Below are 115,343 nucleotides of genomic sequence, written 5' to 3'. Positions count from 1 at the left end.
GATAATAAGCGACGTCATCGTCAGGAGACGTTTGCAAGGCCCGTTCGTGCGCGCCTCTGGCCGCATCGAAATACCACTTGCAATCAAGAAGATGGCCTGTCAGCGATTGCAAGCCTTGCAGATATGGCTCGCTATCCTGGACGATTCTTAATTGGCCAAGCGCATCGTCAATTTGCGAGCGCTGTATATTCGCATCAAAAAACCCCCGCTCGGCTACGTATTGTGCAAGCAGCAGTTTAGCCACCATATAGTCGGGCGCCTTGGCGACGACATTTTTGAGTATGGCTTCCGCTTGAGAGAAAGCATCCTGCGAGCGACGTTCAAGTAATTGCCGGGCGTGGATGCAAGCCTCGATCAATGCGGCATGGGGCTTTGCCGCATCGGATTTGTGAGAGACATCCGCCATCGCCGGCACAGCGGACAAGCGCCGCACTTTATCCGACAAGATTGTCAGTCGATAACCTTGACCATAGAAAGAGTCGATCTCCACGACGCCAAGATTGGCGAGGGCTCGACGCAGCTGCGTCATGCATCGGGCCAGACTTTCACCCGACATGCGCCCGGCCCAGACATTTTTTGAAAAATCTTCCTTTGAAACGACCTTGGGCCAGGCATTCAGCAGCAGACGGAAGGCTCCACGTTCCTTGGGGGGTAAAAAGAGCAGCGAGTCTTTGTAAGAAACGAAACCATCCCGGTCTATATCGAACCCGGCTGATACAGGATCTATATCGGCAAGCGTGTCGGATGAATTAGGCATTTCAGCGATCAAAAAAACGTGCGATTTTTGCAATCATCAACAGTCAAATTTGCATCGTTTATATTCTATCGACTATTCAACGCTGATTGTCACGTTCCCCCGCAGAATTTGCACGATAGCTGGCGAGCCGGATTGCCTCGCTGCGTTACTGCCCAGGACTATAGAGGTCGCGGATGCCGCTTGGTAATCTGAGCTCTTTCGGCCTCACAATGCGCCTGCATGACGCCGGATTCCAGGTACGAATCTTGACGGCGCCGCTATTTACAGAGCCCTTACAGCGATGCCCGCTCCAGAAACTTCCTGATTTCGAGAGAATAGGCGCCAGGATGCGAGAACCTGAACATGTGACCGGTGCGCGGCATGATGACTTCCTGCGAGGCCTTTATGCCTTGACGGAGGATTCCCGCGGCTTCTTCGCCGATCAGCTTATCTTCCTCGGGAGTCAGGATCAGCGTGGGGACGTCGATCTTCTTCAGCAGGGCCGTATAGTCCGCCTTCTCGATCGAGCGAATGCGGTTGACGTAGGCCTGATGCGGCGTCTCCCTGATGAAGAGGGCGCGACTCTTTGCGGTTGACCAAAGTATCTCGCCCTCCTTGTCAAACGACGAAGCCAACTGCGCGGCGTGGAACCGAAGGGTTCCCTGTCGGTAAAAGGCCCCGGGGAAGAAGGCAACAAGCGCTCCCATCGTCTTGAGCAAGGGCGACGTAATCGGGTTCTTGGCAAAACCGCCAGAGAGCACCAGGCCCTTCAGGCCCTTCGGCTGCCGCGTCGCAAACGCGATCGAGGCGACCGCGCCGTAGGAATCACCAACCAACACATAGCTCTCGAGGTCCTTCACCTGGCCAGCGATGAAGTCGGCCAACGTGTCCAGCTCGCACACGTCGTCCGGCAACCGAAGAGTACGCATGGGGCGACTCTGCAAGTAGGTCAACTGGTTTAGCTGCCACGGAGCCCCTGAGAAGCAAGGGATCATGACCAAGGTAGGTTCTGTTTTCATGGGGTACTCCTAGATGGTTAAATAAACGACAACCGAATTCTAGGAGGCCCGAGGCATTCGATCCAATGGCATTTACGCAGCATGTCGATGCATACGATTCATAGCCCCTTGGTCGTTCCAACCGCGGCAAGCCCTTGCCGATGTTTAGTCAGCGATCATCATATCCGTAATCCACTGAACGGCGGGTTCGTTGGCGCGCCCTCGGGCTCGAGCAACGAGCACCTCCCAGCTTGGCAGCGCCAAGGGCAGCTCAAAAAGGCTCAGCTGCGCGGTCTCCTGCATCCGCAATGCGACCCGCTCGGCGATCACTGCTATCGATAGCGAAGCGCCGACCATGAACGGAACAGCCAGAAAGCTGGGACAGGTGGCGCTCACCTTGCGGGCACGACCGAGGGCCTCCAGCGCTTCATCGACAGCGCCCCTCGCATCGCCGCGCGGCGAGACCAGAATGTGGGGCAGCCGAGCGAAGTCATCCAAATCCATGTGCAGCTTCTTGCCTCGCTTGACCAGCGCCGGGTGCCCCTTGCGCGCGATGCCGACGAAACGCTCCTTATGGACAAGCTGACAATCAAAACGCTGCGGAACCTGGGAAAAAGAGCCCGACCCCAGCACGATGTCGATTTCGCCGGCGTCTAACATGCGCAGAGCGGATTCGGTATCGGCTGGTCTGAGTCTCAGCACGACGCCCGGCGCGGCAGCCTGGATCTTGGCCAGAACAGGGGCGATGACGGTCAATATGGCGTGATCGGTGGCGGCCACTGAGAGCACCGTCTGCAAACGGCTTGGATCGAACGGGCCACGTGGGCTGGCGACGAGCCGAACCGACTCGAGCACCGCCGCCACACGCGGCATTAACTCGATGGCCAGCGGGGTCGGTTCGATCCCGCGGGGGTTGCGAATGAAAAGCTGGTCGGCAAAGGCAGTACGCAGCCGCGATAAAGCATGGCTGGTTGCTGACTGGGACAAATGCAGTCTTTCGGCGGCGCGGCCGACGTGTCTTTCGGCCCAAAGCGCCTCAAGCACAACCAGAAGATTGAGATCGAAACGCGTCAGGTCCAGTTGTTTCATGCTTTGCTAGCCTCTATTGACTTCAGAAGACCGGCAATGGTGATGCCAGCGCAGGAAGGACAATACCACGTCAACTTTATTCAGTCGCGCTATCAATTATTTGGTGGGAACACGGCCAAATACCTTGGCGTGCACCTGGGCGTAATCCGGATGCTTTTTCAACGCATCGCATTCCGGAACGCTGATTGAAAAAGGCAAGACGCCAAATCCGGTTTCGGCAGCGGCCTTCACTTTCTCCATCGCCTCGTCGAGCATTCCCATGGCGACTAGAGCCGCCAGATGTATTCCATGGGTGCTGCTATGCTTCTCAATGATTTCCAGCGCCCCCGCATGATCGCCGCAACGCGCAAGCACGTATGCCACGGCCCTGGATGCAAGAGCGTGCGCATAGCGGTTCTTTTGCACGAAATGCCGCGCCGCATGGGCGATTTCCGGCTGCGGATCCACCCAGGCCAGCGTATAGAGCAGATTCACGTAAGCCGAAGGGCTATCCGGATGGGATGAATAGGCGCTGCGCGCGTGCACCAGCACCTCAACTGGATCCATGCCGGCGCAAGCGTAGCCACGCACCAGTCCGACCGCCATATTCGGCGAGAATGGATTGAGCTGAACGGCAGAGCGCAAAGCGCTGACGGCCTCGGACGGAGCATTGCTGGTCAGCAGGTGAAAGCCGTAACGATAATAGGCGACGTCATCATCAGGCGACATTTGCAGCGCCTGTTCGTGCGCGCCCTTGGCATCATCGAAATGCCACTTGCAATCGAGGAGGTAGCCGATCTGTGATTGCAGGCCTTGCAAATAGGGCTCGGCATCTTGAACGGATCTTAATTCGCCAAGAGCATCGTCGATTTGCGAGCGCTGTATGTTCCCATCGAAAAATGCTCTGTCGGCCACGTATTGTGCAAGCAACAGCTTGGCCACCATATAGTCGGGCGCCTTGGAGATGACATTTTTGAGTATCGATTCAGCCTGGGAAAAGGCATCCAGCGAACGACGTTCAAGCAATTGCCGGGCGTGGATGCAAGCCTCGACCAATGCGGCATGGGGCTTTGCCGCATCGGATTTGCTGGAATGCGCCGTCGCCGGCAAAGCTGGCAATCGCCGCACTTTATCCGACAAAATCGCCAGACGGTAACCTTGACCATAAAGGGAATCGATCTGCACGACACCGAGACTGGAGAGAGCCCGTCGCAGCTGCGTAATACATCGGGCCAAACCCTCATCCGACATGCGCCCAGCCCAGACATTTTTTGAAAAAACCTCCTTTGAAACGATTTTCGGCCAGGCATTCAGCAACAGACGAAAGGCGCCGCGTTCCTTGGGGGGCAAAAAGAGAAGCGAGTTTTTGTAAGAAACAAAACCATCCTGGTCTATAGCAAACCCGGCTGATACAGGATCTATATCGGTAAGCGCACCTGATGAATTATGCATTTCAGCGCCCAAGACATTTCATATGTTTTTCTACAATCATCGACAGTCAAATATGCGTCTTCATATTCTATCGACTATTCAATGCTGATTGTTACATTTCCCCACGGAATTTGCGCGATAGCTGGACTTCTCTTGCAATAGCTTCCCAAGTGGGGCGCCACAATCCTCACCTTATCCTCACCTTATTTTTGCGTACCGGATAAATATTAGTGCGGCTAAAAATGCAGCATTCACCGCGACGCAGCAAGGTCGCAGCTGGTGATTTGCATAGAAAAAAAGCGGCCTGCTTCAACTGATCGGAACAGCAGAGAATCCAGAGCATCACGCCGCCAGGACGTGCAGCGTTGATGGCATTTGACGCCAGAAGATGGAATCGATATCGCTCTTCAGCAAGCTGCGGCGGTCAGGTTGCGTTCCGTGTCCGTCCCAAACGCGAGGAGTAACGCTCTCATTGACGCAGTCATCCAACGCACCGGAAGAAATCACAATCTTTAACGTTTTCGAATCCGCAATACATTATTTTCTAGATTTTTTTGCGTTACTCTTACCTGGCAGTTTCATGACAATCAATTCAATCAATTCAATCAATTTCAAAAGGAACAATATGGGTCTTATCGTTTGGCTGATAGTTGGCGCGATTGCTGGATGGCTGGCGGGAGTCGTAGTGAAAGGCGGCGGCTTCGGTGTGCTGATCGATATCATCGTTGGTATCGTCGGCGCATTTATTGGCGGCTGGTTAGCCGGCGTGCTGGGCATTCACATCGGCAGTGGCATTATCGGATCAATCATCACTGCTACCGTAGGAGCAATCATCCTATTGTTCATTCTGCGACTTATCAAGCGCGCTTGAATGAATGACGAGGCTGAAGTTCGATGCTGTGGAATACCCGCTTGACTGCGGGTTTTCCGATCCGGGCAAAGTGATTATTTGTCGTCGTGTCGAATGATCTCTTGCACTTTCACTGCTGATTCATAGTGGGTGTCGACCGATGAACTCCCCTCCTCTTCGGTCGACGTTCCGCTTCCCTCATCGAGCTGACGGCGCACCCAGCTGGCCTCGCTTTGCGACAGCTGGCGGACCTCGACCTGCGCGGTACCGCTACGTATGAAATCCAACTGCTTCGCGGCAGCGTAGGAAACATCCAGAATCCGTTTGCTACGGTACGGCCCGCGATCGGTTACCTTGAGCAACGCTACCTTGTTGTTGCGGACATTACGCACCAGTACCCAGCTGAGCAGCGGCAGACTCAGATGCGCCGCTGTCATCGAATACATATTGAAGCGCTCGCCGTCCGCCGATTTGCGCCCATGAAAACCCGGACCATACCAAGAGGCTGTGCCACGCTGGACAGCGGTGCCGAGATCGGAGCGCAAGTGCATACCCCCATCAAGATGAAGATTTCGCTTAGGCGCTACTGTCCGCTCGCGCAACAAGTACTGGCCATTGGATGTCTCAGGAGTTGATGGCGACATCGACTCGCTGGGGAAGGATGAATGAGGGATGGTGTCCGAAGCAGGAATTGATGCGTCGGCGCCCTGCAAATTTTCCGACGCTGACACTGCTGGCATGGAGGGCTGGGTCAAGACTGTATCAGCCCCGGCGGGGATGGCCACACAAGCTAGCAGCAATAAGATGAAATAGTCGGCGACCATGAATGGCCGCCAAAACCAGCAAGCCCCTGGAGTGCTATCAAGAGGCTTGCCTGACATCATTTCTTCTTTTTATTCACGGTATCTTTGAATCCCTTGCCAGCTGCGAACTTCACAGTTTTGGCAGCAGCAATCTTAATCTCTTCGCCAGTGCGTGGGTTACGACCAATCCGTGCGGCGCGCTTGCCCGCGGAAAACGAACCGAATCCGATCAATTGCACCGTATCGCCTTTGGTCACGACCTTGATCACGTGGCCAATGAGCGAATCCAACACGCGTTGCGCGCTGGCTTTCGAGATATCGGCATCCGTGGCAACAGCATCGATCAATTCCGTTTTATTCATCGCGTTATTTCCTTAAAAAATTATGGATGGTCAATACAAGCAGCTTATGTTTTTTAGATCGGCGACCTAACCGATGCACAGTCTATTGCAATGCGATCAAAGAACGCTGATCAAAATGGAGATTTTTCAATTGTTCACATTGTCGCGTCAACAAGTTCCCGATGCTCACGTTATTGGAACATGCAGGAGATGCCTGCACATAAATTTCAAAGGATGGACACACCATGAAAAAACTGATCTCGGCCATCGCTATCGCAACTTTCGCCATCGGTACCGCATATGCGCAAATGCCAGCCAAAGCTGACGCCACGGCAATGGCCAATGGGGCAGTCGACGCAGCTAAAACCTCTGCGACCACAACCGCCAAAACGGCAGCCACGAATGCCGCAAGCAATGTGACATCGGCAGCGGCCGCCAAAGTGGATGCCAAAGCGCCCTCCATCGGCGCCCTGCCAGCGAATGTTCCTGCCGCCGCTCAGAAAACCATGGTCAATGACAAACCAGTGAAAGTCAATTCGCATAAAAAACATATGAAGAAGCATCACAAACAATCAGCTGCTGTTACTGCGAAAAAGACACGTTGATTGCATGCCAGGAAACAAGATCAATTTCTATTAGTGATGAATTTGAAAAATCTTGTGAAATACCGTGCAAGCCAATAGACACTTAGTGCGTCTATCCCTAACATTCGCCCTACATACTTCTACGGAAATTCTGCATGGATGCAAGCAGCCAGTAATTTCAACCTAGCTCTCCATGAGATGGGCACCACAACGCGAGACGCTCCCCTATGTCGTATCTACCAGCAATCAAAACAGCATTACGCATATTAGAGACGACTGGAATTGCGCGCTACAACTACGCCCCTCCTCTGCATCGTTTGCTATGGTGTGCGGGCATTCCAGTTCCTCCTCCGCATCTTGCCAGCGTCAAATTCAATTGCCTGTTTTTTGCGATATGGTTTGGCATTGCGTGGGGGGTCTTCACTTGGTATTTTCTTTTGTCCCCGGCTGGGGCGCCCCTCATGTTTGCCGTGGTTATGGCATTTCTGATAGGCGGGACGTTCGGCTATGGGGCAGCGCTCTACTACCGCCATGCAGCCAGCAAGTACAATCTGGCCGTGCGGTGAGTCTCCGTCCAGCACAAAAAATTCTGGCACACTTCTTTGTTCCCCATTTCATGCCTCGGCAAAAGCGTCCTCTGCGGCCTCTCGCGCGGCATCCACGCAGGCCTTATGCGCCCACGCACGCGAATATTCAATCACGATCACTTGTGAGGTCTGCGATGGATGAAGATGGTTTGTAATTTTGAAAGCGCTGCTCAAAACATTGCCAAACAATCAATGACAGACAACAGGATTTTAGCGTGAGTCCGATCAATTCTTCCAAACCCTAAGGCATACCCATGGCACATATTGGCTACTCCTGGCCGACATTCGATGTCTTGACCCAGCACATCATCAAGACCATCAACCCGCAACGGATCCTGGATATCGGAGCAGGAGGCGGCAAGTATGGCGCGCTGCTTAAGGATCTTGTTCCAGAATGCGAGTTGACGGCGCTCGAATGCGACCACGCTGCTTTTCATCAGCTGCGCGAGGTGGGATACCATCACATCCTTCCCATCACGGCGGACAAGCTCTACGAACGCAGCTGCAACCTCTACGATGTCGTCATCCTGGGCGACGTCATCGAGCACATGCTGCATTCGCAGGGCCGCGACCTGTTGGAATTTCTCAATTACCGGACGCGCTACATCATCATCTCGACACCCGAGTGCATGCCGATGAGCCGCGAAGTATTTTTCGAGGGCCACAATTCGCTATGGCGCCCCGACTCGTTTGCCTGGCACGACTACTGGGCGCACCAGCAATGCGGTCAGATGCATTTCTATCTGCTGAGAGGACACGATCACTGGGCTGGACCTGGTCTGGCCGAGGTCGTTCATGCGGCCAATTCCGCAGGCATCTTCAACCGCTACTCCGACGAAAGACAAGAGCCTGTGCATATGGCGATCCACGACACGCGCTACAAGCAGAAGGTTGACGAACACAACGTAACGTTTTTTCGGCCGTTTTAATTTGGGGGTCCTCTCCCGGCAAGGCGGCGAGAAACGAAATGAAATGCGTAGTCATGATTGCACTTAGTGCGCTGGCCGGTGCGCATGTGTTCTGCCCGGACTCTTGACATAAGGTGAATGATTATTTTCTTTGAATGACATACAAAGAAAATAGTTAACTAAATCATTATCTCAGCAGAACGCCCTATATGTTCATGCGCCGATTGTGCACCAAAAAATACACATCATTTTCGATCATTGATGAATTTGAAAACTCTTGTGAAATGCCATGCAAGCGAATAGACAGGCGGTCTATCTATCCCTAATATTCTCTTAAATTATTTCCATGGCAGTGATGTTTTCTGGAGTAGGCAATGGGGGCTCAGTTCGAAAATTATCTGAACAATGAATATTTCAAGAAAATTGAAGCGCTGGCAGCCTTGTCGCTCTACGGTCAAAACGTCAAAATCGCGACTCATCACATCGTCAAAGATATTTGCGACTTCGCCAAGAGAAATTCCGACAATCCGAAAACGTATTTGCTGGCGTTAAAAGACCAATTGACTACGGCAGCCAATCGCACACATCCCAGCATGTCGGGTTACAAATCCACTTTGGAATACGCAGCCTGGCTGATTGCCATTCATAAAGCCTGACCAGTTGTTGATTGTCGTCGCTGCTTCTTCGCATGTGCGTTGTTAAGTGCTTTGCGATGTCGTAATAAAAATGAGATGGGAAGCAATGTTTTTTGTGAATTTTCCAGCGGTAATTTTAATGATTGGCTCGTTGTTTATTGCCCTTCCGCTGCATGCAGAGGAAACACTGACATCCACGAGTAATGATTATTGGGAACTGAAGATTTCTCCATATACCTATCATTATCAATACAGCCCCGAGCACAAAGATGTCGTTTTGATCGGCATGGAGCACCATCGAAGTGATCAATGGTTCATCGGAGGAGCGCTGTTCTCCAACTCCTTTGGACAACCGACAGGTACGGTGTATACGGGCTATACGTGGGATCAGCTATTTGGACAGCCCGCCCTTTATGCAAAATTGGGAGTGGGATTCATGTATGGGTATGTAGGGAAATACAAAGATAAAGTCCCACTCAATTACAACGGATTGTCGCCCATCGCCATACCTGCAGCGGGTTGGAAAATAACGCCAAGAGACGCAATGGATGTTTCTTTACTTGGGACCGCCGGGCTTCTATTTTCCTATAATCGAAAATTTTAAATTGACCGGCCTCCCATCTCTATGGATGTCATCATCTGTTACGTTTTTTTGCCCGAGATGTCGGGCGACACATTTTTCATTTCCTCCACTCAGCAGCCGCGGGACAGTTAAATTGAAGTATATCGTATGTCCTTACTGTCGAAGATTGATCGTGCGCGGCGCCACTGTTTGCCGAGGCTGCAACGCTGAAGTCGAGTACGGCCTGCCTCTGATCATATATGTTGTAGTTGCCATATCAAGCGTGGCTCTGGAATATAAAATATCGCGTATCGCTTCTGCCGAACTAGCATTTGTCGCTTGGTGTGTGGGGATAGGAGCATTTGTGACAGGCACCATCGTCCTAAGAAAAATATTCAGGCATCGCGTGTTTTTCAAGCGCCTTCCCAGGTACAAAAACTCTGACACACACCACTGACCCTATGCTTTGCTCACAGCACTCTCCCGGAAGACCATTCAGACACTCCCCTGCCAGTCGGACGGCAGATCTGCTGGCAGGCGCCATGGAACGCCGAAGTGCGGCATAGAAATCTATCCGATATGTCAATTGCAAAAAAATCCGGCACAGCCAAGAATCAAGACGGAACATGGAGCCATACGGCGTTAAAAGCCGAACATATGGCGTTGATCAATGCCGGCAGCATTGCACCTATACGGATGTTAGCCAACAGATATGGCGTTTCTGTGACGACGATAAAAGAAGTCTTAGCTGAAAATGCTGCGGCAAATGCAAGCAACGATCCTCCGATCCTTCACAGCCACGATCCATTCGGACGTTGCAAACGTGTGGTTTGAGCTTCCTTTTATCAACCAATGACGCAAGAAACGACAACTGGCATGAAAACATCGAAGACGGCAAGTGTGCCTGCGCTACAGGAGTCGGGTCAAACCGTAGAACGGCAATCACCTGTCGCTGCTGTCGCACCTCGATTATTTTCAATGAACTATACGAGGCCGACTTACAGCAGTGCGGTACAAGTCAGCTATTTCTGGACTTCAAAATCAATCCCGACGGGACGATCGAAGATATGACCCGTTTGAACGAACGAGTATAGAAATGACTGAAAAATTCATGAACATATTGACCAAATCATTGCTGTTGCTTCTGCTGGGATACGGTGGGAGCCCTCTCGCATACGCACAAGAAGATAACTGGGGAAGCTTGAATAACGAAGCTGTGGCGCTGAGCCAGCAAGGGCAATTTGCTGCAGCCATTGTTGCGGAAAAGACCGCTCTTCAAATTATCCAGGGAACAGCAACCTCACTACCTCTGGATGTCGCAGGGATAATGAGTAATCTTGCGTGGCTATATTCCACCCAAAAACAATACGCGCTAGCAGAGTCATTTCTCAAGCGTACGCTGGCGATAAAGGAGCGCATACTTGGTCAAGATCACCCGGACATCGCCAACACGCTCGGCCAGCTGGCCGTGGTATACCGTCAGACCGGACGGGAGGAAAATGCTGAATACGTCGAAAAACGTGCCGCCGCTATTCTTGCATTAAAACCGCATTGAAAGAACTGGCAATCTGCTAACCACGCATTGGCAAAATCATCTTCCGCAGCCAGATATGATTGCTCCACCCAGCCAATACATTTTTATATTTCATCGAGTGGGACGCTGTCTTCGACATTTGCCCGTCTCAAATTTGTTCGTCACGGCTTGCCCGGATCGATCAATGCACATACTGCTCCCTGTTCGGCACCCATTTGAGCAAGGCCAGGCTGACGAATTCCGGGCCGTTGTCGCTGCGCAGGTATCTGCGTGATGGTGAAGTCGACAACCTATTTCCTAAAGCAATTATCGGCGTCAAGGATTTTCCCTTGCTTGATTGTGTAATCACACTCGTAGCGTGGCAAATCTACTCCCTTAACTCTAATGACTCGCCTCGTGATTACGTCAGGATCATCTGCCTCCACTGCTTTATCAACAAGTTGATCATAAAAGCTCAACTCACATTTTTTCAACTTATAGCGATTAATGACTTGTTCGCTAGCGCTGGAATGCATAGGCTCTACAACAAAATTACTTTCATTGTCAAAACTCAATAGAGAATGCTCTCCAGCAAAACAGCTTTTCTTGCCCTCAATTTGAAAATATGCAACGGACGGAATTTGACCGCGATCATCGAGGGTGACCCCAAGCATTCGCGAACCGCCCCAACGCAACCCGCTAATGGAGAAGGATTTTTCCCAAGCCCCTGAAGATGGCAGTTTTATTTCCTGAACATTTCCATCGACTTTGATCGTCACATTTTTTATGTAGCCAGCTTTCATAGTGCTATGCAAGACCTCAACATCATTTTTTTCGACGGCAAAAATAAAATTCGAGAAAAAATACAGAAATAAAAAAACCGCCACATTCCGAGAATACAAATCTTTCATCGTCATTCCTCAATCTAATAGAACTTCTTTTGTCTGATGAAATTTATCGAGTCGATCCTCTCGATTAACGGGGAGATAGTCAGGTTCATCCCGTCGGCCGGGCCCTCTGTTAATCACTCGCCCAACCTCACCCACCACCTCGTCTGTAAAGCCTTTGTGCGCAGAGCGGCGTACATCATTTGATCTCCAGTACCAGCAGGAGGCGGCAAAGGCAAGATATGAATCAGAACCTAAAAGCTCCGGATTCGCTACGACATCAACATTTCTAATGTACTTCACCACGTAAGAGTTAAATGCTTTGTAATTTCCCTCAGATGTAATTTGTACAAAACCACGGCCTTTATAGTGAGAAGCACTACTTGCATATTTAGACGGGAGTTCGGTCATCAAGCTCACTCCCCCCCCCGACTCATGCTCACCCTGGGCCAAATAATGACTTTGCTCTAATCTGTCAGAAAATCCCCATTGAAGCATTATCTTATTAAGACTAGGCGCGTGGGCACCAACTACTTCTGCTTTTGTTTGTGGCATCAATCTGTAAATTTCCTGATCACTTAGGGTGGCTTTGATTTCTTGCCCATGCTCTGCTTCCCGCATGGATACTACGTGTACTGGCGGAGGGTGGGATTCGTATAGTCCATTAAAACCCACAAAAAATAAGGAAGAAACACATTGAAAAATAATTTATACCGTCACCAATACCGTCAAAAAATTGCTCTCTGTCGACAGTCTCATCAGCAACATGAATCCTTGTTTTTCAAATACGGGACGTAGCTTAATCTGTACCAATAGTACGAAAACTCCCCTGCAAATCTGAGCCGTCCATATTGATCGCAAGGCCGACTTGCTGTTTATACTCGACAGTTGCATGTTGAATCGGTTGAACAGAGGAGGCTCCGTAAGCACGGGGACAGACCAACTATAGATCTAGCTAGCGACAAACATTCGTATCGCCGCCGCTCCCATCACTGCAGTTGCTATCCAGCCGAGCGCAGTTGTCAGCCGGCCTGCGGTAAATTTCCCCATCACAGATTTCTTTGAAACCATCACGATAATCACGATCATCAACGGCACGGCGACGACGCCATTGATCACAGCGCTCCAGAACAGAGCTTTCATCGGACTGATCGGCGAATACTGAATGGCGAGCCCCGCCAGCACGCTGACGGCGATGACGCCATAGAATCCGCGTGCGTCGCCTGCCTTGCGTTCCAGTCCGGACTTCCAGCCCATAGCCTCCGACAGCGCATAACCGGCAGAACCAGCCAACACTGGTACGCCGATCAGGCCGACGCCAAGAATGCCAAGAGCAAACAGGATGTAGGCAAAATCCCCCGCGAGAGGCCTAAGCGCGCTGGCTGCCTGGGCAGCGCTATCAATATCTTTGACACCGGCAACGTTGAGCGTGACAGCCGTCGCCAGAATAATGAAAAAGGCCGTGATATCGGAATAAAACATACCGCTCCAGGTATCCCACTGAATGCGGCGAAGTTCGTTGCCAGGATCCTGGCCGTCACGGATCAACGGGACAGCGCCGGGTCTTGCCTGTAAATCCTCAACTTCTTCGGATGCCTGCCAGAAAAAAAGATAGGGACTGATGGTGGTGCCGAAGACGCCGACGATCACGGCAGCGGTAGCAGAATTGAATTCGAATTTCGGCCAGACAGTGCGCAGCGCCACTTCTCCCCACGGAACATGAACTGTGAACAGGACCGCTGCGTAGGCTAGCAGAGAGAACGTCAGCCATTTCAGGAAGGAAACGTAGCGATGGTATGGAATGAATACTTGCAACAGCAAGGTGCCAAATACAAAAAAAGCTGTCATCAGATGACGGTTGAAGCCGGTAACCAGCTCCGCTACCTCTCCCATGGCAGCCACATCGGCCGCAATATTGAGAACATTGGCTACCAGCAGCAACAGTACCACCGCCAGCAGTACGGCCGGGGAAAACGTATCCTTGATATTTGCCGCCAGCCCTTTTCCCGTGACCCTGCCGATACGCCCGCACATGGACTGGATTGCGGCCATCAAAGGGAACGCCAGCGGCATTGTCCACAGCATGTTGAGGCCGAACTGGGCGCCCGCCTGCGAATAAGTGGCAATACCGCTGGGATCGTCGTCGGCGACGCCGGTGATCAATCCGGGCCCGACCCGGGCCAAAGGATGTTCCTTCAGGCGCTCCCACAAGATCCGAAGGCCGTTCACAGGAATCGGGGCGCCGGAGTCGACGTTGGCCATTTTCATGCGTTACGCTATTGCCGTGGCGCCGGCCAAGACGGAGTCTGCATGAAGCAGGTCTTCGGCGCTGCCATGCACGATCAGGAGGTATTTGTCTACCTTCAGGGCCGTCTCGTATTCGATCACTTGGTCGTCCGCCACGCCGATACCGGTCAACGCCGCTCCCAAGGCTGACGCGCCGCCCACAAACAGCGCTCCTTCGAAGGCGCCGACCAGCGCCGATACCAAAGGCCCGGCTGTCGCCATCAAGCCTAAGCCCGGTAAAAAGAAGAATACAGTCGGGGCCAGCAGCAAACCCCACGCGCCACCGAACAAAGCCCCTACCCCACCCCAGGAACGGATTTTTTCGCTCACGGTATGAAATCCGACGGGATGCTCTTCACTATGGCATCCCCTGCCGACCAGCGACAACTTCGTAACATCGAAGCCTGCCTGGCTCAATGAGCGGATGGCCTGCTCCGCCGCCTCATGGGTGCGGAATGCATAGACCGGCGGATGCATTTTTTTCATGATCGGTTCCCAGACAATTGTAAATTAAAGAAAATCAAACTGCTTTGACAAGCAACACCGGCACCGGCGATGTGCGCACTACTAGCTCAGCATCGCTACCCATCATCAAGCGTTCTATCCCGCGCCGGCCATGCGTTCCCATTACGATGACGTTGGCGCCCCACGCTGCCGCGCGTTCGACGATGATGGTAGCCACGCGTCCGCCTGCGCTTTCCCGCAGCTCAGTATCAACCGGAACTTGGGCAGCTTTAAGGACGGCTTGTCCGCGTGCGAGCAAGTCTTCTGCTGCGGTCAGCGCCAAGGGTCGAATCTGGTTGACGTAGACTTCGGCCTGCTCGAAACCACTGGTGTAGGCGGCCATATCAAGCACATGCAGCAGACGTACATGTGCAAAACAGATTGCGGCAAGTTTTGCGGCTTCCGCTACCGCGCGATCCGAGGTTGGACTGCCGTCAACTGGAACCAATATATTGGTGTACATGATAGATATCCTGAATATCAAATGAATCAAATAAAAAACAAGTACGTCGTTTGATGTATGCCACACCATCGTTCTCGTCGTGTCCGCTGACAGGGCAGCAAGTATCTGACAGATGCAACCCGGATCCTATAGAGGTAGCCAATAAGCAATTTGACCTACATCAAACCGGGGCCGATTTGTCCGGGAACCGCAGGAATATCTGCGTCCGCCCGGATGCGGCGCCCGAGGGTTCTTCTATGGTGATATGGCATACGCCCCATGGCGTCAGATTTCTGCCGCAAATTTGATATGCATCAATCGCCTCTGGCGATTAAAGCACACAATAACGCCAGACAAGACATGCGCTGCCTCGACTGGCGCTTGAGAATTTTCATTTCTGACAAGGAGATACCATGTTTCCACTCTTGGAACCTGTTTCAGCCGCGATGAAGGCCGCATGCGAAGCCCAACTTAATGTCATGGCTGAACTGACCACCGCAACGCTCGAAGGTGCAGTAAAGGCCACCAACCTGAATCTGGATACGATGAAGGATTCACTGGCAAAGTCAGCCAATGTCTCGCAGCAAATGATGTCTGCCGCTACGCCTCAAGAATGGCTGTTGCTGAGATCTGCGCAAATGCGGCCAACCGCTGAACAAGTTTGCGTCTATAGCCATCATATGGCGGATATAGTTTCTTGCACCCAGGCTGAGATGTTCCGAGGCGCTGCAACGCACGCGGCAAAAACCGCCAACAAGATGAAAAAACTGGTGGTTGGCGCCAGGTAGCAAGAAAGCCAGCAAACCGAAAGTATGGCTGCATGTGACAGCAACGACTTCAGCTTACGCGAATCGCGGTATTTTTTGAAAGGCACTCCATGTCAACAGGCATCGTCAAGTGGTTCAACGACTCCAAGGGTTTCGGCTTTATCACTCCGGATGACGGCGGCGAAGATCTGTTCGCGCACTTCTCCGCAATTCAGATGAATGGCTTCAAGACTCTAAAAGAGGGCCAGAAAGTCAGATTTGAGATAACACAGGGACCAAAAGGCAAGCAAGCTTCCAATATCCAGGAAGCGACTTAATGCACCGGTAGTCCATCAAGGAGAATTCCATGACACGCCCTTCTACGATGCATGCCCTGGTCTATCATGGGCCTGGAAAAAAATCGTGGGACTCTGTTCCCACGCCAATAATTGCCAAACCCACAGACGCCATCGTCAAGATGCTCAAAACCACCATTTGCGGCACGGATTTGCATATCTTGAAAGGCGACGTGCCGGAAGTCAGCCGCGGCAGGATACTGGGGCATGAAGGCGTCGGCATCGTGGAAGAAACCGGCAGCACCGTCAGCAATTTCAAGAAGGGCGACCATGTGCTCATCTCTTGCATTACCTCTTGCGGCAAATGCGAGTACTGCAAAAGGCAAATGTATTCGCATTGTGCGGACGGCGGATGGATACTGGGCCATCTGATCGACGGTACGCAGGCCGAATATGTACTGATTCCGCAAGCCGACAACAGCCTCTATCCAGTTCCTGCCGGGATGGACGAAGAAGCCCTGGTCATGCTAAGCGATATTCTGCCGACCGGTTTCGAAATCGGCGTCTTGTATGGCGCTGTGAAGCCGGGTGATACGGTCGCCATCGTCGGCGCCGGCCCGGTCGGCATGGCAGCCCTGTTGACCGCGCAATTTTTCTCGCCTGGAAAAGTCATCATGATCGACATTGACGAATCTCGGCTTGACCTGGCTACGAAGTTCGGCGCAACGGAAGTCATCAACAGCACCAAAACCGAGCCGGCAGAACACATCAAGGCAAGCACAAAAGACGGCGTCGACGTTGCGATTGAAGCAGTTGGCATTCCACAGACATTCGATGTCTGTCAGCAAATAGTCCGTCCCGGCGGCCATATCGCCAATGTTGGCGTACATGGCAAGAGCGTAGATTTCCAGATCCAGACACTGTGGGCGCAGAACATTACGCTGACTACCGGCCTGGTCAATACCAATACTACAGCGATGCTGCTCAAGACCGTTGAATCGAAAAAGCTAAAGCCGGAAAACCTGATCACGCATCGCTTCACTTTCGACCAATTTTTGCGGGCCTACGAAGTCTTCTCCAACGCAGAAAAAGAGCAAGCTATGAAAGTCATCCTCAGCAGCACATGACACGCTGACAACTTGGAATTTGATGAAGAGGCCGATCTTCGATATCTTCAAGATCGGCTCTTTTTTAGAGAATCATTTCTTAACCGTGCAAATTCGGCTTGACGATTCTTTTCCACTCGCCTAGCCGAGAGTTTTCTTCTTTCCTTAAGGCCATATCAAGCAATTTGTCATTACCGTAAATATCGTCAAAGAAATATATCTTATCGTCGCCTTTCACGATAACAGTAGCGTAAGCAATGACAACCGGCAGTGGATGCCTGAGGCGCAATGTTGTTGATTTCCCGCTGTCCATCGCATCGCGGATACGCTGCTCAGTCCATTCTGGCTGGTCGTTCAAGACGAATTTCGCTAATGCCAACGGATCTTCCACGCGGATACAGCCATGACTGAAATCGCGTCGATCGCGGTCAAACAAATCGATTGCCGGAGTGTGATGCAGATAGATACTGTCGCTGTTGGGAAAGACGAATTTGATGTTTCCCAATGCATTGGCGGGCCCGGGGCGTTGGCGCATCTTCATCTGGCCATGCATCACGGCTTCAAGGTTTTTCTGCGACAGATCAGCTACGACAGTGCCGGCTCGGCTGACGAATTCGAGACCTTGATTTTTGAAATAGGCAGGGTCCCGCCGCAAGCGCGGCACCACTTCCGATTTGGCGATCGAAGCCGGGATATTCCAGTATGGACTGAATTCGATAAACCGCATATCTTCAACAAAAATCGGAGTTCGCTTGTTCATCGCCTTTCCCACAATCACATTCGTGCGGACCTTCACGCTGCGCTCCTTTGTATCGTAAGCGCGCAGTACAAACTCAGGAATATTCACCACAATCATGCGTTCGTTCATCAGCAGCGGCGTCCATCGCAGACGCTCAAGCGTCAGCTCAATTTGCCGTATGCGCGCCGAGACGGGAATACTCAACGCCGCAAATGTACTCTTGCCAATTATTCCATCGGATCTCAGGCCGTGTCGCATCTGAAACGCTTTGACTCCGTCGACTATGGCTCCGGCGTATGCCGTGCTGGTCTCAGTGCTTGTACGCATGTCGCCCAGGGCTACCAATTTTTGCGCAAGGTCGCGGGCGCCGACATAAGACTGACCGGGTTCGATTTTATTTGCCGGCAACGGCGACAGAGGACGTTGCATGAGCGGATTCCTTGCGAGCTCCCGATAAGCGGCCAGTGCCTGTTGCAACTGGCGATAAAGCGGTAACTGCGGTGCGGCCGCACGCACGGCGGCAGGCAGCGCATGGCTGGCAACGGCTTGCCTCAGGTAAGCAGCAGGAATCAGCTGCCGAGGCGGCGTCTTGAACGATGCGTGGATATCAAGTGGATTAATTCGGCCAAAATGCAAATCGGAAATGAAACGTTCCACAGCCTGCGTGAGTGCGATCGCATCACCAGCCCGACCATCGTCCGAAGAGAGTGCGCCGCGCCTTGCTTCATCGACGATGTACGCGAGGAAGTTTGCCCGGTAGTCTTCAGGATTGAGGCCATCTTGATCAGCAGCCTGCAGGATTTTTACAGCCTGGATTGCCTCTTCGCTGGGACGGCCGTTGACAAACCAGGCGGGGATATCGTCCGCAAGGACATTGCAGCCGTATCCCAAAAGAAGAACCGTTATTCCAATGTACGAACATCTGGCAAACCAAGTGCGAAGAGCCGTTGCTTCCTTAATCGACTTTTTCAAAATCAGCGCAGCGACTTGATCAGTGTCTCAAGCAAGACCAGCGGCGATTTGTCATGCGGCGTGACGGCAGGTACCTGGCGGTCGATGCAAAGTAGCTGGTAGACCGCCGTTTGCGCGGCTCGCACAGAATATTCGACGGTGAAAACGACATCATCCGCAATTTCAACGAACTGACTGATGAATGCCAGGTTCTTGGAATTCCGGGGCACGGGCAATGGCCGGTCGCCACGCGTACGCGGCATGAACATGCTCGTAATGTATGGCATGCGGCAGGGAATACAGATTGCCTGAGCGACAGAATCCAGGTCGAAGCGCAGATGCCCGCAAAGCTCGCGAAGAATTTCCTCGCCGTTGCACTCCGCCATGGGCTTGGCGACAAAATTTCCCACTCTGTCCGGGAACAGGGCATAGCCCCAAAATACCTGTACATCTTCCGGCTGATCGGAAAAATGCGGCTGATGCGGCAGCACCACCGACAGCAACCAATTGGAATCCTTGAATGTCACCAGACCGCCGGTCCCCTCTTGGTTGCCGGTAAATTCCTTTATGCCCCGGAAGAATGCCGGATTCTTCGAAGTTACCGTGAACGATTCCCAGGACGACTGGGCAATACAGCTGTTGAAGACGGCAGGATTTCCGAATTCCGGCCTCCCCAGTGCAAGTTTTTCCCAGAGCGTCCAGCCGCCGCTGTCAATCTTGGACAAGGACGCAGGAGCGGTTGTCATGGAACCCAGGCTGGAGGCATCGGTCATTGAGCCGTTTTGAAAGAAAACCAGGTCGCCCGGCCCAACTTCGATGACCTCGTTCACGCCTCGCCGCCGGCATCGGATGGCGCTGACTACGAACATGTCGTCGACTGTCCGGTGTTCAAAATCCGTCACCGTGCAATCTATGATGAAACGAACGCCTTCCGCCGCCAGCCAGCTGTGCAATGGACGAACCAGGGAATCATTTTGATTGAAAATGGTGCGCTTGACGCCTCCCAGCGTTTCGATACGTGTGAATTCCAGCATGAAGCGATGCAGATAACGCTTGAACTCTACCGCACTGTGCCAGGGCTGGAAAGCGAAGGTGGTGGACCACATGTACCAGAATTCGGTCTCAAAGAAAGGCGGCGACAGCCAGTCAGTGATATTGCTGTTGCCCAGCATATCTTCGTCTGCATTGCTGAGCTTCAGAAGTTCGGCGCGATCCTGCATCGAAAACCCCATCGACGCCACCGGGACTTTGCCGCGCCAGCGGTCGATCAGCCGAGCCTTTGAGTCGGACCTGTGCAATTCGTTGAATTCAATGGTTTCTTCAAGTACAGACTTGTTCTCGGCCGTCAGCGACGGAATCGACTTGAACAAATCCCAGGTACATTCGTAGTTGTCGAAGGTCAGCATGCGGCCACCGCGCATGGAGTAACCCTGTTCAGGATTGCCGCATCCGTCCAGGCTGCCGCCTGAAACGCTGGCAGCCTCCAGGATGGTGATATCGCTTCCCCGCATCCTGCCGTCGCGGATCATGAATGCGGCGGCGGCCATGGAACCGATGCCGCCTCCCACCAGATATGCTTTCTTGTTCATTTTTTCCATTCCCTTGAAAATTCATATTGCTTCTACAACGCAGCTCGAACCGGCTTGTTCAGTTCTTGCGGAAATCGATCACCACGCGCGACGCTACTTCGCCATGCTCAAGCCGTTCGAAAACCCGGTTGATGGCGGACAGCGGCTGCAATTCGATATGCGCCTTTACCTTGCCTTCGGCGGCAAAGGCAAGCGCTTCCGCCATGTCCTGGCGCGTACCGACGAACGAGCCGCGCACCGTGATGCAATTCGCGACCACGTCGAACAGTGGAAACGGAAATTCACCCGGCGGCAGGCCGACCAGTACGCAGGTCCCGCACTTGCGAGTCATGGCGACGCCTTGCTGGAACGCTTCAAGCGAAGGCGCGGTGATCAAGACGCCCTGGGCGCCGCCGCCCGTCGCTTCTTTCATGGCGGCGATCGCGTCGCTGGCCCGGGCATTGATGGTCAGCTCGGCGCCCAGGGATTTTGCCTGGGCCAGCTTGCCGTCGTCGATATCAATCGCACATACGTGCAAGCCCATTACTTTGGCGTACTGGATGGCCAGGTTTCCCAAGCCTCCAATGCCTGAAATCGCTATCCAGTCGCCAGGCTTTACCCCGGCTTCCTTGATACCTTTATACGAAGTGACTCCGGCGCAGATGATCGGCGCCGCATCGACTGCCGCAAGGCTTGCGGGGATATGGGCGACATAGCTGGCGTCAGCCAGGATGTACTCGGCAAAGCCGCCATTCTTCGTGTAGCCGCCAAACTGTGCTTCCGCGCATACCGTTTCGTGGGCCGAAAGACAATACTCGCAATGACCACAAGCCGAATAGAGCCACGGCACGCCAACCCGATCGCCCAGCCTCGCCGTCGTCACGCCAGCCCCTACCGCCACGACCAGACCGATGCCTTCATGTCCTGGAATGAACGGCAGTGCAGGCTTTAGCGGCCAATCGCCGTGGGCGGCGTGCAAGTCGGTGTGGCATACGCCACAGGCTTCTGTCTTGACCAGGATCTGGCCGGGGCCGGCAGCGGGAATATCCCACTCTCGGATCACCAGTGGTTTGCCGAACTGTTCGACAACGGCAGCCTGCATTTTATTTGTCATGACGCTTCCTTCTTTTGGATAGGTGATTGGCGCCAGCGTAACCGTACAGGACAACAGCGTTATTGATGTGAATCAAATTTCGCATCGATACGAAGATTTCTGTCATGCCTGCTTGTTCTACGGATAAATTTGTTGACTTGGCGGCGCAGTTTGATAGCGGTCGAACACCCGACAGATGACATGTATCAGTAGCCTGCCTCTGGCAAGTACGGTGATCCTGTCAGGCTCAATCCGTAGCAGGCCGTCCGCCGCCATGTGTCGCAACATGCCCATTTCCGCTGCAAAATATTCTTTGAAAACAATCAAATAGGCAATTTCCAGGACACCGAGCGACACCTCGAAATTGCAGGCCAACCGCTGGATGATGAAGCGACGCAGCAGATCGTCCTTCGTCAAATACATGCCGCGCCCAATAGGCAGCGTGCCAGCGTCGATCTTCGCGTAATAATCGCTCAGCTTCCTTCCATTCTGGCTATAGCAACTGCCTATGGCGGAGATGGCCGACATGCCGAAGCCGATCGCATCGGTCTCGGCATGTATCGAAAAACCTTGTAAATTGCGATACAAGCGTCCCTGCTGTTGGGCCAATGCAATGTCGTCTCCCGGCTTGGCGAAATGATTCATGCCTATATACACGTAGCCTGCCAGGTTGAGTTGCCGGACGCACCGATGAAACATATCTAGCCTGCTGTCCGTACCAGGCGGTTGTATACGGCAAGACGGGTGCCCCGCTGCCGAAGCGTGCGAAAAACGCATATAGTCATGCAGTACGACGCGGTCAGGTGCGGCAGCAGTGATAATGGCCAAATTGCGCGCGACCGACATGAGATTCTGATAGGGGTGGCCATAGATGAAATCGACGCTGACCGAGCGAAAGCCTGCTGCTTGTGCCGCCTGGATCAGTTCAGCAGCCTTGGCGGCGGACTGGGCCAGCTTGCCATTATGCGCAATCACGACGGCTGGATTCCGGGTAAGATCTTGAGCGCTCAAACTTAGCCGGTTGAAACCTTGCGCATGCAGTGCATGAAGGTGCGCAATTGATGTCGTGCATGCTCCTATCCTTACGGCATATTCACGGCCGGCGCCGGCCGCAAGATTAAAGGAGCGTCGCAGATGCTGCATCAGAGCGTCGCTCTGTTCCGTGCGCAGGCAGATCGATGCGGCGGCGCCGACATACAACTGTTCGACCGTATCCATATCGCTGAATAGCGCCGATTGCATATCGATCTCGCGCTTCAGATAGCGCAGATAGAGATCTGTACGGCTGCGGCATGGCCCGGAACGGCCGCTGCAGGCTTGACAATCGAAGCCGGCGTCGCAGCCAGGCATGCGCAGATATAGCGACAAGCCGTGCCGTGGTCTCGCATTGTGGCGATCGGCAACGGACTTCATAAAATCATCAGCATCGAAGCGCGTGGAAAAATGCTTCGTGGCGGGATACGTGACATACCCGGAGCCATATTCTTCCATGCTTGACAACACTGATTTACTCAACTGCAGTGGCGCAATGCCCGATCCGTCTGAATGTGACATCTTGATTCTCGTAGCCGGTCGCCCTGGGTGGACGAACGTCGGCATAGCCACCGTATGCTGCCTGGACTCGCGTCACCTTGATATGCATCAAGTGCGAACATGTAAGCCGGAAAACACCGTGGTTTGACAGATCGCTCCATGCTTGCGGCGCCGTCCTGTATAGTTGATTTACATCAAAAGCTTTTTGTATCCCTATTGTTATCCTTTGGATCTGCCGCGGCGTCCGGCCTGAGCTCCGCAACCGGACTGCCGTTCAATCTACTTTTGACTAACATGACCGATACCTCTCACACCACCTTCCATGATGATTTACGCGTACTCCACAATCTGACGTTCGACGAGATTGCCGTCGGCGATAGCGCCAGCATGGAACGCATGTTGAGCACCGAAGATATCCAGCTATTCGCTGTCATGTCCGGCGATGTCAATCCCCAGCATCTTGATCCGGAATTCGCTGCTGCCAGCCGTTTTCATGGTGTCATCGCCCACGGCATGTGGGGAGCGTCTCTGATTTCAGCGGTGCTTGGCACCCGCCTGCCCGGGCCGGGTACGGTGTATCTGGCGCAGACTTTGCGGTTCCTGCACCCTGTACGGGTGGGTGACACTCTCACCATCAGCGTCACGGTGACGGCGCGCGATCTTGAAAAAAAGCAGCTTAGGCTCGCTTGTTCATGCATCAACCAGAATGGCAAGATTGCGATCGAAGGCGAAACCGAGGTGATCGCGCCAAGCGAAAAGATCGCGTATCCAAGGACGACCTTGCCCGAAGTCCGGCTCAGCTCCGGTGACAAGGTGCAGCGCCTGCTGGAGCATGTGAAGTCCTTGAAACCCATCCGTGTTGCGGTAGTGCATCCCTGCGATGAACCGAGCCTGTCGGCGGCGCTAGATGCGCGCCGGGCGGGCTTGATTGAACCGCTGCTGGTGGCTCCACGGGCCAAGCTCGAAGCGGTGGCAACAGCCGCCGGCCTGGATTTGTCCGGCATCGCCATCGAAGATGTTCCGCACAGTCATGCGGCCGCCGCGCGCGCAGCAGAAATGGCCGGCAAAGGTGCAGTCGAAGCGATCATGAAAGGCAGCCTGCATACCGACGAGCTGATGGAAGCCATCGTGGCAGCGGCAGCCGGACTGCGCACCAAGCGCCGCATCAGCCATTGCTATCTCATGCAGACCGCTGCTTATCCGCGCCCTTTTATCATTACCGACGCCGCCATCAACATTGCCCCGACATTGGAGGAAAAAGCGGATATCGTGCGCAATGCCATCGACCTGGCGCATGTGATCGGCGTCGCCTGTCCGCGGGTGGCGATCCTGGCGGCGGTGGAAACGGTCAATCCGCACATGCCGGCGACGCTGGATGCTGCAATACTCTGCAAAATGGCAGAGCGCGGCCAGATTACGGGCGCGCTACTGGATGGCCCTTTGGCGTTCGATAATGCGGTCTCTGTCGCTGCCGCCAGCATCAAGGGCATTGTCTCGGAAGTCGCCGGCCGTGCCGACATTCTGGTAGTACCTGATCTGGAGAGCGGCAATATGCTGGCCAAACAGCTCGAATACCTGGGCGATGCCGCCAGTGCGGGCATTGTGCTTGGCGCCAAGGTGCCAGTCATCCTGACCAGCCGCGCCGATTCGCGCGAAACCCGCATCGCGTCCTGCGCCATCGCCTTGATGCTGGCCCATCATTACCGCAGCCATCCACAATGAACACGCCCCCAATCCCGCCGGCCGGCAGCGCCGGATTTGTCCTGGTGCTCAATTGCGGCTCGTCCAGCATCAAATTCGCCCTGTTCGACGCGGCTCATCCTGTGCTGCCGCGCCAGGCCGATTGGAAAGGCAAAGTCGAGGGCATAGGCGACGCCAATCCGAGCTATGTCGAGTCCGGCATCGAATCCGGACCGTTGGCGCTGGATACAGTACAGCCCTATCACAGCGCGTTGATACATATACGCGAGCGAGTAGTCGTCCACCTCGGCGCTCGCCGCTTATGCGCGGTGGCGCATCGCGTAGTGCACGGCGGTAGCAAGTATTCAGCGCCGACACAAATTGATGCGACTGTATTGGCGGACTTGAAAACCTACATTCCATTGGCGCCCTTGCACCAGCCATTTGCATTGGAAGCCATCGAAGTATTGCTGGCCGACCAGCCTGGACTGCTGCAGATAGCCTGTTTCGACACCGCATTCCATCACACGCTGCCCTACGTCGAGCAAATGCTGCCGTTGCCTCATGCGCTATGGGAACGCGGCTTGCGACGCTACGGGTTTCACGGCCTGTCATACGAATATATGTCGGTGGCGCTGGAAGAACGGTTTGGCGCCGCTTCCCACGGCCGCGTGATTGCTGCCCACCTGGGCAGCGGCGCCAGCCTGTGCGCAATGAGAGAATTGCGCAGTATCGGCACGACCATGGGATTTTCAGCACTGGACGGGCTGATGATGGGTACCCGTTGTGGCGCGCTCGATCCAGGGGCGGTGCTCTACCTGATGGAAATCGAGAAGTTGAGCCTGGAACAGGTAGCCCATCTGCTGTATCACGAATCTGGCTTGCTAGGTGTTTCCGGCGTCTCCCCGGATCCACCGGCACTGTTTGCTCAAGAGCAGCGGCAGGATGCCGTCGGCGATCAGGTACGCGCCGCACTGAACTTGTACGTGCGGCGCATCGTGCGCGAGATCGGCGCACTGACCGCTGTGCTGGGCGGTCTCGATTTTCTGGTGTTCACCGCCGGCGTCGGCGAGCACAGTGCGGAGATCCGCAGCCGCGTTTGCCGAGACCTGGCGTTCCTGGGAGTGCGCCTGGACCAGGATGCTAATCAAAGCAACTTGCCATTGATCTCTTCTGCCGACAGCCAGGTTGCGGCCGTTGTTGAGCCCACCAATGAAGAATGGATCGCGGCCCGGCATGCACTAGCTATCGTCCGTTCCTAGTTGACAATGGATGCTACAGCATCTGCCATTACCTGGACGGGCGTGCGCGGCGCGTAGAGATTGTCAATGTCGGTGTGAAAATGCGCCAGCAATGCATTACGCTTGAGTTTCAATGTCGGCGTCATCAAGCCGTTTTGCAGCGACCATGGCTCCGTCGCAATGCGGACAATGCGCGGCACCACGTAGGCTGGAAAGCGCATGCTAGCCTGCTGGACTTTATTCAGGACGGCATCCCGCAACTGCGGCGAGGCCATGGCAATGCCCACGCTCGCATCAAGCTGCAATTGCTGCGACAGCTCAGCCAATCCGGCTTGGCTCAGAACGACAAAGGCCGCGATGAACGGCCGGTTGTCGCCAATCACAAACGCTTGTTCAAACCATGGATCGGCCGTGATCGCCAGTTCCAGGTCTGCCGGCGCAACCTTCTCGCCAGTGGAGGTAACGATGATCTCCTTGATCCTGCCGACAATACGAATGCGCCCCCCTTCCATTACTGCCTGATCTCCGGTACGCAGCCAGCCATCCCCTGTCATTGCCTTGGCGCTTTCTTCGGGGCGCTTCCAATAACCGGCCATGACGCCGTCGCCACGTACTTGCAGCTCCTGGTTATCGCCGATGCGCACTGCAACTCCAGCCAGCGGCCTGCCAACCGTGAGTGGCCAATTGTCGGCGGGCGTATTACAGGCAATCACCGGCGATGTCTCGGTCATGCCGTAACCCTGCACCAAGGGCAAGTCGAATCCAAGGAAACATTCTGCCACCGCCTGCGACAACGGCGCGCCGCCGCACACCGCAATACGCAGTCGTCCACCGAACTGGGCCAGCACTTTGTGCGCCACTAACGGCCGCAGGAGGGCAAACAGCAAGGCATCCAGCCAGTACGGAGCAGCGCCGGCGCTAGGCAAATGCTGGTGTCGACAAAAACGTCGCCAGCCGATTGTTCGCGTCAACGCGAATAATCCTTGCGCCATGCGGCTGGAGCCGGCCAGCGTCTCCAGCAATTTCATGTACGATCGCTCATAAATACGCGGCACCGAGACCAACACGGTAGGCCGGACGATTTTCAGATCTTCCGGGATCTGCGCAATCGACCGGACGTAAGCAACGCAGCTGCCGGCGGCAATCGGCAGGTAATAGCCTACCGTGCGTTCGAAAGTATGCGACAGCGGCAGGAACGACAGGAACACATCCGACGAACTTACACTCACTCTTGTCATCATCGCGCGGATATTCGACAAGACATTATTGTGAGTCAGCATGACCCCCTTAGGCTTGCCTGTGGTTCCCGAGGTATAAACAATGGCCGCCAGGGCGTCGCCCGGCACTGCCAGTCCGCATGCCTTGCTGGACAGAGCGCCGCCGGCCAGCCAGGCAGGCAAGGCAACCACCAGTCCCTGGGAATGCAGCGGCGAATGGTGATTGGCGAAATTTCCATCGTCCGTCACCAGCACCAGTTTTAACAGCGGCATTGCTTCACCGACGGCGGCGATCGCCTCCCATTGTGCGCGGGTCGACACCACCAGCATCGCGGCGTCGCAGTCCTTGACGATGTATGCGATGCTGGCCGGATTGTCGAGCGCATGCATGGGTACAGGAACCAATCCTAGTGCCAGACACGCCTGATCGATGCAGACCGCATCTATCCCGTTAGGCAGCAATATCGCTATCCTTGCGCCCAGCGGGAAATGCAAAACAGCCAGCGCACTGCGCCAACTCCTGACGCGCTCGCTGATTTGCTCCCAGCTGTGGGAGCGCCAATGCCCTGTCGTTGGATTGAAATGGCGATACGCTTCGTTTTCGGGTGTCAGCCTGACCCGCCAAGTGAACAAATCCCCCAGCGTTGCAATTTCCCCCAGACCTGTGATCATCGCGCTCTCCATGAAACTTCCCCTTTTACCCACTGTTCACAATCACTCTAGTGGCAACTCTTTCCGGCTGAGTTGATATGGATCAAATTTCCCCACCTGGTCACGGTTATGCTGGGCGCAATCCTTCTCGGGAAAGCAAAATCATGGAAAGAAACAAACAATCCGCCAGCCCGGAACGCCTGGCAAGCGCATGGCTAGGCGCGGCGCCTGAGCGATCCGCAGCGCCATGCAGCCAGGTTCCTCCGCTTGACATGATCGCCAACGCAAGCTTGGCCCAGGTCACCGCCAATCTTTCGCCCGCCGCCCTGGGCAATGCCTATTTCGACTGGCTGGCGCACTTGCAGCTGGCGCCGTCTGAACAAGCCGGGTTGTTGCAAAAGGCGTGGAAAAACCTGTGGCGCTGGTCGCTGTATGCTGCCGCAACCTCCATTCCGGGCGCCGCAGGCATTACGCGTTGCGTAGAACCGCTACCGCAAGACCGGCGTTTTGCCGATCCGGCCTGGGACCGCTGGCCCTTCAATCTTATCGCGCAGGGTTTTCTGCTCAACCAGCAATGGTGGCATGGCGCAACGACGGGGATTCCGGGCGTTTCCCGGCACCACGAGGATGTCGTGACATTCTCGGCGCGGCAAGTTCTGGACATGCTGGCGCCGTCGAATTTCATTTCCACCAATCCGGTGATCCAGCAAGATGCGCTGCACAGCAACGGCCTTAGCCTGGTGCGCGGAGCCCAGCTGGCCATGGCTGACGTGTTGCAAGCCGTGACAGGACATGCGGCGGACGAAGCATTCAAAGTCGGTGAAAACATGGCCGTGACGCCGGGCAGCAACGGGACGTCACGCGGCAGGAAGGCTCGTGGTGGCCGGCCTGGGAAGCCTGGCTGGCCACCCGTTCCGGCAAACAAATCAGGCCGCCGGCCATGCACCCGCATCATAGGAAAGCGCCGGGCCTGTATGTATTGCAACCCTGAAGTCAGAAACGATACGATTTTTGATTTACATCAATATCTCTGCCTCTCGCCGAATTAAGCTGATAACCGACTCTTCATTTTCCGATGGGGCAAAAATGATCTCTTCTCGTCTGACAGGGCAAGTCGAAAGCCAGCTGCAACGGCGCCGGAAATACATTCTGGCAGCCGTCCGTTCGCACCCTGCCTCGACAAGCCATGTCAACCAGGCGCATTTCAATCACAGCAATGGGGACGAGGTCATCACGGCGGCGTTGCTTACCGATGCCGAAATCGCCTTGCTGCTCAACCAGCCGGCGGAACCGCAAAAGATACAGGCCGCGCTGCGGCGCATCAAATCGCATGTCTACGGCGCCTGCATTACGTGCGGTGCAGCGATTGCACCACAACGGCTGCGCATACATCCGACGGCAGAGCGTTGCCAGCACTGCCAGGCCAAGATGGAAGACGATCAGCACCACGAACCCGAGCCTGGCGCTTGATTCATTTTTCGCAAGGACGTTTCATGTCATTCAATCACATCGTCGTATGGCTCGATCATGCGAAAGCCCACATCATCGAATTCAGCCCGAATGCGGCTGAGCACGAAATTATCAGAGTACATTCCAGGCATGCGAATCCATATGCGGCCGAAAGGCATTCCAGGATACCGGATGCGGTGGAGCAGACGCCCTACTTTGACGCCATTGCAAAAGTCTTGCCGCAAGCTCTTCAGATCCTGATCGTGGGACCCGGCCTGGAAAAGATGGCCTTTGTTAAGCATCTACTGAGACACAAACATCAACTGGCAGAAAAAATCGTCGGCGTGGAAACCGTGGACCATCCCGACGACCCGCAATTGCTGGCGTTTGCGCATAAATATTTTCTCAAGGCAGATTTCCTGCTCTGATCGACCAAAGAGGCCTCACATGGACTACAAGACTATCCTCGTACACGTAGATGAATCCCGGCGTGCCCAGGAGCAGATCAGGATTGCCGCATTGCTTGCCCAAAAACACAATGCGCATCTGATCGGCGCCGCGGTGACCGGCATCGCCCCCCAGTTTTTCATGCCGGGAGTCATCGGCGAAAGCAACCTGGCCCTGCTCGGGCCGGCATTGAGCGAACTGCGCGAACAAGCGGCCAGCCGGCTGGCGGATTTTGAATCCACTGCCTGGAAAATGGACGTCAAATCGTTTGAAAAACGTCTGATCGAGGAGGATGCGGGCGTCGGCCTATGCTTGCAGGCACGCTACAGCGACCTGGTGGTGCTCGGCCAAGTCAACCCAGTCGACTATTCCACAATGCTGCGTGCCGATTTCCCCGAATATGTATTATTGAATTGCGGCCGGCCGGTGCTGATCGTCCCCTATGCGGGTCATTTCCCGGCTTGCGGCAAAAGAGTACTGGTAGCCTGGGATGCGAGCGTGGAAGCGACACGGGCCGTCAGCGCATCGATCCCACTGCTGCAACAGGCCGACGTGGTACAGGTCGTGGTATTTGACAAGGGTATGCCGTCCGGCGCTCATGGCGAGCAACCAGGAACCGACATCGCTCTTTACCTGACGCGCCACGGCATCAAGGTAGACGTCTCGGAACAGACCATGCCGAAGGATATCGACACTGGCAACGCACTGCTGTCACACGCCGCGGATTTCGGCGCCGACCTGATCGTGATGGGAGGATATGGCCATAAGCGCTTCCGCGAAATCATGCTGGGAGGTGTGACACAAACGATTCTGGAATCGATGACGGTGCCGGTTCTGATGGTGCATTAAGAGAAAACGCCCTGCCACCGGTGTGGCAGGGCGTGCTGCTTCAGTCGCCGGATGCTATCATCCGCCCCACGCGCCAACCTCGGCAATCACCATCTTATCGATTACGCGCGTCACACCCGGCGCTGCTGCGGCTGCCTGTAAGGCGGCGTAGCGCTCCGACCAAGAACGCACCGGTCCGGTAAGCGTCACCTGGTCGCCGTTGACGACTACTGTAATTCGCTGCGTTTCGATGTGGGCGCGCCGCTGCAAAGCGGCTTCGATCTTGACCGTGATATCCCTAGGCAATACGGCAGGCTTGACCGTGATCTGATTACTGACGCCGGTCACTCCCATCAGGTTACGGATGGACTTTCCCGCAGCCACACGCTGGTAGTCCCGTTCCAGTTCGCCGCTCAGCGTTACCCAGCCGTCTTCCACCATCACTTTTACCTTGTCTTTTGGAACCAGAACATTCCATTCCAATGCAAACTCGGAGGCGCGCACGATTTCGGCATCCGCACGTTCGCTTGCCCCGGACAGCCTGACGTCGAGTTCGACTGCAACTCCTTTGACGCCTGACACCCGCAGCGCGGCCTGTTCGGCGGCATATTTCTCGGCATAACTGCTCAGGTGCCCACCCAACGTCACCACTCCATCCCTGACTTCAACTCCGATCTCCGTGTCATTGATGGAAGGATCCCATTCAAGCTCATCCATGACATCCTGCTTTAACTGACGATCGCTCTTCATCACATCTCCATTGACGATTGATAGAAAACATCTCCCGTAGCGGCATCTGCGCGGCGTCTTAGCTGCCATTTTAGACGGTCTCCGTCTATGCTTCCTAGAACTGGTTCTGCTTGCCGCGCTCAATTTCGCATCCTGACGATCATTTTAGATACGGTAGAAAATCAAGCTTTGATGCACATCAAAAAAAGCCGGAGGCTGTCACTGTTAACAGGTCGGGGCGGCGCAATATCTTAGAATGGCCGCGTCTTCAGCTTCGGATGGCCCTTTGTCGATATATGCCATAGACAGTGCACATTCGGTGGTAGGATGCCAAAATAGTATGCAGTGGGGTCGTCAACCAACAAGTAACAAGCGGAATCCAGCTATGAACACACCTTTTTCCAGAGCCCCTTCACCTCTTCTGAACATTCCCGTCCTGAAAGCCAGTTGCGCGGGCTGCAGCTTGCACCAGCTGTGCCTGCCAATGGGCCTGGACAATGCCGACATGGGGCGTCTCGATCAGATCATCGGGCGCGGGCAGCGTATCGCCCGTGACCAGCGCTTATACAGGATGGGGGACCCGTTCAAAAGCCTTTACGCGATCCGTTTTGGACACTTCAAAACTTGCCATATAAGCAATAACGGTGAGGAGCAGATTACCGGCTTCCAGATGGCTGGGGAATTGCTCGGCATGGATGCCATCAGTTCAGATCTTCACCACTGCGACGCCGTGGCGCTGGAAGATAGCGAAGTCTGCGAGATTCCATTTGCGCGGCTGGAAGAACTGTTCGGCCATATTCCGACCCTGCTGCATCATTTCCACCGCATCATGAGCCAGGAAATCACGCGCGATCAGAATGTCATGCTCTTGCTTGGGAACATGCGTGCTGAACAGCGCTTTGCTGCTTTCTTGGTCAATCTGTCCTCACGTTACTTGGCGCGCGGCTATTCTTCCACCGATTTCCAGTTCCGCATGTCGCGGGAGGACATCGGCAATTACCTAGGCCTGACTATCGAAAGCATCAGCCGGCTCTTGTCCAGTTTCAGGTCGAAAGGCTGGATCGCTGTCGACAAGCGGGAAATCCAGATCCTTGATCTCACAAAATTGAAAGAGCTCACGCTTGGCGGCGAAACGACGCCGATGGTAAAAAAAGATTGCAAGCCGCCCAATCCAACGCCTGCTAAAAATTGAAGTCGCACTTTTAATGCCGCGACTCGGATCGAAGATCCAGGTGCAGCCATATGGTGCCGTTGCGCTCCAGCGGTTTCACGTCGAAACCCAGCTTTTTTACCAGATGCAGGATGCGCACATTGTGTGGCAACGCTTCACCAATCATCTCGCGAGTGCCATGGCGACGGCAATACATGATCAATTTTGTCATCAGCACCAGGCCAAGCCCAAGTCCTTTCAGGTCGGAACGCACGATCACTGAAAATTCCGCCTGGATATTATCTGGATCCGCCACCACCCTGGCTACGCCTAGCGTCTCAGTGACGCCATCGCTGTTCGGCCTGGTCGCAATGAACGCCATTTCACGGTCGTAATCAATCTGCGTAAAACGCGCCAACTGCGACGGTTGCAGGGCGCGCATGCCGACAAACATGCGGTAGCGCACGTCCTCAGGATCAAGCGCGTTGAAAAACGCCACATGCGCGCTACCGTCTTCCGGCTTGATCGGCCGCAGTAGCAACGGCGCGCCCTGCCAGGATACGGTTTCCTCCAGTTCGTCCGGATACGGGCAGATCGCCAGCCGTCGCAGGCCGTCTCCGACCTCGCTCGGCTGCAAGCTGACATGTGCATACAAGCCTGTCATCTCCCTGCCGCCCGGTGAAGCAAAACCAATTTCAAGTTCGGCCAGTTCGGAAATGTCGGTCAGCAGACGGGACACCTTGAGCAGGACCCGGCAAATCCGGTCCTCATCGGGACCTGATTGCTGCAGCCTGTCGTCATTCGATCCTGTCACGCCACCATGCGTGACCATGTCATGCGCCAGCACCATGTTCAGGGGCGGCAAGCCTGCGCTTGTTTCAATCCCGTCATTCTTCCCGCTTCGCCTGAGGACCACGGCCGGGCCAAACACCGGATCAATGGCCAGACCTATTGTCAGCGCGGCCGCCTCTGACGACGAATCGCTTGCCTGAAGCGGAGCCTTTACAGTGATGCCGTAAGCAGCTAACAGCGCACCAGTGTCGGCTGCCGCCAAACGTTGCCGGTTGTCGCGCAAGGCAGCCTCGACAATCGCGCTCGCAGCCACCCTGTCGACAATGAAATCAGCCGATGCCGCCGGCGGTACCTGCATCAACAAATTCTGATTGCGCCGGAAATCGACCATCTGCATGAAGCCGCATACTGCTGAATCCGGCGTCGCATATGCGGGGATGCCGGTGTCCGTGCAAATTCGTCGCGCCGGCTCCAGTGACGTCCCACCCAGCCAGCAAGAAAGAATATTGCGCTCGTTATGTTTACCTATGGAAGCAATGGAATTGGCGATATCCGTGCAGGATTCCAACGCGCTCGGCGCATGGATGACAAGCAAGGCGTCCGCGCCACGGTCTGCCGCTACAGCTTCCATCACCTGCCCATACAACAACGCAGACGCATTGGCAGGCAGCGCGACGGGAACAACGTTCCTCCCTGTTGCCGGCAGACGAAGGCTAAGTTTTCCGATAGTTTCATCCGATAAAGTCACCGGCTTGCCACCATTGCGCGCCAGGGCGTCGCAAGCCATCAAACCCGGTCCGCGGTCATTGCTAATCACCAGCAGCCGGCTGCTATCAAGCTGGCGGATCCGCGACAAGGTCTCGACCGCACTGAACAGGTCTTCGGTAGAAAAGACGCGCAGCATGCCAGCCCGTCGTACCGCGGCGTCGAAGATCGCATCCGGGACAGCGCCGCGCAGGCCGCTCCTGAGTATCAGAGTTGGCTTGTTGCGCGCGGCGGCGCGTGCCGCCGACATGAACTTGCGCGCATGCGGGATATGCTCGACGCACAGCAATATCGCCTGCGTATCGACGTCACCGGCCAGGAAATCGAGCATATCGCCGATGTCGACGTCGGCGCTGCCTCCCAGCGCCACCACCTTGGAGAAGCCAATACCCTGCGAACTTGCCCAGTCGGTCAAGCCGCAAGCCAGTGCACCGGATTCGGCCAGCAATGCTGTCCGTCCTGGTAATGCGCCTCCTGCCGCCAGACTGGCGTTAAGCCCTGCTGCCGGCGCCATGATGCCGGCCGAGCCTGGGCCAAGGATGCGCAAAAGATGGGGACGTGCCGCCTGCAGGGCAACTTGATGCAAGCCGTCGTCGTTATCTGCTGCCTCGCTCATCACGATAACCGCCTTGCCGCCCATAGCGCCCAGCTGGCCGATGATCTTGGGTACGGTGGCCGCAGGGGTACAGATGACAGCCAGCTCAGGCGCTGCCGGCAACTCATCCAGCTGACGAAAGGTCTTGATGCCATCCAACAGGTCATACTTAGGATTGACCGGAAAAATGGCCCCCTTGAAGCCTGCCCGCGCTATATGCCGTAGCACGCATGTCCCAATGCTCTTCGGCTTTTCAGAAGCGCCGATAACGGCAATCGAGCGCGGCTCAAAAAAATACTGCAGGTTTCTTGCACTCACCCGTATCCTCCAGCGAACTAGGTCCCTAGCAAATCCTCGACGGCAACGGCAACCAGCTTTGCCATGTCAATCCGGTTGCTCGAATGGGCGATCGTATTGCAGCTGACAATGCGCTGGACGCCAGCTACCTGCAATGCGATATAGCCATCCCCCGCAAACAGGGGATGGACGGCGATGCACACCGGTGGCGCCATGCCAGCGGCCTTGACCTGCTTGACCGCCGCAACCATGGTGCGCGCGGTAGAAACGATGTCATCGACCAGGACCGGCGTGCGCCCGCCCCACCTCGCCACGTCGGGAATCGACACTTCGACCTCGCGGTCGCCGCGCCGTTTCTTGTGCAGCACCGTATGCGGACAGCCGGCCGCGGCGGCCACTGCGGCCACCCATTGTTCGCTTTCGGCATCCGGACCAATGATCACCGGCAGCGCTACATTTGCGACAATCCACTTCGCCAGTTCAGGCGCCGCATGCACAACACGGGTCGGAACCGTATAGATTTCAGCCAGATCGCGATACCGGTGCAGATGCGGATTGACCGTCACCAGCCAGTTGCAGCAACTGGAGATCAGGCGCGCGAAATGGCTGGCAGTCACCCCCTCCTGCTCCATGAAGCGTGCATCTTGCCGCATGTAAGGCAGGTAGGGAATGACCAGGCCGACGCTGCGGGCGCCCAGTTCGCGGGCAACGCTGGCGGCAAGATACAGTTCCATGATCTTGCCGTCGGGCCGGTCCAACGCACAGACCAGCACCACATCACGCCCGCCGACGGCAGTCATGAAACGCGGACAGGACTCGCCGTCGGGGAAGTGATGCATCTGCATGTCGCCGATTTCGGCAGTTAAAATACTGCGCAGCTGCGAGGCAAAGCCGTCGTTGCCTGGCATCGAGAAAAGTACGGGTCTCATCAAACCTCCTGTAAAGAAATCAAGTTTTCCTGGGCCTCGGCATAAGCACGCGCATAGGCCAGCTCTCCAGGCGACTCGGCATGAATAGTCAGGTACGGTTGCCCAATCTCCATCCGGCTGCCTAAAGGCGCATGGAAAACAATGCCGGCGGCAGGCGCCTTCGGGGCGCCTGCCAACTTGGCAATGGCAGCCAGGCGCCGGTTGTCGATCGCAATCACAAGGCCCAGATGTCGCGACAGGACCGGGTGGGTATATGCCGCCTCGCTTGGGATCCGCATACCGCCCTGAGCTTCGCAGATGGCCTGGAATTTGCGCCAGGCAGCGCCGCTGTCCAGCACGGAGGCCGCCAGCGCCATCCCCTGTCCTGCCTTGGCCTTACCACCCAGCTCGAGCACATTGGCGGCCAACAGCAGCGCACGCTCACGCAGATCCTGCGGCGCCCCTGCCAGGTTCTGCAAAATCGCCAGCACATCGCGGGCTTCGAGCGCAGGGCCGATGCCCCGCCCCACCGGTTGGCTGCCGTCGGTCATCACAGGCTTGACGGCAATACCCAATGCCGCACCCACCGCGACCAGACGCTCTGCCAACGCCATGGCGGCTTGCGGCGACCGGACCTTGGCCGTCGGCCCGACCGGCAGATCAATCACAACATGGGTAGAACCGGCCGCTATCTTCTTTGACAGCACGGAGGCGACCAGCAAGCCGTCGCTATCCAGATCCAAGGGATGTTCGACCCGGATCAGGAGATCGTCGGCAGGACTGAGGCTGACCGCGCCACCCCAGGCGACACAGCCGTTTTCACGCTCCACTACGCCTCGCATGGCATCGATGTCCAGCGCTACCGGTGCCAGGGTTTCCATGGTGTCGGCGGTACCGGCCGGCGAGGTGATGGCGCGTGACGAGGTTTTCGGAATGGTCAGGCCGCAGGCAGCGACGATGGGCACGATCAGCAAGGTGGTTCGGTTGCCTGGCAAGCCGCCGACGCAATGCTTGTCCACTACCATGTCGGCCTGCCATTGCAAACGCTGGCCGACCTTCACCATGGCGTCGGTCAATGCGACGGTTTCGGTGACATCCAGATGACTACCAGAGCAAGCGGTGATAAGAGCCGCCATTTCGATGTTCGAGTAACGGCCGGCGACAATGTCGCATACAATCGCGGCAACGCCATCTGATGTAAAAGGATGTCCGTAGATTTTCGCCCGCACTGACGAAAACGACTGCATCGGCGCAGGGTGCCGGACCTGCACCTGATCGCCGTCGCTGCCACCGAGCGCGCGCCAAGCCGCTTCCGACAACCCTACTTCGTGCATCGCAATCATCGGGAAATGCACAACGTTGAGGGTGGCGACAATATAGCGTTCGCCACTCCACACTTCTACCCGTGAATGCGCCTCGAAACCTTCGGATCTGCAGATATCGCAGTCGCTGCGCATATAGGCGACCAGTTCTTGATAGGTATCGATGCCGACGCGCCGCATCCGCAATGCGTTCGTCGCATGATTCTCCATTTCGGGGGCCGTCGCGGGTTGGCAATAATGCATATCGCTCATGGCAGCTCCACGCTCTCCAGGTAATCCGGTAGCCGGCAATTCCAATGCAACTGTTCTTCGATCCGCTTGCGCAATCCGTCCGCCGCTGGCGGTTCGCCATGGGTAATGAATGTCAGCTTGGGCGGGTTTGAAAAATGCGACAGCCAGGCAAGTATCTCGTCTGCGTCGGCGTGCGCCGACATATTGTCGATCTGGCTTACCTGCGCTCGCAGCGGAACATATTCACCGTGGATTTTGATGGCGTCGGCGCCGGCAACCATGGAAGCGCCACGTGTGCCGCCAGCCTGATAGCCGGCAAACAAAATCGTATTGCGCGGGTCAGGGGCAAAGGCCTTCAAATGATGCGAAACCCGCCCGCCGGTGGCCATGCCGCTGGCAGCGACGATGACCATCGGCCGCTGCCTTTTATTCAAGGCGATCGACTCTTCGACACTGGTGACGATCTTAGCGGTGTGGAACATGGCATCGCATTGTGCATGATCAAGCCGATGGTCTTGCCCGTGCCGGTGATAAATCTCGGTGGCATTGACCGCCATCGGGCTGTTCAAGTAGACCGGCAGAGCTGCCGGAATCTCGCCGCATTCTTTGAGTAAGTGAATGGCGTAGAGCAAGGACTGAGCCCGCCCCACGGCAAAGGAGGGGATGATCGTTACTCCGCTGCGCTCGGCTGTTTCGCGTATGGTCTTGCCAAGCAAGATGACAGGATCAGCCGGGTCGTGGCGGCGGTTGCCATAGGTTGATTCGACCACCAGGTAGTCTGTCTTTTCGACGGTGGAAGGCGGCAGCATGATCAAGTCATTGGGGCGGCCGAGATCGCCCGAAAACGTTATGGTCATCTCGCCACTTTTCAGGACGACGATAGCGGCGCCCAAAATATGGCCGGCACGCTGAAGGCGTGCGCGCATGCCTTCGCACACCTGGAAATCCGCATCGAAATGGACGGGGGAGAAAAAATCCAGCGCGCGCACCGCGTCTGCTTCTGAATATAAAGGCAGAGCAGGAGTGTGTTTTGAGAAGCCGTGGCGATTGGCATAATTTGCATCTTCTTCCTGCAAATGGCCACTGTCCGGAAGCATTATCTTACATAGGTCGAAAGTCGCTTCGCTGCAGAATATCTTGCCCTTGAAGCCATTCTTGACCAGCAGCGGCAGATAGCCGCTATGGTCCAGATGCGCATGAGTCAGGATCACTGCGTCCAGTTCCGAAGGCCGCAGCGACATATGCTCCCAATTACGGAGACGCAATTGCTTATACCCTTGGAACAAGCCGCAATCGACCAGTATTTTTGCCGATCCGGCGCTCAGCAGATACTTTGAGCCAGTCACGGTTCCCGTGGCGCCTAGAAATTGGATTTTCATTGCCTGTCTCTTTCAATTGGTTTAAACCGGCTTCAATTTCCTGTCAGCATTCTCTGCGTCGTTACCGCGGCTTTCTGCTTGTGAAGAGTTCAACTCTTTGTGCAATAGCGAAATTTCCTTGCGCAACATGCGCATGTCGGCATGAAGTTCGCGCTCCAAGCGCTTTTCGTCCTCTCCAACCAGCATCGCGGATATATTGGCCGTGACCACGGAAAATAAGGCGTAACCCAGCAAGACAATGAAAGCAGCAAGAATCCTGGACGCTGCCGTCGATGGGACCAAGTCGCCGTACCCGACTGTAGCGCCGGTAATGAAAGCCAGCCAGACCCCATCGGCGTAGGTATGTACCCGTGGCTCTAGCCACAGGAAACCGGCGCCTGCCACTGCAAGCACAGCGACTGCGAACGCAACTACGTGCAGCAGGCGGCACGACACGACATACTTCCTCGACAACATCACCAAGCGGAAGAAGACGATGGCGCAATACGCCATCCGCAAGATCCATTCAAGCACGGACCAGGGAGGATTGCTCGGCCAGGCACTGAGCGCTGCGCCGAGAAAAATCACCCTGTCCAGGGTCACTGCGCCATCGCGCCAGTGCCTCATCTTTCCCCGGCACAGTAGATCGGCGCCAGCCATTGCCGCTACGACCACATAAAGACCGCCGCCGATGTTGCGATAAAACGGTCCCATTCCTGCCAAGGTCAGGTAAAAGGCAGGAATCGACAACAGCAGCGCGGCTGGCATCAAGATTTTTTGTTGCCAAACCAGTGTGGGATTTTTCATGTTGCTTTAGCCGTCGCCAAAAACACGGATGGAAAGTACGTTGTTTTGAGCATATTGACGTACATCGCCGGAGACAACTTGCGCTGGATCAAAAAAGCACTGGTATTTCACAGCCTTAGCCTGGAAGAGTTGCGCGCGTGTTTGATCCATGTCAACCACACCGGCTATAGCACTTGCCGATGTATCGTCTCCGCATACAATGGCTTTTAAGACATGAGTACTTTGGAAAACGTCGAATTCACTCACTTTGGAAATTTCGATCGAATCGGGATGACGCCAGGAAGGCCAAAACTCGCCAACGCGGCAATCCCACTTTTTTGAGAACCCCATGACCATGTATAAAAAAATTCTGCTTGCCGTAGATGGCAGCCTGACTTCCGACCAGGCACTGGCACAGATTGCCAATTTTGCAACGACCGAAGCGACTGTCCGCATCCTCTATGTTGCGGAAGATCCGATTACCACCTATCCCATGATCAACGAGGATTTCACCTACATCGAGTTATTGCGCGAAGTGACGTTAGAAGATGGAAAAAAATTGCTGGCGAAGGCAGAAGCCAGTTTGCGATCGCAAGGATATCAAGTGCAAACCAGCCTGATAGACCTGCGCGGTACGGGTGGAGACATCCCTGGAGCTATCAAGGCAGAATCCGAAAAATGGGACGCCGACCTGACCGTGCTGGGCACCCATGGCCGGCGCGGGGTACGGCGCATGCTGCTGGGCAGCGTCGCCGAGCATTTCGTGCGGATGTCGACACGGCCCGTGCTTCTGGTGCACTCCAGCGAGCCGACGACCGGGCATGAAAATCTCGCCGAAGACAATCATGCTTAAGCGTATCCTGGTCGCGATAGACGGTAGTGAACTTGGGCAAAACGCCTTGCGCCATGCCTGCGCACTTGCCAAGGAACAGGATTGCCAGATTCGAGCCCTGTATATCTATGTCGACCCGTTTCTCACTTTCCCCCTGCCTGGTGTCGCTTACTTCCAGCGCGAACCGATACTGCAAGCCGCGGCGGAGCAAGCTGCCGGCCTGAGGACGGCAGCCTTGAAGATTTTCGACACGTTTGAACTTCGAGGCGATGTGCAGATACTGGAGCTGCAGGAGCGTGAAAAACGGGTAGCAGACCTCATACATGAGGTGGCCAGGCGATGGCGCGCCAGTGTGGTCGTCATGGGATCGCATGGCCTGCAAGGTATGCAGCGGCTTATTCTAGGCAGCGTTGCTGAACACTTTTTGCGTATCGCGGATTGTCCGGTACTGGTCATAAAATCCTGAGGGAGACACAAGCAAACCGCCCCACAAAGTGTTCCGGCCGACTTCTTCTCAAGTCAAGCAGACTGGCAAGTGTTATGTGAAGCAATCGTCAAAATATAGGAATGCCCTTTCCGAGTCGCTCCACCTGCTGCGCACACGTGGTTTCGGTACATTCTGGGTGGCCAGCCTACTCTCCAATATCGACATCTGAGCGCAACAAGTGGCTTAGCTTAGCCGTGGCTATTGCTTCGTCTCAGTGCATCGCCCCTCCTGATCGGCCTGGACGCCATCAATCGTCCGCCGGTTTCATCGCAACCGGGTTCAAATCGACGCTCGCCTGTTGCGGCCAGGACCAGTTGGCGTGCAAGCGCCAATCGCGATGTGCATCTTCAATCAGTATCCGCCAACGCGCCATTTCCAGTTGCGGCAAACGCACCGAGAAATTGCCGTTGAGATCCGGTCGTACAAACAGGGTAATATCTTTATCAGGCAAGGTCGAATGAATAAGGCGCAACTGCAAGCCTGGAGTCACTTCATGCGCAATGTCCGGATCCGGCTGGCCGCCAACATGATGCAAGACGCCACTCATTACGCCGCTTTTCGCGTCGTAGCTCAGGTACCCAGCGATGCCGCGCCGGATCGCTTCCTGATCGCGGCTCAAATCTTGATTGATGGCGCTGCCCTCTTTGTAGTAGTCGTCCTCTACCAGCGCATCTTGCCGGGTGAATGCCAACCAACAGGTATAGCTTGCGGCCACCACTACCACCGTCGGACCCAGCATCAGTAGCCATGGCCAACGTTGGACATACCACGGCCTGGGAGCAACGGCTGGCTTGAAAGTCATATTCCGCTGGTTTTTCATATATATCCTGTTTGTATGGGTGTGCAGTAATCTGGCGACGGTGCGTCTTCAGTGCGGAATATAGAACACCGCCTTTTCATCTACCTGTGCTCCAGTGCCATCGATCGCCTGCAGCCTGAAATGAATGATGTTGGAACCCTGCTTACCCTGTCCGTGTGGCACTCTTACCCGTAGGGGTATTAGCCGCGTTTCAGTGGCGGCAAGCGTGACCTCGTCTTCGCCGGACAGTGCAATGCCGGCAATTCCCGCCACGCTTATCCTGTACCGGTGAGGCACTTCATCGGTATTGATGGCCTGCAACCGATAGACGTTCTCGACGATGCCCTCTTCAACTTCCCTGCCCATGGATCCGCGATCGCGGATCACATCGACTTTGAGAGGGGGCCTGAATGCCAGGGAACCGGTGAAAATCGTCGCGATCACCAACAATGCTGAACTGTAAACCAGTACACGTGGGCGAAAAATCCGATGCAGAATGGCAGCCGCCGGCAATTTGTCTGCCATGGCATGCTCCGTCGAATAACGGATCAGTCCGCGCCGTGCGCCGATCTTGTCCATGACCATATTGCAGGCATCGACGCAGGCCGCACAGCCAATGCACATGTATTGCAGGCCGGCCCGGATATCGATTCCGGTCGGACATACCTGCACGCACATGCTGCAGTCGATGCAAGAAGACAATGTCGGTTCTGGCGTTTTCTGGTAGCGGGTTGAGCGCGGTTCGCCACGTTCCGTATCGTAAGTGATTATCAAGGAATCGCGATCGAACATGGCGCTTTGGAAGCGTGCATAGGGACACATGTACTTGCACACCTGCTCGCGCATCCAGCCTGCGTTGCCATAGGTGGCGAAGCCATAAAACAGAACCCAAAACCATTCCCACGATCCCAGGCCAAGTACGCTTGTTTCGCGCACAAGATCATGGATAGAAGTGAAGTAACCGACGAAAGTAAAGCCTGTCCATAACGCCACGACACCCCAGGCTAGATGCTTGCTGCTTTTACGCAGCACTTTATCGAACGACCACGCTTGCCGGTCGAGCCGCATGCGTGAGCTACGCGGTCCCTCTATCCGGGTTTCTATCCAAAGGAATATTTTGGTGTACACAGTTTGTGGGCAAGCGTAGCCGCACCAGACCCGGCCGGCGATTGCCGTAAACAAGAACAGCGAGAACGCGCAGACAATCAGCAGCACGGCAAGGTAGATAAAATCCTGCGGCCACAGCACGATGCCGAACAAATAGAATTTGCGTGCTGCCAGGTCAAACAGCACTGCCTGGCGGCCATTCCACCTTAACCACGGCATGCCGTAAAACACCAACTGCGTCAGCCACGCGCATAGCCAGCGCAACGTGGCATAACGCCCGCTTACATCGCGCGGGTATATCTGCTGCCGTGCCTGGTACATCCTGACAACAGCAGTCTTAGGAGAGGAATCACTCGCGCTCATTGTTGGCCGTCGGGTTTACGATCATTGTGAAGTAGCAGCCGGGTGATCAAGCTCGACCACGCTGCCAGAATGGTTCGACAAACTCCACACATAGGCGGCAAGCACATGCACTTTCGGTTCGCCAAGAAAATCCTTGAACGACGGCATGGTGTTATCGCGCCCTTTGCGAATGGTTTCCATGATGGTGTCGACGCTGCCGCCGTATAGCCAGATTTTGTCGCTCAGGTTCGGTGCACCAATAGCCTGGTTGCCACCGCCACCGGGGCCATGGCAGCCCATGCAGACGGAAAACTTCGGCTTGCCGAATATCGCCTTGATCGGATCATATGTCGAGCCAGACAGGCTCAACACATAATGTGCGACGTTCTCAACATCCTTGTCTCCTCCCAGTGCCGCCCCCATCGGCGGCATTACGCCATGCCGGCCTTCCATGATGGTGGTCTTGATGGTTTCCGGCGCACCGCCATGCAGCCAGTCCTGGTCGGTGAGATTCGGAAAGCCTTTATTGCCGCGGGCGTCGGAACCATGGCATTGCGCACAGTAAGTCAGGAACAGGCGTTCACCGATCGCATGCGCTTGCGGATCGGCGGCGACGGCTTTCAAGTCCTGATGCAGGTATTTGCTGAACATGGGGCCGTAGTCGGCATCAGCCTTTTTCAGCTCGTTCTGATAGGCACTGCTGGATTTCCAGTCAAGCTGTCCCGCGAAACTGCCGAGGCCTGGATACAGTACCAAATAGACCAAGGCAAAAACGATAGTCACGTAGAACAGCCACATCCACCAGCGCGGCAATGGATTATTCAATTCTCCCAAATCATCGTCCCAGACATGGCCGGTAGTATTGTCAGCGGGATCCTGCCCTGGTTCAAGCGTGACGGTTCGGCTGCCTTGCATCCACAACAGCACACCACAGCCGAAGATGCTGAGGATCGTCAATATAGTGATATAGGGACTCCAGAAGCCATCGGTAAAATCAGCCATGGCGCAGCTCCCTTGCGTCGAGTTCTGCCTTTACCTTATCGAATTGCTCCTGGTCGTCGGCGAAAGGCAATAACGCCGCTTCGTCGAAGTCCTTGGGATGCTTTCGAATATAGCTCCACCAGATAATGCCGGCAAACGTGACGAAACTGATCACGGTAATGATGCTATGCGCATCAATCAGTATTTTTTGGATAGCCATGGTTATCTTTCCGCCTTGATCTGGATTCCCAATCCTTGCAAATAAGCGATCAACGCATCTTGCTCGGTCTTGTCTTGCAACGCCGCAGGCGCAGCGGTGATCTCGGCATCGGTATATGGGTCGCCAAGACGCTGCAGCGCACGCAGGTGCGGCACAATATCGTCAGGAACCAGACGCGTCGATTCCAGCCACGGATAGCCTGGCATATTCGATTCCGGCACCAGGTCACGCGGATTGTGCAGATGGGCGCGATGCCATTCGTCGCTATAACGGCCGCCGACGCGCGCCAGGTCCGGCCCGGTGCGCTTCGACCCCCATTGGAACGGCCGGTCGTAGACCGATTCGCCAGCTACCGAATAATGGCCATAGCGTTCCGTTTCGGCGCGGAATGGCCGGATCATTTGAGAATGGCAGTTGTAACAGCCCTCACGAAGATAAATGTCGCGCCCCGCCAGTCTCAACGGTGAGTAAGGTCGCAGGCCGGTAATCGGCTGGGTAGTCGACTTCTGGAAAAACAAGGGCACGATTTCTGCCAGGCCTCCGACGCTGACCACCAGGATGACCAATCCGATCAATAGCCAGTGATTTTTTTCTATCGACTCATGTGAAAATTTCATGCCCATGCTCCCGCTTCAAATTGGATCGGCTGCATCATAGAACCTCCACCGCTTCAGCCGCGATCTTGGCCCCAGGAACCAATTGCGCCACTACGGGATGGGTGCGCGGCACGGCAATGCGCGTATCCACCGGAAAGCTGTAACGCATCGTCTTGAATACGTTGAACGCCATCAGCAGCATGCCGCCCAGATACAGCAGACCGCCAAAGAAGCGAATCACGTAATAGGGATAAGTCGCCTTGACCACTTCAACGAAAGCATAAGTAAGCGTACCGTCGGGATTCACGGCGCGCCACATCAATCCCTGCATCACGCCGGCAATCCACATTGCGGCGATATACATGACGATGCCGATGGTCGCCATCCAGAAATGCAGTTCGATCATTTTCACGCTCCACATCTGCTGCTTGCCTACCAGACGCGGAATCAGGTAATACATCGAGCCCATCGTGATAAAGCCGACCCAGCCCAGCGCGCCGGAATGGACATGGGCGATACCCCAGTCCGTGTAGTGCGACAAGGCATTGACGGTCTTAATCGCCATCATCGGACCTTCAAAAGTCGCCATGCCGTAGAACGACAACGACACCACCAGGAATTTCAAGATTGGATCGGTACGCAGCTTGTGCCATGCGCCCGACAAGGTCATCATGCCGTTGATCATGCCGCCCCAGGACGGCGCCAGCAGGATCAGCGAAAACACCATGCCAAGCGACTGAGTCCAGTCCGGCAATGCGGTGTAGTGGAGATGGTGCGGGCCGGCCCACATATAAGTGAAGATCAGCGCCCAGAAATGCACGATCGACAAGCGATAGGAATATACCGGTCTCTCAGCCTGCTTGGGGATGAAGTAATACATCATGCCGAGGAAACCCGCAGTCAGGAAAAATCCCACCGCATTGTGGCCGTACCACCACTGGATCATGGCATCCTGGACTCCGCTGTATGCGGAGTAGGACTTGGTCAAGGTAGCTGGCATGGCCATGCCGTTGACAATGTGCAAAAGCGCTACCGCAATGATGAAAGCGCCGTAAAACCAGTTAGCTACATAGATATGCGCGACCTTGCGCTTTGCCAGCGTGCCGAAAAACACCACGGCATACGCCACCCAAACAACGGCTAGCAGAATGGCGATCGGCCATTCGAGCTCGGCATATTCCTTGCCGCGGGTGTAGCCCATCGGGAGGGTTATCGCCGCCAGCACGATCACCAGTTGCCAGCCCCAAAAGGTGAATGCGGCCAATCCATCCGAGAACAGGCGCACCTGGCAAGTCCGTTGCACCACATAGTAGGAAGTCGCCATCAGCGCGCTGCCACCAAACGCGAAGATCACCGCATTGGTATGCAAGGGCCGCAGCCGGCCAAAGCTCAGCCAGGGTATATCGAAATTCATTGCCGGCCACGCCAACTGGGCCGCAATCAGCAAGCCGACCAGCATGCCGACCACTCCCCACACGATCGTCGCAATCGAAAACTGCTTGACGACCTTATAGTTATAGTTAAGCGCCTTTTCCACGTTCTTCTCTCCCAAAATACCACTGCAATGGGGCGAGGTTAACTGGCTATACGCGGCCACCCTTTGATATGAATCAAATAGTGCGCATTGACGCAAATTATTTCGCGGTGCTGCTTTCGGGACCAGACTCGGCAACTATTTTTTCTGGCGGCCTGGCGCTGTCGTCGTCCAGCAGGATTCTCAGCGCCGGGCCGACCATGTCATCGAACTGGCCACTATCGGAAGCACGGACGAACACCCAGATAGCCAGGAACACCAGTACGGTGCTGATAGGGATGAGCAGATAAAGCGCTTCCATATCGATCCTCCTATATCTTGTTACGCAACCGCAATGCGTTGATCACCACCAGGGCGGAACTGAACGACATGCCCGCCGCCGATAACCAGGGATTGAGCAGGCCCAGCGCAGCTGCCGGGATAGTCACCAGATTGTAGACCAATGCCCAGGCCAGGTTCTGCCGGATCACGTGCATGGTTCTTGCGCCGAGCCTGGCGGTATCCGCCAACCCCGACAAGCGATCCGACAACAGCACCGTATCTGCATGGATCTGAGCCAGTGCGGTACCCGCCCCCATGGCAAAGGAAACGTCGGCGGCAGCTAGCACGGCAGCATCGTTAACACCATCGCCTACCATGGCGACGATCTCGCCGCGACGCTGCAAAGCTCGCACGAACGCCAGCTTTTGCATCGGCAGATGCTCGCCGTAAGCGCTATCGATATACAATTCACGCGCCACATGCTGTGCCACATGGCTTTCGTCACCGCTCAGCAATATCACCTGCTTGCCTTGGCGCTGGAAATAGGCGACGGTCTGGCGTGCATCCTCCCGTATCGCGTCCGCCAAGTTGAAACGCGCCAGCCATTTTCCTGCGCTGCCCAGGAACACTGGCGTCATGGCCGCATCCCCTGATGTCATGGCGGACGTCACAGCGCCGGCCAGCCCCGTGACAAACGACGCTGAACCGAGTCGATACAGAATGCCGTCGAGCTCCGCCTGCACGCCCTCTCCCGCCATCTGCCTGATTGCCTCGATGGGCAATACCATCGCTGGCGACGATATGCCACCGCTTGCATCGACGATGGCCGTCCCCAGAGGATGGGTGCTGGACAGCTCCATTGCAGCCGCAATCTGTAAATATTGCTCGCCGCCGCTGTCTCCATAAGACTCCACGTGCTGCAGTACAGGCCTGCCCACGGTGAGCGTGCCGGTTTTGTCGAAAATGATATAAGTTGCCCTATGCAGCGTTTCCAGCACATGCGGCTGCACGATCAATACGCCGTTGCGCAGCAGCCGGTCAGTTGCGGCCGCCAGCGCCGAAGGTGTCGCCAGCGATAAGGCACAAGGGCAGGACACCACCAGCACGGCGATTGCAATTGGCCAGGCCCGCGCCGGGTCCAGCCATTGCCAGGCGCAGAACGCCAGCAACGCGCACAACAGCAGGGCCGCCACAAACCAGCCGGCAACCTGGTCTGCCCATTGCGCCATGCGCGGCTTGCACTGGACCGACTGCTCCGCCAGCTTGAGCAGGGCCGACAAGGTGCTTTCGCGCGCCAGCCGGCTTACCCGCAACACTATGGGCTGTCCGCAGTTAACCGCGCCGCCGGGCAGCGTATCGCCAGCCGCGCAAGACACCGGTTTGCTCTCCCCGCTCAGCAAGGACACGTCAATGCTGCTGCAGCCGCTCAGTAAAACGCCATCAGTTGCAATCACTTCGCCCGGCTTGATCAGGATCAGGTCGCCTTTGTCCAGTCTTGCCGCGGCAACCACCTCGCCGTCCATCGCGTGCGGATAGTCAAGCAAACGGGTAGCGGAATCGGGCAATGCATGCTGCAGGCGCTCCAGCGTTGACGCTGCCTTGCGCCGCGCGGTCAGTTCCAGGTAGCGGCTGCACAACAGGAGAAAAACAAACATCGTAACGGTATCGAAATAGACTTCGCCGAAGCCGCGCAAGGTGGCTGCTGCGCTGCCGGCAAATGCCGCCACGATACCTATCGCTACCGGCAAGTCCATGCAAAAGCGGCGCAACTTGACGCCGGCCCAGGCGCCATACAGGAAAGGCAGCGCCGAGTAACACAATACCGGCAAGGTCAGCAGCAGGCTGGCCCAGCGCATCAACTGGAGCTGCTCTTGGTCGATGCTGCCAGCTCCGGCGAAATAGGCGGGAGCCGCGTACATCATGACTTGCATCATGCACAGCCCGGCGATGAACGTTTGACGAAACAAGCGCTTGCCGGATTTACGCAACTGCTCCCCCTGCCTGACCGCATCGAACGGATAGGCGCTGTAGCCGATCCCGTGCAACGCCTGAAGGATATCGCTAGGCTTGCATTGGGTCTTGTCCCAGCGCACATGCAGCCGCTCGCTCGCCACATTCAGGTTGACCAGCTGCAGCCCTGGCAAACGCGCCAGCCGTTGCTCAATCAGCCAGACACACGCGGCGCAGCGGATGCCTTCTAGCGCCAGGGTCGCTTCCAGCAGGCAAGCTGCCGGCCCGGCCGGATTCTCAAACACAGTGGCAAATTGCGACTGGCCGTCTTCGTCGTCATACAGCTGCAGCTGGGGCGGGACCAGCCCGTCGCCGTCGATGCGGTTGGAAAAGGCGGTGCGGGATACGTAATAATCGGAGTAGCCGCTATCCACGATCGTCTGCGCAACCGCCGCGCAGCCCGGACAGCACATCGCGCGCGGCAGCTCTCCGATCTTGACGGACCAGTGCGGCCCGGTTGCTGTCGACAGCAATGGCAGGCCGCAATGAAAGCAGCTGCCGGAGATCGGCTCGGGAATGGCCTCCGATGAGGACGCAGAGGACGTCGAAAGGTCGATCGCGGCGGCTGTCAATGTCCCGCTCCTGCCGCGCTGATACAGATCGCATCAAGCCAGCCCAGGGACAATCCGTTAGCCAGCCGGAAAATGCCCGCCAAGCCGAACAGCAACACGATCAAGCCGCCAACGATGCGGACTCGAGGATCGAGCAACCGGCTTTTCAGGCGTGTTCCCAACATGCCGAGCATCAATAGCATAGGCAAGGTTCCCAAGCCGAACGCCAACATCATCGTCGCACCGGATATCGCATCGCCACTCAGCATTGCCATCAACAGTACGCTGTAGACCATGCCGCATGGCAGCCAGCCCCACAAGGCGCCCAGCATCAGGGCCTTGGCCGGACTGTCCATGGGCAGAAAGAATTTGGCGGCAGGCTGCAAACACCGCCAGACAATCTGCCCGATAGCTTCCAGCCGGCTCAAGCCACGCCAGGCGCCCATCAGATGCAGGCCCAGTGCTATCAATATCAAGTTGGCCAGCCAATAGGCGCCTATCTGCAGCGACGACAGCGATGTCATGGCGCGCACGCTTTGCGCCATACCTCCAGCCAAGGCGCCCGCGATCGCGTAGCTGAACAGCCTGCCGCTGTTGTAGGCGAGCACGCGCGGTAGCTGCGTGAAATAGGTTTGCGCCGGGCGTTCAGAAATGACGTCGCCCGTAGTCAGTTGCAATGGGATGACACGCGCCGATGGTGCCGCGGCCACCGATAAGGCGCTGACGATGCCGCCACACATGCCTAAACAATGGATGCTTCCTAACAGCCCTATCAGGAAAATCGGTACGAGGTTCATGCGCGCCCCGAGCTCTGGGCGGGAAGCGCCTGCAAATAAAATTCGGTAGCGAAATCTTCTGAATATCCGCCTGCCATCGGGGAAGACTTATAGTGCGACCCAGCCTGATTCAGCTTGCGTAGCACGAGGGCATCATGATTAATCGCATCACACGTGGACAACGGTTTTCTTGAAGTTGACATGTGCGAGCTCCAGCGATTGGATGGGTTGACACACGAGGTCAACCATATCTATTCGGAGCAATATACAAGGTGCCGGCAACAAGCGCTTTGATATAGATCAATCCGTGGCTGTTAAGTTTTGCTTGGATCGCCAAAGACCAGAATCGATGCCACCCTTTAGATTCTGCTGCGTCGAACGGATTCTTTGATTTCTGCCCACTCACGACCGCCATGTGCGATTCGGCGGCATTTGCATCCGCCTATCATCATTTCCCATGTATCAAACTTTTTTTGTCCACGCACTGCACCATCCATTCGCCGACACCTGCTTCCCAGCGAACAGCGGACATCCACCGGCGGCGTCGCCGGCCTTGCCTTGATAGAGTGAGCAATTGCTGCATAATTGGCCAGCCGCGTACTTGGGAAACTTTGCCTTGTCCGCTTTACTGGCATCCGCTTTGTAGCCTAAGGCTATAGCTTGCGCATCGCTCTCGGCGACCAAAGCGCCTTGAGCAAAAGTATGGCCAGATGCAAGCACGGCGCCACCCAAGCCAAGTTGAACAATAAAATTGCGACGGCTGGTCATGGAATTTCTCCAAAATGATTAAGAATCAATGCAAAATTGAAGGCCGGCGTTGCCGAAACAGGCTATTGCACGGATGGCATGGCCTCCAGATAGGCCGCGACATTCTTCATGTTCTCTGGCGTGAGTTCGTGCGCAATGCCTTTCATCATCGCACCTTCAGGGCGCTCATCTGTCCTTTGAAAAACCATCAGTTGTTTAACGATGTAATCGGCGTGTTGGCCTGCAAGGCGCGGAAATTGCTGAATACCTTCACCGTGCGCGCCGTGACAGCCTGAACAAGCTGGTGTTTTGCTTTCAGCAATGCCACCTTCAAAGATTTTCTGGCCGTCTTTGAGCAATGCCGGGTTATTTCCAGGCTTTCCTGGAGGGGGCGCCTGTGAGGAAAAATAGGCAGCGAGTCCATCAATCTGCTCGTCGGATAAGCGAGCACTGATACCCCACATATACTCGAAGCCGGCGGGATCGGAACGCCCATGGCTCTTAAAGGATTTCAGTTGCTCCACCAGATATGGTTGCGACTGCGCCGCAAGATGCGGAAAATTGGGGGATACGGAAACACCCTGAACGCCATGGCAATTCGAACACACCTGCAACGCGAGCGTTTTGGCCGCAACCGTCGGATCTCCCAGCGAGCGAGAGCGCTCCGGTAAATTGCAAGCCACAACGCCTGCAACTAGGATTAAACTCAGGGAAAAATGCAATCCCCTCCGCTTCAAGTCTTTGAACTTCGTTTCTGCAGTTCCGAGGCGTGCAGGTTGGTCGTCGTAGCTTGTCATTTAGTACGCTCCCCACACATATAAGAACAAGGTGTTGTTATCCCTGGCATTGCGCCCTGCCCCGTCGTAGTTACTGGAGGCGCCATGGAACTGGGTGTAGGCATAGTATTGAACGCCGATACGCAGGTATTGCACCGGTGTCCAGAATACTTCGGGAACCCAGCCGCGTGTGCCGGGATTGGCCGCGACATCCGGGTACAAGGTCGGATCCGAGCTTCCCGTGGTGCTGAAATAGCTCAAGCTTGTGCCATATTTGGCCCGATAGACGTAGCTGGCTTTCAGCCTCAGTTGATTAAGCGTATTAGAGGCGTTGCTGGCAACACCGGTCACATCGCCATTGGTGATGGTTTCCCGGACATAGCTAAACTGTGCCGTGACGGTGTGCGGATCGAGCACATATTGATATTGAGCGTCTATCCCGCGGTCGCGATAGCGTGTCGTCGGGCCAATCGGATTCGTGCTGTCTGGATAGATCTGGGCATTCATGGCAAGCACGCCAATCATCGCACTGTGCGGCCCCCAGTCGTGGCTAAGCGCCAGCCGTATGTAGGGATTGCTGCCCTTCAGGTATGTTTGGTCTTGCGCCTTCGTGCCTTGGCTTAAAAACGACCAAACCCCGTTACTGGTCTGATACGCAGCCAACTCTGCATAGAGCGTCTGGTTCCAGAAGGCATAGGCGGTCAGCCCGGCGACCTGCGCGCCAAGCTGGCTGATGACGGGACTGGCGTCAGGTGCGGTGACGCCGAATTTGGTCGGGACATATTGAATCCACGCAGGGGCGGTATTCCAAGGATCGGTCAGGGAAGGATTGTTGTTGAGACTGACTCCGAAGATAAAATCTTGCGCCGGGCTGATCACTCTGTCTGCGTAGCGCAAATCGAAATTGTCGGAAGCCCATTTCCCCTGCCATTTGCCGGTGTCCTGATTTTGATTGTCGTAATTATTGTAGGTCCACTGTCCGAATACGCCGACATTGTCAGTGACTTTGCCTGCCAGGAAGACGCTACCGGTTTGAAACAGGGCAACCGCATCCTTGGCGAACGCCACATCGCTATCCGGCTTCGAACTCTTGGTGAAACTGCCGACCGCCATCGCAGATAGCGGAATGGTCCGCGTACCGATCGTATAACCAGTGAGCTTGAATAGTCTCCCGTAAGCTGTCAGCTCGGGAAATTGGCCGCCTGCATGGCAAGCCACGCAGTTTTGTCCCGTTTGTCTAGCAAAAGCGGGAAGCGCATGTGCGGCAATTGGGATGAAAAAGCTTGCAAATAAAAGAGTGATGGCTATCAGATGGAAATATCTGATGCTTCGGTGTCGAGCAATGAACGCATTCATTTGCTGATTCCTCCCTTCAGTTAATTTTGAAAATTATTCTTGAAAGGTTTCGAGTGAAACTAAGAGAAAATCGAAAATACGCAAGCTCGAATTGCACCCATTCTTAGAGGTATGCAGACATATTTATACCAGTAAAGTATCCACTAAAATTGAGATAAATCAAATTTTCGCCAAGTTGTTGTTCTTGGGATCCTTTGCGGCATTTCTTTATGATCAAATGCGTTGAGGGGTGGATGAGGTTGAATATTTCAAGTGTAAGCGACATCAATCCTGCCTGTCGGCACCAATTTACCGCCCCACTCCCCAACCTTCAACGGTATCGCCGCCCGCGATAGCGCTACCATGGAGCGCTATCGCGTACGCACCTATGTGTATCCTAATTCTGCGCTGTTATAAGGATCGGGGAACCGTAAATCCGGTCGTTTTCCAGGTCATGTTAAACAACAAACATCTTGCTAGAGTGAGGCCCACCTGTCATGCACATAACGCACAACAACGATTCCACCAAATATAGTTCGCTCGCCATAGGGCTTCACTGGCTCACCCTGCTACTGCTCATCGCGATCTATGCAACCATGGAGTTGCGCGGCATTTTTCCCAAAGGCAGCGACGGTCGTAACGGCATGATGATGTGGCATTACATGCTTGGCCTGACGATCCTGGCGGTCGTCGCGCTACGCCTGGCTGCGCGGTTTTCCAGTGCGACGCCGCCGATTCAACCGTCACCGCCGCATTGGCAAATGTTATTTGCCGGCGCCATGCACGTAGCGCTCTACGCTTTGATGATAGGCATGCCCATACTCGGTTGGCTAACGCTGAGCGCTGCCGGCAAGCCGATTCCATTTTTTGGTTTGCATCTTCCCGCGCTGATCAGCCAAAGCAAAGAATTGGCGTCGCAAATAAAAGATGTGCATGAAACCTGCGCCACCGTGGGCTACTTCCTGATCGGCTTGCACGCAGCGGCAGGCCTGTTCCATCATTATGTGGTGCGCGATACGACGTTGCGGCGCATGCTGCCGTTCAAGTTGCAAGGTTGAGCGATGCACGCCTGGCCCCGCACAGATTCGACTATGTCGGCATTCCGAATTGCGCACCGACCAGGCCTGTGGCGCACATCGCAACTGCGCCCCAAATAAAAACCCGCGCTGCCCCGCGAAGGATAGGTGCGCCGCCCGCGCGTGCGGCACATGCCCCAAGCGCGGCCAAAAAAATGAGTGAGGTCGATGCGATCACAGGAATCAGGTTTTCTCGGGGCGTCAACATTCCCACCAGAAGCGGAACGATACCTCCGAGCACGAAACTGATCGACGACGTCACGGCCGCTTGCAGCGGCCGGGCCATCAACGCATCAGTGATGCCGATGTCATCCCGTGCGTGCGCACCCAGCGCATCGTGCTCCATGAGCTGCTTCGAAACCTGAACCGCAGTGTCATAGTCAAGACCACGTTGAATATAGATGTCGCGCAGTTCTGCGTGCTCGGCGTCATAGTCGTGCTGCAACGCGCATCTTTCAATTTCAAGGTCAGCGCGTTCCGTATCCGCCTGGGAGCTCACCGAAACATATTCGCCGGCACCCATCGAGAGTGCACCTGCCACGAGCCCCGCGAATCCCGCGACCAAGATTCCATTTGAACTTAGGTGCGCCGCCGCAACGCCGAGCAAGAGGCTCGAAATCGACAATACACCGTCGTTTACGCCCAGCACTCCTGCGCGCAGTAGTCCGGATCTGCCGGTGCGATGAATATGTGCAACCATAACTTATCTGTATTTTTGAGAATTTCATAAGACAGGAGAAGCCCTCATCCTGAAAATCGATGCCGGGTGGGCACTCCATACCCACGCAGTGCTGCGAACATTCGCGTCCTGTGCTGCGCACCCCGCTACGTCCACGTGAGCACGGAGTGCAATGTACGGCACCGTCGTCACATCTAGAGCGCGCACCATCATCATGGCCCCCGTTCAATCTAGATTGCCGGTCTCTGACTGGCCTGGGCAGGGATGATATTCACAATCAGCAAAAACAGTTGCTCGAGGTCATATTTCAGGTTAACCCCGGCAAACGGGTCGAGATTGTCAGTGAATGCGGTATCAACCACGGCCCAGTCTTCTGTCGTCAACAGACGCTTGGCTGCAGGTAAAACCACTTCCTCCTCCAAACGCATGTGACTGAAATAAAACGTCGCATACTTCTCCACAAGGTCACGAAACTCCGGGAATACAGGGTCGCCCTCCAACTCATAGTGAGTGAGCGCGCGTTCCAATTCTCGCGCCAGCGTTTCACCAAGGGTATGTTGCAGCTCCAACTCAACGAGCGTATCGTCAAATTCATTGGTCCGATCTCGCAGCAATTTAAACAAGTACTGGTCTTCCTTTGGATGGTGCACTTGCTCCGGATACTCTCGAATGTAATAGAGCATCGCGCGAAACACCATTAGTCCTGGCGCTTTTTCGCCTCTATCAATGAGACGCACAAAATGCAGCATGCCCTGGATCACTATCGACAATTGCTCGTGCTCGTCCAATATGGTGCGTATGGCATTACGCTGCCGCGGCGATTGCATGATCGACCCCTTTAATTTTCACGACAACACTAAAGGTTGCACAATTTATAGTGCGCAAAGAAAAGTGTAAAAGCAAGAAATTGCCAGCCCACCCAAGAGCAACTTTCACAAATCATACGTTAACGGCACGCCAGACAATTTCGATTGATTATGCTCGGTATTCATTTAATGTTCCGTGGCATGGTCGCAAGAAGTTGGGCAATGCTTACCCCCATGTGCAAGCGTGCGGCTGAAAGCTCCATATTGACGGATTTGGTAGATAAAAAAATCGTTGAATCCGAGTTTATTGATATGGAACAAATTCTGTTCGATTATTGCTGCTGGCCGCAACGTCGCATCTTGACGATCGGACCGCCACGGCATACGGTGAAAGACATGGTAAACATCCATTTTTCGGGCCAATCGCTCGTTAACTCAAAAACAGGAGTATCGACATGTCTTATAAAACCATCGTGGTGCATGTGGACGCCTCTAGGAATGTTGATAAACGTATCGAAGCAGCTGCGTCTATCGCAGTAGCCGACAATGCGCATCTGATAGGTGTTGCCACCACTGGCGTCTCGCAATTCCTGCAAGAAACCGTGAGCATGAACCGCAACGACCCGGCTATCGCCCCCTTGCTCGACACCCTGCGAAAACGTGCCAGCGTGCCCCTCGAAACATTCGACAAAATTGTTCGGCAGGTCGGCGTACTGTCGTTTGAAAATCGCTTGATCGATGACGATGTGACCGGCGGCATCAGCTTGCAAGGCGCGTATGCCGACCTGCTGGTGCTGGGACAAAACGCCCCCAATGATTCCTCGAACCTCAATACCGATATCGCCCCCTATGTGGTCATCAACTCTGGCTGCCCGGTCCTTGTCGTGCCAAGTTCCGGTGCTCACGCAAAAATCGGCTCCAGAATGTTAATCGCCTGGAATGGCAGCATGGAAGCCAGGCGCGCGGTTCATGACGCCATTCCCTTACTCAAACGGGCTGAGATTGTCGAAGTTGCGATCTTCAATCCGAAGTCCCATACAGGCATTCATGGCCAATTGCCGGGCGCCGATATTTCCTTGTATCTGACCCGCCATGGCATCAACGTTAATGTCATGGAAGAAGTGATCAAATCCGATATCGGCGAAGCGTTGTTGTCGCTCGCCACCAGCTTGAACTCCGATCTACTGGTGATGGGATGCTATGGACATTCTCGATTTCGTGAAACACTACTCGGCGGCGTCACCCATACAATTCTGAAATCGATGACGTTGCCGGTACTGATGTCGCACTGAAATCGATGCTCTGCATGGACTGGCTGACGACACCATACTTGTCATGATGCTGCAACAAATGCAGCGGCCGCTGGCAGACCGTCGCGTTCCTATGCCGGTAACCGAGCAAAGCGGGTTAATATTTGCGATCATATATTTGGTCGTTGTGTAACAACTCATGCTCAGTAACGTTGTCGAGCATGAGCTGCATATCGCAGACCACCCGGTATTGGCAATCATGTCCTGAAACAAGAACAACATCGGGGGCAAAACAATGATGCTGACGGCTGACCAGATTGAAGCGCTAGCGGTCGCTGCCGGCATTGGTTTGCTGATCGGTGGCGAACGCGAGCGCAGTAAAGGCAGCGGGCCTATGCGCAGCCCTGCCGGCATTCGTACATTTACGGTGGTGGCCTTGCTAGGTGCCACTAGCATGCTGCTCGACAGCGTACTGTTGCTTGCTGCCGCGACTCTGGCAGTGACCGCTCTCCTCGCCATTGCCTATAGCAAACAAGCCCACGATGATCCTGGCCTGACCACGGAAATCGCATTGATTTTGACGCTACTACTGGGAGCATTGACAATCCGTGCGGCCCCGATGGCGGCAGCTCTGGGGGTTTCCGTGGCAATCGTGTTGGCGGCGCGCGGTCGCCTGCATCATTTCGTCAACATCGCAATGAGTCAGAGGGAGTGGAACAACGCACTGATTCTTGGTGCTTCAATTTTTGTGCTTTGGCCGCTGCTGCCTGACCACACCATCGATCCCTACGACGTGTTCAACCCGCACGCGATCTGGCGTTTCATCGTATTGATGCTGCTCATCGGTGTGGTCGGCCATATCGCTCAACGCATGCTCGGCCCTCGGCTGGGTCTATCGCTAACCGGACTGCTTTCCGGTTTCGTATCGAGCATCGCTACCATCGGCGCAATGGGACAGCGCGCCGTTGGAACCCCATCCCAGGCTGATGCCGCTGCCACCGGGGCGGTACTATCAACGGTAGCTACGATGCTGCAACTGGCCATCGTGCTGTTCGCGACACACCCACCGACGTTCCTAGTGTTGGCCCGGCCGCTTGCCTGCGGACTGGCTGCCGCACTGGCCTATGCGGCGCTGACAGCAGCTCGTTCTGTGCGTTCGCAGCCAAGTGCGGCGCTGCAACTAGATAGCCGGATCGACATTAAAGACGCGCTAGTGCTGTCGCTGATGATTTCGGCCATCTTGTTGCTTTCGGGCGCCTTATCTTCTTTGCTCGGCAACCGGGGCATCTGGTTAGCTTCTTTTATCGGTGGCTTTGCCGATGCGCATTCAGTAGCCGCATCGGTAGCCTCATTTGCCGCAAAAGGAAAAATTAGTAGCCAAGCCGCCACTGGGCCAATTCTCGCAGGCTTAACCGCCAACACCATTTCCAAGTGCGTGATAAGTTTCACCAGTGGCAACCAGTGCTTTGCGATGCGAGTCTGTCCTGGCCTGCTATTCGTGATAATCGCAGTCTGGCTTAGTTGGATATTCAGTTGAACAATGGTCTCGATGAGCGCTGTAAATTCGGACCGATAGGCACTCGCAATTTTGTCTTTCTGTGCATGGGCAAGTTGCCTGTCCACGGTCTCATGACGATAACCCAATTTTTCTTTGAGCGTAGTCATCGCGAGCGCTCGGAATCCGTGCGTTGTCATGCGCCCTTCATATCCCATGCGGTTTAATGCCATACGAATAGCGTCACCGCTCATCGGCTTTTGAGGATCGCGTTGGTTCGGAAACAGATATTTATTGCCACCAGTGTAGGTATGCAATTCTCGCAATAGTTCGACGGCCTGACGCGACAGGCATACATGATGGTCGGTCTTATCTGGATTCACCGTCAACTTGCCGCGCTTCATGCGCTGCCAGGGAATGACCCAATCCCCAGTCTCAAGATTGATTTCAGACCAAGGGGTAGTACGCAACTCACTACTGCGTACAAAGATCAATAACATCAAGCGCAAGGCAATACGTGTTGGGATATACAGTCTTGCATTGTTTTCTCGTATGGCGCGCATGAAGGCCGGTAATTCATCCGGCGCGATGGCGGCAAAGTGCCCTGCTTTCACGGGCTTGAGAACATCTTTCAGATCTGCTGCCGGATTGCGGTTCTCAATACCGTGCTGATTCGCATAGCTAAATACCCGGGCGCATGTCGCCTTCAAGCGTCGCGCCACTTCACCCGCTCCTCGGTCTTCGATCTTCGATCTTGCGCAGGGCGGCGATCATTTGCTTATGGCTAATCTCGGCAATCGGAATTTTGCCAATTTCAGGAAAAATATCATTTTCCAAACGGTCAATGGTATTTTTGGCGGTGGATGGACTCCATGCGCTCAGGCGGTTGGCATGCCATTCGCGAGCAAGTTTCTCAAAGGTATTGGCAGCGGCATCTGCAGCAAGCTGCTTTTTCTCATCACGATCCCGTGCTGGGTCTTTCCCCGCACCCAACAACTCACGCGCCTCTTTGCGCTTCTCTCGGGCTTGAATCAATGTGACTTCTGGATATTTACCAAAAGCAACTGTATTGCGCTTCTCGTAAATACGATAGTCCATGCGCCAGTACTTCGCGCCGTCTGAATTGATCAGCAAATACATGCCGCCGCCGTCCGCTAGCTTGTAGGGCTTATCCTTGGGTTTGGCGGTACGTACCTGGATATCGGTGAGTGGAATAACAAGCTTTGGCATTTTGGCGGTATCTCTTTTGACGATATGAATCAATACCGTAAAGTATACCGCCAAAAAAAGTGGCTGCAAATGGGCAAACTTTGGCACTACGGGCAATAAAAAACCCCTAAGACGTTGATTTCTTAGGGGTTTTTAGGCAAACTTTGCTATCGTTTGCGATATATCTGGCGGAGAGGGTGGGATTCGAACCCACGGTACGATTTAACGTACGCTTGATTTCGAGTCAAGTACATTCGACCACTCTGCCACCTCTCCGGTTTTCGGTCGACTTGCTGCGTTTAATGCAGCAAAGCGCAAGATTATAGCAGGCTTTTTTTGATATTGGGAAGCCTTTTTATTGCTTCCCCGTCACAGCCTGGTTGCCCGCTTTCACTTACAAAAATAAGCCCGTCAAATCAATTACTTATACGCTCAGCTTGGTAATACCACCCATATACGGATGCAGCGCCGCCGGGATTTCCACGCTGCCGTCGGCTTGCTGGAAGTTTTCCAGGATCGCTACCAGGGTACGGCCGACCGCCAGGCCGGAGCCGTTCAGGGTGTGCACCAGTTCGGTCTTGCCCTGGGCATTGCGGAAGCGGGCTTGCATGCGGCGCGCCTGGAAGGCTTCGTAATTGGAGACCGAGGAAATTTCACGGTAGGTATTTTGCGCCGGCAACCAGACTTCCAGGTCGTAGGTCTTGGCGGCGCCGAAGCCCATGTCGCCGGTGCACAGCGACACCACGCGGTATGGCAGGCCGAGTTTCTTGAGGATGTTTTCGGCATGACCGACCATCTCTTCCAGCACCGCATAGGATTGTTCCGGATGGACGATCTGCACCATCTCGACCTTGTCGAACTGGTGCTGGCGGATCATGCCGCGGGTGTCGCGGCCGTAGCTGCCGGCTTCCGAACGGAAGCACGGGGAATGGGCGACCATCTTCAGCGGCAGCGTTTCGCCGGCCAGGATTTCATCGCGCACGATATTGGTCAGCGGCACTTCTGCCGTCGGAATCAGGTATAGCGCGGCAGCGTCGGCAGCTTGCTCGCCTTCCTGACCGCCCTTCTTGACTGCGAACAGGTCTTCTTCAAACTTCGGCAGCTGGCCGGTGCCGCGCAGGGAATCGGCGTTGACGATGTAAGGCGTATAGCATTCGGTGTAGCCGTGCTCGGCGGTCTGGGTGTCCAGCATGAACTGGCCGAGCGCGCGGTGCAGGCGAGCGATGCCGCCCTTCATCACGGAAAAGCGCGAGCCGGTGAGCTTGGCGGCGACGTCGAAATCGAGGCCGAGGGCGGCGCCGACATCGACGTGGTCGCGCACTTCGAAATCGAAGCTGCGCGGCGTGCCGACCTTGCGCACTTCGACATTGGCGGCCTCATCGGCGCCGACCGGCACCGATTCGTGCGGCAGGTTGGGCACGGCCAGCAGGAAGGTGCTGACCTGTTCCTGTACCTGGTCCAGCCGGGTCGCCGATGCCTTCAGTTCGTCGGCGATGCCGGCCACTTCTGCCATGACGGCGGAAGCGTCTTCGCCCTTGCCTTTCAGCATGCCGATCTGCTTGGACAGCGAGTTGCGCTGGCTCTGCAATTCTTCGGTGCGGGTCTGGATTTGCTTGCGCTCGGCTTCCAGGGCATTGAAGCCGGCGACGTTGAGCTTGTATTTGCGCGTGGCGAGACGGTCGGCGGCGCTGGCGATGTCTTTGCGAAGAAGTTGGATGTCGATCATGGACGTAGGTAAATGGACGAAAGAATAAGCCGCCATTGTACCAAGCCCGGCCAGTGCTCGGCCAGCCAATCTAAGCGAATGGGATTATTAAAAACACAATAACAAGCCAGGCAGCGCTGGGCCGGGCATGTTGCCAGGTCTAGCGCCCTGCCCGCTTATTTGCTGGATTACTTGCCCAGATCGACCTTGCTGAAATCGTGCAATGCGAACGCCGACATCTTGAAGCCGATCACCTGCTTGCGGATCGGCGTATGCGTCAGCGAGTGCGCCAGCGGGATCCATGGCGCTTCTTCATGGGCGATCACCTGCGCCTGCTCATACAGCTTGGCGCGCTCGTCCTGCTTCGGCGTCAACTTGGCTTTCTGGATCAGCGCCTCGAAATCCTTGTTGCACCAGCGCGCGGTATTGCCGCCGCTGCGCACCGATTCGCAGCCGAGCAAGGTGGCAAAGAAATTGTCCGGATCGCCGTTGTCGCCCGACCAGCCGAACATCATCGCCTGCTGTGCGCCCTGCTTGCTGCGCTTCAGGTATTCGGTCCATTCGTAGGTATTGAGCCTGGCCTTGACGCCGATCTTGGCCCAGTCGGCCTGGATCAGTTCCGCCATGCGTTTGCCGTCCGGATTGTAGGGACGGGTCACTGGCAGGTAAGACAGTTCGACTTCGACGCCATTGGGATAACCGGCCTTGGCCAGCAGTGCCTTGGCCTTGACTGGATCGTAGGCGTAGTCCTGGATCTTGTTGTCGTAGGACCAGAGCGTGGGCGGGATCGCATTCTTGGCGATCTGGCCGGCGCCCTGGTACACCGTTTTCAAAATCGTCTGCTTGTCGGTGGCGAGGTTCAGGGCTTGCCGCACCAGCTTGTTGTCGAACGGTTTTTTCTCGACATTGAACGAGATGTAGCCGACGTTCAAGCCTTCCTTGGTCAACAGGGTGATCGCCGGATCGTTTTTCATCAGCTCGATGTCGGCCGGCTTGGGAAACGCCATCACCTGGCATTCATTGGCCTTGAGCTTGGCGTAGCGCACCGAGGCGTCCGGCGTGATGGCGAAAATCAGGCTGTCCAGCTTGGGCCGGCCATCCCAATAGGCGTCGAAGGCCTTGTAGCGGATCACGGCATCCTTTTGATAGGAGACCAACTGAAACGGGCCGGTGCCGATCGGTTCGCGGTCGATCACGTCGGGCGTGCCGGCTTTCTTCATGCTGGCAGCGTATTCTGCTGACAGGATGGAGGCGAAATCCATGCCCAGGTTGGCGATGAACGGCGCTTCCGGGTGTTTCAGCTTGAAGATGACGGTGTAGTCATCGCCCTTTTCCACCTTGTCGATGATTTTTTCCATGCCCATGTCAAGGAAAAAGCTGAAGCTTTGGCCGGCCGCGAGATGATGGAAAGGATGGTGCAGGTCCAGCATGCGATTGAATGAAAACAGCACATCGTCGGCATTGAAATCACGGCTCGGCTTGAACTTGGCGCTGCTGTGGAACTTGACGCCCTTGCGCAGCTTGAAGGTATAGGTCAACCCGTCGTCCGACACGGTCCAGGATTGCGCCAGGGCCGGGACGATCCTGGTGGTTCCCAGTTCAAATGCGACCAGGCGGCTGTACAGGGGCACCGACGAGGCGTCGAAGGTGGTCCCGGTGGTGAACAGCTGCGGATTGAAACCTTCCGGGCTGCCTTCCGAGCAGAAGACCAGTGTCTTGGCAGCTTGCGCGCCGCTGGCGGCAAGGCACAGGAATGCGGCCGCGCCGATGCCGGCAAGCAGCCTGACACTTTTGTTGATTGTTTTTTTCATGGCATGTCTCTTTCTGATTTTATTTGTGATTTTATTTATAACCCGGTAAATAGTCTTCTACCAGCCGTACCCAAAACGAAGCTCCTAACGGAATCAAGGCATCGTTGAAATCGTAATGCGGATTATGCAGGGCGCATGGTCCCAGTGCAGCATCCTGCTGGCGATGTTCGTCATTGCCGTTGCCGATCAGGACGTAACAGCCGGGCCGGCGGTCCAGCATGAATGAAAAATCTTCCGACGTCATCAGCGGCGGCAAGGCGATCAGCGCCTGCTCGCCCAGCCAGTCTTTGATCATCCTCCGGCATCTGGCGGTTTCGGCAGCATCATTGATGACTGCTGGCATTTCGCGGGTGAAGACAAAGTCCATATCGCATTCGTAGGAGCGGGCGACATGCGCGGCGATATCCCGCAGGCGCTGCTCGATGCGCTGCAGGACGTGCTCGTCGTAGGTACGCACCGAGCCACCCAGCCAGGCGCTGTCTGGAATCACATTGAAAGCGGTGCCGGCCTCAAGCCGGGTAACCGACACTACTGCCGGATCGGTCGGCGCCACATTGCGCGCCACGATGTTCTGGATTTGCGTGGCGATCTGCGCCACTGCCAGCAAGGCTTCGGCGGTGACGTGCGGCGTGCCTACATGTCCGCCTTTGCCGCGCACCGTGATGGTAAACACGCTGCAGCTCGCCTCGCGGCCGCCGGGCTCGGCGACAAAGGTACCGACCGCCAGTCCGGGCCAGTTATGCATGCCGAATATGGCGTCGCAGGGAAAACGCTCGAACAAGCCGTCCTCCACCATCGCCAGCGCGCCGGCGCCGTCCTCTTCGGCCGGCTGGAAAATGAAATTCACCGTGCCGTTGAATTGCCGCGTAGTGTGCAAATGGTACGCAGCGGCCAGCAGCATGACGGTGTGACCGTCGTGGCCGCAGGCATGCATGCGGCCGTCATAGCGCGAACGATGCGGCATCGTATTCTCTTCTTGCAGTGGCAAGGCATCCATGTCGGCGCGCAAGCTGAGCGCTGACCGGTCGTCACCGTTGCTCAAGGTCGCCACCACGCCAGTCTTGCCTATCCCACGGGTGACGGCAATGCCCCAGCTTTCCAGCGTCGCCGCGACCTGCTCGGCAGTGCGATGTTCTTGATAAGCCAGTTCCGGATGCGCATGGATATCGCGCCGCAAAGCCACCAGTTGATCAAGATTGGGCAAATCAATAAGCTGCATGGAGGCTTCCCCTATGATTTCGTTTATTAGCTTGTTAGACAATGGCGCTGATTATTACAGCCCCTGCAGGATAATGGGAAGTTCACGCTTGAATCGGCTCGATTCTCCGGGAGGATTGCCGAGCTCGCGCGCAAAGCGATGGCCCTGATAGACGGCCGCGGCGATGGTGCCGGGACCGAAGGCGTCGCCGATAGCGCACATGCTGCGATTCCCGGCCGCCGCCAGCTCCTCCGGCAGTGCGGCCAGCGCGGAATGGAGATCATCGACAGGCAAGCGGGCAGTCACGCTGACCAAGGCCGAGCAGGCAATCTCCCGCTGCTTTCCCGTCAGCAGGCATTCGATCATGACCGCCGCCGCGCTCAGTTGCCTGAGGTTGCTGTAGATATGGACCTCGACCCCCAGCGTCAGCAGGCGGCGCAATATCGCAACCGCTTCCAGCGTATCGCTGGTCCATGCCGACACCTGCGCTGCCGGAGTGACCAGGGTGACCCGGTTGCCGGCCAGGGCGCATTGCTCGGCCAGCAAGCCGCCCATATAGTAGTGGTCGTCATCGAAGATCACCACCGGCCCCTGTGGCCGATGGCCATGCATCAGTTCGTCGGGAGTCCTGACGTTGTGGCAGTCGAAACCCGGGACCGGCGCACCATTGGCGCGCCCGACGCCATCGCGGCGCCAGACCGAGCCGGTCGCCAGCGCGATGTGGGCCGCGCCGAATTCCAGAATGTCGGCGGCAGCCAGTTTGCTGCCGCGGTAAATCTCGACGTTGCCCATGCGCTGCAGCTGCGTGACGCGCCAGTCCCGTACCCGCAGCCATTCGCGCAGGCCGGGCAAACCCGACTCCAGCAGCACGCGCCCGCCCAGCTCGCTGCCGGCCTCGACCAGCGTCACTTCATGGCCACGCCTGGCGGCAGCCAGCGCCGCTTCCAGGCCGCAGGGTCCGGCGCCGACCACCAGCAGCGCACCGTCATCGTTCTTCGCCGGCATGGTTTCCGGATGCCAGCCGCGCCGCCATTCTTCGCCCATGGTCGGATTCTGCGTGCAGCGCAGGTTGGAATTGCTATGGTCAGAGGAGACGCAGATATTGCAGCCTATGCATTCGCGGATTTCATCGATGCGCCCCTCTTCGATCTTGCGCGGCAAGAACGGATCGGCGATCGATGGCCTGGCGGCGCCGATGAAATCGAGGATCCCCCGCCTTACCTGACTGACCATGGCGTCCGGCGAAGTGAAACGGCCGACGCCTACCACTGGCTTGGTGGTCAGCTGCTTGACGAAGGAGACATACTCCTCCTGATAGCCTTCCTGCTTGAAACGCGAGGTGGCGCTGTCGTTGGCCCATGAACTCACATTCACGTCCCACAGGTCCGGCAGCTCGGCCAGCAGGCTGACCACGTCGCGCCCTTCGGCTTCGCAGGAAACGCCGTCCGGCCCCAGCAATTCATCGACGCCCAGCCGCACCGCCACTGCACAGCGGTCGCCCACCGCGTCGCGCGTATCTTCGATCAGTTCGCGCAGCAGCCGCACCCGGTTCTCGAGCGAGCCGCCGTATTCGTCGATCCTGTCGTTCTTGCGCTTTTGCAGGAAATGAAAAGGCAGGGACAGGTCGTGCGATGCATACACGTAGATGATATCGAAACCGGCGCGCCTGGCGCGCAGCGCAGCGTCCCGGTGCCAGCGCCGCAATTCGCGGATGTCGGCCTTGGTCATGGCGCGCGCCTGCATCGGCGCGTTGCCGGTCACCGGACGATGCGACGGCCCCAACGGGATTTCGCGCGTGGTGAAGTTGGCGCTCGACATGCCCTTGTGCAGCAGTTCGATGCCGGCCAGAGAGCCGTATTCATGGACCGCGTCCGCCATCAGCTGCAGCGCCGGAATATCTTCGTCTCCCCACAAGCGGCCCTCGTTGAACGGCGAGCAGTCGCTGCTGGGATGGATTTCCACTTCCTCGGTGCACACCACGGCCCAGCCGCCCTCCGCCTTGACCTTGCGCAGCTCGGCCAGGGCGCGCGGCTGGGTCCAGCCCATGCCGTTGCAGTGCGGCACCTGGAAGAAGCGGTTCCTGGCCGTGACCGGACCGATCTGCACCGGCTCAAACAAAATGTCAAAACGCGAATCACGCATGCGGACTGCCCTCAATCGGATGAGTTCGGCCGCCGCCGGACGGCAGCAGCATGGTTCTCACCATTGCAGTTTTTGTGCCCAACCCGAATGCGCGGCAAGTCCCTGATTTATCAGAAAAATCCATTTAAGGCGGGGCGCCGGTTTTTGGCCGGCCTCACGAAAAATTGACGAATTGATAAATTTTCGTCATCCTTGCCCTTGTCAACCGAACATGGAGCGCGTCCCTTGGATACCGAACTAGCTAGCGCACTGGCGATTTTTTCCCATCTGTTCGACGCCATGCCGCAGCCGGTCGCCGTCATCGACAGCGATGGCAACTATGTCTATTACAACCAGGGAAGCGCGGAGATCGACGCTTATCCGGCCGAGCTGGCCGTCGGCCATCCCCTGCTCGACATCTATCCCGCCATGGATGCGCACAGCAGCACCCTGCTGCAAGCCCTGCACCATGGCAAGCGCTACACCGGCACCTTCCAGGCCTTTGTCAATGCGCAAGGCCGGCTGGTGCAGCAAATCCACACCACCCTGCCCTTGCTGAACAGGCGCGGATCGATCGTCGGCGCGGTCGAAGTTGCGCGCGACCTGAAACATCCGGCGGACGAAGAGCCTGATGCTGGCGCTGGCCCGGACAGAGCGGCACCGCATGGCATCGTCAGCCAGGATGCTGCCATGCTGGCCTTGATACGCCAGGCCGAAGCGCTTGGCAAGGCCGGCGTCAACGTGCTGATCTGTGGCGAAACCGGGACCGGCAAGGAGCTCGTCGCGCGCCTGCTGCATCAGTGCAGTCAGAACGCCGCCGCGCCGTTTGTCGTCCTGAACTGCGCGGCGCTGCCGGAAAGCCTGTTTGAAAGCATCATGTTCGGAACTGTCCGCGGTGCTTTCACCGGCGCCCAGGATCGGCTGGGCCTGATCGAGACGGCCAATGCGGGCACCCTGTTCCTGGATGAGTTGAACTCCCTGCCCTGGGCAGTGCAAGGCAAGCTGCTACGAGTGTTACAGGATGGCAGGTTCAGCCGGGTCGGCAGCAACAAGGAAATCCGGGTCAGCCTGCGCGTCATCGCGGCGGCGAATGAAACAGCGCAGCAAATGGCCGCGGCAGGAAAACTACGCTCCGACCTGCTGTATCGCCTGAATGTCGGACAGTTGTCGATTCCACCGCTCAGGGAGCGGCGCGGCGATATTCCCCTGCTGGCGGAAGCATTCCTGCACAAGCATCGCGCCATCACCGGCGGACGAGTCAAGCGCATCGCACCGGCCGCCATGCGCCAGCTGCAAGCTTGCCGCTGGCCGGGCAACGTCAGGATGCTGGAAAATGTGATGCAGCGCAGTCTGATTTTTTGCGAGGCCGGTGACGAGCTCCAGCGCATATGGCTGGATCAGGATGCGGCTGATCCGCCAGCCGTGCACAGTGAGTCGGCGGCGCCCCCGGAAACACCGGAGGCAGGCAGCGGCCTATCGCTGGCAGAAATGCTTGCCGCCTACGAAAGAACGCTGCTGCTCGGCTTGCTCAAGGAACATGCCAGCTTGTCCGAAGTTGCCCGCCGTTGCGCCATCCCGCGCGCTACCCTGCAGTACAAACTGAAGAAACACAACATCACGGTCCATCGCAGCGCGCGCCAAGGAGCCGTCAGCTGATTTCTTCGAGCCGGTGGCATGCCGCCAGCCTGCCGTCGAACGGACGCAGTGCGGGCACTTCTTGCCGGCAGCGTTCGACCGCATACGGGCAGCGGTTATTGAAACTGCAGCCCGGCGGCGGCGCCAGCGGCGACGGCAGCTCTCCCGGCAGCATCATCTTTTGCTGGCGCTGCGCCGGATCGATGCGCGGCGTGCTGGCCAGCAGCGCCTTGGTATAGGGGTGCAACGGCCGGCTGAACACTTGCTGCTTGCTGCCGTGCTCGACGGTCTTGCCGAGATACATCACCAGCACGTCGTCGGCGATGTGCTCCACCACCGATAAATTGTGCGAGATGAACAGATAGGCGACGCCGCTGGCCTGCTGCAGATCCATCAGCAGGTTCAGCACCTGCGCCTGGATCGAAACGTCCAGCGCCGACACCGGTTCGTCGGCCACGATCACCTTGGGATCCAGCATCAGGGCGCGCGCTATCGCTACCCGCTGGCGCTGGCCGCCGGAAAACATGTGCGGGTAGCGGCTATAGTGTTCCGGCCGCAGGCCGACCTTGGCCATCATGGCGCGCGCTTTTTCGGCGCGCTCGGTGCTGTTCAATCCGGTGTTGATGATCAGCGGCTCTTCCAGCATCTGGCCGACCTTCTTGCGCGGGTTCAGGCTGGCGTAGGGATTCTGGAAAACCATCTGCACCAGCGGCCGCACCCGTTTGAGGGTAGCGTGGTCGGCATCGGCGATATTGGCGCCGTCCATCCACAGCTCGCCGCCGGTGGGCGGTTCGATCATGGTGATCTGGCGCGCCAGGGTCGACTTGCCGCAGCCGGACTCGCCCACCACCGCCAGCGTCTTGCCCGGCTGCAGGGCGAACGACACGCCGTCCAGCGCGCGCGCAGTGGCTTTCGGCTTGAACAAACCCTGCGATACGCTGTAGTGCTTGATCAGGTTTTTTGCTTCCAGCAGGACCACGGGACTGGCGATTTCGCTCATATTGGAATTCATCATCATGCAGCCCCACTGCTTAGCAAAGCTTCAGGTGTTTTGCGGGAAATCTCGAACCAGCCGTTAGTCGGACGGCCCTCTTGATCGAGCGGAAAATGACAGCGCACCTGCTCCTGCGGCGCGCCCAGCAATTCAGGACGCTGCTCACGGCAGCGGTCTTGCGCATAAGCGCAGCGCGGGCTGAGCAGGCAGCCCGTGGGCCTATCGTACTGGCCCGGCACCACGCCGGGAATGGTTTGCAGACGGGCGCGGCCGATATTGTGTTCGGGCAGGGCTGCCAGCAAAGCCTGGGTATAGGGGTGCTTGGGGGCGTTGAAGATATCCGGCACGCGGCCGGTCTCCACCACCTGCCCGGCGTACATCACCATCACGCGTTGCGCGGTCTGCGCCACCACGCTCAGGTCGTGGGTGATCAGCATCAGCGCCATGCCGCGGTCGCGCTGCAGTTGCAGCAGCAGTTCCAGCATTTGCGCCTGCACCGTGACATCCAGCGCCGTGGTCGGCTCGTCGGCGATCAGCAGGCGCGGATTACAGGCGATCGCAATGGCCACCATCACGCGCTGGCTCATGCCGCCCGACAGCTGGTGCGGGTAAGCATCCAGCCGGCGCTCGGGATCGGGAATATCGACCTGCTTGAGCAAGGCCAGCGCTTTGGCGCGCAATTCCTTCTTCGTGCCGCCCTGGTGCACGCGCAGGGTTTCCATCAGCTGGTAGGCCACGGTGAACGAGGGATTGAGGCTGGTCATCGGATCCTGGAAGATCATCGCGATATCCTTGCCCAGCAGGCTGCGCCTTTGCTTCTCCGGCATGGTCAGCAGGTCGCGGCCATCGAAGGCCATGCGTTCGCCCTTGACCCGGCCGGGATAGTCGATCAGGCCCATCAAGGCCAGCGAGGTGACGCTCTTGCCGGAGCCGGATTCGCCGACGATGCCGACCACTTCGCCGGCTTCAATGCCGAGGTCGAGGCCGTCCACCGCGGTGAACGGCGCTGCCGCCGAGCCGAATTCGACCCGCAGCTGTTTGATTTCAAGCAGTGCCATAATATTCAGTCTCGCCTTATCGTTTCAGTTTCGGGTCGAGCGCATCGCGCAAGCCGTCACCCATCAAGTTGAACGCCAGCACCGAGATCAGAATAGCCAGACCGGGGAAAGCCACTACCCACCATGCGCTCTGGATGAACTCCATGGCGCTGGCCAGCATCGAGCCCCATTCCGGCGTCGGCGGCTGCGCGCCCATGCCGAGGAAGCCGAGTGCGGCCGCATCCAGGATGGCGGAAGAAAAGCCGAGCGTGGCTTGCACGATCAGCGGCGCCAGGCAGTTCGGCAGCACGCAATTGAACATGATGCGCAAGGTGCCGGCGCCGGCGATGCGCGAGGCGCTGACATAGTCGCGCGACATCTCGCCGATCACCGCTGCCCGCGTCTGCCGTGCATAGTGCGGCAGCATCACCACCGCGATCGCATACATGGCGTTCATCAGCCCCGGGCCGAGGATCGCCACCACGGCGATCGCCAGCAGCAGGCTGGGCAAGGCCAGCATGATATCCATCAAGCGCATGATCGCGATTTCAACCATGCCGCGGAAATAGCCCGCCAGCAGGCCGAGCAGCACGCCGGTGGTGAGCGACAGCGAGATCGACACCATGCCGATCAGCAGCGACAGGCGCACGCCATGGATCAGGCGCGACAGCATGTCGCGGCCGACCGGGTCGGTGCCGAGCAGGAACTGGCTGCTGCCGCCCGCCTGCCAGACCGGCGGCACCAGAGTCGACTGGCGGAACTGCTCGATCGGCGAATGCGGCGCGATGATATCGGCGAACAGCGCCATCAGGACCATGGCGACGATGATCACCAGGCCGATGACAGCGCCGCGGTTCTGGCTGAAATAGCCCCAGAATTCGCGCAGCGGATGCGGCGGCGCGCTGGCGGCGGCCTTGGGCAGGGAAATGGCTTGCGGCGCGGACGCCTGCGGTGTGTTGACATTGTTCATGAGCGGTGGCGAATGCGTGGATTGATTACGCCGTACAGCAGGTCGACGGCCAGGTTGACGAGGATGATGGTGATCGCCGACAGCAGGATGCCGCCCTGCACCACCGGATAATCGCGGCGCTGGATCGCCGCCACCAGCCACTTGCCGATACCCGGCCAGGAAAAGATGGTTTCAGTCAGGATCGCGCCGGCCAGCAAGGTGCCGACCTGCAGGCCGACCACCGTCACTACCGGAATGAGCGCATTGCGCAAGGCGTGCACGCCGACCACGCGCCATGGCGACAGGCCTTTGGCGCGCGCGGTGCGCACATAATCCTCGCGCAAGACTTCCAGCATGGCGGAGCGCGTCATGCGCGCAATCACGGCCAGCGGGATGGTGCCGAGCGCAATCGTCGGCAGGATCAAATGCGACAGCGCCGACTTGAAGGCGCCGCTATCGTCCGACAGCAGGCTGTCGATCAGCATGAAGCCGGTGACCGGCGGTACGTCGAACAGGATATCGATGCGGCCGGAAACCGGCGTCCAGCCCAGCGTCACGGAAAACAGCAGGATCAACAGCAGCGCCCACCAGAACACCGGCATCGAATAGCCGGTCAGCGAAGCGCCCATCACCGAATAATCCAGCACGGTGTTGCGCTTGAGCGCCGCCAGCATGCCCGCCGGCAGGCCGATGATCAGGGCAAACAGGATGGCGCAAAAGGACAGTTCCAGCGTTGCCGGGAACAGGGTCTTGAATTCGCTCAGCACCGAAGTATGGGTCATGATCGACATGCCCAGGTCGCCCTTGAACAGATTCCCCAGGTAATTGAAATACTGCATGTAGATCGGCTGGTCCAGCCCCAGGTCGTGCGCCATTTGCGCATAGCGGGCCGGGTCCATGCCGCGTTCGCCGGTCATGGCTTCGACGGCGTTGCCGGGGATCAGATGTATCAATAAAAACACCAGCAGCGTGATGCCGAGAAAGGTCGGAATGACCAGGCCGACACGGCGCAGGAGGAATCCAAACATGGGAATACCTATCGTGATAAAAAAAATTGGTAGGGTGGGCACAGCGTGCCCACGCGTGAATTCGTTCTACGCACATACCTATTCGGCGCCGCGCGGGTCCGTACTCCGGTTATCACGGTCACGCGTGGGCACGCTGTGCCCACCCTACGTTTGCGACCTTACTTGCCGGCCAGATCAACCTTCTCGAAATGATGGTGCGCGAACACCGCCATCTTGAAATTCAACACTTCCTTGCGGATCGGCGTGAAACGCACCGAATGGGCCAGGTCGATCCATGGCGCTTCTTCATGCAGGATCACCTGTGCCTGCTCATACAGCTTGGCGCGTTCGTCCTGCTTCGGCGTCAGCTTGGCTTTCTGGATCAATGCTTCGTAATCCTTGTTGCACCAGCGCGCGGTATTGCCGCCGCCCTTGACGCCCTCGCAGCCCAGCAGCGGCGCGAAGAAATTGTCAGGATCGCCGTTGTCGCCAGACCAGCCGAACATCATCGAGTGCTGATCGCCCTGCTTGCTGCGTTTCAGGTACTCCGTCCATTCATAGGTAGTCAGCTTGGTCTTGACGCCGATCTTGGCCCAGTCGGCCTGGATCAGCTCGGCCATGCGCTTGCCATCCGGGTTGTATGGACGGGTCACCGGCAGGTACCACATCTCGACTTCGACGCCGTTCGGATAGCCGGCCTTGGCCAGCAATTCCTTGGCCTTGACCGGATCATAGGTGTAATCCTTGATCTTGTCGTTATAGCCCCACAGCGTCGGCGGGATCGGATTCTTGGCCGGGACGCCGGCGCCCTGGTAGACAGTCTTGAGGATGGTCTGCTTGTCGACCGCCATGTTGAGCGCCTGGCGCACCAGCTTGTTGTCGAACGGTTTCTTCTCGACATTGAAGGAGATGTAGCCGATGTTCAAGCCCGGCTTGGTCATCATGGTGATGGCCGGATCGGCTTTCATCAATTCGATGTCAGCCGGTTTCGGGTACGCCATCACCTGGCACTCGTTGGCCTTGAGCTTGGCGTAGCGCACCGAGGCGTCCGGCGTGATCGCGTAGATCAGGCTGTCCAGTTTCGGACGGCCGCCCCAGAAAGCATCGAAAGCCTTGTAGCGGATCACCGCATCTTTTTGATAGGAAACGAACTGGAACGGTCCGGTGCCGACCGGCTCGCGGTCGATCACTTCCGGCGTGCCGGCCTTCTTCATGTTGTCGGCATACTCGGCCGACAGGATGGAGGCGAAGTCCATGCCCAGGTCGGCGATGAACGGCGCTTCCGGATGCTTCAGCTTGAACACCACGGTGCTGTCGTCGACTTTTTCAACCTTGTCGATGATCTTGTCCATGCCCATGTCCAGGTAGTAGCCGAAGCTCTGGCCGGCGGCCAGCTTGTGGTAAGGATGGCTGGCGTCGCCCATGCGGTTGAACGAAAACAGCACATCGTCGGCGTTGAAATCGCGGGTCGGCTTGAACTTGGCGCTGCTGTGGAACTTGACGCCCTTGCGCAGCTTGAAGGTATAGGTCAGGCCGTCGTCGGAGACGGTCCAGGATTCCGCCAGGCCGGGAATCGGTTTGGTGGTGCCCAGTTCGAATTCGACCAGACGGTTATACATCGGCACCGACGACGCATCGAAGGTGGTGCCGGTGGTGTACAGCTGCGGATTAAAGCCTTCCGGGCTGCCTTCCGAGCAGAACACCAGGGTCTTGGCGGCAGTCGCATAGCCGGCGGTAGCGCACATGACGGCGAGCAGCGCGGCCTTGGCAATCAATTTTCTTTTCATCATAGGTCTCTTTCTTTCGTTAGGTTATGGTGAAACTGATTCATTTAACAACAATTCACATCGAGTGCACAAGCTTGTATCCGTATTACGTCCAGATGCCGCTGCTGCAATGGCATATTGCCCGCTCAGGCCGCCATCAAGGCTTCGATCTCGGCGCAGGTCTTGGGAATCGCCGGCCCCAGCACGCGCGCGCCGGAGCTGGTCACCAGCACGTCGTCTTCGATGCGGATGCCGCCGAAGTTCAGGTATTCGGCGAACTTCTCGTAATTGATCAGGTTACTGTGGCGCGCCTCGTCCCGCCAGCGCTGAATCAGCACCGGGATGAAATAAATGCCCGGCTCGACCGTCACCACCATGCCGGCCTGCAAAGGCTTGGCCAGGCGCAGGTTGCGCAGGCCGAACAGCTCGCTGCGGCTGACGCTGGCGTCGTAGCCGACCCGGGTTTCGCCCAAGCCTTCCATATCGTGCACGTCCAGTCCCATCTGGTGTCCCAGGCCGTGCGGGAAGCAGATCGCGTAAGCGCCCGATTCGACCACTTCTTCCGCCGTGCCGCGGAAGAAGCCGAGCTCGGACATCGCCGCCACCATATGGCGCGCAGCCTGCTTATGTACGTCAAGATAAGAAATTCCTGGCCGCATCATGTCGATGGCGAGCTGCTGCGCCGCCAGCACGATTTCGTACAGGCTGCGCTGGCGCTCGCTGAAGCGGCCGCCGACCGGAAAGGTGCGAGTGATGTCGCTGGCATAGCCGAGGGTGCTGGAAGCGCCGGCGTCGTTGACCACCAGGTCGCCGCTGCGCAAGCGGTTGCGATGATCGCGGTTGTGCAGGATCTCGCCGCTGCGGGAAAAAATCACCGGATAGGCGCCTTGCAGGTCGTGGCTGCGCATGATGCCTTCCATCGCCGCCACCACCTGATATTCAAAGGTATCGGCCTTGGCCAGCTGCATGGCGGCGAGGTGCATGTCGCGCGTGACGCTGAGGGCATTTTCGATTTCCTGGATTTCGGCGTCGCTCTTGATTTCACGCAGCGCAATCACCGCCGTCATCAGGCTATCGGAAGCGCCGGCCTGGCATTGCGCCGGCGTACAGTCCAGCAAGCTGGCCAGCTGCAGGACGGTTTCGCCGCGATACGGCGGCAGATAGTGAATCGCGCGGCCCTGGCGGCGCGCCTGCGCCAGCGTTGCCGCCAGCTCGCCGGCCGGCTGCACGCGCGCTATGCCTGCGCTGCGGGCGCGCTGCGCCAGCGCGTCTTGCGGACCAACCCAGATCACCTCGTTCAGGCCGGCGTCGTCGCCGAACAGGATGTCGGCATCGGCGTCGATGTCGATCAGGCCGGCCAGCTCGGGCTGGTCGAGGCCGAAGAAATAGGAAAACGAAGAATCCTGGCGAAACCAGTAATGATTGTGCGGATAGTTCATGGAGACATCGGCATTCCCCGGCAACAGCAGCAAGCCGGAGGAAAACTGCTGCTTCAGCCGGCGCCGCCGCTGTGCGTAGACCGTCGGCTCAAACATGCGCACCCCGCAGGCCGCCGCGGCAATCGCGGCCGGCTATTGCTTGCTTCCATTCCCGATACATCGTCTGCTCCATCGCCACTCCGTCACAACCACACACTGATTATAAATATTACGCCGCCGCAGGCGCTGGACGCCTGCGGCAACACCCGTCTTGCAAGTGCAAAAACCATGCCATAAAACGGCCAGAATCGCCTTACAGGTAAAGCCTCAAAAGAATTCGGTGCCGCGCAACAGATGCTTCTGCACCGCGGGTTCAGGCTGCTGCGGCCCGTCGAACAGGGATACGGTGCCGACCCAGATCACTTCGGCCACCTGGTTATCATGCGGCAGCGATTCGATGCTGTGAGGGATGTTGGCGTCGAAGTGCAGGCTGTCGCCGACATTGAGCACGTAGTTGTCTTTGCCCACCGTGTAGCCGACCCGGCCGCTGAGCACGTAGATCATTTCATCGCCTTCGTGCGACACCATTTCTGACTTGTAGCCGGCCGGCATGGTGAATTTCACGGAATGCACCTGGCTGCCGGGGAACACCGTCGACAGCCTTTCGTATTTGACGCGGCCGCTGGCCACGGAGTACGGCTGGCGCTGGCCGCGATAGGTGTCGGGCTGCAGTTGCGCGGGTTGCTGGATCAGATCGCCGATCGATACGCCCAGCGCCTTGGCGATCACCACCAGCGAGGTGATCGAGGGGCTGGTGAGATTGCGCTCCAGCTGTGAAATAAAGCCGGCGGTCAAGCCGGTTTCGGTCGCGAGTTCCACCAACGTCTTGTTGATGGCATGACGCCGCGTGCGGATAGAGATCCCCAGCTCTGGTATTTCCATTCAATTGTCTCCGGCCTGTACCTGATGTTGATTACATTCAAATCGGAAAGCACAATCTGCGCCGTGCTGATCCGACAGTAATTTTTTAATATTTATAGTATTTAATATGGCAACTACGATAATGATTACAGCGCGATTACAGCTGTTGCATCCTCGGTCAGGCGTCGGAAATTATAGTCAGACTAAAACTGGAGTCAAGGATCTTTTTTAGATTACCTTAGAACTGCGGAGAAATGATAGCTTGAGCGGATGAGCGCGGCCGGCAATACGCGTGGTGCGCAGCCCCATAACGGGGCGCGCGGATGCCATTGCGCAGTCTGGAAGATGATAGTTGGCCGGCAGTAGTCAGCCTGGCCGGCAAAGCCGGCGCTGTCGCGCCACGGCGGCAGCGCCCTGGCTTATTCTGGCGACAGCGTCTCGTTCACCAGGCTCAGCCAGTGCAAGGTCGAGTCGTCGCCCGCGGGCAGCGCCGCTTCGGTCGCGGCCTGCTTGACGGCCGCATCGTAAGCCTCGCGGCTGACACGCCTGGAAGCGCGCTGCCTGATGCGCAGGCTCCATTCGTCGCCATAGTCGACGATGTTGTCAAACGCCGCACGCAGCTTGGGATCGTCCGTGATGTTTTCGGCGAGGCGGCGCCAGAGATTGCCCTGGTTCCAGCGCATGAAGCGCATGTAGGCGGTGTTCCATTTGCCAAACCGCAGCGGCAGATCGCGCCACAGGCGGCGGCTGCCTGAAATCCACAAGACGGCATCGATGAACAGGCGATTGTCGCGGCCCCTGGCGCCGGCATCGCCCTCTTTTCCGCGCAGCATGGGCTCCAGCTTCTCCCATTGCTCGTCTTTCAACTTTACATACGATGCAGTAGCAGTATTTTGTTTTTTCCCCGAGAAAACCGTATTCTCGGCATGGCCCCGATTGATTCCGTAGATGCTCGACATGGCTGCTCACTTCTGTTCGGTCGCGATATTAGGACTTCCAACTCCCCTACCTTGCTTGCCCCGCAAGGACGCAAAAAAGGGCCATTCCGGCCCAAAATAATTTGTAACAGCCGCACCGGGTGCGGCAGCGGGCAATCACGTGCGCTGCTTCAGCAATGCCGCATTCTGGCCTTGGATATTTTTCTGACAACGGAAACAAACCCAGCGCCGGACTTTATTGCGCATGACAAAATCGCCCTCGCCTGCCGCTACCTGGCCCTGATGATGCGAGCAAAAACGCCTGCCGGTCGCCTCGGCAGCGGCCTGGGTCAGCAACGAAAGCCGGTCCGATCTATCCATATAGGCAGTCACGCTCGACTCCTTTCTCTCAATTCCAAAAAATACGGCACCCGGCTCACGCCTGGCCATTCGCTTGCAAGTGGCATCGGCGCCGATGTTGTCGACGCTGATGCCCGCTTTCACTAGGGATGCCCATCCAGAAAGGAAAAAGGGCCATGTCCCGGCCCGATTATTTGTAACTGTCTGCGACAGGAAATACCGACGTGACGCCAGCATCGATCAACGATCGATCGCACCCCGGGCAAAAAAACATTTATCCGGTTTGGCCTCTTTTGTATTTTCGCGGGGCAACCTGAATAAGGACTGTTGATAAAACCGCTATGAAAGGTTTTGCAATCGACGACCGAGTGCTCGCTTCTAAACTATCAATCGGGAGTTTTGCGTATGGGCGGTTACAGAGAATGGCCGGATTCGCGGCGGTATGTCTTGCTTGACGGCGCCGGGCCGGCAGCCGAAATGAATGCTTCTTTTCATATTCGGAGACAGAGATGAGCGGCGCCAATCAAGCGCAAGGCAAGCTGGCGATGATGACCTTGGCCGCGCTGCTGCTTGCGGGCTGCGGCGACGGCAGCAGTTCGGCGCCGGCCGCCAGCTCAGAGAGTGCGCAGAATCAAAGCATGGCAGCGGCAAAAAATCCGCCTGCGGCCGCCACCGTATCCGGCAGGATCACCTACGATTTCGTGCCGGCAGTGGCCAGCAAGGACAGCCAGGGCCAATGGCTGGCCAAGCTTGACTACGCCAAGACCGTGCAAAAGCCGGCGCGCAATGTGATGGTCGAACTGATCAACGATAAAAGCAGCAAGGTATTGCTGTCGACCGAAACCGACGCCCATGGCAACTACCGCTTCCAGGCCCCGCTCGACACCGCGGTTCACGTGCGCGCCAAGGCGCAGATGCTGCGCACTGCCGGCAAGGTCGCCGGGCCGAGCTGGAATTTCGCGGTGCGCGACAACTCATCGGACGGCTACGGTGTCACGGTCGACGGCGCCGCCTTGTTTGCAATGGATGGCGCCAGCTTCAACAGCGGCAGGAAAGCCAGCATCCACGACCTCAATGCGGCCTCCGGCTGGGATGCGGCGACAGCGAGCTACGCCCATCCGCGCAGCGCCGGGCCGTTCGCCATTCTCGACACGGTCTACAGCGCCAGCCACAAGGTGCTGGAAGCCGACAAGAACCTGAGCTTCCCGCCTTTGAATATATTCTGGAGTCCGGGCAGCGATGACGGCACCTTCTTCAACGGCGCCGGCGACAAGGCCATACGCGGGCTGCATATTCTCGGCCACGAAGATGTCGACACCGACGAGTACGATGCCGGCGTCATTGCGCACGAATGGGGACACTATTTCCAGGCCAGCTTCTCGCGCGACGACAGCACCGGCGGCCCGCACAGCAGCGCCAACCTGCTCGACATACGGCTGGCGTTCAGCGAGGGCTGGGGCAATGCGTTTTCCAGCATGGCGCGCAACGATCCGATGTATGTAGACACCCAGGGCGAGCAACAGGGCAAGGTCGGCGTGGTGTTCAAGGTCGACCAGATCCCGGACGATGCCGCCAAAGCCTGGTTCGGCGAAGTCGCGGTGCAGTCCCTGCTGTACCGCCTGCACCAGTCGCCCGATATCGGCTTCCTGCCGATCTACCAGGCCATGGCGGCGCAAAAGAAATCGTCCGCCTTCACCAGCCTGTTTTCCTTCGCCGCCGCGCTGCGCGGCAATGTCGATGCCGCCGGCCAGGCCACGCTCGACAATCTGCTGGCGGAAATCAACACCGTCAACAAGGATCAGCTCGACATGTTCGGCCTCAGGCAAGCCGATCTGCCGCCGGCCGTGATCGCTGCCAACAAGGGATTTGTGCTGCCGGTGTATACCGCGCTGGAAGCCGGCGTCAAATCAAAGACCGGCACGGTCGGCAAGGATGCGACGGTATGCACCACCAGCGCCTACGGCAAGAACAACAAGCTGGGCGTTTATCGCTACCTGCGCTTCAGCCTGCCGCAGAAAGGCAAGCACACGGTGCGCATCAGCGCCGACGGCGGCCTGTATCCGTCCTTCCAGCTGTACAGCAAAGGCCAGCCGATCGCGGGCAATATGGTGAAAGATCCGAATCTCGGCGGCGCCTACGATGTCGATTATGACTTGCCGGCGCAGGATGATTATGTCGCCACCATCAACGCCGCCGCCAATAGCGGCTGCTTCAAGATCCTGCTTGCACAGGTCAACACCGGAGAAATGCAATGACTGTCCTCATGAAAAACAGCCTGCTGGCGCTGACTGTGCTGGCTTGCGGCATGCAGCTTGGCATCGCCAAGCCCCTGCCGGAGATCGCGCAAAAACCGGCGGGCGCCCGCCATGGCGAAAAAGTCAGCGCGCCGGTCACCGTCGAGCTGACGTCCGGCAGCGCAACCAGCAAGAACGCCACCCTGCCGATCCTGCTGCAATTCACTACCGACCAGCCGAATACCCCGCTGCATGTGGAATACCGCGGCAATGCCGGCTTGACCGTGGTCACGCTGGGCAGCGCCAACCTGGTCAGCAATCAGGATGGCGTGGCCACCGATACACCCAACGTCCGTGCCGCGGCCGACGGCGTCTACGAGCTGAATGTGTTCGTCACGCTGGGCGACCGCACCAAGGCGGTGTCGCTGCCGGTCACTGTCGGCAACGCCAGGGCGGTCCGCAAGATGGCCGGCAAGGCGCTGCGCACGCCGCAGGGTGAGAACCTGACAGTCATGCCGGCGCAGGAAAAAGTGCGCTAGGCGCTGCTGCCGGTGCGGGGAGCCGGTAAATTTTTATCGGCCCCCTGCTGCCGCCAGGCGCTGCGCTTGCCAACGTCAGAAATTATAACGGCCGGTTAACACGAACACCCTGCCCGGCTCAAAGCCGATGCCTTCCTGCAGATTGGCGAAGCTGCCGTACAGGCGGCGGTTGAGCAGATTGCGAGCGCCGAGGGTGAGCGACCAGCGCCTGGTGGCGTAACGCAGGTTGCCGTCGAGCGAAACCTGGCCGCCGATATGGTCGCCGCTGTTGCTGGGATAGCCGGTGCGGGCAGTCGCCCCCACGCCGTAGCCCCAGCCGCGCCAGGCTGGCGTCTGCAGGTCGTAGCTGCTCCAGAAGCTGGCCTGGTGGCGCGCAATCAGCGAAGGCTCGACCACAAAGCCGGCCGGCTGCGCATAGCTAAAGTCGGTGTAGCTGTAGGAGGCGACGAGATTCCAGCCTGGCAGCGGACTGCCGGCCAGGTCGAACTCCATGCCGCGGCTGATGGTGGGCGGCAGCAGCCCGGTGTACAGATTGCCGTCGGCATCGTAGGCAAAACCGTAGAGCACATTTGCATGGGACGCCCGGAACACCGAAGTCGTCAGTATCAGGCGTTCATCCAGAAAATTCAGCTTGACGCCCGCTTCCAGCGATTTACCGTCTGTCGGCGGCAGGTTGTACAGGCCGGGCGGGCCGCCGCCGTAGCGGATGCCCGACGGCTGCGCCTGCAGCACAAAACTTTTTTGCCGGTTGGCGTACAGCGTGACGTGATCGTTCAACTGGTAGGACAGCCCGATATTGTAGACCGGCTTGCTCTGCGGATGCAGCGACGTGACTTCCGCCGTTTGCGGGTCGGTGGCGTGCGACCAGGCGCGGGTATAGCCGAGATTGGCCAGGAAACGCCAGCGCCGCCAGCTCAGCTGGTCCTGCAAAAACCAGTTGTTATAGTTCAGCGTCACCGCCGGGCCGAACGGCGTCAGATTGGTTGCCGGCACGTCCGGCAGGCTGCTGCGGGACAGCGTCGCCATCATGGGCGGGCCGATTTCCGCCATCGGCACCGCCCGCCAGCTATAGCTGAGCGCCACGCCTGCCAGCACCGTATGCTTGACCTGCCCGCTATGAAAAGTGCCGTGCACGCTGTTTTCCAGATTCCAGCCATAGGCGCTCGATTCCAGCGCCTGCGTCTGGCAATCCCGCAATCCGGCATCGGCTGCCGCGCTTTGCACGCAGTTATATGAACGCGACGACAAGCGCGTCCGCATATAGTTGCCCTTGCTTTGCCAGCCCCAGCTGCTGCCCATCTTCTGCTGTACGTCATAGCTGGCGCCGACGCTGGTGCTCAGCAAGCCGTCGTCCACCACGCCGATCGGGCCAAGGCCGCCGTTGGCCTGCTGGTTGCGCTGGTAACTGATGCCGGCCACGGCCACGGTGCCGTCGCGGCGATAGCCCAGCGACGGCGCGAAATAGACGTCCCGTGCACTGTCGTAGCGGTCGATCGCATCCGAGTCGCGGCTGCCGGACAGGATCACCCTGTGCGTCCAGGCCTGGTCGTCCGAGAGCGCGCCGGCCAGGTCGAGCGCATAGCGCTGGTGCCCCTGGGTTCCCGCCTCCACCGTCAGTTCCCGCACCGGCTCGGCCTGCGGCCGTTTGGTGATGATGTTGACCAGCCCGCCGGGCTCCATGTCGCCGTTGGCGACGATCGAATCGGCGCCCTTGATGACTTCTATCCTGTCGATCGCCGCCAGCGGCGTATGCAGCGGCGAACTGGCGTTGTCGATGCGGGATGCGCCTTGCTCCAGGCCGTTGATGCGGGTCGGCGCCAGGAACCCGCGGATATACACCGTGGTATCGACGCCGAGGTTATAGATATTGACGCCGCTGACGTCGTGCAAGGCATCCAGCACCGATTGCGACTGCTGGCTGGCCAGCGCCTCTTGCGTCACCACCTGCACCGATTGCGGAATCTGGGAAAGCGGCGTGCTGGTGCGGGTGGCGCTACTGCTGCTGACGGCTGCAAAACCCTGTACGGCCGCGCCATCGGGCGGCGGAAAGACAATCATCTCCATCAGCAGCGCATCGTCCCTGGCGCCGGCTGCCGCTGCCTGCACATCGGCCGCCTGCAGTGGACGCTGCGCCGACGGTGCCGACGCCTGGCGCCGCAGTGCATAACCGCCCTCGGCTTTGGCAACGGCTTCCAGCCCGGTGCCGCTCAGCAGACGCACGAGAGCATCGGCCACGGCATGCGTTCCATTCAGGCCGGGGCTGACCTTATCCAGCACCAGCGCCGGATCATAGGCAAGCGAAATGCCGGCCCGTGCGGCAAAGACCGCCAGCACCTGGTTCAACTTGCCTGCGTTTATTGCGTAATTTTTTGCCTGCTGCGCCGCTTGGGCACATGCCAGCTGAGGAGCGCCGAAGCCCGCCGACGCCAGGCACCAGCAGGCCATGTGTACGCGCATGGCCACAGAAAGCGGCCGCGATGTATCAAAAATCCGTCGCCGAGAATTTTGTAGAACCATACGAATTGCTTTCTCGGTTAGCTATCAGAAGCGCCTGCCCGGCAAACTCCATCGCATAAAATCGCAGGAAAAAAGAGCTTGCTCTGTCAGGTCAAACCACACCACATCAAATTTCAAATCCGGCTGCATTGGGAATATATCGGAAGATACGCGCTGCCTGCTAGGCTTTGGTCACCGTCACCCAATAGCGGCTTATTTTTTCTACGCGCACCGGCAATACCTTGCTGAGCAAATACAGCACCTGGTCCGTGTCGTTCAGCTGGAATGCTCCCGACACGAGCTGATCGGCTACCGCCGGATCGCACACTAGACGGCCATGACGATAGCGCGCCAGCTCGTCGATGAAATCGGCAAGCCGCATTTTCTCGGCAACCAGCACGCCTTGCGACCACAGCGCCAGCGTGCCGTCGGCCTTCTGCACCGGCTCTACGCCTTTGGCAGTAAATACGCATTGCTGGCCAGCCTTCAGCAGCACCGCCTTGCCCTCCGATTTTTGCGGAACAACTTCGACGGCGCCCTCGAACACCGCCACATGACTGCGCATGCCCTCCTGCCGGACATCGAAACGGGTACCCAGCGCACGCAGCATGCCGTGCCGGGTCTGCACCAGGAACGGCCGCGCCGGGACAAGCTGGTCGCGTCCGCTGCTGACCAGCAACTCGCCGGTGTACAACCGCACCAGCCGCTTGGACGCATCGAATTTGACGTCGACCGAACTGGCCGTGTTCAGCATCAGCCGGGAACCGTCCGACAACGCAACATCGCGCTGTTCGCCGGTGCCGGTCTGATACTCGGCAGTCCACTCCTCCCACGGCATCCTGGTCGCCAGCCACGCTACCGGGGCCGCTGTCAGCAGCAGCGACAGGGCTTTCAGCGCCGTACGCCGCTGCTGGTACGACACCGGGCGATCGAGCACCGGCATGCCAAGCTCGGCCGGGATATCGCTGAATGCACTATTGATTTTTTGCGCGCACAGCCAGGCGCGCTGATGTTCGGGGCTGCGCGAACGCCAGCGCTGCCAGGCTTGCTGGTCGGCTTCGGTCGCCTCGCCGCCGTGCAAGGTCATCAGCCAGGTTGCGGCTTCGCGGATGATCGCGGGATTGATTGGCGTGTCGTTCATGGCAGGGAAAACATCAGGCATTGTTCGAAACCCAGCACCACGTGGCGCTTGACGGTGCGCACTGAAATGTCCAGGCGCTCGGCAATCTCGGCATAGGTCAGGCCTTCCAGCTGCGACAGCAGGAAAGTGCTGCGCGCCTTGGCCGGCAGCCGGTCCAGCATGGCATCGATTTCAAACAAGGTCTCAAGCAGCATCGCACGATATTCCTGCGACGGCGCCAGTGCTTCAGGCACTAACGCCAGCGTTTCCAGATAGGTGCGCTCCAGGGCATCGCGCCGATGGGCATTGGCGACCAGGCCCTTGGCGATGACGGTCAGGTAGGCGCGCGGCTCCTCGATCACCTCGATCGCCGACTTCAGCAGCACGCGCACGAACGTATCCTGGGCAATATCCGCGGCGTGGTCGATATTACCTAGACGCCGACGCAACCATCCTAGCAACCAGTTATGGTGTTCAACATATAAGGACTGTATCGATGTAGCCTCAACCTTGGGCATAAGCGGCTCTCCTATGTGGCTCTTTTGCGGCACTTTTCGGCATATGACTGGCAGCTTTCCTCATGGGATGCGCGCTCTGCCAACCGCTGGCAGGGCTAAGCTTAAAATCAGGGATACCGGCAATTGCGTAAAAACAGCTTGGCTTTTTTCAGTACTGACGCTCCTGCGACGCCTCTTTGCAAAACCAACACATTGCAAAAAAAACGCGTACTGAATTTTAGCTCTACTTAATTCAAGACCAAAATGTAGGGCTAATTTACGCTGGCCGTCAACAAGACAAAAGGGGCGAAGCAACATAATCCTCACTAAACATTTAATTATTTGAACATTTGCTTGGCTTGCTGTTAACAAGTCTGCAAACCGCGGCGACAATTGTTACCCGGCCGCGCACTCGCCATTTGACATTCAGACAGACAGGGTTGTCTATGGGACGGCGCGATGAACACAACGGGGTAATGAAGCAAGCCGCTTCACTTCACGAACAGAAGCAATATCGAGGCCAAGCGCGGCTGATTTCTGCCGGATTCCCTTATCGTAAAAAACGTATATAGATAGAACAAAAAAATCTATAGAAAGATACGTTCTTTTCTTTTTTCGTCGCGCGCGCTGGCCAGTAGCGCCGGCGCCATAGGCGCGTCGGCCAAAATGACGCTGCGAACGGCGCGACACGCAAACAAAGCGGATGGAATTCATTTGACAAGTTTTGGCGGCAATTGCCAAAACGCCCCAATTTGGTGCTCGACACATACCATGGAGTGGGCATGGTCCAAGCCTGTGCCTCTGCGAGAAGCAGATGAGGTCTCGGCAGGATTTTGATGGGCGGGAACGATGGGCGGGAACAACGGCGTTCGCTTGTTCCAGGGGCAATCGACCAGGACTGGATGATTGAGAATTTCATAAAACGCGACAAACCGCAACCGGGTTTTCGTCGCGTTTAACCCACTTAGCGGGCTACAGAGCGCATACCTCGTCGCTAGAAAAAACCATGAATGCGCGCTGTCTTTCTCCGAATCCGTCATGTGGGGTCAGAGTAATTTACGACGATACTGCCGTCGTAAAAAACTCCGCCCCCAGATGACTCTGTCAGCGCAGCGCCAGGTCTGTCAAATGCGATGCATGAATTTTGACACTTCGATAGTGCCTATCTGCCGCCCCTGGCGTCGTCGTCGAGGCTCCTGAGGAACTGCATTTTCTCGGCAATCTTGGCTTCCACGCCGCGCGGCACCGGCCGGTACCAGCCGGGATCTTCGATGCCGTCCGGAAGGTAGGTTTCTCCTGCCGCGTAGGCATGCGGTTCGTCGTGCGCATAGCGGTACTCGTGGCCGTAGCCGAGTTCCTTCATCAGCTTGGTCGGCGCATTGCGCAGATGCACCGGCACTTCGCGCGACTTGTCCTTGCGCACAAATGCCATGGCCTGGTTGAAAGCGTTGTAGCCGGCGTTGCTCTTGGCGGCGATCGCCAGGTAGATGACCGCCTGCCCCAGCGCCAGCTCGCCTTCCGGCGAACCCAGCCGCTCGAAGGTGGCGGCGGCGTCGGTGGCGATCTGCATCGCGCGCGGATCGGCCAGGCCGATATCTTCCCAGGCCATGCGGATGATCCGCCGCGACAGGTACTTGGGATCGGCGCCGCCGTCCAGCATGCGGCACAGCCAGTACAGCGCGCCATCCGGGCTGGAGCCGCGCACCGATTTATGCAGGGCGGAAATCTGGTCGTAGAAATTATCGCCGCCCTTGTCGAAACGGCGCGCATTCAAGGTCAGCGCATTTTGCAGGAACTCGCTGGTGACCTGGGTCACGCCGGAAGCCTTGATGGCGCTGCCGCTCTGCTCCAGCAAATTGAGCAATCGACGCGCATCGCCGTCGGCATAGCCGATCAGGGTGTCTACCGCCGCGTCGTCGAACTGCAGGTGCGACAGCACGCGCTGCTGCGCGCGCTTCAGCAGCTGCTTCAGTTCGTCGTCGGTGAGCGCCTGCAGCACATACACTTGCGCTCGCGACAGCAGAGCCGAATTGACTTCAAACGAAGGATTTTCGGTGGTCGCGCCAATGAAAGTCACCAAGCCCGATTCTGCATACGGCAGCAAGGCATCTTGCTGCGATTTGTTGAAGCGATGAATTTCATCGACGAACAGGATGGTGTGCTTGCCCTGGGCCAGGTACTGCTGCGCCTGCTCCATCGCCGCGCGGATATCCTTGACGCCGGAAAACACTGCCGACAGCGGGATGAATTCGCAGTCGAAGGCATTCGCAGTCAAACGCGCCAGCGTGGTCTTGCCGACCCCCGGCGGCCCCCACAGGATCATGGAATGCGGCCGCCCCGATTCAAACGCCAGCCGCAGCGGCTTGCCCTCCCCCAGCAAATGGCTCTGCCCAATCACTTCGTCCAGAGTCGCCGGACGCAGGGCTTCGGCCAATGGCGGAGTGGGTGCTACTGTAAAGAGATCGGACATGAAGATGGTTCTGTGAAAATGTGCTCTGTTTGAAAAATGAAATCAGATGATGCATGGGCAGAATCCCGCCGATCCGTCGTAGCGCCGTTGCCGGCGCAAAAACCGCAATTGTGAGAGAATCCCACTCGATTTTGACGCCAACGCCAGCATTTCGCGCTGGCCTAAACCAGCCGCCAACCCGGATCCGCACTATCATGCCCTTTGTCGTCACCGATTCCTGCATCCAGTGCAAGTACACCGACTGCGTCGAAGTCTGTCCCATGGACTGCTTCCGGCAAGGACCGAACTTCCTGGTGATCGTGTCCGACAACTGCATCGACTGCTCGATGTGCGTGCCGGAATGTCCGGTCGGCGCGATCTATAACGAAATCGACTTACCCGACGAGCAACGCCATTTCATCGAAATCAACGCCCGTTTGGCAACTCACCCCGACTGGAAGCCGATCACCCGCTCACAAGCGCCATTGCCCGACCACGAAGCCTGGCGCGAAGTCGCCAATAAGCTGGAATTCCTGAAGCTGGCGTAACGTGGGCGCAAATGCCTGCCCACCCTACTCAATTCAATTACTGATTCAAAACGTCCGCGCCCTTGGGCACCACAAACTTGAACTGCCCGGCCGACAAAGGCGGATTCTTGACGAAATTCTTGAAGGTCAGCAGCGACACCTGGCCAAACGAATCGCGCAGTTCCATCGCCTGCGGTATGCCGTCGCGCAAGCCGATGCCGATATGGTCGAAAGTCGTGTCCTTGGCTTTCGGCGTCGCTTCCAGCCACTCCATGCCGTCCTTGGCCTGGCCTTCTTTCAGGACAAAATTCTTTTCCAGGTCGTTGCTGCCGAACAGGATCGCCGCCGGCGACGAGCCGAGCGCGTTGCCCAGGCTCTTGGTGGTGACCTGGTTCAGGTCCTTGTCGTAGATGAACAGCTTGTCGCCATCAGCCTGCAGGATCTGCTCGTACGGCTTTTGATAGGTCCAGATGAACTTGCCCGGCCGCGCGAAAACGAAGATGCCGCTGGAGGTGCTGGAAACCTTCGGCGTCTTGCTGCCGGCATCGATTTTCACCAGCTGCTGGTAGAACTCGCCCTTGGCCGACTGCGTGCTGCTGACGAAGGACTTGAACTGCTCCAGCGCGCTGGCGCCGGCCAGCGAAGGCAGCAGCGCCATGCTCAGCGACAGGCCGATAATCAGGCGTCCCGATTTGATCCTGGCAAACATATTGTTCCTGGGTGCGCCGATCAGGCTGGCGGTAATTTTCTTTTGCATATTCCTACTCCGTATTGCTGCTGTTGCCATTACCCGCCGGCACCAGGATTTCCCGGTTGCCGTTGGATTGCATGGTTGAGACCAGGCCGCTGGTTTCCATCTGCTCCAGCAAGCGCGCCGCACGGTTGTAGCCGATGCGCAGATGGCGCTGTACCAGAGAAATCGAAGCCCGCCGGTTCTTGAGCACCACCGCCACCGCCTGGTCGTAAAGTTCGTCGCCTTCGGTGCCGCCGGTGGCTGCGCCGCCGACAGCGCCGTCGCCGCCGTCTTCCAGCACGCCGCCTTCCAGTATGCCTTCGATGTAATTCGGCTCGCCCTGTTCCTTCAGGTAATCGACCACCCGGTGCACTTCTTCATCCGAGACAAAGGCGCCGTGGACGCGGATCGGCAAGCCGGTGCCGGGCGGCATGTACAGCATGTCGCCCATGCCCAGCAGCGCCTCCGCTCCCATCTGGTCGAGAATCGTGCGCGAGTCGATCTTGCTGCTGACCTGGAACGCAATGCGGGTCGGCACGTTGGCCTTGATCAGGCCGGTGATCACATCTACAGATGGGCGCTGTGTCGCCAGAATCAAGTGGATGCCGGCGGCGCGCGCTTTCTGGGCGATGCGGGCGATCAGTTCTTCCACCTTCTTGCCGACCACCATCATGAGGTCGGCCAGCTCGTCGATGATGACCACGATGGTCGGCAGCTTCTCCAGCGGTTCCGGCGCGTCCGGCGTCAGGCTGAACGGATTCGGAATTTTCTCTTCGCGCTTGTCGGCGTCGATGATCTTCTGGTTGTAGCCGGCCAGGTTGCGCACGCCCAGCTTCGACATCAGCTTGTAGCGGCGCTCCATCTCGTTCACTGCCCAGTTGAGCGCATGGCCGGCCTGGCGCATGTCGGTCACCACCGGCGCCAGCAGATGCGGGATGCCTTCGTAGATCGACAGTTCCAGCATTTTCGGATCGATCAGGATCAGGCGCACCTGGTTCGGGTCGGATTTGTACAGCAAGGAAAGGATGGTGGCGTTGATCCCCACCGACTTGCCCGAACCGGTAGTGCCGGCCACCAGCAAGTGCGGCATCTTGGCCAGGTCGGCCACCACCGGATGGCCGGCGATATCCTTGCCGAGCGCAATGGTGAGGCTGGAGACGCCGTCGTTATACACCTTGGAGCCGAGAATCTCGGTCAGGCGCACAATCTGCCGTTTCGGATTCGGCAGTTCCAGGCCCATGTACATCTTGCCCGGGATGACTTCGACCACGCGGATCGAGGTCAGCGACAGCGAACGCGCCAGGTCGCGCGCCAGGCCGACGATCTGGCTGCCCTTGACGCCGGTCGCCGGCTCGATTTCATAACGCGTGATCACCGGCCCCGGATGCGCCGCCACCACCGTCACCTGGACGCCGAAATCGGAGAGCTTCTTCTCGATCAGGCGGCTGGTGAATTCCAGCGTTTCGACGCTGACGGTCTGCTGCGCCGGCGGCGCTTCATCCAGCAGCGACAAAGGCGGCAGGTTGGTGTCAGGCAGGTCTTCAAACAGCGCGCTCTGCTTTTCCTTCTGCACCCGCTCGGATTTCGGCACCGCGACGATCTGCGGCTCGATGCGGATCGGCGGCGCCACCACGATCTTGGCGCGCTCCTGCACCACCACCTCTTCGCGCTTGACGGCGGCGACCTGGCCGACCTTGCGGTCCTGGCGCGCGATGTAGAAATTCTTCAGCCACAGCAAGCCATTTTCGATGCCGGCGCCGATGCGCTCCGCCAGCGTCAGCCAGGACATATGGAAAAACAGGCTGATGCCGAGCGCAAACAGCAGCAGCAGGAACAAGGTGCCGCCGGTGAAGCCGAGCGCATTCTGCGCGCCGCTGCCGATCAGCTGGCCCAGCACGCCGCCCGGGGCGCGCGGCAGCTGTACGTGGGCCGCCAGCCATTGCATGCGGGTGTATTCGAGGCCCAGGCTGCCGACCAGGATCAGGACAAAGCCGGCGCCGCGGATCAAGCCTTCCTGGCTGTGTTCCGGCTCGGCGTTTTTCTCCACCACGAAGCGCTGCGAAATACGCCGGTAGCCCTGCCACAGGGTGCGCAGCAGCAGCGCGCACCACCACCAGGCGGAGGCGCCGAAGACGAACAGCATCAGGTCGGACACCCAGGCGCCGACACGGCCGCCCCAGTTATGCATGCGCGGCACCAGAGCGCCATGCGACCAGCCGGGATCGGACTTGGAATAGGTGGCGAAAATGATGAGCAGATAGGCCGTGATGACCGCATAGATGATCCAGCGCGCTTCATACAACAGCCGCACCAGACGGCTTGGCAAAGGCGCCGCGTCCTGCGGTTTGGCATTGCGGGTATAGGCTTGGCTTGTTCTAGTCATAAATCCGGTTGATGTTGCTTTAGTGTTGCGTCTTGAAAATGGTTTAAGACCTTGCATCTCGCATAAGTTCCATGGATAAACCCTGGCTCAATCATGCATGGCAAGTTGAAATTATGCACCCAATACCTATATATATAACCAGTGTTTGATGTTTCCAGTTGCAACATGCGTAAAAAACAAGCCTGGCGCGCGCGAATTTTGATGCGCCGCACACGTACAGCGGCTTGCTCGACTATAATCTTACCGAGTTTTTGAGCGCCATTTGATGATCTTGACAATATTTATCCGCCACAAGCGTGCATAAAACGGCATTGTTCAAATCCATGACGCTCCCGACATTTGTTACCTAAGGCCTTCTTCCATGACTACTACCAAACCCGCCAAGCACGCCCATGTACTGATCCTCGGCTCCGGACCTGCCGGCTACAGCGCCGCCGTCTACGCCGCGCGCGCCAACCTGAAGCCGGTGCTGATCACCGGCGTCGAGCAAGGCGGCCAGCTGATGACCACGACCGACGTCGAAAACTGGCCGGGCGATCCGCATGGCGTGCAAGGCCCGGAACTGATGCAGCGCCTGCTCAAGCACGCGGAAGAATTCAACACCGAAATCATTTTCGACCATATCCACACCACCAAGTTGTCGGAAAGGCCATTCCGCCTGCTCGGCGACAATGGCGAATACACCTGCGACGCCCTGATCATCGCCACCGGCGCCTCGGCCCAGTACCTCGGCCTGCCGTCGGAAGAAGCCTTCATGGGCAAAGGCGTTTCCGCCTGCGCCACCTGCGACGGTTTCTTCTACCGCGGCCAGGAAGTGGCCGTGGTCGGCGGCGGCAATACCGCTGTGGAAGAAGCGCTGTACCTGTCCAACATCGCCAGCAAGGTCACGCTGATCCATCGCCGCGACAAGTTCCGCGCCGAACCGATCCTGGTCGACCGCCTCAACGCCAAGGTCACCGAAGGCAAGATCGTCATCAAGTACAACTACACGCTGGACGAAGTCACTGGCGACGCCAGCGGCGTCACCGGCATCAACATCAAGTCGGTGGCCGACGGCAGCATCACGCCGATCACGCTGCACGGCGTCTTCATCGCCATCGGCCACAAGCCCAACACCGGCATTTTCGACGGCCAGCTGGAGATGCATAACGGCTACATCAAGACCAAGACCGGTCTCGAAGGCATGGCGACAGCGACCAGCGTGCCGGGCGTATTCGCCGCCGGCGATGTGCAGGACCATATCTACCGCCAGGCCATCACCAGCGCCGGCACCGGTTGCATGGCAGCGCTGGATGCACAGCGTTTCCTGGAAGACTAGGCTTCCAGGAAGGGTAAAGTTCACGCGTGGGCACGATGTGCCCACCCTACCCCGCCGCCTTTCATTATTAGCAGACGCACATATCATGGCCGGCCCGATCAAAGACTTCAGCGCCCTCAAATCGCTGCGCAAGGAAATCAAGGCGCAGGACGAAGCACGCCAGGCCGCCGCGGCTGAAGCCAAGCGCCGCGAGCAGGAAGCGCGGCGCGACGCCGACATCTTCCGCAGCAGCATCGGCAACGTCAAGCCGCTCGCCGTGCCACCCAAATTCACGCCCGCCATCCCGCGCCCGCTGCCGATAGCCCGCCAGCACATCGCCGACGAACAAGCCGCGCTGGAAGAATCGCTGTCGGACGAGTTCAACATCGAAACCCTGCTCGACACCGATGAAACGCTCAGCTTCGCCCGCAACGGCATCGGCCCCGATGTCATGCGCAAGCTGCGGCGCGGCCACTGGACCATCCAGCAGCAGCTCGACCTGCACGGCCTGCGGCGCGAAGAGGCGCGCGAAGCCCTGGCCGAATTCCTGCGCCTGGCCGCCAAGCGCGGCTGGCGCTGCGTCCGCATCATCCATGGCAAAGGCCTGGGCTCGGTCAACAAGGAACCGGTGCTGAAATCCAAGGTGCGCAACTGGCTGGTGCAAAAGGATGAAGTACTGGCCTTCTGCCAGGCCACCGCGGCCGAGGGCGGCTCAGGCGCGCTGCTGGTGCTGCTCAAAGGCCAGTTGTAAAGCTCTTCCCCTCTGTTTCCATCGAAATTCGACCGCGCGACGGGCAGGTTTTAGCCGCCTTGTTGCGCGGAAAAGTCAGCCGCATGGCAACCCGTTGCCCCAGCCCCGCTTCGGCCTCGTGCCTGAGCGCCGCCGCCAGGAAATCCGGCGCCGCCCCCAGCGTGACAAAGCCGAACTTGCGATACAGCGCCTGGCTGGGCGCGAACTCCAGGAAAGTGGTCAGGTATAAAGTCGGGATCGCGCGCGCATTGCCCCAGGCGACGACCGCCGCCAGCAAGGCGCTGCCTATGCCGTGCCGGCCATAGGCAGGCAGGACGTCAAGTTCCGCCAGCACCGCCACCTGGCCATGCATGGCGACGCAGGCAAAACCGAGCACCGTGGCGGCGCTGTCCTTTGCCACCCACAGCATGCCGGCCGCCTGCGCAGCCATGAGTTTTTCGCGCGCCATCGTTTCGCCGCGCAGATGCAGCGGCAGCAGCCGTTCAGGGAACAGCGTCGCGGCCGCCCTCTCCACTGCGGCCAAAGCCGCAACATCATCCGCCGCCGCCAATTCAATCCGGTAACCGGTCACACTGATCCTCCATCAACAACATCGCACACTATCGTTCACCGTTCCGCCCGCGCCGGCGCCGGCGAAATCGCTAAAACAAATCCATCTGCGGCTTCTGCTCTGCAGGCAGCTGCGGGCGCTTGAAGCGCGAGGTATCCAGGCTGGAAAACGAACCGCGCTGGACCAGGCCGAAACGCGCCACTGCTTTTTCGTAGCGCTGCCTCAGAAAATCGGCCCAGATGCCTTCGCCGCGCATGCGCTTACCGAAATCCGCATTGTAGTCGGCGCCGCCGCGCATTTCCCGGACGTGGTTCATGACGCGCTTCGCACGGTCAGGGAAATGCGCATTCAGCCAATCCTGGAACAGCGGATTCACCTCCCACGGCAAGCGCAGCACAATGTAATTGGCGCGCACCGCGCCCGCCTCCGCCGCTGCTTCGATGATGCGCTCCAGGTCCGGCTCGTTGATGAAGGGGATCAGCGGCGCAATGCTGACGCTGACCGGAATGCCGGCGTCGGCCAGCGTCCGTATGGTGCGCAAACGCCGCGCCGGCGCGGCGGCGCGCGGCTCCAGCGTGCGCGCAATGGCCGGATCCAGCGTGGTGATGGTGACCGCCGCCACCGCCTGGTTCCTGGCCGCCATCGCCGCCAGCAAATCGATATCGCGCTCGATCAGCGACGACTTGGTGATCAGCGCCAACGGATGTTCGCAATCGTGCAAGACCTGCAGGATGCGGCGCGTCAAGCCGAGCTCGCGCTCGCAGGGCTGATAGGCGTCGGTATTGACGCCGATGGCGATCGAGGCCGGCACATAGGATGGCTTGGCCAGCTCGCACAGCAGCAGCTGCGGCGCATTCACCTTGGCAAAAATCCGGCTCTCGAAATCCAGCCCGGGCGACAGGCCGAGATAGCTGTGCGTGGGCCGCGCAAAGCAATAGATGCAACCGTGTTCGCAGCCGCGATAGGGATTCAGGGAAACGCTGAACGGCAGGTCCGGCGAGGCATTGCGGCTGAGGATGCTTTTTGCCTGTTCCTCAGTCACGATGGTGCGCACCACGGGGGGCTCAAGCTGCTCATCCTCGCCGGCCCAGCCGTCGTCGAAATCTTCGCGCTGGTCGGTTTCGTAACGGCCTTGCATATTGCTGGTCGCACCCCGGCCTTTGCGCACCACGCTGGCTCCCTGGAAATGCATTACCTGGGCAGGATCCTTTTTTTGCTGATCCGACATCGAAGCACCAATCACTGTATGTATGTACAGTATTTTAGCGCAAACCGGGCAAATGCAACAGCATCCGCGGACCTCGTGGCGCGGCGGTGTATTCTATCGCCATGGACTCCTTGATAGCCGCCTCCGCGCGCGCCCTCGCTGCCGGCGACATACTCGGCGCCCTCAAGCGCGTTGCCCTGCGCGACGACCCGCCGGCGCTGGCCTTGCGCGGCATCGCCATGGCCCAGCTGGGCGAGCACCCGCGCGCGCGCGAGCTGCTGCGACTCGCCGCCCGCGGCTTCGGCGCCCACGAGGAGCTGGCGCGCGCACGCTGCGTGGTGGCCGAGGCCGAAGTGGCGCTGGCCGTGCGCGACCTCGGCAGCTCGCCGCGCACGCTGACGGCGGCCCTGGCCACGCTTGAAGCGCACGGCGATCACGCCAACGCGCTGCAGGCGCGGCTCATCGCGGTACGCAAACTCTTGCTGCTTGGCCGCCTGGACGAAGCCGAGGCGGCGCTGGCGCCGCTCGATGCGCGCGGCCTGCCGCCGTCGCTGGCGGCCGTGGCCGAGCTGGCGGCGGCGGAGCTGGCGCTGCGCTCCTTGCGCATCGGACCGGCGCAGGCGGCGCTAGCCCGTGCGCATGAGGCGGCCGGGCGCGCAGGCGTGCCGGCGCTGCTGGCCGAGGTGGCAGAGGCGCGGGCGACGCTTGATCGTCCTGCCGCCCGGCGCCTCTGTGCCGGCGGCGAGCAAATGCTGCGCCTCGACGAGGTGGCGGCGCTGCTGGCCTCCGACGCGCTGGTCATCGACGCTTGCCGGCGCGGGCTGGGCACAAGCGCTGCGTGGCAATCGCTGGCGCGCCGGCCGGTACTGTTCGCGCTGGCGCGCGCGCTGGCCGAGGCCTGGCCTGGCGATGTCGGGCGCGAAGCCTTGATCGCCTGCGCATTCGGCGCCCGCCACCCCAACGAATCGCACCGGGCGCGCCTGCGGGTCGAGATCGGCCGTCTGCGCGCACTCGTCACAGAACTGGCGCAGATCGAGGCTACCGCGCAAGGTTTCGTCCTCAAGCCGCTCGCCGAGCGCGCCGTGGCCGTGCTGGCGCCGCCCATCGATGGCGACCAGGCGGCGCTGGCAGCGCTGCTGGCCGACGGCGCGGCCTGGTCGACCTCGGCCCTGGCGCTGGCCCTGGGGGATAGCCAGCGCACCGTGCAGCGCGCGCTGGCCGAGCTGGAGGCCGCCGGACGGGTACGTTCAATCGGGCAGACGCGGATGCGCCGCTGGCTGGCGCCGCCGCTGGCAGGATTCACGACAATCTTGTTACTCCCCGCTACGCTGCAGATGGAATAGAGTTGTCTTACGGCGCCGATCCGAGATGCGCCATCAGGAGCCAGCAATGACCCAAAAAACCAGCAAAGACAAACCTCAGGCGACAGCACGCATGGCCGAGATCGTGCGCGAATACGGCCCCTTCGCCGGCGCCGCCAGCATCGCCGGCGTGACCCACGACGGCCAGCGCGTCTGGGCCGCCACCGGCGCCAGGCTGATCGCCTTCGATCCCGCGAGCGGCGAACCGACGCGCACGCTGGACTGCCCCTGCGACGCCGGCACCGCCTTCGACGGCCGCCACCTGTATCAGATCGCCGAGCAGCGCATCGACAAGATCGACCCCGCCAGCGGCAAGGTGCTGGCCTCGATCCCGGCGCCCGGCCACGGCAACGACTCCGGGCTGGCCTGGGCCGAGGGCAGCCTGTGGGTGGGCCAGCATCGCGACCGCAAGATCCACCAGATCGATCCGGCCACCGGCGCCATCATCCGCACCATCGAGTCCAACCGCTTCGTCACCGGCGTGACCTGGGTCGACGGCGAGCTGTGGCACGGCACATGGGAAGGCGACGAGAGCGAAATCCGCCGCGTCGACCCGGACAGCGGCGCCGTGCTGGAGCGGCTGGAAATGCCGCCCGGCGTCAACGTCAGCGGGCTCGAATCCGACGGCGCCGGCCTGTTTTACTGCGGCGGCGGAGGCAGCGGCAAGGTGCGCGCCGTGCGGCGTCCGAAAGCAGCCGGGTCGTAATCACCGTAGTAGCACGTCGAGTTGGACCATGTCTCCGGCGCAGCCGAGGGCCCTCGCACGCCGGTCTGATTCAGGCATTGTCCTGATCAACCCCAATCCAAGGAGCAAGACCATGAAGCTGTACTACATTCCATCCGCCTGTTCGCTATCGCCGCACATTATCGCCAACGAACTTGGCCTGCCCATCGAACTGGTGAAAGTCGACAGCAAGACCAAACGCACTGAACGCGGAGAAGATTACCTCGCCATCAATCCCAAAGGCTATGTGCCCGCGCTGCAGCTGGACGACGGCCGTGTGCTGACGGAAGGCCCGGCTGTGGCGCAATACCTGGCCGACCTGAAGCCCCAGGCACAGCTGGCGCCCGCCAACGGCAGCATGGCGCGCTACCGCCTGCAGGAAATGCTGGGCTATATCAATTCAGAGCTGCACCAGGGTTACTTGCCTTTGTTCTACCCCGAGACCAGCGACGAAGCACGCGCCGGGCGCATGGCCCATCTGCGCAAGCACTATGCGCTGATCGACGCCACGCTCGGCTTCACGCCATTCCTGCTGGGCGAACGGTTCAGCATCGGCGACGCCTATCTGTTTGTGGTGACGCGCTGGTCGGCATTCGTGAATCTCGATCTGTCGCCGTTCCCGAACCTGCTGGCATTCCAGGAACGCATCGCTGCCCGCCCCGCCGTGCAAGCGGCGCTGCGCCGCGAACAGCCGGCAGCCGCCTGAGCCCTTTACCATCAGCCGTCAACCATCAGCCAAGGAGCAGATCATGAACACCGCTATTTCAGAAGTAAAAAACCATCCCGTCGTCTCTAGCGAGCGCTGGCTGAGCGAGCGCAAGGCGCTGCTGGCGCGCGAGAAGGAACTGATGCGCCTGCATGACCAGGTCGCCCGCGAGCGCCGCGCGCTGCCGTGGGAGCGCATCGACAAGGACTACGTATTCGACACCGCCGAGGGCCGGCGCACGCTGTCCGAGCTGTTCGACGGCCGCCGCCAGCTGCTGGTGCAGCACTTCATGTTCGGCCCGGGATGGGAGCAAGGCTGCCCCAGCTGCTCTTTCATGGCCGACCACACGGACGGCATGAACGTGCATCTGGCGCAGCGCGACATCACGCTGGTCGCCATTTCGCGCGCACCGCTCGCTGACATCGCGCGCTTTCGCCAGCGCATGGGATGGCAGTTCAGGTGGGTGTCCTCGCATGGCAGCGATTTCAACCACGATTTCAACGTCAGCTTCACGCCGGAAGAACAGGCCAGGGGCGAGGTCTACTACAACTACGGCATGCGCCCCTTTCCGGTCGAAGAAGCGCCCGGCGTCAGCGTGTTCTACAAGGACGACGCCGGCCAAGTGTTCCACACCTACTCGACCTACGGCCGCGGCGTGGAGGTCATGATGGGCGCGTATAACATGATGGACCTTACGCCCAAGGGCCGTGACGAGCGCGACGTGCCCCACAAGATGGAGTGGGTGCGCCACCACGACCGCTACGAGCCGGCGGCGGCCGGTTCCTGCTGCGCGCATACCTGAAACGCGAGCTATCCGAGCGCATCATGTCAAACCTCTGGCCATGGCTGGCGGTGGCAGGGCTTGGCGCCCTGCACGGGCTGAACCCTGCCACCGGCTGGATGTTTGCCGCCGCCTGGGGCGTGCAATCGCGCGACCGGACGCAAGCGCTGCGCGCCCTGGCGCCGATCGCCGCCGGGCACGCCGCATCGGTCGCGCTGGTGGCCGCCGCGGTAGCGCTCGGCATGGCGATGGATCGCATCGTGCTGCAAGCCCTGGCGGGCGTACTGCTGGCCGCCGTCGCGATATATCACCTGGCGGGCCGCAAAACCAGGCGGACGCGGACGCCGGCAGGTCATGCCGGGCTGGCGCTCTGGTCTTTCATGATGTCCACCGCGCACGGCGCCGGGTTGATGCTGGCGCCCGCGCTCATCCCGCTGTGCATGGCAGACGCGCCGGCGCGCGCGATCACCGCATCCGGCTCGCTGACGCTGGCGCTCGCCGCAGTGGGCGTCCACACGGCGGCAATGCTTGCCGTCACCGGCGTGATCGCCTCCGCGGTTTGCCGCGGCGTCGACGCCGGCGCGCGCTTACTGCGCCGCGCGGGTGAGGAAACTGGCGGAGCGTGAAGTACGCAGCAGCATCGCGAACACCATGACATGGGTCCAAAGCAAGAGGGGAACGCAGACAGTCGGGATAAACCAGGCAGCGCGAAGCGAAGCCGTCTCGATGCCTACGCCGATCGCGCCTTGGTAGTAGGCGAACAGCAGGTCGGCAAAACCCCACAGGCTGAACGCCCAGATCGCGATGCGCGCATAGCGGCCTGATCCCATCATCAAGGCCAGCCACGCCAACGCCATGGCAACAAGATCGCCGTACGCCGCGGGCGCGGCGAATCCCGCTCCGAGATTCGGATCGACGATGCCCGGCACGATGAAGGCCAGGCCTATGAACCGGAACAGATGCAGATGCAGAATCGGCCGTACCGCCGCGTGCAGGGGCAGCTCGCGTATGCGTGGCCAGACATAGCTGAGGCAAACTGCGCCCCACGCGAGCAGGCCGAACGTCACGCTCGCAGCAAAGGGAAGTAAGGTTGCAAGATTTCTGACGGGTTCCATACAAGCCTCCAGCAAAATGTTTTGCGACATGGACGGCAACGAACGACGCCTGACCTTGCGCCAGCGCCCATGCCCTGCCGTTGCATGTTGGCGCTGGAACATGACTTGCAAAGTGCAAGCATACACTTGCATTTTGCAAGTATTTTGGATAAAGTCAAGGAACCGAGAGCAAAAAAACGATTCCGCCCCATCGACCGTTATCCAGGAGCTTCCTTGCCACGCACCAAGCAGGGCGCCGCCCGCCCCCCAGACAACGCGGGCCCGGCTCAAAACGAGCATCGCCGCTCGATATGTCCGGTCGCCTGCACCTTGGACCTTGTTGGCGACAAGTGGACTCTGCTTGTCGTGCGAGACCTGATGAACGGCAAGTCGCATTTCAAGGAATTCCTTGCCTCGCCGGAGAAAATCGCGACCAATATCCTTGCCGAGCGGCTCACCCGGCTTGCTGACAACGGTCTGGTCGAACGCTACCCGTCCAGCGATATTGCCGGCAGAGAGGCCTATCACTTGACCGAGAAAGGACGTTCGCTGCGTGCCTTGATGGCCCAGATCAAGGCTTGGGGACTGGATCACATCGATGGCACTGAAGCGCGGATGGGGACGAACAACGAAAACTGATATTGTCCGCATCGCTTCAGCTATCTGTCCGGCGATTCGCCAGGCGGTGAACGCGCTCAATAGACAGCCTGGCTAAACCTCCTTCAGACCAAAACGCCACCACCATCGACCACGATCATCTGCCCGGTGGCAAACGCGTTGTTCATCAAATGAAGATAGGTCTGCGCGATATCGTCGGCCTCCCCGACCCGGCCAACCAGTAGCTGCTCGCCAACGCCACGATACATCGCTTCGCGTTCATTCTCGGGGATGTTGGACCACAGCGGCGTACGCACGAAACCGGGACTGACGAGATTAACCCGGAGCGGCGCGAGTTCGACCGCGAGCGCCCGCATCAAGCCTTCCATCGCACCGCAAATGCTCGCACCTGTCGTCCAGCCTTTCTGCGGCCGCGCGCTGGCGATGCCACCGGTGAGCACGATCGATCCGCCGCGCCGAATATTCGGCGCGGCCGCTTTCACTGCCGCAATCGCGCCAAACACGCGCACATCGAAAGCCGCGCGCACGGCGCTCATGTCGGTGCATGCCAGCTCACCAATGTGCAGGCTATCGCCGGCCGTATAGACCAGGTGATCGAAACTGCCGATTTTTGCGAACAGCTGGGCCACCGAAGCGGCATCGTTCAAGTCGGCAACCTGGCCGTCGGCGCGCGCACCGAGTTCCGAAACTGCCGCCGTAACCTTGTCCTGGCGCGAGGACGACACCACTACCGTTGCACCCTGCGCCAGTGCGGCGCGTGCGGTGGCAAGCCCGATTCCGGAGGTGCCGCCAAGTATCACAACTTTCTTGTTTTGCAGATGCATGATGAGCCTTTATTGGTTGCGTCAAACGACGTGCATAAATTATGATTAAATAGTCAAATTTGATAAACGACGATTTATTTATTTCACCCATAAATAGGATTTATGAATGGATCGCTTCGCCAGCATGTCGATCTTTGTCCGCGTCATCGAGCGCGGCAGTTTTGCCGCCGCCGCGGAAGGCAGCGGCATGACTGCGACGATGGTAGGCAACCACGTCCGCGCGCTCGAACGTTTGCTCGGCGCACGCCTCCTCAACCGCACCACCCGGCGGCAACACCTGACCGAAATCGGCCGCGGCTACTACGAACAGTGCGTCAGCATTCTGGCGCAGCTGCAGTCGGCGGAGATCGATGCACGCGATATGCGAGCACGGCCGCGCGGACGCCTGCGGATAAGCGCGCCAATCATCTATGCCACCTGCAAACTCGCACCGGCCATGAGGGAGTATCTCGATTGCTATCCCGATGTGCAGGTGGAGCTGGCGCTAAGCGATCGCGTGGTCGACCTTGCCGATGGAGGCTTCGATGCGGCGATCCGCGTCGGCTCCTTGCCGGATTCGAATCTGATCGCGCGGCCGTTGTCGTCTTCATCGCGCATTGCCTGCGCAGCGCCTGAGTATCTGTTAAAACACGGAACACCGGCGACGCCGAAGGATCTGGAAAACCACCATTGCCTCGCTTTCGGGTTTGACAGCGGCCCTGAACGCGACTGGCGTTTCATCCTCGCTGACGGCTCGCAACAGACGGTGCGCGTACCTGGCCGCCTTGACATCAGCGGCGGCCAGGCCCTGCGTGAAGCCGCTATCGCTGGTCTCGGCATCACCATGCTGCCCGAGATGATGCTGGAGCACGACATCGCCGAAGGGAGACTTATCCGATTGTTTGCCGACCTGCCGGCGCCGGCGTTTCCCGTGCATATTGTCTACCTGCCCGAACGTCAGCTCACGGCCAAGCTCGCCAGCTTTGTCGACTTCGTGACTGCGCGATTCGGCCCTCGTCCGAAGCAATAACGATAGCTTCATTTCATGCATCCAATATGCTGGAAGCTGTTGATCCGTGCGAATTGAAGCATCCGGCATGATGTCACGCCGTTGCATCCGATTCGGTGAGCGTCGGTAAATCGGCCTTTTATTTTTAATATGGCAACTAAAGATTTTGATAGCCGGTTTGGCCGCTGTGTAGTTCAATAGCGCAATGAATTTGCCGATACGCACACACGCCATTTAAATCGCCCGACCTATGGAGACCACCATGGACGACGACAACGGGAATGAAAGACAGGAAGTCACTTTCCAGACCCTGCTAAAGACACCGGCAATCGCCGTCAAGGACGTTTGCTGCCTGGGCAATTGCAAGCATAAAAGCTCCTCGGAATGGTCCTCCGCCACCCATCTGGTATTCCCCTATCGCGGCGTCTATGTACGCCATGTCGGCAGCGACACCGCCGTCGCCGAGGCCAACCAGGTTCTCTTCTTCAATGCCGGCCAGGAGTATCAGATCAGCCACCCGGTTAGCGGCGGCGACGGCTGCCTGTCGATCGCAATCGACGCCCCCTTGCTGCTGGAGCTGATGCCCGGGGAGCTGCTGGAAACGCGGGAGAAGCCTTTCTTCAAACGACAGCAGCAACGCATCGATCCGCGCGCCCAGGCGTTGGTTGCGCTGCTCAGGTACAGCTTGCGTAACGGCGTCATAGAATCGCTGGAAGCGGAGACCCTGATGTTCACGCTGGTGCGGCGGGCCATGGGACTGAACGCAAAGTACAGCTCCAGCGCCAGCCATGGACACCGCAAACTGGCCGAGAGAACCAAGCTGGTGCTGACCAGCGATCTCTCGCGGCGCTGGACGCTGGCCGAGATCGCGGCGGAAACCGGCGGTTCGCCGGTCTATCTGACCCAGGTATTCCAGCAGGTCGAAGGCATACCGCTGTATAAGTATCAGATGCAGCTGCGGTTAGCGCGCGCGCTCGACCTGATTCATCAATACGACGACCTGTCAGCCCTCGGCCTCGACCTCGGATTTTCCAGCCACAGCCATTTCAGCGCCGCCTTCCGCCAGTCCTTCGGCCGCTCGCCCTCCGCCTTCAAGCAAACCGCAACTCAACGCTAGCGCGTCCCGGCCGCGCAGGATTCTCGATCCATCGCATTTCACTAAAGAATCCGATAGTCGTCTTTTGCCCCGCGTAGTCCAATGCCTTACCCGGCCTTCGGGTATTTCAGGAGACTCACCATGAACGAACAAACCTGCGCCGCATGCGACTACAAACTCGACGACACCAGGATCCTGGTCAACATCGGCGGCAAGCCGGTCGAAGTCTGTTGCGAGGAATGCGCGACCAAACTGCGGGAAGCTGAAAAATCGGCCAAGGCGGCTACTCGGCAGCCCGGCAATAACTGATTGAAACCATAGAAAGCAGAAAGACATGACGATGCAAAAGCCAGCCTTGAGGCTAGTCCCGGCTAGGCTGGCTTTTTTTCAGAAGCGAGATCCATCATGATGAATTCCAAAGAAAAAGCGGAGCATTTCCACAAGCTGCACCGTCCTCGGGAGCCCTTGGTGCTGTTCAACATCTGGGATCCCGGCAGCGCAAAAGCCGTTGCGGCAAGCGGAGCCAAAGCGCTCGCGACGGGCAGCTATTCGGTAGCCAGCGCATACGGCTACGACGACGGCGAGAAAACTCCTCTCGATATCGTCATCGGCAACCTGCACAGAATCGTTCAGGCGACGGAGTTGCCGGTCACCGTCGACCTCGAAAGAGGCTACGGCGAAACGGCAAGCGGGGTCGCTGCATCGATAGAACGCAGCATCAGGGCCGGCGCCATCGGCTGCAATATAGAGGACAGCCTTCCAGGAAACGGGAAATTGCGCCCTGTCGAGGAACAGATGCAGAGGATCCGTCTGGCTCGCACTGCCGCCGACGACCAGAAACTCCCCTACTTCATCAATGTGCGCACCGATGTGTTCTTCCAGGGACTGCCGGCAGAACAGAATGAAGCGATGCTGGCCAGCGCCATCGAGCGCGCGCAGGCCTATGCCGAAGCCGGCGCCAATGGCATCTTCGTGCCCGGCCTGGCCGACGAAAAACTGATTGCCCGGCTGGCGGCTGCCTCGCCGCTTCCCCTCAACATCATGGTCAGTGAAAAAACGCCGTCGCTGAAAAACCTGGCGGACGCCGGCGTCGCGCGCCTCAGCTATGGTCCGGATCCTTATCTGCGCATGATGAAGGCGCTTGCGGCCGCAGCGAGGGATGCCATCTCCATCCAGCATTGACACAAAAAAACGCGCCGGGTGGGCAAAAAAAATTTGCCCACCTACCCACCGTTAGCCGACCTTGGTGAACTTCCAGCTTTGATTGCCGCCGCCATTGTCATCCCACAGCGTGATGGCGGAGACGTTCGTGCTGCCGTAGCTGGTCGGCGACGTGCCGGAATTATTGTCGTCGATCACGCGTCCGCTCTGCACGCCGCGAATGCCATAGCTGACGCCATCCGAGCGCGGCACCAGCGCGAACTGCTGGTTGGCGCCGCCATTGCCCTGCCAGATTTCCAGCGCCGTGCCGTTGGCGGTCTGCTGGCCGGTCACGTCCATCACCAGGCCGCTCTTGATATTCGTCAGCTGCCAGTAGCCGTTGCTGGCGATAGTCAGACGCCACTGCTGTTCCTGGCCGCCGCTGGCGGCGGCGATGCCAAGCCGGGTGCCGGCCGCGGTGCCGCCCTGGTAGCTCCCCAGCATCAGGCTGCTGATAGCGCTGGTGATGGTATAGACGCCATTGTTGACGAGGGCGGGAATGAAGCGCCATTGCTGGCTGAACGGCCATTGCTGCGTTGGATCGTCGGCGGCGTTGACCAAAATGTTGGCGACCGAGCCGGAAGATGAAATGGCAGTCGCGGATTTCGAGGCGCCGTTCACATCCAGCAGCAGCTGGCTCTGCTTGACCGCCAGGGTATAGACGCCGGTGCTGACGCCGGCCGCCTGCCAGCTCTGGTTGGCGCCGCCGTTAGCGCCATACAGAATGACCGACGAACCGGGCGTCGAACTGTTGTTAGCCACATCCAGCACCGTGCCGGTGCTGGCGTTGGCGATCTTCAGGTTGCCGTAGCTGTCGGTGGTCACCGTCCACCCTTGCGTCGCCGCCGCGCTCAGCGGCTGCAGGCCGGGATAGGTGTAGGCCGAACCGGCCACCGCCGGCAGCACGTCCAGGTACAGGCCGCTGTTGACGTTTTGCAGGAAATACGTTGCGTTGACAACCGGCGGCGGCACCGCGGCGGTGCTGACCGGGCTGGTGATGTTCTGCGGCAGCGCGCTGCTGCCATAGAAACTCAGGCTGCCCGCGCTGCCCTGCGTAAACTCAAACACCACGACCGCATTACTGCCGCTGTTGAGCCACACGCCAGGACAGTACAAGCGCTTCTGCGGACCGGCCGCGGTCCAGTAACGGCCGAGATTGTAGCCATTCACGAAGACATAGCCGGTACCCCAGGCCGACATGTCGATATACATGTCTTGCGGCGTCGCGATACTGATGCTGGCCTTGGCGAAGAAAGGCTGGCTGGCGGCAGGCGCCGCGGCGCTGAAGGCAAGCGCGCCGATCTGGCTGGCCGACAGCGGCGACAGCGCCATGCTCCAGTTACTCAGCGCAACGCCATTGGCGTAGACATTGCCGGACAAGCCCTTGCCCTCGGCATTCATCCCGCCTGCGCCGTAATTGACGCGGCCGAACGGCAGGCAGACTATCTGCAGCGTAGCGCTGGGCGCGGCGTTGCTGATCGTCAGCGAGGTGGTCGCCGCCAGCGCGCCATTGGCAACCGTGCTGAGCACCACGCCAGGCACCCGCGCGCCGTTCACAAAGACCAGGGCATAGTCGGGTGCGCGGTCAAAAGTGATCTTGATGCTGCCGCCGGCGGCCGGCAATGTCGTCTGGTAAACCGCGACGCCGGAGGGATAGACGCCGGCGCTGGCCGGCTGGTTCTTGTTGAGGGTCAGCGCCATCGCCTCCAGCGTTTGCGGCTGCGTGTTCTGGAGATTCAGGTTCAGGCCGGACAAGAAGCTGCTGAAAGTCAGCTGGCTGGCCGTCACCGCCGCTATGTCGCCATCATTGATATGGGCGATGCCGGCAGGCGCGCCGGCAAAAGGAACATTGTAGGAAGCATTGGCGACGTACGCCCCCTGGATCGGATAGAAGTTCGGATTAGCGGCGCCGGACTCCGACACCGGCGCACCGTAGTCATACGAAGTCATCGTTGGCTGGCAGGATGAATCGCTGACGCCGTTGGCGCCGGCGGTGAAGCCGAAATTGCTGCCGCCATGGGCAACATACAAAACAAAGGAGCATTTCGCAGTGGCGAGGGAAGTGACCTGATTGACGAAATCGCCCACGTGCACGGTCTGACTGCTGTCTCCCCAATGGCAAATCCAGCCCGGATAGCATTCCGCGCCAAACGCGCCGACGCCGTAATTGCTGGCGGCAGTCGCATAGTTGCCGGCCGAGGAGCCGTCCGCGGTCATGCCGTAGGCGGTATTGGCCGGCATGGTGATGCCGTTGTTCTTGAAGCCGCTGGCCCAGCCGTCGCAGACGCAGAATTTTTCCGCATAGCCGAATGCCGTCCATTGCTGCGCGATCGCGTTCGGATAGGTGCCGTCGTCGGGCGACCAGGAAGTGTATTCATTCTCCACCGCCACCAGCATGATGGGACCGCCCGCCGACAGCGTGCGCCCCTTGACCACGTTGTTGTACAGCGCTGAATTCCATTTATTGACCGCCGCCATGTAATTGGGAAAATTGCCGCGTATCTGCAGCTTGCCGGCACTGTCGCGGAACTGCGGATCGGCCAGCATGCGCGGCGGCAGGCCGCCGAAGTCCCATTCGGCGCAGACATAAGGACCGGGACGCAGCAATACCCACATGCCGTTCTGCCCGCACAGGTCGATGAAATGGCCAATATTCTTGTCGGTGGAAGTGAAATCGAAACTGCCGTCCGACAGCTCGTGGAAATTCCACATGACGTAGAGCGAGATCGTGTTGCAACCCAGGGCCTTGATCATCTTGATGCGATGGTCCCAATACTGGGACGGCACCCGCGCCGGATGGATTTCGCCGCCGAAGAACTGGAACGCAGATCCATCCATGAACCAGTTGCCGCTGCTGTTCCAGGATAGCGTATGACTGCCGCCGCTGGCGAACACGGCATTGCCTGTGCCGCCGGCTGCGGCAGCGAATGCCTTCGCAACCGGCGCATTGGATGAAGTGCTGTCGCTGCCGCCGACGCCACAAGCAGTCAGCAGCGGAGTCACCACGGCATAGCCCAGAAAATCTCGTCTTTTCATTGCAGGTCTCCTTTTTTTATCGTCACGACACTGCGCATGTCTTGCGACTGTAAAATCAATCTGCAGCATCGCCGAGGTAACAATCAAGCGCCCATGGCAATGCCGACACGCGGTCTCGATGACTCCAGATAGTAGTCAGGGTGCGGCAATCAATCCAATGAATTTTTACAGCGCACGAATACCGGTTTCGGCATCGTTGCCGGTTGCGTTGCAACAAACGAGATCAGGCACGGGCTCAGCTGAGGCCGCATGCGACCTTGTATTTCCGGCCCAGCGAGTCGCACAGAAAACCGGCGTCGTAGACCATGCCCTGAAGATCAGGCTTGCCCTTGAACAGCATGATGGTATTGGTTTTGCGCGGCTTGCTCAGGACGAAAGTCTGCCCGGCGTAAGTTGTGCTGCTGGCTGAGCCGTAGGTCGAACTGCCTGAGCTTTTAACGCTGGCGTCGGTCTCGGTGTAGGCCGGCGTCGTGAAGCTGCTGCGTTGCTCGCGCGCCTGCGCATCGATGATCACAAAATGCGTGAAGCCGTTCTTGAGCGTGAGTTCGGCGCTGCGCAGCAGGGCCATTTCTTCGGCTTGTTCGCTCGGCGTGTAAGCGTTGCCGCGGAATGAAACGCTGAAAACATTGGCATCCAGCTGGGTTTCGCCGAAGCCGCCGCCCAGTCCTCGGGGCTGATAGCTGGATGCGCAGCCGGTGAGCAAGGCGACGATGGAAATGAAAGTAGTGAAAGTAATGAAACGCATGATTGAAACTCCTGATTAATTTGATGCTGCATGATGTTGCTTGAAGTGACTGACAAACTGAGCCACTGACTATTTATTCAATCTGGCGCCGGGCGGGCCATACAGCGCCCGGCCCTAGCCGATGATCAATCCAGGTAAACCCGTACGCCGGTAGACATGACGTTGTTCAGCATCCCTGCCTGGCCGAACTGCGCATCGTAGTTGGCGTACCAGCCCCAGCGGCGGCTGACGTCGGTAGCGATGCCGATGCCCAGCCAGCCTGTATTGCGCGCCAGGCCGATGCCGCGCACCAGTACGTCCGTCCCTGCCGCGCCGTTGTAGGCTGCGGAAAAATCCAGCTTGCCGCTGCCGAATGCGCGCTGCCAGGCCGCGTACATTTGCAGATTGCTTTTGCCGGCAAACCAGTTGAGCTCCGACTTGGCGCGTACGCCCAGGAGGCTGGCGGTTTGCTGGTAAGTTTGGCTATCCGCGCGCAAGCCCAACGGCCCGCCGCTTTCGCTGAAGCCGCCGCGCTTCACGCGGTCATACGACAAGCCGGCGAACGGCGTCATGCTGGTTTCTTCGGAGAGCGGCAGTTCAAAGCCGCTTTCGACATACCCCGACAAGACACTGTCGGTATGGCGCGCAGTCAGTTCGTCTGTTTCTGATCCAACCAAGGCGGTACGGCTGACGCGGCTGTCGACCGTCGCCATGCCGGCGCGTCCGCTGACGTAGGCTTGCTTGTCGCCGGCGGCAAACGCATGGCGTCCGTACAGGGACACGCCGATGTTCTGGCTTTTCGACTGGCCGCCGAAGCGGTCGAAACTGGCTTTGCTGTCGGAATAGGCCAGCGCCGCGCCGACGATGGTCCTCTCATTCAAGCGCGTGTCGACGCCGAACTGGCCGCCCCACAGCGAAGTATCCGCGCTGGCATAGCCGTCCTGCGCCAGCTTGCCGGCGCTGCCCATGCCGCTGGCCCAGAAGCCGGTGGTTGCAGCACTGCCTGCCTCGCCGTCACCCAGCTGCGCCAGGCGATTCGACAAGTCGCGGTTCACCGCTTGCGATTGCTGGAAGGTCAGCGCTTGCGCCGAGCCATGAATCTGTCCCGACAAGCTGTCCAGTACGTTCGCTGCCGCCGCCAGAGTGCCGGTATGCTGCAAAGATGCGACGCTCTCCAGGAAGCTTTCATGGCCGCCGGTGCTGCCGCTGGCAACCAGATCGTCTGCGGCATGCAATACCTTTTCAATATTCCCTGCGGCGTTACCACGCGTAGCGTCGCCGCGGAAAGCCTGGGCGGCAACCTGCTCCAGGTTTTTGCGCTGGATGGTCATATCGACTTCATGCTTGCCGTACTCCAGGCTGGCGTTAAGCAAAGGATGATCCGAAACCGCCACGACCTTGTTATCGTTATCTTTGAAACTCACTCCCCGATTAAACGTTCCCGCGATTCCTTGGGTCGCGCTCAAAACCCTATCCTTGCTGCCTTGCGCAGTAACGTAACCGAACGACGCCTGGTTCTGCGGCGGGGTCAGCACCAGGTCGCCGGCCAGCACGGCCTTGCCGTCTATCAGCAAGGGCGCATGCATCTGCTTTTCCACGGTAGCATGCTTGGTCGACAAATAGTCGCCGCCGATCCGCATGCCTTTGCCAGTCACGCTGAGCGTGCCGGCAAGAATATTGACGCTGCCGCCGACCCGGCCGCCATCAGCGTGCAAAGTGCCCGACGAGGTCATTTCTACGCCGGAACGCAGCGAGCCAGTGATACTCAGAACGCCTTCCTTGACTTGGCTCACGCCCGCATAGGTGTTTTGTCCCGACAGTGTCAGCGTGCCAGTCCCGCGCTTGATCAAGCCGGCGTTGCCAGCGATATCGTTGCTGAATACCGAGCTGACATCATTGAAATCAATGACGACGTTATTGCTCAACGCCAGTTTCTCATCGAACAAGGCTGGTCCGTTAACCGCTTTACCGGCGTTAAGCAAACCCCAGCCGTAGATTTTAGGATCGCCCATATCGGTAGCGGTCGACAAAAGGGTCTGTCGCAGCAAGCTTCCCGTCATCCATGGATAAGCCTGCTGCACCAGGGCCGCCGCGCCTGCCACGGCTGGCGCGGCAAATGAAGTACCATTCTGACGATATTTTCCCGTGACAGAGTTGAAATCTCCCGGCGCGGCCAGACACCAACTTGCCGCGTCGCCACAGCGATTGGCGTACCAGGAAATCCGGCCCTTCTCCGGCCCTTCCGCATTGACTGCAGTAACGGCCAGCCAGCCCTCTTCCAAGCTCTTGTCTATTGCAGGCAGACCGGGGTGAGTACCGGGATTAAGCTGTTTGTCATTACCGGTGGCCCAGACAAACAGCATGCCCCGCTTGACATAGTCGCGGAACATGGCCACCCGCTTGCGATCTTCCTCATTCGCCTTGCTGATGTCTCCTGACGCCAGCGACAGATTGACGATGCGTACGTCTTTTTCCAGGAAGTCGTCAAACATCTCTGTGCTGATCCGTGCCTGTTCAGTCTCGCCGGCGGGGCCTCCTACTGCGCCAAGCATGGAAACGCCAGGGGCAACGCTGCCGCCCAGCACTTCGGCCACCCGTGTGCCGTGCGTGCTGCCGTTGCCCTTGCCGCCGGTTTCGTAACAGCGGGTCTTGATGCGGTCCCCCATCTGATCAGGCCAAGCGGCAAAATCGCTGTCGACGATGCCGACGGTCACGCCCTGCCCTGTATACCCCTTGGCATGCGCCTGCTTGATCCTGGTCATGTTTTCGGCATCGAAGCTCATGCGCGGCGTGGTCGTCACAGGCGTTGTCGTTACCACCGGCGTCGTCACTGGCGTGGTCACCGCCGGTGTGGTTGTGAGTGGCGTTGGCGTTACTGGAACGATCACTGCCGGCGTCGTGGTCAGCGGCTTCGGCGTCAGCGGCATGCCCTTGCCGGCGACCGACGACGGCCTGGATGGATTCTGGCTGCCGCCGCCACCGCAACCGATGAGGAGAAGGGAAACGGCGATGCATGACGCGTCTTTTTTTGTAAACAACATAATTCGCTTTCTAAAAAATACAGCGCAAAAATTGCGGCACACATCCTCCCCGCCAATGGGAAAACGGTAGAATCCTTCGCTGCTGGAGTTGAACGGCGGGCGGCACTCAGGCCACGCCGATGAAATGAAAATCTCAAAAAATCAGCCGCGCCCGGCATGCAGACATGTGGCGCGATGTGATGGCGATCAGTATGGATGGCTTTCCCATCCGCTCAAAACCAGTAACTATTGATGAAAGCGATAGATCGCCGGACAGCCTTGCGCCATGCCGCTTTCCTTCGCCAGACGCCTATCCGGTACAGGATCGCAAGCGTCGAAAATGAATTTATTTTCCGACAATATTTTTACCTTTTAATCCGCCATTGAAATCAGCCGCACGCACAGTTATCGCGATAAAATCCAAAGGCGAAATGGTCCCAGGCGCGCACTAGCCGCGTCTGCGAAAACAAAGACAAATCAATGAAGGGAGCGACAGAGCGTGCAACACATATCGGAAGCATTGGTCGCCTTTGCCGCTGTCGCCACGGCCGGCTCTTTCAGCGCGGCAGGCCGGCAGCTGGGCAAGAGCCAGTCCACCATCAGTTCCTCGATCGCCTACCTGGAAATCGATCTCGGCGTCACCCTGTTCGACCGTTCCACGCGCAAGCCGACGCTGACGGAACAAGGTCACATCATCCTGCGCAACGTGCAGGAAATATTTGCCGCCGCCGACCGCCTCGACAAGACCGTCAGCCAGCTGGTCGACGGTCTGGAGGGAAAGCTGAGCATTGCGCTGTCCGACCTCTATCAATCCGAGCGCTATGAGAGCGTCCTGCTGGAATTCGAAAAGCGTTATCCGGGCGTCGATTTCGAATGCCAGATCGCCGAGAGCGACGACCTTGTGCACCTGGTGCAAAGCGGACGGGTGCATTTCGGCCTGGTTCCGACGCAAGCCGCCTATCCTTCCGACGTCGCCTCGCAGACCCTCAGCGAGCACTCCGACATAGGCTTGTTCGTCGCCCGCAGCCATCCGCTGGCAAGCATGCGCTCCATCAACCGCGCGACGCTGGATGATTTCCGCGAAATCCGGCTGGATCCGGTCGCCAGGAATCCGGCCGCGGTAAGCGGCCGCTACTGGTCGTCCAGCAGTTATTTCATCGTGCTGGAGATGGCAGAGCTTGGCGTCGGCTGGGCCGCCATTCCACGCTGGCTGGTCAAGCGCTTTTCCGGCGGCACCTTGCAGGAACTGAAGACGCCTGGCTGGCCCAAGCAAATCGTGATCGACGCCATCTGGTCGCGGCAGCGCCCGCTCGGCCCGGCCGGCACCTGGCTGCTCTCCGCCCTGACCTGATCCGGCTCACGGCACGTCGGCGCTCAGGCCAAGGCGGGCTGCTGCTGGGTCACGCAGTGGATGCCGCCGCCGTTTTCGCAGATACGGTCGACGTTGACCTGGACGATTTTACGGCCGGGATACAGGCCAGACAGCGTCCTGGCCGCCGCCATGTCCGCCTGCGCGTCGCCGAACTGCGGCATGATCACCGCGCCGTTGCAGACGTAGTAATTCACATAGCCGTTAAAGAAATCATCCTGATCCGACCTGCTGGTTCGCGAGCGGCGCATCGTCACCACCTCGATTTGCCGTCCGCGCGCATCGGTTGACGCCTTCAGCTGTGCGACCGCGTTTTCGGCCATGCGCGCTTCCTCGCTGCGGTCGCCCTCAGGCATCAATTCAACCAGCGCCAGCCCCGGCCGGATGAAACGCGCCAGGCCGTCGATATGGCCGTCGGTAATATCCTGCCCGCGGATCCCAGGCAGCCAGATGACCTTGCTGGTCCCCAGCGCGGCATGCAGGCGGCTTTCCAGCTGCCTCTTGCTGAGCCCCGGATTGCGGTTGTCATTGAGCAGCGAGCTCTCGGTGGTAAGCACGGTGCCGTCGCCATCGACCTCGATCGCGCCGCCTTCGCTCACCAATCCTGCGCGCCACCTTGGAATATGCTGGCGTTCAGCGATCCTGGCGGCAATCCTGGCGTCCTCTACGTGCCGCTGCTTATCACCCCAGCCATTGAAGTTAAGATCCACCAGCACTTCCGCGCCTTGCCCATCCACCGCAAAGATCGGACAGGAATCGCGCGCCCACATATCGTCTACCGCCACAGGCAGCACCTTGACCGCCGGACCGCATAGACGCTGTGCGTTGCCGACCTGCGCGGGCCGCGCTAGCATGAATACTTCTTCGCATTGCGCGATGGCCGCCGCCAACTCGGCCAGGTTGCGGCGCACCAGCGCCAGATAGCTTTCGTCGCCGTAGCTTGCGGTGAGCTCAGGCCATTGCATCCAGGTCCGCAGGTGCGGCGCGGATTCTTCCAGCATGCGCAAGAAACCGGCCGCCTCGCTTGCATCAGATTTGAGTAAATGACGCGCTGTCGTCATGATAGAAACTCCACATAGGTCCGTCAGGTTACGCCGCGCAAACATTGCTACGGCGTGCTGGCGACCATTATGCGGAGCTCCCCGCGTTACTCAAAATGAGTAACTATTGACAGGATCGATAGATGAGATGAGAGACGCATCCCTGATGACTTGCGCTAAACCGGCTTGCGCCAGACGCTCGCCAGCCATGGCTGCTGCTCGCGCGGCAGACCGTCAGGCCGGTAGTAATGCTCAAGCTCGACGAAGCCGGCCGCCGCCATGAAGCCTTGCCAAGCGGCGAGGTCATGATAGCTGCCGTAGCGGCCGTGATTCCAGCCTTCGTCATTGTTGCCGCGCGGGTTGGAACTGAACAGCACGCCGCCAGGCTTGAGCGTGGCGTGGAACTGATTCAGGACGCGCGGCAGTTCCTGGCTGGGGATGTGAAACAGCGCAGCGTTGGCGAAGATGCCGTCGAAGCGGCCGTCGGGAAGATCGAGATGGAGGAAATCCTGATGCCAGACTTCGCAGCCGCTGTCCGCGCGCGCCATTTCCACGAAACGGACAGCGCCTTCGACGCCGATGGCAGTGTGGCCGAGCTTGCTGAAGGTGCGCAAATCGCGGCCGGGACCGCAGCCGACATCCAGGATGGCGAACGGCGCCGTACCGTTGATGTGGCGCAGCAAGGCCGCGATATTCTGGCTGACGTCGTGGTCGCGCGTGCCTTCGCGGAAATCTTCGGCGCGCAGGTTGTAATGCTCCAGCGTGAGAGCGGCGATTTTTTCCAGGTCGGCGGGCAAGAGGTTCATGGGACGTACTGTAGCGCATCCGGCCTGGATGCGTCCAGCGGTCATACCTGCGTTCACGCTGCAGAATCGGCGCTCCCGCTGGACTCGAAGACGATATACTCGCCGTCTTCGCCCATGCCTCTGCCGGTTTCAGCAAATCCGCTGGCGCGATAGAAAGCCGCCGCCGCGTGATTCCGCAACAGGCATTTCAGTACATAACGTTGCTCGGGCCAGCCGGGAAGAGCAGCCAGCAGAGCACGGCCGACTCCCCTCCTCTGCTGGCCGGCGCCGACATACAGATGATGGATGAAATGATCCGCCGCCCAGACCGAGATGAAGCCGGCCAGCGCGCCTTGTTCATCCTGCGCAAGCAGGATGGTTTCGCCTTGGGTCTGCTGCTGCAGATCCTCCAGGCAAAAGGTGGAGGTCGCCAGCCAGGTGTAGGTCTGGCGGCGTGAGGCCAGGAACAGGTCTTGCAGTGCCGGCTGATCGTCAGCGGTGGCAAGGCGTACGGTAATCAGCATGCCGATCCATCCTTCCATGAAATCGTTTGATGCATCAAGCAGCCAGTTTTGGCGGCGAAAAACGCAACACGGCAGTCTACCGCAGTTGAATAATCCATGGCGTTTTGCGCAGAAAATCTTGCAACGGGCTATATGCGAATCGGCAGGAAACGTAAAACATACATCAATGGCACGCAAAGAAAAATAGCCATGGCGCTGCTGGCGGCGCTCCAGCCTAACGCGTAATGATAGTCGCCCGGAATGGCGTGCAGGGACAAGGCAATACCGCGCACCAGCCCCAGGAAAATGAAATGTGCAGGGAAAATGATCAGCGTATTTTCCGAAAGCCAGTTGGCTATCCTCGATGCCGGCAGCAGTTTTGCGATTGACAACACCGCGGCGATTCCCAGCAGCGAAGTCGGCAGGTAGAGCGCCGGCCGCATGCCGAAATACATCGTGGCCAGATCGACCCGGTCGTTAAACGAACCGGCCCAGACCAGCAGCGCCGATGCAACCAGGCCAAGCAGGATCAGCTGCGTAATCCCGGTCCTGCTGAACCAGGCATTCTCGCGGGCCAGCTGCCCGAGCGCATAAAAAGACAGTGCTGCCCACATACTGTCCAATCCAAGCAGCAGCCGGTAGGACGGCTGATTGCAGAGTATCGTGACGGCCATCCCGAGCGCGACGAAGCAGCAAGCCGCGGCCGGCGCCGTCAGCAGCTTGCGCGCAGCCTGGTACACGATGGCGGTCAGGATCAGGCAAGGAAAAAACCACAGCGGCGGATCGATATAAAGATCAGGCTCCAGGCCGGTCAGCAAGCCTGTCAGGGGCTGATACCAGGCGCGGCCGAGGGACAATGCGGCTTTTTCACCTATATTGCGGGTTAGCAGCCAGTAGCCGAAGGCGAAGCAGAAAAAGAAAAGATACGGTACGGCCAAGGCGCGGAGTGTCTTTTTTACATTGCCTTGAACGGCCTGCTGCAGCTTGTCCGGCTTGAGCAAAAAACCTGAGATGAAAAAAAACAGCGGCACGTGAAAACTGAATATCAGGCGCACCAGGCAGTCCGGCAGGCCTTTGCTGTGGCCGACAACCACCAGGACGATGCCGATCGCCTTGGCGTTGTCGATGAATACATGACGATCAGACGAAGTCTTGATGGACGAACGATGATCGTGCATCGGGAAAATCTTCATCTAAATGGCGGCAGGAAACGGCAATTCCGCATCCGGTTTGGCAGCCAGGATCACACGCTTGAATTCAGACTGGATCCGCGCCAGCGCCTGCTCCGATTCCGCCTCAAAGCGCATCACGACCACCGGCGTGGTATTGGATGAACGCGCCAGGCCGAAACCATCGGCGTATTCAACGCG

Annotated in this window: 108 protein-coding genes, 1 tRNA gene and 2 pseudogenes (1 of these 111 running past the window's edge); 40 read left to right on the top strand and 71 right to left on the bottom strand. The window is 58.2% G+C overall.

Features of this window, described 5'->3' with window-relative positions; genetic code table 11:
• The 4 genes from AC07V8_RS17580 to AC07V8_RS17565 all read right to left on the bottom strand — a co-directional run.
• A protein-coding gene (locus AC07V8_RS17580; protein WP_494680249.1) for a winged helix-turn-helix domain-containing protein crosses the window boundary here: on the bottom strand, positions 1–757 show its 5' portion. The gene continues 581 nt to the left of window position 1, outside the view; only the first 757 of its 1,338 coding nucleotides appear in the window; it begins with the start codon at positions 755–757; its stop codon lies beyond the left edge, outside the window.
• A gap of 272 nt (positions 758–1,029) precedes the next feature.
• Entirely contained in the window at positions 1,030–1,755 is a 726-nt protein-coding gene (locus tag AC07V8_RS17575) for an alpha/beta fold hydrolase (protein WP_494680248.1), read from the bottom strand.
• A 144-nt stretch (positions 1,756–1,899) separates the two neighbouring features.
• Positions 1,900–2,823, bottom strand: a complete 924-nt coding sequence (locus AC07V8_RS17570; RefSeq protein ID WP_494680247.1) for a LysR family transcriptional regulator — start codon at positions 2,821–2,823, stop codon at positions 1,900–1,902.
• A gap of 96 nt (positions 2,824–2,919) precedes the next feature.
• Positions 2,920–4,254: a hypothetical protein gene (locus AC07V8_RS17565; protein ID WP_494680246.1), complete on the bottom strand. Its 1,335-nt coding sequence runs from the start codon at positions 4,252–4,254 to the stop codon at positions 2,920–2,922.
• Positions 4,255–4,858: 604 nt separating this feature from the next.
• Between AC07V8_RS17565 and AC07V8_RS17560 the strand changes: the two genes are divergently transcribed.
• Entirely contained in the window at positions 4,859–5,104 is a 246-nt protein-coding gene (locus AC07V8_RS17560; RefSeq protein ID WP_211441391.1) for a GlsB/YeaQ/YmgE family stress response membrane protein, read from the top strand.
• 74 nt (positions 5,105–5,178) lie between these two features.
• On the opposite strand, the gene AC07V8_RS17555 is transcribed toward AC07V8_RS17560, so the two are convergent.
• Complete coding sequence (locus AC07V8_RS17555) at positions 5,179–5,907, bottom strand: septal ring lytic transglycosylase RlpA family protein (RefSeq protein ID WP_494680245.1); 729 nt, start codon at positions 5,905–5,907, stop codon at positions 5,179–5,181.
• A gap of 56 nt (positions 5,908–5,963) precedes the next feature.
• On the bottom strand, positions 5,964–6,248 hold the full coding sequence (locus AC07V8_RS17550) for an HU family DNA-binding protein (protein WP_494680244.1): 285 nt from the start codon (positions 6,246–6,248) through the stop codon (positions 5,964–5,966).
• Between the two features lie 224 nt (positions 6,249–6,472).
• On the opposite strand from AC07V8_RS17550, the gene AC07V8_RS17545 reads away from it, so the two are divergent.
• The 7 genes from AC07V8_RS17545 (at position 6,473) to AC07V8_RS17515 (ending at position 11,058) form a co-directional block, all read left to right on the top strand.
• Positions 6,473–6,832 (top strand): hypothetical protein, encoded by a 360-nt coding sequence (locus tag AC07V8_RS17545; RefSeq protein WP_494680243.1) that lies wholly within the window; start codon positions 6,473–6,475, stop codon positions 6,830–6,832.
• Positions 6,833–7,038: 206 nt separating this feature from the next.
• The gene (locus AC07V8_RS17540; protein ID WP_494680242.1) at positions 7,039–7,377 is read left to right on the top strand and encodes a DUF6404 family protein; all 339 of its coding nucleotides are present in this window, start codon (positions 7,039–7,041) and stop codon (positions 7,375–7,377) included.
• Between the two features lie 275 nt (positions 7,378–7,652).
• Positions 7,653–8,327 carry a class I SAM-dependent methyltransferase gene (locus tag AC07V8_RS17535; RefSeq protein WP_494680241.1) on the top strand — a complete coding sequence of 225 codons (675 nt, stop codon included), beginning with the start codon at positions 7,653–7,655 and terminating at the stop codon, positions 8,325–8,327.
• 353 nt (positions 8,328–8,680) lie between these two features.
• Positions 8,681–8,962 carry a hypothetical protein gene (locus AC07V8_RS17530; RefSeq protein WP_494680240.1) on the top strand — a complete coding sequence of 94 codons (282 nt, stop codon included), beginning with the start codon at positions 8,681–8,683 and terminating at the stop codon, positions 8,960–8,962.
• Between the two features lie 70 nt (positions 8,963–9,032).
• The gene (locus AC07V8_RS17525) at positions 9,033–9,545 is read left to right on the top strand and encodes a hypothetical protein (RefSeq protein WP_494680239.1); all 513 of its coding nucleotides are present in this window, start codon (positions 9,033–9,035) and stop codon (positions 9,543–9,545) included.
• 537 nt (positions 9,546–10,082) lie between these two features.
• A complete protein-coding gene (locus tag AC07V8_RS17520; protein ID WP_494680238.1) occupies positions 10,083–10,337 on the top strand; it encodes a hypothetical protein in 255 nt (84 codons plus the stop codon).
• 262 nt (positions 10,338–10,599) lie between these two features.
• The gene (locus AC07V8_RS17515) at positions 10,600–11,058 is read left to right on the top strand and encodes a tetratricopeptide repeat protein (RefSeq protein WP_494680237.1); all 459 of its coding nucleotides are present in this window, start codon (positions 10,600–10,602) and stop codon (positions 11,056–11,058) included.
• Between the two features lie 269 nt (positions 11,059–11,327).
• On the opposite strand, the gene AC07V8_RS17510 is transcribed toward AC07V8_RS17515, so the two are convergent.
• From AC07V8_RS17510 to AC07V8_RS17490, 5 genes are all read right to left on the bottom strand, one after another.
• Positions 11,328–11,927, bottom strand: coding sequence for a hypothetical protein (locus AC07V8_RS17510; protein WP_494680236.1), 600 nt, complete (start codon positions 11,925–11,927; stop codon positions 11,328–11,330).
• Between the two features lie 9 nt (positions 11,928–11,936).
• Complete coding sequence (locus AC07V8_RS17505) at positions 11,937–12,524, bottom strand: glycoside hydrolase family 19 protein (RefSeq protein WP_494680235.1); 588 nt, start codon at positions 12,522–12,524, stop codon at positions 11,937–11,939.
• 330 nt (positions 12,525–12,854) lie between these two features.
• Positions 12,855–14,165, bottom strand: a complete 1,311-nt coding sequence (locus AC07V8_RS17500; RefSeq protein WP_494680259.1) for an NRAMP family divalent metal transporter — start codon at positions 14,163–14,165, stop codon at positions 12,855–12,857.
• Between the two features lie 9 nt (positions 14,166–14,174).
• Positions 14,175–14,675 (bottom strand): DUF1269 domain-containing protein, encoded by a 501-nt coding sequence (locus AC07V8_RS17495; protein WP_494680234.1) that lies wholly within the window; start codon positions 14,673–14,675, stop codon positions 14,175–14,177.
• A gap of 34 nt (positions 14,676–14,709) precedes the next feature.
• On the bottom strand, positions 14,710–15,156 hold the full coding sequence (locus tag AC07V8_RS17490) for a universal stress protein (protein ID WP_494680233.1): 447 nt from the start codon (positions 15,154–15,156) through the stop codon (positions 14,710–14,712).
• 392 nt (positions 15,157–15,548) lie between these two features.
• Here AC07V8_RS17490 and phaP point away from each other — a divergent pair, with 392 nt between their 5' ends.
• The 3 genes from phaP (at position 15,549) to AC07V8_RS17475 (ending at position 17,304) form a co-directional block, all read left to right on the top strand.
• Positions 15,549–15,923, top strand: a complete 375-nt coding sequence (gene phaP, locus AC07V8_RS17485) for a TIGR01841 family phasin (protein ID WP_494680232.1) — start codon at positions 15,549–15,551, stop codon at positions 15,921–15,923.
• An 89-nt stretch (positions 15,924–16,012) separates the two neighbouring features.
• Positions 16,013–16,219, top strand: coding sequence for a cold-shock protein (locus tag AC07V8_RS17480; RefSeq protein ID WP_494680231.1), 207 nt, complete (start codon positions 16,013–16,015; stop codon positions 16,217–16,219).
• 47 nt (positions 16,220–16,266) lie between these two features.
• Positions 16,267–17,304 (top strand): zinc-dependent alcohol dehydrogenase family protein, encoded by a 1,038-nt coding sequence (locus AC07V8_RS17475; protein ID WP_494680258.1) that lies wholly within the window; start codon positions 16,267–16,269, stop codon positions 17,302–17,304.
• Between the two features lie 79 nt (positions 17,305–17,383).
• Here AC07V8_RS17475 and AC07V8_RS17470 read toward each other — a convergent pair whose 3' ends face one another.
• From AC07V8_RS17470 to hemN, 4 genes are all read right to left on the bottom strand, one after another.
• Positions 17,384–18,994 carry a L,D-transpeptidase family protein gene (locus AC07V8_RS17470; RefSeq protein WP_494680230.1) on the bottom strand — a complete coding sequence of 537 codons (1,611 nt, stop codon included), beginning with the start codon at positions 18,992–18,994 and terminating at the stop codon, positions 17,384–17,386.
• Between the two features lie 2 nt (positions 18,995–18,996).
• On the bottom strand, positions 18,997–20,562 hold the full coding sequence (locus tag AC07V8_RS17465) for an oleate hydratase (RefSeq protein WP_494680229.1): 1,566 nt from the start codon (positions 20,560–20,562) through the stop codon (positions 18,997–18,999).
• A gap of 58 nt (positions 20,563–20,620) precedes the next feature.
• A complete protein-coding gene (gene adhP / locus AC07V8_RS17460; protein ID WP_494680228.1) occupies positions 20,621–21,655 on the bottom strand; it encodes an alcohol dehydrogenase AdhP in 1,035 nt (344 codons plus the stop codon).
• A gap of 117 nt (positions 21,656–21,772) precedes the next feature.
• Positions 21,773–23,188 carry an oxygen-independent coproporphyrinogen III oxidase gene (gene hemN / locus AC07V8_RS17455; protein WP_494680227.1) on the bottom strand — a complete coding sequence of 472 codons (1,416 nt, stop codon included), beginning with the start codon at positions 23,186–23,188 and terminating at the stop codon, positions 21,773–21,775.
• A gap of 273 nt (positions 23,189–23,461) precedes the next feature.
• On the opposite strand from hemN, the gene AC07V8_RS17450 reads away from it, so the two are divergent.
• A complete protein-coding gene (locus tag AC07V8_RS17450) occupies positions 23,462–24,889 on the top strand; it encodes a bifunctional enoyl-CoA hydratase/phosphate acetyltransferase (RefSeq protein WP_494680226.1) in 1,428 nt (475 codons plus the stop codon).
• Positions 24,886–26,109, top strand: coding sequence for an acetate/propionate family kinase (locus tag AC07V8_RS17445; protein ID WP_494680225.1), 1,224 nt, complete (start codon positions 24,886–24,888; stop codon positions 26,107–26,109). The genes AC07V8_RS17450 and AC07V8_RS17445 overlap by 4 nt, the downstream gene beginning before the upstream one ends.
• On the opposite strand, the gene AC07V8_RS17440 is transcribed toward AC07V8_RS17445, so the two are convergent.
• Positions 26,106–27,977 carry an AMP-dependent synthetase/ligase gene (locus tag AC07V8_RS17440; protein WP_494680224.1) on the bottom strand — a complete coding sequence of 624 codons (1,872 nt, stop codon included), beginning with the start codon at positions 27,975–27,977 and terminating at the stop codon, positions 26,106–26,108. The genes AC07V8_RS17445 and AC07V8_RS17440 overlap by 4 nt on opposite strands.
• A 77-nt stretch (positions 27,978–28,054) precedes the next feature.
• On the opposite strand from AC07V8_RS17440, the gene AC07V8_RS17435 reads away from it, so the two are divergent.
• The 4 genes from AC07V8_RS17435 to AC07V8_RS17420 are packed head-to-tail and all read left to right on the top strand — an operon-like array spanning position 28,055 to position 30,701.
• Positions 28,055–29,005 carry a poly-beta-hydroxybutyrate polymerase N-terminal domain-containing protein gene (locus tag AC07V8_RS17435; RefSeq protein ID WP_494680223.1) on the top strand — a complete coding sequence of 317 codons (951 nt, stop codon included), beginning with the start codon at positions 28,055–28,057 and terminating at the stop codon, positions 29,003–29,005.
• A 37-nt stretch (positions 29,006–29,042) separates the two neighbouring features.
• Entirely contained in the window at positions 29,043–29,426 is a 384-nt protein-coding gene (locus tag AC07V8_RS17430; RefSeq protein WP_494680222.1) for a TraR/DksA family transcriptional regulator, read from the top strand.
• A gap of 23 nt (positions 29,427–29,449) precedes the next feature.
• A complete protein-coding gene (locus AC07V8_RS17425; protein WP_494680221.1) occupies positions 29,450–29,833 on the top strand; it encodes a translational machinery protein in 384 nt (127 codons plus the stop codon).
• A 19-nt stretch (positions 29,834–29,852) separates the two neighbouring features.
• The gene (locus AC07V8_RS17420; RefSeq protein ID WP_494680220.1) at positions 29,853–30,701 is read left to right on the top strand and encodes a universal stress protein; all 849 of its coding nucleotides are present in this window, start codon (positions 29,853–29,855) and stop codon (positions 30,699–30,701) included.
• 57 nt (positions 30,702–30,758) lie between these two features.
• Here AC07V8_RS17420 and AC07V8_RS17415 read toward each other — a convergent pair whose 3' ends face one another.
• Positions 30,759–31,430: a BON domain-containing protein gene (locus AC07V8_RS17415; protein ID WP_494680219.1), complete on the bottom strand. Its 672-nt coding sequence runs from the start codon at positions 31,428–31,430 to the stop codon at positions 30,759–30,761.
• A gap of 364 nt (positions 31,431–31,794) precedes the next feature.
• Here AC07V8_RS17415 and fnr point away from each other — a divergent pair, with 364 nt between their 5' ends.
• Positions 31,795–32,601 carry a fumarate/nitrate reduction transcriptional regulator Fnr gene (fnr, locus tag AC07V8_RS17410; protein WP_494680218.1) on the top strand — a complete coding sequence of 269 codons (807 nt, stop codon included), beginning with the start codon at positions 31,795–31,797 and terminating at the stop codon, positions 32,599–32,601.
• 10 nt (positions 32,602–32,611) lie between these two features.
• Here fnr and AC07V8_RS17405 read toward each other — a convergent pair whose 3' ends face one another.
• Genes AC07V8_RS17405 through AC07V8_RS17380 form a run of 6 tightly spaced genes read right to left on the bottom strand, consistent with a single transcriptional unit; the run spans position 32,612 to position 39,970 of the window.
• Positions 32,612–35,029, bottom strand: coding sequence for a bifunctional acetate--CoA ligase family protein/GNAT family N-acetyltransferase (locus AC07V8_RS17405; protein WP_494680217.1), 2,418 nt, complete (start codon positions 35,027–35,029; stop codon positions 32,612–32,614).
• 17 nt (positions 35,030–35,046) lie between these two features.
• A complete protein-coding gene (locus AC07V8_RS17400) occupies positions 35,047–35,937 on the bottom strand; it encodes a ribose-phosphate pyrophosphokinase (protein WP_494680216.1) in 891 nt (296 codons plus the stop codon).
• A complete protein-coding gene (locus tag AC07V8_RS17395; RefSeq protein ID WP_494680257.1) occupies positions 35,937–37,481 on the bottom strand; it encodes a thymidine phosphorylase family protein in 1,545 nt (514 codons plus the stop codon). Before AC07V8_RS17395 ends, AC07V8_RS17400 begins: the two co-directional genes overlap by 1 nt.
• A gap of 5 nt (positions 37,482–37,486) precedes the next feature.
• A complete protein-coding gene (locus AC07V8_RS17390; RefSeq protein WP_494680215.1) occupies positions 37,487–38,848 on the bottom strand; it encodes an MBL fold metallo-hydrolase RNA specificity domain-containing protein in 1,362 nt (453 codons plus the stop codon).
• A 21-nt stretch (positions 38,849–38,869) separates the two neighbouring features.
• Complete coding sequence (locus AC07V8_RS17385; RefSeq protein WP_494680214.1) at positions 38,870–39,634, bottom strand: potassium channel family protein; 765 nt, start codon at positions 39,632–39,634, stop codon at positions 38,870–38,872.
• Between the two features lie 6 nt (positions 39,635–39,640).
• Entirely contained in the window at positions 39,641–39,970 is a 330-nt protein-coding gene (locus AC07V8_RS17380; protein WP_494680213.1) for a hypothetical protein, read from the bottom strand.
• Here AC07V8_RS17380 and AC07V8_RS17375 point away from each other — a divergent pair.
• On the top strand, positions 39,963–40,466 hold the full coding sequence (locus AC07V8_RS17375; RefSeq protein ID WP_494680212.1) for a universal stress protein: 504 nt from the start codon (positions 39,963–39,965) through the stop codon (positions 40,464–40,466). The two genes, AC07V8_RS17380 and AC07V8_RS17375, sit on opposite strands and share 8 nt — an antisense overlap.
• Positions 40,435–40,911 carry a universal stress protein gene (locus AC07V8_RS17370; RefSeq protein ID WP_494680211.1) on the top strand — a complete coding sequence of 159 codons (477 nt, stop codon included), beginning with the start codon at positions 40,435–40,437 and terminating at the stop codon, positions 40,909–40,911. The genes AC07V8_RS17375 and AC07V8_RS17370 overlap by 32 nt, the downstream gene beginning before the upstream one ends.
• Positions 40,912–41,179: 268 nt before the next feature.
• Here the strand turns inward: AC07V8_RS17370 and AC07V8_RS17365 are convergent, their stop codons facing one another.
• The 12 genes from AC07V8_RS17365 to AC07V8_RS17310 form a co-directional block, all read right to left on the bottom strand.
• Positions 41,180–41,647, bottom strand: coding sequence for a FixH family protein (locus tag AC07V8_RS17365; RefSeq protein WP_494721477.1), 468 nt, complete (start codon positions 41,645–41,647; stop codon positions 41,180–41,182).
• Positions 41,648–41,800: 153 nt separating this feature from the next.
• The gene (gene ccoG / locus AC07V8_RS17360; RefSeq protein WP_494680209.1) at positions 41,801–43,201 is read right to left on the bottom strand and encodes a cytochrome c oxidase accessory protein CcoG; all 1,401 of its coding nucleotides are present in this window, start codon (positions 43,199–43,201) and stop codon (positions 41,801–41,803) included.
• Between the two features lie 21 nt (positions 43,202–43,222).
• Positions 43,223–44,182, bottom strand: a complete 960-nt coding sequence (ccoP, locus tag AC07V8_RS17355; RefSeq protein ID WP_494680208.1) for a cytochrome-c oxidase, cbb3-type subunit III — start codon at positions 44,180–44,182, stop codon at positions 43,223–43,225.
• Positions 44,175–44,381 carry a cbb3-type cytochrome oxidase subunit 3 gene (locus AC07V8_RS17350; protein ID WP_494680207.1) on the bottom strand — a complete coding sequence of 69 codons (207 nt, stop codon included), beginning with the start codon at positions 44,379–44,381 and terminating at the stop codon, positions 44,175–44,177. Before AC07V8_RS17350 ends, ccoP begins: the two co-directional genes overlap by 8 nt.
• A gap of 2 nt (positions 44,382–44,383) precedes the next feature.
• Positions 44,384–44,998: a cytochrome-c oxidase, cbb3-type subunit II gene (ccoO, locus tag AC07V8_RS17345; protein WP_494680206.1), complete on the bottom strand. Its 615-nt coding sequence runs from the start codon at positions 44,996–44,998 to the stop codon at positions 44,384–44,386.
• Between the two features lie 34 nt (positions 44,999–45,032).
• Positions 45,033–46,514 carry a cytochrome-c oxidase, cbb3-type subunit I gene (gene ccoN, locus AC07V8_RS17340; protein ID WP_494680205.1) on the bottom strand — a complete coding sequence of 494 codons (1,482 nt, stop codon included), beginning with the start codon at positions 46,512–46,514 and terminating at the stop codon, positions 45,033–45,035.
• A gap of 97 nt (positions 46,515–46,611) precedes the next feature.
• Entirely contained in the window at positions 46,612–46,812 is a 201-nt protein-coding gene (gene ccoS, locus AC07V8_RS17335; protein ID WP_494680204.1) for a cbb3-type cytochrome oxidase assembly protein CcoS, read from the bottom strand.
• Positions 46,813–46,822: 10 nt separating this feature from the next.
• Positions 46,823–49,354: a heavy metal translocating P-type ATPase gene (locus AC07V8_RS17330; protein WP_494680203.1), complete on the bottom strand. Its 2,532-nt coding sequence runs from the start codon at positions 49,352–49,354 to the stop codon at positions 46,823–46,825.
• Positions 49,351–50,130 (bottom strand): sulfite exporter TauE/SafE family protein, encoded by a 780-nt coding sequence (locus AC07V8_RS17325; protein WP_494680202.1) that lies wholly within the window; start codon positions 50,128–50,130, stop codon positions 49,351–49,353. The genes AC07V8_RS17330 and AC07V8_RS17325 overlap by 4 nt, the downstream gene beginning before the upstream one ends.
• Before the next feature lie 441 nt (positions 50,131–50,571).
• Positions 50,572–50,877, bottom strand: coding sequence for a high-potential iron-sulfur protein (locus tag AC07V8_RS17320; protein ID WP_494680201.1), 306 nt, complete (start codon positions 50,875–50,877; stop codon positions 50,572–50,574).
• A gap of 62 nt (positions 50,878–50,939) precedes the next feature.
• A complete protein-coding gene (locus AC07V8_RS17315) occupies positions 50,940–51,653 on the bottom strand; it encodes a c-type cytochrome (RefSeq protein WP_494680200.1) in 714 nt (237 codons plus the stop codon).
• Complete coding sequence (locus tag AC07V8_RS17310; RefSeq protein WP_494680199.1) at positions 51,654–52,988, bottom strand: cytochrome C; 1,335 nt, start codon at positions 52,986–52,988, stop codon at positions 51,654–51,656.
• A gap of 476 nt (positions 52,989–53,464) precedes the next feature.
• On the opposite strand from AC07V8_RS17310, the gene AC07V8_RS17305 reads away from it, so the two are divergent.
• Complete coding sequence (locus AC07V8_RS17305; RefSeq protein WP_494680198.1) at positions 53,465–54,025, top strand: cytochrome b; 561 nt, start codon at positions 53,465–53,467, stop codon at positions 54,023–54,025.
• 31 nt (positions 54,026–54,056) lie between these two features.
• Here AC07V8_RS17305 and AC07V8_RS17300 read toward each other — a convergent pair whose 3' ends face one another.
• Complete coding sequence (locus AC07V8_RS17300) at positions 54,057–54,743, bottom strand: VIT1/CCC1 transporter family protein (protein ID WP_494680197.1); 687 nt, start codon at positions 54,741–54,743, stop codon at positions 54,057–54,059.
• Between the two features lie 209 nt (positions 54,744–54,952).
• The gene (locus tag AC07V8_RS17295; protein ID WP_494680196.1) at positions 54,953–55,549 is read right to left on the bottom strand and encodes a hemerythrin domain-containing protein; all 597 of its coding nucleotides are present in this window, start codon (positions 55,547–55,549) and stop codon (positions 54,953–54,955) included.
• A gap of 434 nt (positions 55,550–55,983) precedes the next feature.
• Here AC07V8_RS17295 and AC07V8_RS17290 point away from each other — a divergent pair, with 434 nt between their 5' ends.
• Both AC07V8_RS17290 and AC07V8_RS17285 read left to right on the top strand, forming a co-directional pair.
• Complete coding sequence (locus AC07V8_RS17290; RefSeq protein ID WP_494680195.1) at positions 55,984–56,820, top strand: universal stress protein; 837 nt, start codon at positions 55,984–55,986, stop codon at positions 56,818–56,820.
• A 253-nt stretch (positions 56,821–57,073) separates the two neighbouring features.
• Positions 57,074–58,315 (top strand): MgtC/SapB family protein, encoded by a 1,242-nt coding sequence (locus tag AC07V8_RS17285; protein WP_494680194.1) that lies wholly within the window; start codon positions 57,074–57,076, stop codon positions 58,313–58,315.
• Between the two features lie 89 nt (positions 58,316–58,404).
• Here the strand turns inward: AC07V8_RS17285 and AC07V8_RS17280 are convergent.
• The 7 genes and pseudogenes from AC07V8_RS17280 to AC07V8_RS17250 form a co-directional block, all read right to left on the bottom strand.
• Positions 58,405–58,995, bottom strand: a pseudogene (locus tag AC07V8_RS17280) (tyrosine-type recombinase/integrase); the annotation flags it as partial.
• Position 58,996: 1 nt separating this feature from the next.
• Complete coding sequence (locus AC07V8_RS17275; RefSeq protein ID WP_494680256.1) at positions 58,997–59,590, bottom strand: tyrosine-type recombinase/integrase; 594 nt, start codon at positions 59,588–59,590, stop codon at positions 58,997–58,999.
• A gap of 78 nt (positions 59,591–59,668) precedes the next feature.
• Positions 59,669–59,758 (bottom strand) — tRNA-Ser (locus tag AC07V8_RS17270).
• A 148-nt stretch (positions 59,759–59,906) separates the two neighbouring features.
• Positions 59,907–61,208, bottom strand: a complete 1,302-nt coding sequence (gene serS / locus AC07V8_RS17265) for a serine--tRNA ligase (protein WP_494680193.1) — start codon at positions 61,206–61,208, stop codon at positions 59,907–59,909.
• A gap of 167 nt (positions 61,209–61,375) precedes the next feature.
• Positions 61,376–62,998, bottom strand: a complete 1,623-nt coding sequence (locus AC07V8_RS17260) for an ABC transporter substrate-binding protein (protein ID WP_494680192.1) — start codon at positions 62,996–62,998, stop codon at positions 61,376–61,378.
• 31 nt (positions 62,999–63,029) lie between these two features.
• A complete protein-coding gene (locus AC07V8_RS17255; protein WP_494680191.1) occupies positions 63,030–64,217 on the bottom strand; it encodes a M20 aminoacylase family protein in 1,188 nt (395 codons plus the stop codon).
• A 54-nt stretch (positions 64,218–64,271) separates the two neighbouring features.
• Positions 64,272–66,338: an oxidoreductase gene (locus AC07V8_RS17250; RefSeq protein WP_494680190.1), complete on the bottom strand. Its 2,067-nt coding sequence runs from the start codon at positions 66,336–66,338 to the stop codon at positions 64,272–64,274.
• A gap of 225 nt (positions 66,339–66,563) precedes the next feature.
• Here AC07V8_RS17250 and AC07V8_RS17245 point away from each other — a divergent pair, with 225 nt between their 5' ends.
• Entirely contained in the window at positions 66,564–67,973 is a 1,410-nt protein-coding gene (locus AC07V8_RS17245) for a sigma-54 interaction domain-containing protein (protein ID WP_494680189.1), read from the top strand.
• On the opposite strand, the gene AC07V8_RS17240 is transcribed toward AC07V8_RS17245, so the two are convergent.
• The 9 genes from AC07V8_RS17240 to AC07V8_RS17200 form a co-directional block, all read right to left on the bottom strand.
• Positions 67,966–68,970: a peptide ABC transporter ATP-binding protein gene (locus AC07V8_RS17240; RefSeq protein ID WP_494680188.1), complete on the bottom strand. Its 1,005-nt coding sequence runs from the start codon at positions 68,968–68,970 to the stop codon at positions 67,966–67,968. The genes AC07V8_RS17245 and AC07V8_RS17240 overlap by 8 nt on opposite strands.
• Positions 68,967–70,004, bottom strand: coding sequence for a dipeptide ABC transporter ATP-binding protein (gene dppD, locus AC07V8_RS17235; protein ID WP_494680187.1), 1,038 nt, complete (start codon positions 70,002–70,004; stop codon positions 68,967–68,969). Before dppD ends, AC07V8_RS17240 begins: the two co-directional genes overlap by 4 nt.
• Positions 70,005–70,020: 16 nt before the next feature.
• Positions 70,021–70,953, bottom strand: a complete 933-nt coding sequence (locus AC07V8_RS17230) for an ABC transporter permease subunit (RefSeq protein WP_494680186.1) — start codon at positions 70,951–70,953, stop codon at positions 70,021–70,023.
• Entirely contained in the window at positions 70,950–71,960 is a 1,011-nt protein-coding gene (locus AC07V8_RS17225; protein WP_061939440.1) for an ABC transporter permease subunit, read from the bottom strand. The genes AC07V8_RS17230 and AC07V8_RS17225 overlap by 4 nt, the downstream gene beginning before the upstream one ends.
• A gap of 158 nt (positions 71,961–72,118) precedes the next feature.
• On the bottom strand, positions 72,119–73,729 hold the full coding sequence (locus tag AC07V8_RS17220) for an ABC transporter substrate-binding protein (protein WP_494680185.1): 1,611 nt from the start codon (positions 73,727–73,729) through the stop codon (positions 72,119–72,121).
• 122 nt (positions 73,730–73,851) lie between these two features.
• Positions 73,852–75,240, bottom strand: coding sequence for an aminopeptidase P family protein (locus AC07V8_RS17215; protein WP_494680184.1), 1,389 nt, complete (start codon positions 75,238–75,240; stop codon positions 73,852–73,854).
• Positions 75,241–75,450: 210 nt separating this feature from the next.
• Complete coding sequence (locus AC07V8_RS17210; RefSeq protein ID WP_494680183.1) at positions 75,451–76,065, bottom strand: helix-turn-helix domain-containing protein; 615 nt, start codon at positions 76,063–76,065, stop codon at positions 75,451–75,453.
• A gap of 398 nt (positions 76,066–76,463) precedes the next feature.
• Positions 76,464–77,003, bottom strand: a complete 540-nt coding sequence (locus AC07V8_RS17205; RefSeq protein WP_494680182.1) for a transposase — start codon at positions 77,001–77,003, stop codon at positions 76,464–76,466.
• Positions 77,004–77,138: 135 nt separating this feature from the next.
• The gene (locus AC07V8_RS17200) at positions 77,139–77,465 is read right to left on the bottom strand and encodes a hypothetical protein (RefSeq protein WP_494680181.1); all 327 of its coding nucleotides are present in this window, start codon (positions 77,463–77,465) and stop codon (positions 77,139–77,141) included.
• A 365-nt stretch (positions 77,466–77,830) separates the two neighbouring features.
• Here AC07V8_RS17200 and AC07V8_RS17195 point away from each other — a divergent pair, with 365 nt between their 5' ends.
• Positions 77,831–79,576: a hypothetical protein gene (locus tag AC07V8_RS17195; RefSeq protein ID WP_494680180.1), complete on the top strand. Its 1,746-nt coding sequence runs from the start codon at positions 77,831–77,833 to the stop codon at positions 79,574–79,576.
• Positions 79,573–80,094: a hypothetical protein gene (locus AC07V8_RS17190; RefSeq protein ID WP_494680179.1), complete on the top strand. Its 522-nt coding sequence runs from the start codon at positions 79,573–79,575 to the stop codon at positions 80,092–80,094. Before AC07V8_RS17195 ends, AC07V8_RS17190 begins: the two co-directional genes overlap by 4 nt.
• A 75-nt stretch (positions 80,095–80,169) precedes the next feature.
• On the opposite strand, the gene AC07V8_RS17185 is transcribed toward AC07V8_RS17190, so the two are convergent.
• From AC07V8_RS17185 to AC07V8_RS17170, 4 genes are all read right to left on the bottom strand, one after another.
• Positions 80,170–82,539, bottom strand: a complete 2,370-nt coding sequence (locus tag AC07V8_RS17185; RefSeq protein ID WP_494680178.1) for a TonB-dependent siderophore receptor — start codon at positions 82,537–82,539, stop codon at positions 80,170–80,172.
• A 232-nt stretch (positions 82,540–82,771) separates the two neighbouring features.
• Positions 82,772–83,731 carry a FecR domain-containing protein gene (locus AC07V8_RS17180; protein ID WP_494680177.1) on the bottom strand — a complete coding sequence of 320 codons (960 nt, stop codon included), beginning with the start codon at positions 83,729–83,731 and terminating at the stop codon, positions 82,772–82,774.
• On the bottom strand, positions 83,728–84,228 hold the full coding sequence (locus AC07V8_RS17175) for a sigma-70 family RNA polymerase sigma factor (RefSeq protein WP_494680176.1): 501 nt from the start codon (positions 84,226–84,228) through the stop codon (positions 83,728–83,730). The genes AC07V8_RS17180 and AC07V8_RS17175 overlap by 4 nt, the downstream gene beginning before the upstream one ends.
• A gap of 1,141 nt (positions 84,229–85,369) precedes the next feature.
• A complete protein-coding gene (locus AC07V8_RS17170; RefSeq protein ID WP_494680175.1) occupies positions 85,370–86,677 on the bottom strand; it encodes a replication-associated recombination protein A in 1,308 nt (435 codons plus the stop codon).
• 194 nt (positions 86,678–86,871) lie between these two features.
• Between AC07V8_RS17170 and fdxA the strand changes: the two genes are divergently transcribed.
• Entirely contained in the window at positions 86,872–87,204 is a 333-nt protein-coding gene (gene fdxA / locus AC07V8_RS17165; RefSeq protein ID WP_494680174.1) for a ferredoxin FdxA, read from the top strand.
• A 37-nt stretch (positions 87,205–87,241) separates the two neighbouring features.
• Here fdxA and lolA read toward each other — a convergent pair whose 3' ends face one another.
• Together lolA and AC07V8_RS17155 are read right to left on the bottom strand one after the other, a co-directional pair.
• Positions 87,242–87,892 (bottom strand): outer membrane lipoprotein chaperone LolA, encoded by a 651-nt coding sequence (gene lolA, locus AC07V8_RS17160; RefSeq protein WP_211474847.1) that lies wholly within the window; start codon positions 87,890–87,892, stop codon positions 87,242–87,244.
• A 52-nt stretch (positions 87,893–87,944) separates the two neighbouring features.
• Entirely contained in the window at positions 87,945–90,299 is a 2,355-nt protein-coding gene (locus AC07V8_RS17155; RefSeq protein ID WP_494680173.1) for a DNA translocase FtsK, read from the bottom strand.
• A gap of 361 nt (positions 90,300–90,660) precedes the next feature.
• On the opposite strand from AC07V8_RS17155, the gene trxB reads away from it, so the two are divergent.
• Positions 90,661–91,617 (top strand): thioredoxin-disulfide reductase, encoded by a 957-nt coding sequence (gene trxB, locus AC07V8_RS17150; protein WP_494680172.1) that lies wholly within the window; start codon positions 90,661–90,663, stop codon positions 91,615–91,617.
• 85 nt (positions 91,618–91,702) lie between these two features.
• Positions 91,703–92,347 (top strand): Smr/MutS family protein, encoded by a 645-nt coding sequence (locus tag AC07V8_RS17145; protein WP_494680171.1) that lies wholly within the window; start codon positions 91,703–91,705, stop codon positions 92,345–92,347.
• On the opposite strand, the gene AC07V8_RS17140 is transcribed toward AC07V8_RS17145, so the two are convergent.
• Both AC07V8_RS17140 and AC07V8_RS17135 read right to left on the bottom strand, forming a co-directional pair.
• Positions 92,331–92,918: a GNAT family N-acetyltransferase gene (locus AC07V8_RS17140; protein ID WP_494680170.1), complete on the bottom strand. Its 588-nt coding sequence runs from the start codon at positions 92,916–92,918 to the stop codon at positions 92,331–92,333. The two genes, AC07V8_RS17145 and AC07V8_RS17140, sit on opposite strands and share 17 nt — an antisense overlap.
• 70 nt (positions 92,919–92,988) lie before the next feature.
• Complete coding sequence (locus AC07V8_RS17135) at positions 92,989–94,125, bottom strand: PA0069 family radical SAM protein (protein ID WP_494680169.1); 1,137 nt, start codon at positions 94,123–94,125, stop codon at positions 92,989–92,991.
• Between the two features lie 101 nt (positions 94,126–94,226).
• Here AC07V8_RS17135 and AC07V8_RS17130 point away from each other — a divergent pair, with 101 nt between their 5' ends.
• From AC07V8_RS17130 to AC07V8_RS17110, 5 genes are all read left to right on the top strand, one after another.
• A complete protein-coding gene (locus AC07V8_RS17130; protein ID WP_494721480.1) occupies positions 94,227–95,447 on the top strand; it encodes a helix-turn-helix domain-containing protein in 1,221 nt (406 codons plus the stop codon).
• Between the two features lie 46 nt (positions 95,448–95,493).
• Positions 95,494–96,171 (top strand): Vgb family protein, encoded by a 678-nt coding sequence (locus AC07V8_RS17125; protein WP_494681080.1) that lies wholly within the window; start codon positions 95,494–95,496, stop codon positions 96,169–96,171.
• Positions 96,172–96,283: 112 nt separating this feature from the next.
• Positions 96,284–96,895 (top strand): glutathione transferase GstA, encoded by a 612-nt coding sequence (gene gstA / locus AC07V8_RS17120; RefSeq protein WP_494681079.1) that lies wholly within the window; start codon positions 96,284–96,286, stop codon positions 96,893–96,895.
• 43 nt (positions 96,896–96,938) lie between these two features.
• Positions 96,939–97,697: a DUF899 domain-containing protein gene (locus tag AC07V8_RS17115; RefSeq protein ID WP_494681078.1), complete on the top strand. Its 759-nt coding sequence runs from the start codon at positions 96,939–96,941 to the stop codon at positions 97,695–97,697.
• A 23-nt stretch (positions 97,698–97,720) separates the two neighbouring features.
• Complete coding sequence (locus AC07V8_RS17110; RefSeq protein ID WP_494681077.1) at positions 97,721–98,302, top strand: hypothetical protein; 582 nt, start codon at positions 97,721–97,723, stop codon at positions 98,300–98,302.
• Here the strand turns inward: AC07V8_RS17110 and AC07V8_RS17105 are convergent.
• Positions 98,264–98,791 (bottom strand): DUF8737 domain-containing protein, encoded by a 528-nt coding sequence (locus AC07V8_RS17105; RefSeq protein ID WP_494681076.1) that lies wholly within the window; start codon positions 98,789–98,791, stop codon positions 98,264–98,266. The two genes, AC07V8_RS17110 and AC07V8_RS17105, sit on opposite strands and share 39 nt — an antisense overlap.
• Positions 98,792–98,875: 84 nt before the next feature.
• Between AC07V8_RS17105 and AC07V8_RS17100 the strand changes: the two genes are divergently transcribed.
• Positions 98,876–99,409, top strand: coding sequence for a winged helix-turn-helix transcriptional regulator (locus AC07V8_RS17100; RefSeq protein ID WP_494681075.1), 534 nt, complete (start codon positions 98,876–98,878; stop codon positions 99,407–99,409).
• A gap of 83 nt (positions 99,410–99,492) precedes the next feature.
• Here AC07V8_RS17100 and AC07V8_RS17095 read toward each other — a convergent pair whose 3' ends face one another.
• On the bottom strand, positions 99,493–100,212 hold the full coding sequence (locus AC07V8_RS17095) for an SDR family oxidoreductase (RefSeq protein ID WP_494681074.1): 720 nt from the start codon (positions 100,210–100,212) through the stop codon (positions 99,493–99,495).
• Positions 100,213–100,318: 106 nt separating this feature from the next.
• On the opposite strand from AC07V8_RS17095, the gene AC07V8_RS17090 reads away from it, so the two are divergent.
• The 4 genes from AC07V8_RS17090 (at position 100,319) to AC07V8_RS17075 (ending at position 103,478) form a co-directional block, all read left to right on the top strand.
• On the top strand, positions 100,319–101,221 hold the full coding sequence (locus tag AC07V8_RS17090) for a LysR family transcriptional regulator (RefSeq protein ID WP_494681073.1): 903 nt from the start codon (positions 100,319–100,321) through the stop codon (positions 101,219–101,221).
• 241 nt (positions 101,222–101,462) lie between these two features.
• The gene (locus AC07V8_RS17085; RefSeq protein ID WP_494681072.1) at positions 101,463–102,317 is read left to right on the top strand and encodes a helix-turn-helix transcriptional regulator; all 855 of its coding nucleotides are present in this window, start codon (positions 101,463–101,465) and stop codon (positions 102,315–102,317) included.
• Between the two features lie 120 nt (positions 102,318–102,437).
• The gene (locus AC07V8_RS17080) at positions 102,438–102,605 is read left to right on the top strand and encodes a hypothetical protein (protein WP_494681071.1); all 168 of its coding nucleotides are present in this window, start codon (positions 102,438–102,440) and stop codon (positions 102,603–102,605) included.
• 96 nt (positions 102,606–102,701) lie between these two features.
• Positions 102,702–103,478 carry an isocitrate lyase/PEP mutase family protein gene (locus AC07V8_RS17075; protein ID WP_494681070.1) on the top strand — a complete coding sequence of 259 codons (777 nt, stop codon included), beginning with the start codon at positions 102,702–102,704 and terminating at the stop codon, positions 103,476–103,478.
• A 51-nt stretch (positions 103,479–103,529) separates the two neighbouring features.
• On the opposite strand, the gene AC07V8_RS17070 is transcribed toward AC07V8_RS17075, so the two are convergent.
• The 3 genes from AC07V8_RS17070 to AC07V8_RS17060 form a co-directional block, all read right to left on the bottom strand.
• Complete coding sequence (locus AC07V8_RS17070; protein ID WP_494681069.1) at positions 103,530–106,532, bottom strand: beta-galactosidase; 3,003 nt, start codon at positions 106,530–106,532, stop codon at positions 103,530–103,532.
• Between the two features lie 235 nt (positions 106,533–106,767).
• Positions 106,768–107,277 carry a CC0125/CC1285 family lipoprotein gene (locus AC07V8_RS17065; RefSeq protein WP_494681068.1) on the bottom strand — a complete coding sequence of 170 codons (510 nt, stop codon included), beginning with the start codon at positions 107,275–107,277 and terminating at the stop codon, positions 106,768–106,770.
• Between the two features lie 125 nt (positions 107,278–107,402).
• Entirely contained in the window at positions 107,403–110,297 is a 2,895-nt protein-coding gene (locus tag AC07V8_RS17060; RefSeq protein WP_494681067.1) for an autotransporter domain-containing protein, read from the bottom strand.
• 478 nt (positions 110,298–110,775) lie between these two features.
• Here AC07V8_RS17060 and AC07V8_RS17055 point away from each other — a divergent pair, with 478 nt between their 5' ends.
• Complete coding sequence (locus AC07V8_RS17055) at positions 110,776–111,627, top strand: LysR family transcriptional regulator (RefSeq protein ID WP_494681066.1); 852 nt, start codon at positions 110,776–110,778, stop codon at positions 111,625–111,627.
• A gap of 23 nt (positions 111,628–111,650) precedes the next feature.
• Here AC07V8_RS17055 and AC07V8_RS17050 read toward each other — a convergent pair whose 3' ends face one another.
• The 5 genes and pseudogenes from AC07V8_RS17050 to AC07V8_RS17030 form a co-directional block, all read right to left on the bottom strand.
• Complete coding sequence (locus AC07V8_RS17050; RefSeq protein ID WP_494681065.1) at positions 111,651–112,706, bottom strand: agmatine deiminase family protein; 1,056 nt, start codon at positions 112,704–112,706, stop codon at positions 111,651–111,653.
• Between the two features lie 155 nt (positions 112,707–112,861).
• Positions 112,862–113,491 carry a class I SAM-dependent methyltransferase gene (locus AC07V8_RS17045; RefSeq protein ID WP_494681064.1) on the bottom strand — a complete coding sequence of 210 codons (630 nt, stop codon included), beginning with the start codon at positions 113,489–113,491 and terminating at the stop codon, positions 112,862–112,864.
• Between the two features lie 53 nt (positions 113,492–113,544).
• Positions 113,545–113,994, bottom strand: a complete 450-nt coding sequence (locus tag AC07V8_RS17040; protein ID WP_494681063.1) for a GNAT family N-acetyltransferase — start codon at positions 113,992–113,994, stop codon at positions 113,545–113,547.
• Between the two features lie 128 nt (positions 113,995–114,122).
• Positions 114,123–115,151 carry an acyltransferase family protein gene (locus AC07V8_RS17035; protein WP_494681062.1) on the bottom strand — a complete coding sequence of 343 codons (1,029 nt, stop codon included), beginning with the start codon at positions 115,149–115,151 and terminating at the stop codon, positions 114,123–114,125.
• A gap of 15 nt (positions 115,152–115,166) precedes the next feature.
• Positions 115,167–115,343: pseudogene (locus AC07V8_RS17030) on the bottom strand (phosphomannomutase/phosphoglucomutase); the annotation flags it as partial.

The organism is Collimonas sp. GW821-FHT02H07 (assembly GCF_059421505.1).
This window is presented reverse-complemented; position numbering and strand designations above follow the sequence as displayed.

Coding starts and splice junctions, on each gene's coding strand:
- AC07V8_RS17575 (WP_494680248.1), bottom strand. CDS start 1,755: ATGAAAACAGAACCTACCTTGGTCATGATCCCTTGCTTCTCAGGGGCT.
- AC07V8_RS17570 (WP_494680247.1), bottom strand. CDS start 2,823: ATGAAACAACTGGACCTGACGCGTTTCGATCTCAATCTTCTGGTTGTG.
- AC07V8_RS17565 (WP_494680246.1), bottom strand. CDS start 4,254: ATGCATAATTCATCAGGTGCGCTTACCGATATAGATCCTGTATCAGCC.
- AC07V8_RS17560 (WP_211441391.1), top strand. CDS start 4,859: ATGGGTCTTATCGTTTGGCTGATAGTTGGCGCGATTGCTGGATGGCTG.
- AC07V8_RS17555 (WP_494680245.1), bottom strand. CDS start 5,907: ATGGTCGCCGACTATTTCATCTTATTGCTGCTAGCTTGTGTGGCCATC.
- AC07V8_RS17550 (WP_494680244.1), bottom strand. CDS start 6,248: ATGAATAAAACGGAATTGATCGATGCTGTTGCCACGGATGCCGATATC.
- AC07V8_RS17545 (WP_494680243.1), top strand. CDS start 6,473: ATGAAAAAACTGATCTCGGCCATCGCTATCGCAACTTTCGCCATCGGT.
- AC07V8_RS17540 (WP_494680242.1), top strand. CDS start 7,039: ATGTCGTATCTACCAGCAATCAAAACAGCATTACGCATATTAGAGACG.
- AC07V8_RS17535 (WP_494680241.1), top strand. CDS start 7,653: ATGGCACATATTGGCTACTCCTGGCCGACATTCGATGTCTTGACCCAG.
- AC07V8_RS17530 (WP_494680240.1), top strand. CDS start 8,681: ATGGGGGCTCAGTTCGAAAATTATCTGAACAATGAATATTTCAAGAAA.
- AC07V8_RS17525 (WP_494680239.1), top strand. CDS start 9,033: ATGAGATGGGAAGCAATGTTTTTTGTGAATTTTCCAGCGGTAATTTTA.
- AC07V8_RS17520 (WP_494680238.1), top strand. CDS start 10,083: ATGTCAATTGCAAAAAAATCCGGCACAGCCAAGAATCAAGACGGAACA.
- AC07V8_RS17515 (WP_494680237.1), top strand. CDS start 10,600: ATGACTGAAAAATTCATGAACATATTGACCAAATCATTGCTGTTGCTT.
- AC07V8_RS17510 (WP_494680236.1), bottom strand. CDS start 11,927: ATGAAAGATTTGTATTCTCGGAATGTGGCGGTTTTTTTATTTCTGTAT.
- AC07V8_RS17505 (WP_494680235.1), bottom strand. CDS start 12,524: ATGCGGGAAGCAGAGCATGGGCAAGAAATCAAAGCCACCCTAAGTGAT.
- AC07V8_RS17500 (WP_494680259.1), bottom strand. CDS start 14,165: ATGGCCAACGTCGACTCCGGCGCCCCGATTCCTGTGAACGGCCTTCGG.
- AC07V8_RS17495 (WP_494680234.1), bottom strand. CDS start 14,675: ATGAAAAAAATGCATCCGCCGGTCTATGCATTCCGCACCCATGAGGCG.
- AC07V8_RS17490 (WP_494680233.1), bottom strand. CDS start 15,156: ATGTACACCAATATATTGGTTCCAGTTGACGGCAGTCCAACCTCGGAT.
- phaP (WP_494680232.1), top strand. CDS start 15,549: ATGTTTCCACTCTTGGAACCTGTTTCAGCCGCGATGAAGGCCGCATGC.
- AC07V8_RS17480 (WP_494680231.1), top strand. CDS start 16,013: ATGTCAACAGGCATCGTCAAGTGGTTCAACGACTCCAAGGGTTTCGGC.
- AC07V8_RS17475 (WP_494680258.1), top strand. CDS start 16,267: ATGCATGCCCTGGTCTATCATGGGCCTGGAAAAAAATCGTGGGACTCT.
- AC07V8_RS17465 (WP_494680229.1), bottom strand. CDS start 20,562: ATGAACAAGAAAGCATATCTGGTGGGAGGCGGCATCGGTTCCATGGCC.
- adhP (WP_494680228.1), bottom strand. CDS start 21,655: ATGACAAATAAAATGCAGGCTGCCGTTGTCGAACAGTTCGGCAAACCA.
- hemN (WP_494680227.1), bottom strand. CDS start 23,188: ATGTCACATTCAGACGGATCGGGCATTGCGCCACTGCAGTTGAGTAAA.
- AC07V8_RS17450 (WP_494680226.1), top strand. CDS start 23,462: ATGACCGATACCTCTCACACCACCTTCCATGATGATTTACGCGTACTC.
- AC07V8_RS17445 (WP_494680225.1), top strand. CDS start 24,886: ATGAACACGCCCCCAATCCCGCCGGCCGGCAGCGCCGGATTTGTCCTG.
- AC07V8_RS17440 (WP_494680224.1), bottom strand. CDS start 27,977: ATGATCACAGGTCTGGGGGAAATTGCAACGCTGGGGGATTTGTTCACT.
- AC07V8_RS17435 (WP_494680223.1), top strand. CDS start 28,055: ATGGATCAAATTTCCCCACCTGGTCACGGTTATGCTGGGCGCAATCCT.
- AC07V8_RS17430 (WP_494680222.1), top strand. CDS start 29,043: ATGATCTCTTCTCGTCTGACAGGGCAAGTCGAAAGCCAGCTGCAACGG.
- AC07V8_RS17425 (WP_494680221.1), top strand. CDS start 29,450: ATGTCATTCAATCACATCGTCGTATGGCTCGATCATGCGAAAGCCCAC.
- AC07V8_RS17420 (WP_494680220.1), top strand. CDS start 29,853: ATGGACTACAAGACTATCCTCGTACACGTAGATGAATCCCGGCGTGCC.
- AC07V8_RS17415 (WP_494680219.1), bottom strand. CDS start 31,430: ATGAAGAGCGATCGTCAGTTAAAGCAGGATGTCATGGATGAGCTTGAA.
- fnr (WP_494680218.1), top strand. CDS start 31,795: ATGAACACACCTTTTTCCAGAGCCCCTTCACCTCTTCTGAACATTCCC.
- AC07V8_RS17400 (WP_494680216.1), bottom strand. CDS start 35,937: ATGAGACCCGTACTTTTCTCGATGCCAGGCAACGACGGCTTTGCCTCG.
- AC07V8_RS17395 (WP_494680257.1), bottom strand. CDS start 37,481: ATGCATTATTGCCAACCCGCGACGGCCCCCGAAATGGAGAATCATGCG.
- AC07V8_RS17390 (WP_494680215.1), bottom strand. CDS start 38,848: ATGAAAATCCAATTTCTAGGCGCCACGGGAACCGTGACTGGCTCAAAG.
- AC07V8_RS17385 (WP_494680214.1), bottom strand. CDS start 39,634: ATGAAAAATCCCACACTGGTTTGGCAACAAAAAATCTTGATGCCAGCC.
- AC07V8_RS17375 (WP_494680212.1), top strand. CDS start 39,963: ATGACCATGTATAAAAAAATTCTGCTTGCCGTAGATGGCAGCCTGACT.
- AC07V8_RS17380 (WP_494680213.1), bottom strand. CDS start 39,970: ATGGTCATGGGGTTCTCAAAAAAGTGGGATTGCCGCGTTGGCGAGTTT.
- AC07V8_RS17370 (WP_494680211.1), top strand. CDS start 40,435: ATGAAAATCTCGCCGAAGACAATCATGCTTAAGCGTATCCTGGTCGCG.
- ccoG (WP_494680209.1), bottom strand. CDS start 43,201: ATGAGCGCGAGTGATTCCTCTCCTAAGACTGCTGTTGTCAGGATGTAC.
- ccoP (WP_494680208.1), bottom strand. CDS start 44,182: ATGGCTGATTTTACCGATGGCTTCTGGAGTCCCTATATCACTATATTG.
- AC07V8_RS17350 (WP_494680207.1), bottom strand. CDS start 44,381: ATGGCTATCCAAAAAATACTGATTGATGCGCATAGCATCATTACCGTG.
- ccoO (WP_494680206.1), bottom strand. CDS start 44,998: ATGAAATTTTCACATGAGTCGATAGAAAAAAATCACTGGCTATTGATC.
- ccoS (WP_494680204.1), bottom strand. CDS start 46,812: ATGGAAGCGCTTTATCTGCTCATCCCTATCAGCACCGTACTGGTGTTC.
- AC07V8_RS17325 (WP_494680202.1), bottom strand. CDS start 50,130: ATGAACCTCGTACCGATTTTCCTGATAGGGCTGTTAGGAAGCATCCAT.
- AC07V8_RS17320 (WP_494680201.1), bottom strand. CDS start 50,877: ATGACCAGCCGTCGCAATTTTATTGTTCAACTTGGCTTGGGTGGCGCC.
- AC07V8_RS17315 (WP_494680200.1), bottom strand. CDS start 51,653: ATGACAAGCTACGACGACCAACCTGCACGCCTCGGAACTGCAGAAACG.
- AC07V8_RS17310 (WP_494680199.1), bottom strand. CDS start 52,988: ATGAATGCGTTCATTGCTCGACACCGAAGCATCAGATATTTCCATCTG.
- AC07V8_RS17305 (WP_494680198.1), top strand. CDS start 53,465: ATGCACATAACGCACAACAACGATTCCACCAAATATAGTTCGCTCGCC.
- AC07V8_RS17300 (WP_494680197.1), bottom strand. CDS start 54,743: ATGGTTGCACATATTCATCGCACCGGCAGATCCGGACTACTGCGCGCA.
- AC07V8_RS17295 (WP_494680196.1), bottom strand. CDS start 55,549: ATGCAATCGCCGCGGCAGCGTAATGCCATACGCACCATATTGGACGAG.
- AC07V8_RS17290 (WP_494680195.1), top strand. CDS start 55,984: ATGTCTTATAAAACCATCGTGGTGCATGTGGACGCCTCTAGGAATGTT.
- AC07V8_RS17285 (WP_494680194.1), top strand. CDS start 57,074: ATGATGCTGACGGCTGACCAGATTGAAGCGCTAGCGGTCGCTGCCGGC.
- serS (WP_494680193.1), bottom strand. CDS start 61,208: ATGATCGACATCCAACTTCTTCGCAAAGACATCGCCAGCGCCGCCGAC.
- AC07V8_RS17260 (WP_494680192.1), bottom strand. CDS start 62,998: ATGAAAAAAACAATCAACAAAAGTGTCAGGCTGCTTGCCGGCATCGGC.
- AC07V8_RS17255 (WP_494680191.1), bottom strand. CDS start 64,217: ATGCAGCTTATTGATTTGCCCAATCTTGATCAACTGGTGGCTTTGCGG.
- AC07V8_RS17250 (WP_494680190.1), bottom strand. CDS start 66,338: ATGCGTGATTCGCGTTTTGACATTTTGTTTGAGCCGGTGCAGATCGGT.
- AC07V8_RS17240 (WP_494680188.1), bottom strand. CDS start 68,970: ATGATGATGAATTCCAATATGAGCGAAATCGCCAGTCCCGTGGTCCTG.
- dppD (WP_494680187.1), bottom strand. CDS start 70,004: ATGGCACTGCTTGAAATCAAACAGCTGCGGGTCGAATTCGGCTCGGCG.
- AC07V8_RS17230 (WP_494680186.1), bottom strand. CDS start 70,953: ATGAACAATGTCAACACACCGCAGGCGTCCGCGCCGCAAGCCATTTCC.
- AC07V8_RS17225 (WP_061939440.1), bottom strand. CDS start 71,960: ATGTTTGGATTCCTCCTGCGCCGTGTCGGCCTGGTCATTCCGACCTTT.
- AC07V8_RS17220 (WP_494680185.1), bottom strand. CDS start 73,729: ATGATGAAAAGAAAATTGATTGCCAAGGCCGCGCTGCTCGCCGTCATG.
- AC07V8_RS17215 (WP_494680184.1), bottom strand. CDS start 75,240: ATGTTTGAGCCGACGGTCTACGCACAGCGGCGGCGCCGGCTGAAGCAG.
- AC07V8_RS17210 (WP_494680183.1), bottom strand. CDS start 76,065: ATGGAAATACCAGAGCTGGGGATCTCTATCCGCACGCGGCGTCATGCC.
- AC07V8_RS17205 (WP_494680182.1), bottom strand. CDS start 77,003: ATGTCGAGCATCTACGGAATCAATCGGGGCCATGCCGAGAATACGGTT.
- AC07V8_RS17195 (WP_494680180.1), top strand. CDS start 77,831: ATGAGCGGCGCCAATCAAGCGCAAGGCAAGCTGGCGATGATGACCTTG.
- AC07V8_RS17190 (WP_494680179.1), top strand. CDS start 79,573: ATGACTGTCCTCATGAAAAACAGCCTGCTGGCGCTGACTGTGCTGGCT.
- AC07V8_RS17185 (WP_494680178.1), bottom strand. CDS start 82,539: ATGGCCTGCTGGTGCCTGGCGTCGGCGGGCTTCGGCGCTCCTCAGCTG.
- AC07V8_RS17180 (WP_494680177.1), bottom strand. CDS start 83,731: ATGAACGACACGCCAATCAATCCCGCGATCATCCGCGAAGCCGCAACC.
- AC07V8_RS17175 (WP_494680176.1), bottom strand. CDS start 84,228: ATGCCCAAGGTTGAGGCTACATCGATACAGTCCTTATATGTTGAACAC.
- AC07V8_RS17170 (WP_494680175.1), bottom strand. CDS start 86,677: ATGTCCGATCTCTTTACAGTAGCACCCACTCCGCCATTGGCCGAAGCC.
- fdxA (WP_494680174.1), top strand. CDS start 86,872: ATGCCCTTTGTCGTCACCGATTCCTGCATCCAGTGCAAGTACACCGAC.
- lolA (WP_211474847.1), bottom strand. CDS start 87,892: ATGTTTGCCAGGATCAAATCGGGACGCCTGATTATCGGCCTGTCGCTG.
- AC07V8_RS17155 (WP_494680173.1), bottom strand. CDS start 90,299: ATGACTAGAACAAGCCAAGCCTATACCCGCAATGCCAAACCGCAGGAC.
- trxB (WP_494680172.1), top strand. CDS start 90,661: ATGACTACTACCAAACCCGCCAAGCACGCCCATGTACTGATCCTCGGC.
- AC07V8_RS17145 (WP_494680171.1), top strand. CDS start 91,703: ATGGCCGGCCCGATCAAAGACTTCAGCGCCCTCAAATCGCTGCGCAAG.
- AC07V8_RS17135 (WP_494680169.1), bottom strand. CDS start 94,125: ATGTCGGATCAGCAAAAAAAGGATCCTGCCCAGGTAATGCATTTCCAG.
- AC07V8_RS17130 (WP_494721480.1), top strand. CDS start 94,227: ATGGACTCCTTGATAGCCGCCTCCGCGCGCGCCCTCGCTGCCGGCGAC.
- AC07V8_RS17125 (WP_494681080.1), top strand. CDS start 95,494: ATGACCCAAAAAACCAGCAAAGACAAACCTCAGGCGACAGCACGCATG.
- gstA (WP_494681079.1), top strand. CDS start 96,284: ATGAAGCTGTACTACATTCCATCCGCCTGTTCGCTATCGCCGCACATT.
- AC07V8_RS17115 (WP_494681078.1), top strand. CDS start 96,939: ATGAACACCGCTATTTCAGAAGTAAAAAACCATCCCGTCGTCTCTAGC.
- AC07V8_RS17110 (WP_494681077.1), top strand. CDS start 97,721: ATGTCAAACCTCTGGCCATGGCTGGCGGTGGCAGGGCTTGGCGCCCTG.
- AC07V8_RS17105 (WP_494681076.1), bottom strand. CDS start 98,791: ATGGAACCCGTCAGAAATCTTGCAACCTTACTTCCCTTTGCTGCGAGC.
- AC07V8_RS17100 (WP_494681075.1), top strand. CDS start 98,876: ATGTTGGCGCTGGAACATGACTTGCAAAGTGCAAGCATACACTTGCAT.
- AC07V8_RS17095 (WP_494681074.1), bottom strand. CDS start 100,212: ATGCATCTGCAAAACAAGAAAGTTGTGATACTTGGCGGCACCTCCGGA.
- AC07V8_RS17090 (WP_494681073.1), top strand. CDS start 100,319: ATGGATCGCTTCGCCAGCATGTCGATCTTTGTCCGCGTCATCGAGCGC.
- AC07V8_RS17085 (WP_494681072.1), top strand. CDS start 101,463: ATGGACGACGACAACGGGAATGAAAGACAGGAAGTCACTTTCCAGACC.
- AC07V8_RS17080 (WP_494681071.1), top strand. CDS start 102,438: ATGAACGAACAAACCTGCGCCGCATGCGACTACAAACTCGACGACACC.
- AC07V8_RS17075 (WP_494681070.1), top strand. CDS start 102,702: ATGATGAATTCCAAAGAAAAAGCGGAGCATTTCCACAAGCTGCACCGT.
- AC07V8_RS17070 (WP_494681069.1), bottom strand. CDS start 106,532: ATGAAAAGACGAGATTTTCTGGGCTATGCCGTGGTGACTCCGCTGCTG.
- AC07V8_RS17065 (WP_494681068.1), bottom strand. CDS start 107,277: ATGCGTTTCATTACTTTCACTACTTTCATTTCCATCGTCGCCTTGCTC.
- AC07V8_RS17060 (WP_494681067.1), bottom strand. CDS start 110,297: ATGTTGTTTACAAAAAAAGACGCGTCATGCATCGCCGTTTCCCTTCTC.
- AC07V8_RS17050 (WP_494681065.1), bottom strand. CDS start 112,706: ATGACGACAGCGCGTCATTTACTCAAATCTGATGCAAGCGAGGCGGCC.
- AC07V8_RS17045 (WP_494681064.1), bottom strand. CDS start 113,491: ATGAACCTCTTGCCCGCCGACCTGGAAAAAATCGCCGCTCTCACGCTG.
- AC07V8_RS17040 (WP_494681063.1), bottom strand. CDS start 113,994: ATGCTGATTACCGTACGCCTTGCCACCGCTGACGATCAGCCGGCACTG.
- AC07V8_RS17035 (WP_494681062.1), bottom strand. CDS start 115,151: ATGCACGATCATCGTTCGTCCATCAAGACTTCGTCTGATCGTCATGTA.